Raw genomic sequence first — 113,854 nt, forward strand, 5'->3', positions numbered from 1 at the left:
CCCGCCGCCGTGCCGCTGGTGTGAGTCCGACGTAAACGGATTCATGGAAATGTGGCGGTTCCAGGCGTGGCAGGTGCTGACCGCCTCCGGTCCGCACGGCACGGGATGGAACGAGCTATGGCTCGCCCTCCGCTTCCAGCGGATCCACGAAACAAGCGGCCGGGAAGCATTGCGGCCGCTTGCGATCGCCTATCTGGAGCGGGTCGTAACCTTCGCGTTCGCCGATGACGAAATCGAGCAACACGAATTGGACAGCTTCCAGCAAGCGGTGACTGATCTTCAATCGGCTGCTGATCTGGGCCCCGCCCAACCACGCGTCGATGAACTTCGACAGCGTCTGCTCCGAGGCCGATCACTAACCCAGGTTCGTGCAGGTGAGCTGCCCCGCGTACAACGATCGGACCTACATCTGGAAGCTGACGAAACACCGTACATCGACGTCAATGCAGTACAAATCAAATACACCGCCAGCGGACCGCGGCACAACAGCGGCAGGCTGATCGGCAGCAGCAAGAAGCTCCGATTCGTCGGGGCGGGAGCGGGTACCGAGCTTCCATGGGCGAAAATTGTCTCGATAGCGAGCGAGTACGGCAACGTCATTATCTCCGCGACTACGGCCCGCGGCGGTGGGACATACAGCGTTGCAGACCCTGAATATGTTGCCGCTGTGCTCGAAGGAGCACTACGGATCGCGAAGCGGCTCGTACTTGCTCCAGGGCAACGGGACACCCGCTCGATACCGCCGAACATCAAAGCCGAGGTCTGGCAAAGAGATGACGGCAAGTGTTGCCAATGTGGTGACAGCCACTACCTCGAGTTCGATCACGTCATACCGTTGAGTCGAGGTGGCGCGACGAGCGTCGGAAACCTCCAAATTCTGTGCCGCAAATGCAATCTCGAAAAAGGCGCGCGAATCTGATGGTACTGCCCTTGACGCACTCCCACGGTGTGTGGCCGACGTAGCTGAGAACTCGCCGGACGGTGATTCAACCGCACCACAGGCACGAGGCGCTGAGAGCCTTCCCAGCCACGTAATAGCCGACGTGCTGACGCATGCTCGAATGAATATCGTACCGATCAAGATCTGCAGGTTGAACAAACACGTCGGCGTCGTCGGCTCACCGCCGCACGGGCTGACCAACGCACGCGTACTCGTACTGCGGACGAATCTCGTCATGGGTGTACGCCACGGTGTGGTGCGGGTGGTGTAAACACCTAGGAATACAGTGATCTCAGCGACGATCCCCGTCTTCCCTGATCGCACATTGGGCAGCGGTCTCGCCGATATCCTGGGCGCCGACCGGCAGTGCCCACTGTCCGATATCGCGGCGTAGCTGCAACCGGATCGCGCCGGTGTCATCCACGGCAAGCAGATCGCCGACCGGGATGAGAGCGTTCACCTTGGGAGCTTTGGGATCGATGCAGTACTTGATCCTGCCCATTGCTACGGCCTTTCGTCCGCTGGATACCGATTCCCTTGCTGAGTCAACCTTGTTTGCGCGCAGCACCTTCGGGCCACACGACATCAACGGGAACATCACGCGTGCGAGCCAACTCGACCACCGCACCCGTGCCACCCTTCCCCCCTGCCCCGCCATCCCATACCGCGACTAAACGATCGCAGGACGACAACATTGCTTCATTGGCAGCTTCGTACGCTTCCCTACCAGCGTCATCGAAATCCATGACACGCACGGTGCCCGCGCGGCCGAGCAAGCTGTCGAATAGCGCGGCATGGTCCGGCTTCACCTTCCGCTCACGGTAGTTCTGCGGGGGCAGCACAACCTCGAGTTGCCCGCCGACGTCGAGCACCGCCTGCGCGAATACCGAGTCCGCGCCGCGGGCAATACAACTGACACCTACCAGTTCGCCCGAGACTTCTTCACCGGCAAGGAGCTCGCTGATCGCCTTCTACACCAGCGGCGCGGTGTCTTCGGTGATGTTCATATGCCCGGTGACCCCGATACGCACCACTCAGCTCCTCCTATGCCGTCGCTACCTCACCGGCCTCATACGGTCACGCAACTCGGCCACTACACCGACATTCGCGAGTTCTTCGGTTCGGCTATCAGCTTGACCAACCGATTCTGGACGTGGTCAGATGCAGCCCGACCGACCACGGCTAACGCATTTCCCGATACCGCAGCAAGACTCCCATCACAGCCTCAGTGACGGGCGGCTCTTCGGTCAGGCTGGTCCAGGTGTAGGCGTCGTGCTCGGTCAGCTCGACTGGCTCCGGGTCCACTACATCGACAGTGAAGTTGAACTGTCGACTCTTCCTGCCACTGCCAGATTGATAGTCGAACTCGCCCAAGTAATCTCGGACCTTCGCGATGTCGAGGCCAGTCTCTTCCTTGACCTCGCGGATCAGAGTGTGGCCGACCGTCTCGCCAGGATCGACTTTGCCGCTGGGCAATTCCCAGATGCCGCCCATGAAGTCGTCGATCGGTCGCTGCAGTAGAAGCACTTTCCCCTCGTTTTGGACGACGGCGCCGACGACCAACTGTTGCACCCCGTCGCGTTCGGCCGCATCCGTCAACTTCTCCAGCAGTGTCGTTTCGATCATCAGTCCCTCCCGTTCGCCCCAGTGGACAATATGAGCCTCGCCGTCAATATCCAGCAGAGGTTGTGATCGATGTCGAACCCTCGCTCATTCCAGTGCCTTCCACCCCGACCACGGCCGTGGCCCGCGCTCGCCTCGGATACATGCCAGCCGGCGCTCTGCCTGCTCTCGAAGCGCCGGCCTGTTCGATGCTGCCTGCACGGCCATCGTGGTCATCCGGAACTCCCGGATATCGCGGAGCAGTTCGAAGCCTTCCCACTCCGTGACATCGTGCCCGTACACGTCACAGAATTCCGCGTACTGCTCCGCGGTAATCCAGCCGAACGACGTCCCCTTGATCGCCGTGTGCACCAGATCCCATTCCGGTGGCCCGATCGAGGTTCGTTCCAGATCTAGCAGGACAACCTGGCCGTCGTCCGTGGCAGCTAAGTTGCCGACCCAGGCGTCACCATGAATCACGCACCAAGGCAGGCCCTTTGGCAGATCCTCCCACCGCTGCTGCAGTTCGGCGAGATGCGCACGCAGCCACCGCCGATCCTCGTCGCTCAAGCCGTGGGCAGCTTCGATCCGATCTTCCAGTCGTATGAATGGCGCTACTTCGCCGAGATCGAAACTGGCCGGGATAGACAGCCGGTGCAGCTGCTCGAGCACTGCGGCCACCTGCGTCGGCGTGCCGTGATGGTGCGACGGGAGTTCGCGCCAGAAGGTGACTGCCCGGCCACCTATATCCACTGGCTGGTCAACATTCGGGACAACCTGCACGGCTGAGACACCGGAGGCCTCTAGCCACCGAGCAACGTTCACTTCCCGCCGCGCTGCGGCCAGTTGGCCGGGTCGACTCACCCTGGCAACAACGCATCCCGGCAGCCGGTAGATGGCATTTTCACTGACCTGAATGGGATCGGCTTGATCGACATCCAGTCCAACTTTGGCACCAGCCGACCGCACGATCGTCAGCCAGTCAGTCTCGACAGCCTTGCTCATGCGGGAACCAACGTGCGGTCGATCTGGACGTGCAACTCCTCGACCTCAGTGATGCGGGTATGCGGCTGAGCGAACGTGCGAAGCTCGCGCAGATCATCAGCGGCGCGACGGGAACGCAGAGTTCCGGCATCGGCCAAAGCTGCCTGGCCGAACGTTGCCGCTTCTAACGGATCACCGGTGGCCATAGTGAGCGATGCCAGCTTTATGCCCGAAATCGCACGCGAGCGAACGAACGCGGCGGTATGCCCGGCAACTGCGGCATTCAGTCGGGAGCGAGCATCAGTGGCAAAGTGGCCATCGAGCGCCACGTCAAACAGGGCGTGACCGGTGTCGCCGGAGTGTTGGGCCACGTCGTAGTAAGCCATCCAGGGCGGATCGTTGTTTGGCGAGGCGCTCGCGAATTCCTCATCGGCCTGGCCGACAGCACGGACGGCTTCTTCGGTCCGATGCAGCTTGGCCAGTGCCCGTGCTCGGGCAGAGTGCAACATGGCGCGTTCGGTTGCGGTCAGTCGATCGGCACGCACCATGGCCAGCTCGATGAAGGTCAGACCGTCGTCAGGATGGCCGCACCAGATGGCTTGCCGTGCCATCGAAGACAGCACTTTGCCGCGCAGGTGCCAGTCACCAACTTCTTCGGCACAAGTGAGGCCGAGCTGGAACATGCTGCGGGCATCCGTGTGCGCATACGCATCGAAGGCCATGAAGCCTGCCGTGTGCCCGAGGAAGCCGACGGCACTATGAAGCTCCATCCGGTGCTTCCCCGCACAGTGGGCACCCAGTAGGTTCACGGCGTAGCGCAGTTGGGCGGATACGGCCTCTCGTACCAGCCCACCACCGTAGGTGTGATCCCACGAACTGAACTCGCGCGCGGCCGTGCGCACCTGTTCGATTTCGGTCAGGCCAACCATCGACGGTATCGATGTCGGTTCGATCTTGCCCAGCAGGTCCAGGAGCGGCTGCTGCGTCGCTGCCGCCACCGTGACGCTCAGCGCGGCACGGACAAATTCCTGGCGGTTCACATGGTCGAGCGTAGCGCCGGAACCTGCGGGCAGCTTGAACCACAGCAGCTCCGGCGGGACAGCTAACGTTTCGGCCCACCGGATAAGTTTCGAGAGTTGTTCCGGTGCCGGACCTTTTTCGATCCGACTGAGCTGCGCCTGTGTCAGCCCAAGCCAGTTGGCAACGAGTTCCTGCGGCAGGGCACGGCCATGGAAAGGGTGCGTGCGGTAGGCGAAGATCACCCGGCCCATGTGCCAGGTGGCGAGCGCGTCATGCATCTGGTCGGCCTTCCAGAAGGCCGGCGGCAAGAGTGGCGGTTGTTGCCGCTGATCGCGGGATGCGGATTCGCAAGGAGCGCAGAATGATTCGAGGTTGTAGTTGTTCAACCTGGTCCCACACCGCGCGCAGTAACGCTGTATCTGGGGTACCCGCGTCATGATGGCCGCTCCGTGGGTGTCCGGGGGATTTTTCGCCTTTCCGCCTTGGTCGCGTGAACGTACCAGGGCTTGACACCAACGACTATACGTTTCGTACATACCCCGCATACGCCCTTGTCGTGGCCGTTTTCGCCACCTCGGCCCAACCTTGGCGAGTCTCTAGAAGTAGCCGCTAGGAAAGGGGTAGGCCGTGGCATTGTCCCTAGTAGTCCCCATATTTGGCCCGCCAGCCGCTGGTAAAACCACACTCACCTTGTGTCTCGGATCGGAGCCTGGGCGCCAGGTCTTCCGTCTGCGGGAACATGTATCGAAGGAGGTCTTGGCGGCAACCGCCACCAGCAGTGAACGACTCGGGTGGATCGATGAGTTCACCGTGATGGAGGCGGTGCACTCTTACTTCACCGCCGCCAACACCAATCCCGGCATCCACACCGTGCTGCTAGATAACTTCCCGGGATCAGGCAGCCAGGTCGACCAACTGCTCTCCACAGTCCGATCGGTGGCACCGAGCTGTCACATCGAGTCGATTGAACTCCTGACGGACGCCAAGACGTTGAAACAGCGGTCGAGGAACCGGAGGGTCTGCCACCGCTGCGAGCGTGATCCCATCTCCGATCCTCGCCTGCCGGCGATTCCGTCCGATGACGACGACTGGAAGTGCGCTCAGTGTCGCGGGCTGCTGCATCCCCGTCGCGGCGATTCGCCTCGTCTGTTCAAAGCACGGATGCAGCGCTACCACCTGACGGCAGCCGGAATCCGTGCCGGGTTTGCCGAATCCGGTATCAGAGTCACCCAACTCGATACCACCAACACCATCGACGGAGCAGCGAATCTCCTTGCCCCGCTACTTATCTCCCGGAGTGTCTCGTTATGACCACCGTAGATCTGCCTCTTCCAAGTCTGAGAACGAACAGTGACGGCTACGGCCATGCTCGGATGCCACGCGGCGGCAACCTGCCCGAGCCAGATCGCATCGACCGTGTCGCCTACGGCCGCTTCCGCAACGTCTACCTCTACATCACCGAAGCCTGCCAACTGCGCTGCGAGCACTGCTATATGGGCGAACGGCTCGATCGGGCGCTGAAAATGCCGCTGCCGCAGATCGTGGAAACACTCTCCACCTGGCGACGGATGGGCGGCGACAAACTGACCATCCTCGGTGGCGAACCGACGCTGCACCCGCACTACTGCGAAGTGATCCGGCTCAGCCGGAAACTCGGGTACGGGTACGTCATCACGACCACCAATGCCCAGAAGCCCGCCTTGCGACGGTTCCGGCAACTCGAACCCGACGATTTCGCCTACATCCAAGTCAGTTTGGACGGCGGCAGCGGTGAGAGCCATGACGCTATTCGCGGTGCGGGTACGTTCACGTCGGCGTTGGAAACGACGGCCGAGCTGACCCGACGCGGATTCGACACCCGCATCATCTGCACGGTCAACAAGTCGAACGAGCGTGACGTGCTGCAGTTGCTCGGCATCGCCGATCACCTCGGTGTCAGCCTGGTGAAGTTCCATGTCTTCTCGACCATCGGCACGGGACACGGCAACGCGGAGATGGCGATGAACCCGCTGGAATGGGTGACGTTCTGTGATCGCCTCAATGAGGTCGCGCCGCAGTACAACACGCGCGTCTGGTACCAACCCACCTACGCCCGACGTGACCAGATGGAGCGTTACGCCACTGAGGGCTACCAAGGATGTATCGGCCGCACACTCGATCGAATCTCGATCTTCCCCGATGGCCGCTGTTACGTCTGCTCCTTCCTATTCGACACGGATCTGTTCTTCGCCCAGATGGTCGATGGCCAGGTACAGCTCAACCACGGTGTCAATGAATTCGATCTGTTCACCAGCGCCCTCGCCGAAAGTTCCTGTGGCGGTTGCAAAGCCAGCGCCTGCCAAGGCGGATGCCCGGCCGAGGAACTGGTGATAGGCAGTGCATCATGCACCGCCTATGACGACATCGTGCCGGTCTGCCGGTTGTGGAAATCCAGCGCCAAGCCCGAGGAATGAGGACCCAATGGACGAGATGGACCGCATCGCGGAAAACCTGTGCTGGATCGACTGGAACGACATCGACGACGTTGAACTCAACTGCCGCGAAGCCTTGAACGAACTCGCTGCCGAACCTCGAATTGTGCGCACACGGCTTGACGATCTGCCCAACCGGCCGGACCTGCTGGCCATGTGCGAGCACTACGACATCTTGGACAAGATCGTGCTGCACAGCGAGGACGACCCAGGCGTGCGCATCCGGCTGCACGTCTTCCTTCCTGGCTATTTCGACCGGCCGCACAACCACCGATGGTCATATGCCAGCCGCATCCTGCGCGGCCAGTATCGGCACTTCTTATTCGGCAACGCGGAGCTGGACGAGCAGATCGACCCAGCGAAGTTGCCAGTGCTGCAAGCGCGCGAGGAACCGGTCGGCATCAGCTACGCCCTGCACCACAGCATGGTGCATGCCGTGGTGGCCGAGCCCTACACCGCGAGCCTCGTTATCCGCGGTCCCGCCATCAAGGACCGCTTTCTGGTGATGGACCGCAAAACCCGCGAGGCATGGTGGCAATACGGGGCGAAGCAGGAATCTGCTGACGAGGTTGACCAGAAGCGGATGAGCCCCGAACGACTTCAGGAAGTGATCGGGCAGTTGGAGGAATGGAAGCTGTTCTGAAACAGCAGGATTCGGTTGAGTGAAGCAGCGCCCGGAAGCCGCTTGGCATCCGGGCACTCTGCTGATTCCTACCAGCCGAATGTCGAGAAGGGCGATCCCACGCCGATATGCTTCATCGCCGTTCGGCAGTAGGCGATCATATGGTCGGGCAACTTATCCACCGCAAACCAGTCCAGGGCGCTGCACTTATCCGGCTCCCGATTGGTCGGCTCGCCCTGCCAGTTCGTCACGACGAAGAAGAAAGCGACCCGCCCACCCGACGATGAGTTGTGCATGATGTGGCTGAACTGCACATCTTCCGGCTTGATCACAACCCCGATCTCCTCCTCGGCCTCGCGGATCAGAGCGGCAATGACGGATTCATCGGCCTCCAGGTGACCCGAGGGCAGGTGCCATGCGCCATCCTCGAAGCCGGTGTTCTGGCGCCGACCGTAGAGCACGTTGTCACCGCGGCGCAGAACCAGATGAACATCACCGGTCACCTTGTGCCGCTGTGGCTTTACCTGCTGATCGGACTCGGTTGTCGTCATGCTACCGGGGAATTCCTTCCATCCATTTATTCCGCTGACCTGGCCTTTTATGGCTCCGCCTCTGAAACGAACCGAGCCTAATCCCCCCGACAACCGGCGGACTATACGTCGGACGTATAGCGGCCCGCGACCTGGCGGTATAGCCCCTGCACGGCCCGAAACACAGGCTGGTAGCTGGACCGAAGTCGCATAACCAGAAGGAATCCGGCCATGTACTCCCTTGCTATGTATCAGGCTGTCGCACTCTGTCATCCAGCGGCCCACCGGGCACCGCTCGTGCCGTTCACTGTTCCTCAAGCTCACGAGTCATGCAGATTCATGTGGCCTGCCGAGCGATGCAGTGCCCGAGGAAAGCTGCCGCGCAAGACACCTTGATCGGGGCGGGCCGGGTAGTGCTGAGCCTGACCAAACCGCGGTGATGGGCATGGAGCTGCCTCGGCGTATCCGACACATCCACATTGAATCGGGCGCGCTCTGCCTGGATTACCAAGCCGGCGCGGAACAGGCGCAAAGCGTGGCTGATGAACTGGCGCAGGAGTTTCCGGAGTTCTTGGTGACTGTGGATGACGAGGTGCGTGACGATCTACCAGTGCTGCCATGCGCCGCGCTGTGGGACCTCCGCACCTCGCCCAGACCGAACATGTCGGCCAGCGCGTACCAGCCCTGCGCGGACTCGTAGTCATTGGAGGTCTCCGAGGACTGTCGGCGTTCGCCGGTCTCGGCGGTAGTTGAGCGGAATCTGCGAGGCGATCGAGATGTCGCTGTCGAGGCCCAACGCGACCGCCCCGCAGCGGGTGTGAACCGTGGAGGATGCGCGCGACATTGGAAGCTGGACCGTGGGGCCCTCAGTCTCCGCTGAACCACAGGTATCCACGTTGCCGGATCGCCGATTCGGCGGCGTCGCGTAAGACGGTGAACAGTTCGCGCTCGCTGTCGTTCTTGGGCGTCAAGGAGGAAATTTCGTCGATAAAGGAATTGAGCTGGGTGGTGTTGAACATTGTGTCTGCGTGTTTGCTTATTCCCCGCATCAATGAATCTAACGGCGCCTGCGAAATCACCTCGTCAAGCGTCTTTGACGCATACCCGGCAGCTTCCGTAACTTGTTCATGGATTTGGTTCTGAATAAATACGGCAATTCCCACTGATTCTCCTGCGAGGGATCGGATACATGGTGATGACGCCCCCGAATCGGTAGGTCACCACTTTGTATTGGCTGGTGGTGGTGCCACCCAGTCCTGTCGACACGTTTGCAATTATTAAGGTCACGGCCAGGTCGAGTCGCACGATTTCGTCTGTCCAGCTTCGGATTCGGTGAGCTGGCGTTTCAAGATGCTCGCCCCGGACCGTTCACCCGTTGATGTCGTCTGAGTCTGTGTCGATGTCGAGATCTTCTGGACGTGGCGGCCACGGTGGAGCGTCGATTCGCTGTCCGGTCCACGGGTCGAGCGTGACCACGGAAAATCCTGCCGGGGAGAGCATGCCGGATCGATTCCACATCAGGGTGTCACCGAAGAAGACAGTGGCTGTCACATGAGGGTGCCGTTTGGAGACGAAGAGTTTCCAACCGTTCCCTAATCCGAGCCGCAGGCTTCCAGACTTGAAAAATACCGGTGAGAGAATCGGCGCGGAGACATTGCGTTCAACTTCGGCTCTTGTCCAGTGGCTGATCATGTGACGTTCAGGCGCGTCTTCGGCAATAGCGCGTGGCGCCATCTCGGCTCCGTATCCGACAACTATCCGGAATGGCGTGTCCGTCTCGAATTCGACCTGTTCATGCAGCCAAGTAGTACGAACGACACGGCTCCCACGCAGAGGCTGCATGATCCACCTGTCCTCGTACTCCTTTATCGTCTCTCGCCGACTTTTGTCCACGTCACTCATCCAACCCGTCGAGAATGTTTCCGACGCTGTCTTCGGACACTTCACCGCCGGGGAGCTTCACATACACCTCGCCAGTATCCAAGTCCACGACGACATCCGGGTTCTTGTCGGCGCCATCCCCGCGCCAGGCCCCGTGTGCCACCGTGGATCTGGTCCCGGCGTTGGCTAGCTACAGGTCGGAGTGATCCGACCTTCGAAAGTGATAGCGGACGCGTTAAGCGCCTGGCTTCCACCTCAGTGCCCATCGTGCCCTGCCCCGCCCGGTCGGATCCAGTGAACAGGTCACCAGGTACAGGCATTTCAGCGCGGCCTGCTCGGACGGTAAGTACCCACGGGCTTGATTGCGCGCCGATACGTGGCGTTGAGCGACTCAATCGCGGCAGAGCACGGCCGTGGAACGGGCGCAGTGCGGTAGGCGAAGATCACCCGGCCCATGTGCCAGGTGGCGAGCTGGCATCACACATCTGGCCGGTGTGCCAGAAGGCTGGCGGCAACAGTGGAGGTTGCTGCCAGCGACCATCAAGTGCGGATTCACTAGGAGCGCAAAATGATTCGAGGTTGCAGTTGTTCTTCCTGGTCCCACACCGCGCGCAGTAGCGCCGCATCTGGGGGACCCGCGTCATGATGGCCGCGCTCTGGGTTTCCTGGATACGTCGCCTTCCGCCTTGGAGAGCGGGTCAGGGGATGCGAACGTGCCGGCCTGTCAAAGCCCTGGTGCGGATGTGGAATTTGGTGTTTCATGGAGTAGGGAGAATCGCGGACCGGCTCAGAAATGAGTACCGTATGTATTCACCCCTCCGTCGCTTGGCAATCTCCTTGTACGAGAACAACTACCACTACGTATGGCGTAGACGGCAATCGAATTCATCTCTGCAGCAGACTCATCCGATCAGGCCAGATGTAGGACTGCACGACAGAATCGCCGCCCTCCAGGGGCTCGGATGAACCCCGATGACGTGTGGCTGAGCACCGACGAACTGGCCGCACGCCTCAAGATTCCCGCGAAGACGCTCGCGGTCTGGGCCTCCGCTGGGCGGGGCCCCAGATACGCACGGATAGGGCGCTACCGACGGTATCGGTTGAGCGATCTACTCGAGTGGGAGCAGGACCAACTCGACAAGAGTGGGCGGCCCGGAGCCGATGAGTCGACCGATCGGGCACAACCCCCGCGACGGCGACCAGCAACGAGGCAAGAGCGAGGCCGCCAGCGGGACCATTGAGTACAAATACACCTCATTCAGCTACTTTTCAGCAATCAATCGAGCCTTGTGCTGCGCTGCTGGGATATAGCAGTTTGTGCGGTGGGTTCGGCCATCAGAAATCGACGGGCTCGATCCCCGCTCGATGTTTCACCGATCTACGCAAACTCCTCGCGTCCCGATGGCCATCCGGTCCGATCACGGTCACGCGGCAGCCCAACGACCACCCACCCACAGGAAGGACACCGATGTCCAGGCAATCGCTTCCACTCGGCACCTACGGCCGGATCACTTCCAAGCGGCAGCCGAACGGAAGCTGGCGTGCCACCACGCGCTACCGAGACGACGATGGCATTACCCGCCCCGTGCACAGGTTCGGAACCACCAAGGGCCGGGCTGAAGGCACCCTGCGTGCATCGCTCACTCAGCGCACTGGAGGTCGTGGTCGACTGATCACCCGGGACACGAAGCTCGCCGACCTGGCGGACCTGTGGCTAGCGGAAAAGGTTCTGCAAGAAGGTATTACCGAGCAGTCGCTGGACCTGTACCGGATGGAGATCGAGGTTTCCATCGATTGCAGGGCGAGCAAAGGGACCGTCAAGATCAAATCAGCGCTCGGCGGCCTGCGGGTGTGGGAGGCCACGACCTCCCGCATCGATGCCCACCTGAAGCGGATTGTGCTCAATGGACACCGGGAGAAAGCGCGGCGGCAGCGGGTCATCCTGTCGGAGATGATGAGCATGGCTGTCCGTCACGACGCGATCGACCGCAACCCCGTCCGCGAGGTCGCAGACCTTCCCCGCAAGCGTCAGAAGCCGCGTGCGGCCGATCTCGAAACTCTGGCAGAGCTGCGAACCCAGCTTCAGGGGTGGGTGGACGGTAAGCCACTCGATGGCGCGCCCGCCTACACCTACGGTCCCAAACGCAATCCGAGGGTCCTGGACGTCGCCGACGTCGAACTCGGAACCGGTCCACGCCCCGGCGAAGCGCTCGCCATGCGCTGGTGTGATGTCGATCTCGAAAGCAAGCCGGCACGGATCACCTTCTCCGGCACCATCATCCGCATCAAAGGCAAAGGACTCATACGCCAAGAATGGACCAAGACCGACTCCGGCTACCGGACAGTCGTGCTCCCCCAATTCGTCGTCGACACCCTCCGCCGGGTCAAGGCCGAAGCAGTCGACAACGACCTGGACCTGGTCTTCCCCAACCGTGACGGCGGCATCTGGGATCCCCACAACTTCAACCGCCTGTGGCGCCAAGCACGCGGCGAGCAGTTCGCCTGGGTCACCCCCAAGACCTTCCGCAAGACCGTCGCATCCCTCATCGCCGACCAGTACGGCCCCCAGGCCGCGGCCCGGCAACTCGGCCACGCCAACGACTCCGTCACTAAACGCCACTACATCGACCAACCCACCGAAGCACCCGACTTCACGGCGGCCTTGGGCCACCTCGCGGGCTGAAAGCGTGTCGTTTCCGTGTCGTTCTACCCCAAAAACGACTAAAACCAGGGTCGAACGGTAACGTTCGCCCTGGTCAAAGCTCCCCCATCTGGACTCGAACCAGAAACCTGCCGATTAACAGTCGGCTGCTCTGCCAATTGAGCTATAGGGGACTATCCTTAGCCCGCCCGTGTGGGGCGCGCCGAGGAGAAACTTTAGCGTATTGGCGCGTGGCTTCCCAAATCGTGTCACTACCAGGGGACATGCGTCCAGTTCGGCGTGTCTGTGGGTGGGTGGGGCTGGGGGTATCCGGATCGACAGGGGTGTGGGGCGTCGGGCAGGATGGTGGGCGCGGACAGGCGATTGGGAGGAGCTTTACGAGATGCTGCGGTTGATCATCGGCGTCGCTGCTGGGTATGTGCTCGGCACGAAGGCTGGGCGGGTTCGTTATGAGCAGATCAGTGCGGCGACTCGTGCTGTGACCGAGAGCCCGGTGACTCGCAAGCTCGTGCTCGTCGGGAGACAGAAGCTGTCGGATAGGTTGAGCACCCGGCCGCAGTTGGAGCCGATGGAGCCGCTGGATGAGCGGACCACCATTCTGGTTCCGCAGGATCAGTTGCGGCGCTGACCAAGTCGCGCTGGCCCAGCCGAGCGGAGTTGTCGGGTTGTCACTGTGGCGCTGAGCAACTCGGGCTGAAGCCAGCGGGACCGCCGGTCAACACCACGACGCCGAGCAACTCGCGCTGAAGCCAGCAGGACCGCCGGTCAACACCACGACGCCGAGCAACTCGCGCTGAAGCCAGCAGGACCGCCGGTCAACACCACGACGCCGAGCAACTCGCGCTGAAGCCAGCGGGACCGCCGGTCAACACCACGACGCCGAGCAACTCGCGCTGAAGCCAGCAGAAGCGCCGGTCAACACCACGACGCCGAGCGAGTCGGGCTGAAGCCGACCGTCGGCTACCGCGCGAGGATGTTCAGCTCGAAGCGAAGTCGTCGTGGTTGCCCATGGCCTGTTCCATCAGGCTCTTGCGGTATTGCTCGAGCGCGACCACGTCGCCGAACAGCGTCATGTACGCCTCCGAGTCCTCGGTCGAGGACACTCGTTGCAGTTTCGATTTCAGCTCGGCGACCTGACGGCCGACCCAGGCCGCTTGGGTGCGGGCAACAACGCCCGCGATGAACCGTGGAATGCCGTTGGCTGTTTTCACTGGCAATGGTTCGCCCGATAATTCGGATACCAGTGCGCGCATGGTGAGGTCGTCGGTGCCGTCGCAGACGGCGTTCACCCATTCCGCGCCGCCGAGCCCGGCCGCGGTACCGCCCGCTTCGGCGATCAGTGCGTGCACTGCCACGTAGGCGGGATGGGTGAAGGCCTCGGATTCCAGCGAGTCGAACAGCGGGCCCGCCATCGCGGGGTATTGCAGGGCGGCGCCGAGCGTCTGGCGCTGTGGCAGCAGCACAGGGTCGCTCGGGTTGGGGCGCGCTGCGGGCCGATCGACGACACCGGCGTTCGCCGGGTCAGGAGCCGCACTGCGGCGAGTGGGGCCATTGCCGGTGCCCTGCACACCATTTCGGGTGCGCTTGGCCTCATCGCCGACCCTGCGGATGAGCGACTGGATGTCGTCCTCACCGACCCAGCCTGCCAGTTTCGTCGCATACATCTTGCGGAGCGCGTTGTCCTTGATCTGTGCGACCACCGGGACGGCACGCTTGAGCGCCTCCACCCGCCCTTCGGCGGAGTCCAGGTCGTGTTCGGCGAGCACGCCGCGAATCACGAACTGGTAGAGCGGGGTTCGCCGGGCTACCAGGTCGCGGACAGCGGCGTCGCCGGAGTGCTGGCGCAGCTCGCACGGGTCCTGGCCGTCGGGGGCGATGGCGATGTAGGTCTGTCCGGCCAGCTTCTGGTCGCCGGAGAAGGCTTTCAGCGCCGCCGCCTGGCCCGCCGCGTCGCCGTCGAAGGTGTAGATGATCTCGCCGCGCCAGAAGTTGTCGTCCAACAGCAGCCGGCGCAGCAGCGCGAGGTGTTCGTCACCGAAGGCGGTGCCGCAGGAGGCTACGGCGGTTTTGACACCGGCCAGGTGCATGGCCATCACGTCGGTGTAGCCCTCGACGACGACGGCCTGGTGCCCCTTGGCGATATCGCGCTTGGCCAGGTCGAGACCGAACAGCACCTGAGACTTCTTGTACAGCAACGTTTCCGGCGTATTGATGTATTTGCCGGGCATGGTGTCGTCGTCGAAGAGCTTGCGCGCGCCGAAGCCGATGACGTCGCCGCCGAGATTGCGGATCGGCCACAGCAGCCGCCTATGGAAGCGGTCGATCGGGCCGCGCTGACCCTGGCGCGACAGCCCGGCCGCCTCGAGCTCCTTGAAGTCGAAACCCTTGCGGAGCAGGTGTTTGGTGAGCACGTCCCAGCCCGCGGGTGCGTAGCCGCAGCCGAATTGCTTGGCGGCGGCGGCGTCGAAGTTGCGGTCGGTGAGGTACGTGCGCGCCATCTCGGCGTCGGGCTCGCGCAGCCTGTCCATGTAGAACTCGTGCGCGGCCGCGTTGGCGGCGACCAGCCTGGACCGGGTGCCGCGATCGCGCTGCACCGAGGTGCCGCCACCCTCGTAGTTGATCTGATAGCCGAGCCGGTCGGCCATCTGCTCGACCGCTTCGACGAAACCGATGTGCTCGATCTTCTGCAGGAAGGCGAAGACATCGCCGCCCTCTCCGCAGCCGAAGCAGTGGTAGAGCCCGTGATTAGGTCGCACATGGAACGACGGCGATTTCTCGTCGTGGAACGGGCACAACCCCTTCGCGGAGTCCGCGCCCGCCCGTTTCAGAGCGACGTACTCCCCGACGACATCCTCGATCCGGACGCGTTCGCGTATTGCCGCGATATCGCGATCTGAAAGTCGTCCGGCCACGGAGAGAGTCTAGGCCAGTCCGCACCTGACACACTCAGTGGCTGGTCATGCCACTTTCCCGCGATGTAATTACCGAGCAGGGGTTCGTCCGACCGATTCGAGTAGGCGGCGGCCAGGTCGCGTTGCGCCTGCCCTCGACCTCTATACGCCGAGCAGGGTGGCGACGCGCTCCAGTCGGCTTTCGGTGTAAGAGGCGATTTGGTCGACGATGACGCGGACTCGAGCGGTGTCGTCGGGGGCGGCTTGCCACCATGGCAGCAGTAGCGGGTCGAGGTGGGTGGGGGCGGCGGCGAGGAGGCGGGTGGCTACCTCGAGGATCAGGTCGCGTTGGGACGCTTGGCGTTGTTTGTGGACTTTGTCGGACATGACGTAGCGCAGGGCGACGGTTTTGAGCATGGCGACTTCGGCCGCGACTATGCGCGGGATTTCCAGGTCGGCGGCGTAGCGGGACAGCGGGGACGGGCCCGCGACACCGCGGGTTGCGGTGATGGCGGCGGTGGCGAAGCGGCCGACCAGTTCGCTGGTCAAACGTTTCAGGGCCACCGAACTGGTGAGAGTGCCGTCGTAGCCGGTGACGGCGGCGACTACCGGCAGCTCCGAAAGGCGTTGCGCGGCTGCGACGAGTTCGTCCACCGACAGCGTGGGGTGCCGCGGGTGGCCGAGTTGGGCGAGCGCTTCCTGCTCGGACGGATCGGCGAGGGCTTGCAGCTCGATTCGACCGGCGATCACGCCGTCTTCGACATCGTGCACGGAGTAGGCGACGTCGTCGGACCAGTCCATGATCTGGCATTCGAGGCTCTTCTTGCGGTCCGGCGCGCCCTTGCGTACCCATTCGAGGCGGTCGGTGTCGATGTCGTATGCGCCGAACTTGGTGCCGGGACCTGTTCTGCCCCAGGGGTATTTGATGGCGGCGTCGAGGGCGGCGCGGGTCAGGTTGAGGCCCGCGCTGACGCCGTCGGCGTCGAGAACCTTGGGCTCGAGGCGGGTGAGGATGCGCAGGTTCTGGGCGTTGCCCTCGAAGCCGCCGTACGCGTCGGCGAAGGTGTCGAGGGCCTTCTCTCCGTTGTGGCCGTAGGGCGGATGGCCGATGTCGTGCGCGAGGCCGGCCAAGTCGACAAGGTCGGGGTCGCAGCCGAGGCCATCGGCGATGCTGCGGCCGATCTGGGCGACCTCGATCGAATGGGTCAGCCGGGTGCGCGGGGTGTCACCGTCGCGCGGTCCCATGACCTGGGTTTTGTCGGCGAGTCTTCGCAGTGCCGCCGAATGCAGCACCCTGGCGCGGTCACGCGCGAATTCGGTGCGGTGCCCGGTTTCGAATTCGGCACGCGCCGGGCCGAGCCCCGCGGTCTTGGTTCTCTCGACGACCATCCGGTCCCTGTCGTGCTCGGTGTAGCCGTCGCTCATCGAATATCACTGCCCTGCTGTGTATTTGAAGTCCGCCGAGAAATGGGTGAGCTGATACCAGAGCAACGCGCCGGTCTCGCGCAGGATGCCATGCGCTTGTGACTCCCTGGTGTACACCGCGGGTCCGGTACGAGTCGGCGCTGTCCAGGCCTCGAGCCCAGCGTCGCGCGCCATGGTTCGGGTGCGCAGTGAATGCCATGGATCGCTGACCAGCACCGCGGAGGACAGCTCGCGGGTGTCCATTGCCGTCGCGACCGCTTCGATGCTGCGCAGGGTGTCCGAACCGGTCTCCACCGCGAGGATATTTTCGGAGGGAACACCCCTGTTCTCCAGATAGTTCTTGCCGGAGGCGGCCTCGGTGTACAGATCCCCCTCCTGCTTGCCGCCGACGGTGATCACCCGCGGCGCGACACCGGCTTTGAACAAGTTGTAGGCCCGGTCCAGCCGCGCTTCGAACACCGACGAGGGCGTTCCCGAGTACTGCGCCGCGCCGAGCACCACGATCGCGTCGGCCTTCGTGTAATCGTCGACGCGGGCCACCTGCCACACCCGGAAGGCTGTCCCACTGACGAGCACCAACCCCATCAGCAACGTGCCGACGATCAGCCGTCGCGCCCAGCGCAGCAACCCGCCCCCACAGCCACGTGGCGGGCCGGATTCCGTCGCGGTGCGCTGAGGGGCCGAAGTCACCTCACCCAGTTTGCCAGGTGACCTGTGGTGTCGATGCGCCTCGGGTAACCGCTGGATCTCGACCGCGCCGTCACGTCACCAGAGAACCAATACTTACCTATAGGTAAGTACCAGACCAAATAGTAGGTACTTGCCGCTGCTGCGGTACGCCGTGAGAATTGGTTTCGGCGCGCCACACCGATCCTTCTATCACTCGGCGGATCCGGATCCTCGGACCGACGAGGCAATTCGACAACATTGACCCGGAAACACTGAGGAGTGGGCAGCATGGCGGAATCTCCGCGCACAACGGTGACGGTGCTGGGACTCGGAGCGATGGGCCAGGCGCTGGCCGCGGCTCTCGTGCGAGGCGGGTATCGAACAACGGTCTGGAATCGCAGCCCGGGCAAGGATACCGAACTCGTTGCGGCAGGGGCGAAGAGCGCGGCAACCGCCGACGAAGCGGTCGCCGCGGGCGACCTCGTCGTTGCGTGCCTGTTCGACCATCAATCGGTGCACGACGTGCTCGACCCGATCGCCGATCAACTGGCAGGTCGGTCGTTGGTGAACCTGACGAGCACCGAACCGAAGGGTGCCCGCGAACTCGCCGAATGGGCGCGGCAGCACGGCATCGACTACCTCGACGGCGGCATCATGGCCACTCCCCCGATGATCGGGCAGCCAGGGTCCTCGATCCTCTACAGCGGATCGCAGCGGGTATTCGACGAACACCGCGAGGTATGGGAATCGCTCGGCTCCGCCGAATATTTCGGCACCGACGCGGGAACCGCTTCGGTGGTCGATTTCGCCCTGCTTGCCGGGATGTACACCATGTTCGCGGGCTTCTATCACGGTGCGGCGATGGTGCGGACCGTCGGAATCTCCGGAGCGGATTTCGGGAAGCGAGCCGCGGACTGGTTCAGTGCGATGACGGCTTCGCTGCCGGTGGCAGGCGCGCAGATCGACACCGGCGACTACACCACGGTGTTCCAGTCTCTCGACTTCACCAAGGCCGCTCTCGACGCGATTGTGTCGGCCAGCCGCCACGCGGGCGTCGACCTGGACATCGTCGGCCCGCTCAAGAATCTCGTCGACCGCCAGGTCGCGGACGGCTACGGCACCGAAAGCACCGAGCGAATGTTCGAGAGTCTCAACCCGCCGCCCTTGCAGCGCACCTGAACGGACCCGCTACCAACCCCGTTTGCGCCACTCGATCAGGTGCGGACGTTCGGTGCCCAGGGTGGTGTCGTCACCGTGACCCGGATAGACGATCGCGTCGTCCGGGTATCGGTCGAAGATCTTCTCGGTGACATCCGCGTGCAGGGACGCGAAGTCCTTCGGGTTCGTCGTGCGACCGAGACCGCCGGGGAACAGAGAATCGGCGGTGAACAGGTGGGCGCCGCCGACATCGTCGATGAGGGCGAGCGCCAATGAACCCGGCGTGTGCCCGCGCAGGTGGATGGCTTCGATGGCCAGCTCACCGATGTCGATGATGTCGCCGTCGTCGAGCAGGCGGTCGGGGCGGATAGGCAAGGAATCGGCGTCGAGCGGGTGGGCGGCGGTCGGCGCGCCGATAGCGGCCGCGGTGTCCTTCAGCGCCATCCAATGGTCGGCGTGCAGGTGGCTTGTGACGATCAGGGCGACCCGGCCAGGCGCTTCCTGCGCGATCACCGCCTCGATCCGGTCGGGTTCATTGGCGGCGTCGATGAGCAGGGCCGCGCCGGTGGCGGTGCACTGCACGAGATAGCAATTGTTGTCCATACCGCCGACCGACATCTTGACGATGCGGGCACCGGGGACGTCGCGCTGCTGGGGATTCGATCCCGGAGACACATGCCCGGTGTACGGGAGATCGATCGTGATCACTCCTCGATGGTATCGAGGGTGCCTGCGGCAGGTGGTGGCTCGCGATAGATTCGTCCCATGCTGCTGCCGAATCGCCGAGCCCGCTGGTCTGTGTGGGCGGCGATCACCATGCTGCTCGCGGGTGTCATGCTGGTCGGTGCGCCGACCGGGTCGGCCGAGCCACCGACCAGGTTGGGCACCTATGTGGTCGACACGGCGGAGGCACTCGACCCGGCTCAGTTCGACGATGTGCGTTCAGCCGTGGACCAGTTGTACGGCAACCAGCAGATTCGCCTGTGGATCGTCTACGTGCGGGATTTCGACGGGCTCGGCCCACAGGTGTGGGCCGAGCGCACCGCGACGCAGTCCGGTTTCGGCAAGCGGGACCTGCTGCTTGCCGTCGGCACTCAGACCCGCGACTACTGGCTCTACGGCGTCTTGCCAAGCAGTGTCAGCGATTCCGAGCTCGATGGCCTGCTCACCAACGATGTCGAACCCGCGCTGCGTGAGAGCAAATGGGCCGAGGCGGGCATCGCGACCGCGACGGGCCTGGATTCGGCCATGCGCGGCAGCGGCGGTATCAGCGTGCGCACGCTGCTGATCGTCGCGCTGTTGATCGCCCTCGTCGTCGGTGGGCTGGTGCTGTACTCGCGCAAGCGGCGCAAGGACAAAAACACCGCCGAATTGCGGGCTGCGCGGCAGTTGGATCCCGACAACAGCGTCGCGCTCGGGGCACTGTCGCTCGATGTCCTCCAGGTGCGGTCGCGGGAGGTCCTTGTCGAGATCGACAATGCGATCCGAACCAGCGGCGAGGAGTTGGACCTGGCCACCGGCGAGTTCGGCGCCACCGCCGTCACGCCCTTCAGCACCGCGTTGACGCATGCGAAAACGGCGGCCTCCAAAGCCTTCTCGATCCGCCAGCAACTCGACGACGACATTCCGGAGACCCCGGACCAGCAGCGGACAATGCTCGTCGATCTGATCGGCACGGTCGGGCGCGCCGATCGGGAGCTCGATGCCCAGGTCGCGGAGTTCGATGCGATGCGCGACCTGCTCATCAACGCCGCCGACCGGCTGGCCGCACTGACCAGGGACATGGTCGAACTCACCGGGCGCGCACCGGTTTCGGAGACCGAGCTGGCCCGGCTCACCACCACCTACCCGGCCAGCGTGCTCGCACCGATCCACGACAACGTGAGGATGGCACGCGAGCGAATCACCTTCGCGGAACAGAACATCGACAACGGGCGCGCCGCATTGGCCCAGCCGGTCGGCAAGCAGGGCGGCGCGGTCGCCGCCATCCGCGCCGCGGAGTCGGCTATCGGCCAGGCCCGCACCCTGCTCGACGCCGTCGACAATGCGGCCGCGAATATCCAGCAGGCCACCGACGGACTGCCCGCCGCGCTGCAGGAGCTGCGCGCCGACATCGACACAGCGAAAACCCTTGCGTCCTATGGCGGTCCGGAGTCGGTCATTGCTATCGCCGCGGCGGAGGCCGCGGTGGCGAAGGCAATGGCCGACGCGTCGAGCGATCCGCTCGACGCCTTCCATGCCGCGGTAGCGGCCGACGCCGAACTCGACCGCGTCAACGCGACGGCAACCGATCGCAAACTAGCCGCCGAGGACCTGCGGCGCAGGCTGGAACGGACGCTGACCGACGCCCGCTCCCGGCTCAGCGCGGCGACCGACTACATCACCACCCGCCGGGGCGGGGTCGACGCCAACGCGCGCACCCGCCTTTCGGAGGCCCAGCGCAATCTCGACACCGCCCAGCGACTCGATGCCACCGATCCCGCACAGGCCCTCGCCAACGCGCAGGCCGCCGCCGATATGGCAGGACGAGCGTTGCAGGAGGCGCAGGCCAGCGTCCGAGCCTGGGAGAGCAGCCGGGCGCCTTCGGGCACGGCGCAGGCCGGGGCGGTGCTCGGCGGCATCCTCATCGACGGGCTGCTGCGCGGTGCGGCGGGCGGGAGCAGGTCCGGGTCGGGCGGCTACCGTGCGGGCTCTTTCGGCGGCTCCTCCGGGTCCCGCCGAACCAGCCGCGGCGGGCGGTTCTGAGAGCGTGCTTGACCCTGACACCGTGTGAGGCGATAGACCGGGAGTCGTCATGTTCAGTATCGGAGACTTCGCAAGACACGGACGGGTGTCGGTCCGCATGCTGCGTCACTACGACACGATCGGACTGCTACGGCCGGATCGAGTCGACGCGGCGAGCGGCTATCGCTACTACGCGGCCGGGCAGTTGGCGCGGCTCAATCGCATTGTCGCGCTGAAGGATCTCGGCTTCACGCTCGAACAGGTGGGCCGGATCCTCGACGACCGCGTCGACAGCGCCGCCCTGCGCGGCATGCTCACGCTGCGCAACGCGGAACTGGAGCAGCGGATCATCGGCGATCGCGCCCGGCTGGTCCAGGTCGAAACGAGGCTCCGCATCATCGAGAAGGAGGGCGCCATGCCTGCCAATGATGTGGTCATCAAATCCGTTCCCGCGGTCCGAGTCGCCGAATTGACCGGCGTCGCAACCGACTTCGAACCACAGTCGATCGGCCCCGTGGTCGGGCCGCTGTTCGAGGAGGTGTGCGCACGCCTGGAAAAGGCCGGGGTCGCGATCGCGGGCCCAGCGATCGCATATTACGAGGAGAACGCCGAGGGCTCGGTGCTGGTGCACGCCGCCGTGCCCGTCGATATCGAGCCAGATGCCGCGCACGACTTCGCTGTGGTCGACCTTCCCGCGGTCGCTCGAGCGGCAACGGTGGTGCATCGGGGCAGCATGGACAACGTGCTGGAGCCGTGGCAGGCGTTGGGCCGCTGGATCGATGCCAACGGCCACAAGTCGGCAGGCTACGCCCGCGAGGTGACGCTCGAGTACACCGAGGATCCGAGCGGATGGGTCACCGAACTGCAAGAGCCGATCACCACGGTGTGACCGTCGGAGGCCGAGGGAGTCCGGAAGGCACAACTCTGGACGGATATCGTCCAGAGTTGTGACCGCTCGGACCGTCTCTCAGACCCGGACGGTAAGGGTGTGGAAGCCGGTCGGACCGGAGGGGAACGGCGCGCGATCGGTGCCGTCCTGCATCTCGCCCGAGCGGCCGATCGCCCGAGCCTGCACGGAGTGCTCACCCGAGGGCAGTTCGATCGTGGTGCGCCAGCGGCGCCAGGCGGCGGGAGCCAATTCGGTGCCGAGATCGACTGGGCGCCAATCCCCCTCGTCGACCCGGATCTCCACGCCTAAGACGCCATCCGGCGGTGCCCACGCGACACCCGCGATGGTGGTAGTGCCCGCGGCAGCGCGGCCGGGCGTGGCGAGGTCGATCCGAGCTTGGGGCGTGACCCAGATCAGCTCCGAAGGCCAGCCGCGCCGCACCCAATAGTCGGCCTGGTCATCGTCGGTGAGTTGCAGCTCGGCGAGCCACTTCGCGCCGGTGTACTGGCCGTAGAGGCCGGGGACGAAGACGCGGGCCGGAAAGCCGTGCTCCGGTGCGAGCGGCTCGCCGTTCACGCCGACCACCAGGTATCCGGGCCATTGCCCCGAGCGCAATGGTTCCACCGGCAGCGAAATGGTGTACCCATCGACGGCCCTTGTCACCAGCCTGGTCGCGCCCGCTTCCGGAATCGCGTGTTCCAGCAGCTTCGCGAGCGGGACACCGAACCAGCGTCCGTTGGCGGCCCTCCGCTCGCCGGGGCGGTTGTGCACGCACACCATGACCGCATCGAATTCCACTGCGTCGGAGACCAATTCGGCCAGCGAAAGCCGCAGTGGATGCGCGACCATGCCGGTGACCGCCAGCCGCCAGCGGTTCGGGTCGATCCGGGGAGGCGTCAGGTTGACATCGGCCACATAGAAACTACGGTTTCGGGTGATCAGCGACGAGAGCCCCTGCTCGTCCTCGAGCCCGTCCTGCGGCACCGCGGCGAGACTGCCCATCGGACCGACCTTCTGGATCGCCTCGTCCTGCTTGCGGTCCAGGTCACGATGCAGCGCCCGCGCCGCCGCGAACAGCCCGGCACCGGCACTCGTCCACGCGAACGAGCCGAGCAGCCCGCGCGGGCCCTTGCTCAGCCCGGCACCGAGCACACCCGCGGCCGCGAGCGCACCCGCGACGGTGGTCGCGGAACGGGTCGCCCGCCGCATCCCGAGCGCCACAGCGCCCGCGCCGACACCGGCGACAGCGACCGTACGTGCTCGCGGGGGCAAGGCGCCGAGGCCGACAGCGGCCGCGACCGCTCCGGCACCGACACCGATCCGGGTGACAACTTTGTCGTGCCTGCCCGATAGCGCGACGGTGGCCTCGACAACAGGAACCGGCGCGGTATCGATCAGCAGTCGGCCTATGGCATCGATCAGCGAATCGCCCCGCGCCGCGGCGATCACTTCGCCGACGCCGAGCGCCCCCACGCCGACCGACGCGGCACCGAGGCCACCGCGTCTCCGGTCTCCGTTAGTCCGCACCGTTCGAACACCCGCTTCCTTCGATCACTACCCGTGCCCTGCTAACCAGCATTCTCCACCAACCGGTCGACCAGGCAGCCGCTTTGCCTTGTGCAGCGCCTTCTGTCACCGGGTGCACGCGGTGACCGCGTAACTCATCCGCCGACCGATTCCTCGGACAAGGCCGTCAGTTCCTTGCGAACGGCGGCGAGGAGGCGGTCGGCGTCGGGTCCGCCGCCGAGTAGGCCGACGGTGAGGCGGCCGGTGAACGTATAGACGAGGAAGGTCACCACGGCCCCGGACCCGGCCGTCGGTCTCGGATGTGCTGAGAGGTAGACGATTTCGTAGTCGACGAGTTCGATGTTCGGTGGGACGCGGAAGGTGGGGACAACGCCGGTGTTGGTCACGGCGACGTGCCCGGCGAGGGAGTGGACCCTGGTGGGGCCGAAGAAGTCCGGGAAGTGCAGTACCGACTGCTGGGTGACGCCTTCGGCCAGGTCGTGGTGTAGCCGTGATGAGATCTGCCGGGCGAGTGGGATGACTCCTGCCGAGATATCGACGTCGGCGGCGAAGGAGGCCAGGCCCGCCATATTGGTTCCCGCGGCGGCGGGGACCGGCGGGGTCAGGCGCGATCGCATATCTACCGGGTACAGGCAGCCGACCGGGACCGGTTCGCCGGTGAGCTCGTTGCTCGCGACGCCTTTCTCCGCCGCGTACGCGCGCAGCAATGCGGCGGTGACCAGCCCGTTGACCGTGACGCCCCGATGGCGGCCGAGTCCGATGATCCGCGTGGTCGGCGCTTGGTCGAGCACCGCGCGCCGTGGCCGCATGAGCGCACTCGGCGCCGGATCGGCGGGATCGGCGGGAAACGACCGCTCCTGCGCGGCGAGTGGGCGCGCGACGGCTTCGAAGCCGGACCGCTCGTTTCGAGAAACCCCGCGCGCCGCCGCATACCACTCCAGCGGACGCGGATAGTCATGCGGCACAACAGTTGTCGTTCCGGATTCGACGAAGTCGGTGTAGTGGTCCCACAATCGGGACAACAGCTCGACACAGTGGCCCGCGTCCGCGATGCTGTGATGGGCGAACAGCGTGATGCGCGAGCGACCCACCTCCGACAGCGTGAGGTCCACGTAGACGAGCCGACCGGCCGGATCGATCGGCCCGGCAGGCAACCGCACCGCATCGGGATCGCCGAGGCTCGCCCACACGCCGACCGGCGGTCGTCGGCCTCGGCTCAGCAGATAGCCGCGTCCGGCGGCGTCCTGCACGATCCGGCAGGTCATCACGGGATAGGACTGTTGCAGTGCGGTGAAAGCCGATCTGAGCGCATCGATATTCAGTTCGCCGACAACAGACACCGACCGACCGGTGTAAGTACCGTGACGTACGAATCGCTGTTCCGACGGTGCCAACATCCGCACCACGTCGTCGTCATCCCGCAACACATCGCAAGCGTGCGGCAACTGTGGCCGGGGTGCAAACCGGAGACCACACAGGCTGCGAGAGACTGCAAGCATGAGTCTCGCGGCACATCTGGAGGAACTCGGCCGACCACTGGTCGAGAAACAACTCGCGCACCCCACGGTCGTCGGAATCGGCGACGGCGACTTGGCCGAGCAGGTCTTCCGGTCCTGGCTCGAGCAGGACTATCTGTTCCTGCTCGACTATGTCCGGGTGTTCTCCCGGCTGGCTTGGCGGGCGCCCGCGGCACACCTCGGCGACCTGGTGGATCTGGCCCATGCCACCTACCACGATGAGTTGTCGCTGCATCGTTCACTGGCCGCCGAGTTCGGCGCCGACCTCGACGGTGCCACGAAAGGTGCTCCGTGCGTGGCCTATACGGAGTTCCTGCTGGAGTCGGCCGCCGACTATGGCGAGGGCCTCGCCGCGCTGTACCCGTGCATGTGGGGCTACTCGACCCTTGGTGCGATCCTCGCACGCAACCCACCGGCCGAGCCTCGCTATCGCCGCTGGATCGACACCTACGCCGATCCCGGCTTCGCGGCGGCGACTCGCCGCTGCGCGCAGATGATCGATGAGGCCGACGTCGATCCCGCCCGCGCGCAAGAGCTCTTCCTCGCCGGAATGCAGCACGAAATCGCCTTCTGGGATGTGCCGAACTGAACTGCCGAAGTTGCGCGCGGAGCTGCCGACCTCGAACGCGGCGATACCCGACTCCCCCGGCGGTTCAACCGATCGGTTCGTCCTTGAGCAGGTGCGCACCGCCGTAGAGTCGGCGGATGGCCGCACAACTGACCCAGGGGCAAACAGAAGTGCTCGGCGTCGATGACATCATCGTGTCGGTTCGCCACCAGGAGGCGATCGATCTGTCCGCGTTCCTGCTCACCTCGGAGGGCAGGGTCCGCGGCATAGATGACCTGATCTTCTACAACCAGCCCACCGGTCAGGGCGTGCGGCTACTGCCCGATCGACCGAACGCTGCGGCTATAGCTCTGCGCGAGATACCGTCGGAGATCGATCACGTCCGGCTCGTCGTCTCGCTCGACGATCAACTCGCCCAGCTCGGCGACTACCCCGCACCCGAAGTTTCCATCGCGGACGCCGAGGGAAACATCCTGTACGAGTATGTGATCGAGGAGTTGGGTGCCGAATCGACGGTAGTGGTACTCGATTTGGACCGATCCGACCTCGCATGGCAGATCCGCGCACAGGGCCAGGGTTACCGCAGCGGTTTCGCCGCGCTGGCCACCGGTCACGGTGTCGCCATCGACAATCCGCCGGTGACCGCACCCGAAACGCCGCCGAATGGTTTCGCGCATCCCGCGGCGTCGGAGCTTCCCGAACTGGCGCTCGGCGGCTCCTACACCCCCGAACTCGTTGCGGGCCAAGACGTCGCATTACGCAAGGAGGGCGGCGCCGAGCTCACGCTGGTGAACATGGCGCTCGGCTGGGACCCGATCAAGATCCGCGGACCGCACGGATCACGCGACGTCGACATCGATCTCGACGCCTCCGCACTGTTGTTCTCCGGCCGGCAACTGGTGGACGCCGCCTTCTACGGTCAGCTGTCCTCACAGGACGGGTCGGTGCGCCACCAAGGCGACCACCTCACCGGCGAAGGCAAGGGCGACAACGAAGTCATCGTCGTGCACCTCACCGACCTGCCACAGCGGGTGACCGCGGTGGTTTTCGTGGTCACCTCCTACGCCGGTCACACCTTCCAGCGGGTACGAAACGCGTTCTGGCGCTTGGTCGACGGCACCAGCAAGGCCGAACTCGTCCGCGGCAACCTGCGTGCGGGCGGCGCGCACACCGGCATGGTGGTCGCGAAGGTTTACCGCGCCGGTGCCGCGTGGAAGCTACAGGCGATCGGCGAGCCCATCCAGGCAGGCCACCTGGTCGAGGCGGCCCCGCAGGTGACCCGCTTCCTCTGAGCGAGCAGATCATGCGACGGGTCCGCGTCTCACAAACAGTCTCATAATTATTCCGCCGCGGCGCTCGGCGCACCGCGTGCCGACAGGTGTCGGTAGAGGGTGGCGCGCGAGACGCCGAGCTCAACGGCAATGTCGTCGACGGTGTACGCACCGGAAGCACGCATTTTCCGCGCGGCGTTCACCATCTCCCCGCTCATGGTGCCCGGCCTACCGCGAACGGCAGGCCGGTCCTGCGCGAGCCGTCGAGTCGTCGCGGCCGGCGGCGGATCAGCCGACATTACTTGGGGCACAGGCGAACCGAGCAGCCGACGCGCACCCTCGAGAATCGCGGCACGTAACTCCACAGCTGGCTGATCGGCGAAGATGACCACCGGATCGCTGAGGGCGGCGTAGACCTGCGCGGCATTCACCCGCGCGGCCAGGTCGGGGTCGGCACCCGCGATAAGCTCTTGGGCCCGCATGGCCGCATCCCGTAACCGGCCGAAGGTCGCGGTGTGCGCCGACAGCGCCTGGTCTCGCATGTGCATCTGGAGCAGTCGACCGTGCGACAGCCACAGATCAAGCAGTCCGGTCACGACTGCCCATCGCGCACTCTCCGGATCAGGCCTGCGTTCTGCTGCCGCGAGCACGGCGTCCATCTCGGCGAGCAATGGCTCAGCCAGTGCGGGGATGATGTCGCTCTTACTCGGAAAGTGATAGAGCACAGCAGTTTTGGTCAGACCGAGATGCTCCGCGATCTCCCGCACCGTGACGGCGTGATAGCCGCGTGCGGCGAACATGTCGAGCGCGGCGCGCAGGATCCGAGCGCGGGTGTCATCGGTCATTCGCGCAATTCTAGCCCCTTGACTGACCTGCGGTCAGGAGCCTATGGTCGCTACTGACCAGTGGTCAGTATTTATGAGACGTAGGAGTGGGCATGCAGAACGAGCGGATTCTCATCTCGGGCGCCAGCATCGCCGGGCAGACGCTGGCGTACTGGCTTACGCGGCACGGGTTCCGGCCGACCGTGGTCGAACGTGCGCCGCGGCCGCGCGCAGGCGGACAGGGCATCGATGTCCGTGACCAGGCCATCCAAGTCGCCGAACGGATGGGCGTAATGCCGAGGATCCGCGCGGCCGCCGCCGACGTGGCAGCGATGCGGTTCGTCGACGCGCAGGATCGCGGTCTCGCTCGCATCGACATGGCCGGCATCCAGGACAAGCACGGCAGCGGCGAGGTGGAGATCATGCGCGGCGACCTCGTCCGGATTCTGCACGAGAGCAACGGCGACGATGTCGAGTATCTTTTCGGCGATTCGATTCAGTCCATGGACCAGGACGACAACGGCGTCACCGTCACCTTCGAGCACCGAGAGGTCCGCCGGTTCGACCTGGTCATCGGCGCGGACGGCATACATTCGAACGTACGCCGCCGCGCCTTCGGCCCGGAGTCGCTATTCCTGCACCACATGGATCACTACTTCGCTTTCGGCAACGCCGATGCGTCCCTCGGCCAGGATCGGTCGATCACAATGTTCAATACTCCAGGCACGATGGCCGGCATCTATCGCTCAGGCAATCACGCCCAAGCCAAGGCGTACTTCGTGTTCCGCAGCCCGCAGCTCGACTACGACCATCGCGATCCGGCCGCCGAGCGCGGCCTGCTCACCGACGCGTTCGGGAGCCGAACCGATTGGCGGATACCGGAACTGCTCGCGGGCGCACTGACGGACCCGGACCTATACATCGACGCTCTCAGCCAGGTGCGCATGGACTCCTGGGGGAACGGTCGACTCGCGCTGGTCGGCGACGCCGCCTACTGCGCCTCACCGGCCTCGGGCGCGGGGGCCGAGCTGTCGCTGATCGGCGCGTACCGGCTGGCGGGTGAGCTGGCAGCCGCGGGCGGCGATCATCGCATCGGTTTCCGTCGCTACGAGGAAACCCACCGTGAGTTGGTAGATCGTAAGCAGAAGATCGGCCCGAATCTGCGCCTGATGGTGCCGAGGACACGAATCGGCATGGCCGTTCGCAACACCATCGCCCGGTTGCCGCTACTGGAGTCGCTGGCGGGCCTGGAGCGGATCACGGCTCCGAAAACCACTGCCCTGCTGCCCGAATACAAATTCTCTCCGGCGCGATGAATGTGGCCCGGCCACCCTCGGCCGACCTGAGCGAGGCCGCCAGCTGGCTGACGGCCTCGAGGTTGTCGCCTCGGGCTCAGGACCCGATCAGGTGCTGCGCGAGGTAGCCCTCGACCTTGTCGAGGGCGATCCGCTCCTGCGCCATCGAGTCACGCTCGCGGATGGTGACGGCCTGGTCGTCGAGGGTGTCGAAGTCGACGGTGATGCAGAACGGGGTGCCGATCTCGTCCTGGCGACGGTAGCGGCGGCCGATGGCGCCCGCGTCGTCGAACTCGACGTTCCAGTTCTTACGCAGCTGGGCGGCAAGGTCTTTCGCCTTCGGCGTCAGATCCGCGTTGCGCGACAAGGGCAGCACGGCCGCCTTCACCGGCGCGAGCCTGCGGTCCAGGCGCAGCACCGTGCGAACGTCGACACCGCCCTTGGCGTTCGGCGCCTCGTCCTCGGCGTAGGCGTCGACAAGGAACGCCATCAGCGAGCGGGTCAGACCGGCCGCGGGTTCGATGACGTACGGGGTGTAGCGCTCGTTGGTGTTCTGATCGAAGAAGCTCAGGTCGGTGCCGGAGTGCTCCGAGTGCGTCTTCAGATCGAAGTCGGTGCGGTTGGCGACACCCTCCAGCTCCCCCCACTCGCTGCCCTGGAAACGGAAGCGGTACTCGATATCGACCGTGCGCGTCGAGTAGTGCGAGAGCTTGTCCTTCGGATGCTCGTAGAGTCGCAGGTTCTCCGGGTCGATGCCGAGCTCGGTGTACCAGGCCAGCCTGGTGTCGATCCAGTACTGATGCCACTGCTCGTCTTCGCCGGGCTTGACGAAGAATTCCATCTCCATCTGCTCGAACTCGCGGGTGCGGAAGATGAAGTTGCCCGGGGTGATCTCGTTGCGAAAGCTCTTGCCGATCTGCGCGATGCCGAACGGCGGCTTCTTGCGCGCGGTCGTTTCCACGTTCTTGTAGTTGACGAAGATGCCCTGCGCGGTCTCCGGGCGCAGGTAGTGCATGCCGTCCTCGGACTCGATCGGGCCGAGGTAGGTCTTCAGCATCATGTTGAAGTCGCGCGGTTCGGTCCACTTGCCGACGTTGCCACAGTTCGGGCAGGCGATGACTTCCATCGAGACGCTGTCCGGATCATCGATCTTGTGCTTCTCGGCGTACGCCTCCTGCAGGTGGTCCTGCCGGTGCCGGTGATGGCAGCTGAGGCATTCGACCAGCGGATCGTTGAACACGCCGACGTGGCCGGAGGCCACCCAGACCTGGCGCGGCAGAATCACCGACGAGTCGAGGCCGACGATGTCCTCGCGACCGGTGACCATCGAACGCCACCACTGTCGTTTGATGTTCTCTTTGAGCTCGACGCCGAGTGGACCGTAATCCCACGCCGATTTGGTGCCTCCGTAGATCTCACCACTCGGGTACACCAGACCCCGGCGCTTGGCGAGGTTGGCAACGGTGTCCACCTTCGACTTGGGTGCCACGCGAGAAATCTCCATCCACTGCGAGTCGGATTTGTAGTGACGGCGCAATCGCGTAGTCACTACGCTGCAAGTGTCACCACACTATCGGCAGCGGCCAATGGGATTTCCACCGCACAGGCGACACGGTGCGGCGAGCCTGTTTGACATGCGCAACTATGCATATCAAAATGGGATCGCTTTCCAATAAGGAGTTGGTTCGATGACCGCCGAGATCGCCACCGCACATCCACACAACCCGTATCGGTCGCCCGCGCCCGCCGCGGTACCAGCACGGACCGTCCTAGAGGACGCGGGCGAATTGCTACGCGCCCTGGCGGCCCCCGTCCGCATCGCCATTGTGCTCCAGCTACGCGAGTCGCCGCGCTGTGTGCATGAGCTGGTCGATGCGCTCGGTGTGACTCAGCCGCTTGTCAGTCAGCATCTGCGCATTCTCAAGTCCGCGGGCGTCGTGCATGGGGAGCGTTCGGGCCGCGAGGTGTTGTACGAACTGGTCGACGACCACCTCGCGCACATCGTCGTCGATGCCGTCGCGCACGCCGAGGAAGGGTAATTCGTGTCAGACAAGACGGTCTTCCCACAGAAGCCGGTCGGTATCCGCAGCACTCGCCAGCGCAGTGCGATCGCAGCATTGCTCAGCGATATCGAGGAGTTCCGCTCCGCGCAGGAACTGCACGACGAGCTGCGCCGCCGCGGTGAGGGCATCGGGCTGACCACGGTCTACCGCACCTTGCAGTCACTCGCCGACGCCGGTCTCGTCGACATGCTGCGCACCGACACCGGCGAATCGGTCTATCGCCAGTGTTCCACCGGGCACCATCACCATCTGGTTTGCAGGCACTGTGGACGCACCGTCGAGGTGGAGGGTCCTACCGTCGAGGCGTGGGCCGACGCCATCGCGGGCGAACACGGTTTCACCGAGGTCAGCCACACGATGGAAGTCTTCGGCACCTGCCGCTCCTGCGCGAAAGCCGACCGCACCACCATCTGAAGACGACCATCGAGGTCACCGGTGGCACGCTTACTTCTCGGTGAAGACGCCCGACGGCCGGAAACTTCCCGCCGATTTCCGCGGCCCGATCAACCGAAGGCCACCATCATCCGATCTAACGGAATATTGGTGGCCTTCGCGCTGTCGCCATTCGGACCGAGCGATGGGTCCTTCGGGATCTCTGATCGGGTCAGGCCGCGACCGGCTCCGGTGCGGTGACGGACGGCTGCGGGGTGTCGGTGTTGCGGCCGCGCACCGCACCCACGCCGAGCAGGGCCAGTGCGACGGCGGCCCAGATCAGCAGGACGACAAGGGGTTTCGTGGCGCCCGCGCCGTCGAAGTAGGCGACCGAGCGCAGCAGCGAGGCGGCGGCACCCGGCGGAAGCAGCTGGCCGATGGCACCCCATGGCCGCGGCAACAGTTCGGGGGCCGAGGTGGCGGCGGAGAACGGGTTGCCGATGAGCAGCATGGTCAGCGCTGCGATGCCGATGCCCGCTCTGCCGATAGCGCTGGCCAGACCGACGACCGTGCCGGAGACCGAGAAGGACACCAGTCCCGCGACAGCCGCCAGTCCGAGGTAGGGACCGGGCACTACCGACATCCACCCCTGGATGATGGCCATGCTGAGCAGGCCACCCCCGAAGCTGAAGGTCGCCAGGCCGACCAACCGGCCGCCGGCCGCCGGAATCACCAGCGTGAGCAGTACGCCCGCAGCGATGCCCGACATGACGAGGGGCAACACCATCGCTCCGAACGCGGTGCCGCGCGGATCGTCGGCGTCGGCGGCGACCACGTCCTCGACCTGCGCGGCAGGCGCGCCGGAGAGCTGCTGCGCGATCGCGCTGAGCTGCTGGGCGACCGCAGGGCTCGCGCCGGAGGCGATGAGGACACGCGGCGCGCCGCCGCCGGTGACGATCGCGCCGTAGACCTCGCGGTCCTCGATGGCCGCGCGGGCGGCGGCCTCGTCGGCCGGGTTCGAGATATCGAAGGCGTCGGGGCTGTGCAGGCCGAGCTGGTCGGCGACCATGGCGGCCTGTGGTCCGGTGACGGCGAGCGGCACATCACGCGGCGCGATATTGGCTGCTGGCCAAGCGAATGCGATCAGCATCAGCGCTTGGAGCAGGACGGCGCCGAGGCCGACAGCGAGCGCCCGCTGAGTGGTGTTCATGACAGCCTCCCGTAAATCGGATATTCGTTCTCTTTCGATATCAACACGGTCGCACGGGCCGAGAATGTTGTCAAGAACGGACATTCGTTTTACTTTGGTGGCATGCCCCGAGTCAGCGAAGAACACCTGGAACGCCGCAGGCAGCAGATCCTCGACGCCGCGCAACTGTGTTTTGCCCGCAAGGGCTTCCATGAGACATCCATGCAGGACGTCTTCACCGAATCCGGGTTGTCCGCCGGGGCGGTCTACCGGTACTTCAAGAGCAAGAACGACCTGATCGCGGCGTTAGCGGCCCAGACGACGGTCGGCCTGCGCGCAAATATGGCGGAGTTGATCCACGGCGACCCGCTGCCGACCCCCGCCGAGTTGGTCGCCGCCCTGACCCAGCTGATAGTCGCGCAGAGCGGACCGGAGGGCCCGGTCCGGCTGGCTCCGCAAGCCTGGGCACTGGCCCTTGTCCATCCAGAGGCATCCGAGTACGTCAAGGAAGCTGTCCTTGCGATGCGTGGCCTGTGGCACGAGTACGCCGAGCTGATGCGCGCGGCGGGCTGGCTGCCCGCAGCGGCCGACACCTACGCGGTGGCGACCGCGTTGATCTGCTTCATGCCTGGATTCATACTGCAGCACTTGATCATCGGCGACCCCGCGCCCGAAACGCTGGCCCGCGGCATCAAGACCCTGCTCCCCTACGGCGAGCCTGCCGCGCAGACTGTGGCACTCTGACCACGCCAACACTCCACGCCCCGGTTCAGAGTCACGACCCCCGGCACGACAGATGTCATGGTCGCTCAGTGGCGATCAGGGCAGCAGGCCCTGCCTGGCCCGGCCCGCGCCGGACAACACCAGCACCAGCATGGTCGCCAACGCCTGATCGTCGAGGCCCGCGGCGGGAAAGGTGTAGCGCAGAATCACATCGGCGAGCTGGCCGTGTGCGATCAGGGTGATCGAACCGAATTGCAGCGCGCTGTTGCGCTCCGCGACCTTCTTGTGCAGCTGTGGTTTCAGCGGACGATCCCAGGCCAGCACGCAGGTCAGCGTCAACACGTCGAGCCCGGGCGCCAGGCTGACCGCGCGCAGCGAGCACAGCGCGCCCTCGTATTCGAAACCGAGCGAGCCTTCCGGATCGACGCGCACGTCGATGTCGTAGAGCGACATACAGGCACCGGCCTTCGCCTGCAGCTCCTGCTCCCGGGTCACCGCTGCGTCCATATCCGTGCCGCCGTTCACTCGGTGCCGCCGTTCATTTGGTCCCACCGAAGCGGCGGTCACGCGAAGCGTACTGGAGGCAGGCCTCCCACAAGTTACGCCGGTCGAAATCGGGAAAGAGTGTGTCCTGATAGACGAATTCGGCGTACGCGGACTGCCAGAGCAGGAAGTTCGAGCTGCGGAACTCCCCCGATGGGCGCAGGAACAGATCGACATCCGGCATATCCGGTTCGTCGAGGTACTTGGCGATGGTGGCCTCGGTGACCTTCTCGGGGTCGATCTCGCCCGCCGCGACACGTCGGGCGATTTCCCTTGCCGCGTCCGCGATTTCGGCGCGTCCGCCGTAGTTGACGCACATGGTGAGGGTCATCACCGTGTTGTCCTTGGTCAATTCCTGCGCTGTCTCCAGCTCGTTGATCACGCTGCGCCACAGTCGTGGCCGCCGCCCCGCCCACCGCACGCGCACGCCCATCTCGTGCATCTCGTCGCGCCTGCGCCGGATGACGTCACGGTTGAAGCCCATGAGGAACCGCACCTCATCCGGGCTGCGCCGCCAGTTCTCGGTGGAGAAGGCGTAGGCCGACAGCCACTTCACGCCGATCTCGATGCAGCCCTCGACGGTGTCCATCAGCACCGCCTCGCCACGCTCGTGCCCCGCGGTCCGCGGCAGCCCACGCTCCTGCGCCCAACGCCCGTTGCCGTCCATCACCAATGCGACGTGGTTGGGCACCAGCTCCGGCGGCAATTCCGGCGGACGCGCTCCCGAGGGGTGCTGCGACGGCGGACGGACGATGCGCGCGGCACCCGCGCCATTCGTCCTGGTCCCGGAAGAGTCTCGACGGAGGATCACGGCCTCCATCCTGCCTGATGCCACTCGCCCCTCGGAATACCCTCCACCATCACCGGCCGAGCGGCACCAGCGGGATGGTCAGCCCGCGTGGCCTGCGGCCGCGGGCTCCGGTGCTGTCGCGCTGACCGCCGGGCGTGGCTGTGAGCGTTCGATCAGGGGCAAGGTGCGCAGTTGGCGCTCGAGGTGCCATTGCAGATGGGCCGCGACCAGGCCGCTGGCTTGCCTGCGTACCCCGTCGGAGGTGTTTTCGATATGGTCCCACTCGCCTCGGCGCAGTGCGATGAGCAGGTCGAGGACTCCCGGTGCCGGTGTGGCGGCGCCCGGTGGGCGGCAGTGCACGCACACCGCGCCGCCCGCGGCGACATGGAACGCTCGATGCGGGCCGGGGGTGGCACAGCGGGCACATTCGTCCAGGGCGGGTTCCCATCCCGAAAAACCCATGGCGCGCAAGAGGAATGCGTCCAGAATCAATTCGTGCGGGCGTTGCTTGGCCGCGATCGCGCGCAATGCTCCCGCCGTCAGCGCATGCAATCGGGGCGCGGGCGCGCGCTCCTCACCTGCCAGCCGCTCGGCGGTCTCCAGCACCGCGCATGCCGTCGTATACCGCCCGTAGTCGTCGACGATGTCGGAGGCGAAGGCCTCCATCGTGTGTACCTGGGTGACGGTGTCGAGATTGCGCCCGGGATGCAGCTGCACGTCCACATAGGCAAAGGGCTCCAGCCGAGCACCGAACCGCGATTTGGTACGTCGCACTCCCTTGGCCACCGCGCGCACCAACCCGTGCTGCCGCGTCAGCAACGTGATAATGCGATCCGCCTCGCCCAGCTTGTGCTGGCGAACCACGACCGCCTCATCCCGATACAACTGCACGTCGTCATCCTCCCACGCCCACCCGACACCAACTCCCCGACGCACCCACCGTTTCCTCGCCGAGCGGGACCGACGCAACGCCCCCGCACTCGAGTTCACGGGGTTATCGCGGCCGCTAGCGAGCCTGGACCAGGCCCGCGACGAGCAGCATGAGGGATTGCTGGGCTTGGGCTCGGGCGGTGTCTTTATCGGTGGCGTGCGCGACGATGAGGCCGGCTTCGGTGACCGCACTGAGGATGAGTTGGGCAAGCACGGGGATCGAGACGTCGGGAATCAGGTCTTCGGCGCGGGCGCGTTCCAGTTCGGAGATGATCAGGCCCAGGCCGTGGCGGGCCTCGAATTCGCGCCAGGCCTGCCAGCCGAGCACGGTGGGGGCGTCGAACAGGGCGATCCGGATCATGTCGGGGCGCTGGCAGATCTCCAGGAAAACGCCGAGGCCGATGGCCATGGAGGTCAGTACGTCGTCGGGACTTACCACGCCGATGGCGTTTTCGATTTCCGTGGTGTTCTCGACCTCCAACCGCTCGAGCACCGCGAGAAAAAGACCGCGTTTGTCGCCGTAGTGGTGATGGAGTGCGCCACGGGTGACGCCCGCCTCGGTGACCAGTTCTTCCGCCGAGGTAGCAGCGAAGCCGCGCTCGGCGAACAGGCGGCGGCCCGCCTGCTCGAGCGCGGCTTTCGTGGTGCGGGAGCGGTCCTCCTGGCTACGGCGTGGCATGCAGCCGAGTGAACTCCAGAATCGTTTCGGTGAGCAACTCGGGCTGGTCTTCCGGCAGGAAGGTGTAGGAATCGTCGATGAATTTCAGCGTGGCATTCGGCAGGTCACCGGCCAGGCGCTCGGCAAAGGAGACCGGAAAGAATTTGTCCTCGCGAGCCCAGGCGACCAGAACCGGGATCCGGACCGACGGGAAGCGCGTCGCGGCCTCCAGCGTGTAGCGGCGGTGCACCGATTTGATGAAGCGCCGCAGATCCTTACGGATGGCGGCGGAGTTGCGGCTCGGCAGCAGATAGGAGTCGACGATCTCCGGCGGCACCGGATATTTGGACGCCCATCCGAAGGCGATCGGCAGTCGGTGCAAGGCGCGGATGCGCATCAATTCCGTCAGTGGACGCAACGAGCCCGGGATGCGCGCGAGCAGCGGCAGCGCGGCCAACGGCTGCGGGAAGAAGCTCTCGTAGGAGTCGACCGACGCCAGCACCACGCGTCCGATGCGGGCCGGATTGCGGGTCAGCAATATCTGGGTGATCGCGCCGCCGGTGTCGTTGGCGACGAGAGTTACGTCGTTCAGGTCGAGTCGTTCCAGGAATGCGGCGATGAGATCGGCGACGCCGGTCGGGGTGAGGTCCGCGTCGGGGACCGGGATCGAGTGCGACCCCAACGGCAGATCCGGCGTCAGGCAGCGATGGCCCGCGGCCGCGACGGCCGGAACGACCTTGCGCCAGAGATCGGCATTGACCAGGAGCCCGTGCACGAAAACGACCGGCGCTCCCTCCCCGGTGTCGTGGTACCGGATTCGGCCGCCGGGCAGATCCACCTCATGCGTGCGGCCGAGTGAAGTACTGGTTCCCATGGTTCCTCCAAGGTGCTCGCGGTACCCGCTCACTCTTACATACATACCGTATGTATGTCTATAGAATCAGTGTGAACTTTCGACCCCGCGCGTACGTAGCTCCCATAAATGACGGCAATATGGACGACTGACCAGATGCGCGCTACCGTGCACATCTAGAGAAAGAGGAGACGGAGCTCACATGGCAGTATCGGACCCCGCCCAGCTGCCACCCGAGACGGCGAGCACCCGGGCCGCCGAATCCTCGACCGCCGACCTCGGCCTGGCCGATCTCGCCGCCGCGATCGCACGGGGCACCGTTGGCTCCGTCGCGGCGGTCGGCGCGGCCCTCGATCGCATCGAAGCAAGCCAGAAGACGCTCAACGCCTTTCGGATCGTGCGTCGCGAAGAGGCGCTCGCCGAAGCGGCCGAAGCGGATCGACGGCTGGCCGCGGGCGAACGACTACCGCTACTCGGCGTGCCGATCGCGGTGAAGGACGACACCGATATCGCGGGCGCGCCGACGGCATTCGGCTGCGGTGGTGACCTCGCGCCGAAAACCGAAGACGCCGAATCGGTTCGGCGACTGCGCGCGGCCGGTGCGGTAATCGTCGGCAAGAGCAATACCTGCGAACTCGGGCAGCTACCGTTCACCAGCGGCCCGGCCTTCGGGCACACCCGCAACCCGTGGAACCGCGCACACACACCCGGCGGCTCCTCCGGTGGTTCGGCCGCCGCGGTCGCCGCCGGATTGGTACCCGCCGCACTGGGTTCCGATGGCGCGGGCTCGGTTCGAATCCCTGCCTCGTGGACGAACCTTGTCGGCATCAAGCCACAGCGCGGCCGGATCTCCACCTGGCCGGAGGCCGAAGCGTTCTACGGGCTCACCGTGAACGGCCCGCTGGCCCGCACCGTCGCCGATGCCGCGCTGCTGCTCGACCTCGCCGCGGGACCGCATTCCGGCGACAAACACACCCCGGACCCGCTGCGGATCTCCGACGCGGTCGGCCGCGATCCCGGACGGTTGCGGATCGCACTGTCACTGCGAATTCCCTTCACCGCCACCAGAACCGCGCTGCACCCGGAGGTCGAGGTGGCCGTGCGGGGCATCGCCACCGCACTGCGCGGACTCGGTCACTCGGTCACCGTCGCCGACCTGAATTACGGCATCATGATCGGCGCGACCTTCCTGCCACGGTCGATGGCGGGGATCCGTGCGCGACACGACAAGATGCCCGGCGCCGTCGTCGACCCACGCACCAGGGCCAACGTCCGCTTCGGTCAACTACTCAGCGGCCCTGCCCTCTTCGCGGCCCGGCAGGCAGAACCATTGCTACACAAGCGAATCGGCGGCTTCTTCGACGACTTCGACCTGGTGCTCGCACCGACCACCGCGACGCCACCGCCCCGCGTCGAAGAAATCGACGACATCGGCGTCAACGCCACCAACAACCTCATCACCGCAGCTTGCCCCTACACCTGGCCGTGGAACGTCCTCGGCTGGCCGAGTGTGAACGTCCCCGCGGGCTTCACCGACGCGGGCCTGCCCGTCGGCGCACAGCTGATGGGCACCGCGAACTCGGAGCCGATGCTCGTTTCGGTTGCCGCCCAACTGGAATCGGTACTGCGCTGGGACCGGCACCGTCCCGAGCCCTGGTGGTGAAGCCCTCCCGGACCCGGTGTCAGAACCCGAGCTTGCCGAGCTGCTTGGGGTCGCGCTGCCAGTCCTTGGCGACCTTCACATGCAGGTGGAGGTAGATGCGGACACCGAGGAGGTGCTCGATCTGGTGCCGGGCGTTGGTGCCGACCTCTTTGAGGCGGGAGCCGCCCTTGCCGATGATGATGGCTTTTTGGCTGGGCCGTTCGACATAGAGGAGCGCGTGGACATCGAGCATGTCCTCGTTCTCCTCGCGCGCAAGCACCTCTTCGATGACAACGGCGAGCGAGTGCGGCAGTTCATCGCGGACGCCCTCGAGTGCCGCCTCGCGGATGAGCTCGGCCATCAGCGTTTCTTCCGGCTCGTCGGTGAGTTCACCGTCGGGATAGAAGGCCGGGCCCTCGGGCATTTTCGAGGCGATGACATTGATGAGGACATCGACCTGTTCGCCCTTGACGGCCGAGACCGGCACCACGTCGGCGTCGGGGCCGAGCAGTTTCGAGAGCGCCATCAGCTGTTCGGCGACCTGGTCGCGGCTCACCTTGTCGATCTTGGTGACCACACCGAGCACAGTGGTCTTCGGCGCCATCTGCCGGATCTGCGACACGATCCACTTGTCGCCGGGACCGATCTTCTCATCGGCCGGAATGCACAGCGCGATGACGTCGACCTCGGAATAGGTGTCGCGCACAAGGTCGTTGAGCCGCTGACCGAGCAGGGTGCGCGGACGGTGCAGACCCGGCGTATCGACCAGGATCAGCTGGGCGTGCTCGCGGTGCACGATGCCGCGAATGGTGTGCCTTGTCGTCTGCGGACGAGAGGAGGTGATCGCGATCTTCGAGCCGACCAACGCATTGGTCAGCGTCGACTTGCCGGTATTCGGACGACCGACGAAACAGACGAAACCGGAACGGAATTCAGCCACCGTGCACCTCGGTAGTCGCGGCGTCGTCGACGATGTCGAAGACCGCGCCGTCCCGATCGGTGAACACGATCCGCGCCTCGGCCGACACTTCCCGAACCGCCGTGACCCCGGCGTCGGAGAACCTGCCACCGACGACAACGGCCGCCTCGAATCCCTCAGCGCCACTGGAGATCGCGGCGGCGACGGCGGCCTGCAACGCGGTCAGCCGTAGCGCTTGCAGTGCGACATCACCCGCCGCGTAGGTCCGGCCGTCGGTATCGCGGATCGCCGCACCGCTCGCACCGCTCGTGCGGCCCAAGGCGCCTCGCGCCAGAACAACGAGTTTGTTGTCCTCCGCATCCAATTCAGTCATCGCTGTCTCCATCCTGGTCCCGATCGGGCACGGTCTCCCGCTCCGATCCGTTGGCTTTGCGCTTGCCGTTCGATTTCTCGGTCTCGGCATTGTCGCTGTGTGTCTTCTCCGATGCCTTGCGCACCACAATGGTGTTCACCCGCACCCGACCTCGGGCATCGGGGCCGCCCTCACCGCGCAGCACCAGACCGTGCACGACGGCCTTCGAGCCGGGCAACGGCACCCTGCCGAGCGCGTGCGTGAGCAGGCCGCCGACGGTATCGACGTCCTCCTCCTCGATCTCCATGCCGTAGAGCTCGGCGAGGTCGTCCACCGACAACCGGGCCGACAACCGGTACCTGCCGTCGCCGAGATCCTGGATGGGCGGTGTCTCGTCGGTGTCGTACTCATCGGCGATCTCGCCGACGATCTCCTCGAGCACATCCTCGATGGTCACCAAGCCCGCGATGCCGCCGTATTCGTCGACAAGCAACGCCATATGGTTGCGCCTGCGCTGCATTTCGTCGAGCAGGCTGTCGAGCGGCTTGGAGTCGGGCATGAAAACGGCCGCGCGCATCACCTCGCGCACTTGCACCTTCTTGCTCCGATCCGCGTACGGCACAAGGTCTTTCAGGTACACCACGCCCTGAATGTCGTCGACGTTCTCGCCGACTACCGGAATCCGGGAGTGTCCACTGCGCACTGCGAGCGACATCGCTTGGGCCGCGGTCTTATCGGCCTCGATCCAGACCATCTCGGTGCGCGGCACCATCACCGCACGGGCCGCGGTGTCGCTGAGCTCGAAGACGGACTGGATCATCCTGCGTTCGTCGTCGGCGACCACGCCACGCTCCGACGCCATCTCGACCACCTCGCGCAGCTCGATCTCGGAAGCGAAGGGGCCGTTGCGAAATCCCTTACCCGGCGTGATCGCGTTGCCGATCAGGATGAGCAGCCTGCTCACCGGGCCGAGCAGCGCGCCGATGACCTGCAACGGCACCGCCGCGGCCAAGGCGATGGAGTACGCGTGCTGGCGACCGAGCGTGCGTGGACCGACCCCGATCACGACATAGTCGACGAGCACCATCACCACGGCGGTGAACAGCAGCGCCCAATCGTCCTCCCATAGCGGGATCAGCGCGGCGGCGAGCAGTACCGTCGCGCAAATCTCGCACAGAATACGAAGCAGCACAAGGAGATTCACGTACCTTGGCCGTTCGGAAACGATCCGGGCCAGCCGAACCGCGCCGCCACGTTCGGCGCGAACCATATCGTCGAGGCGGGCGGGTGAGACGGTATTCAGTGCCGAGTCCACGGCGGCGAACACGCCGCCGAACGGAACGAGCAGTACTGCCAGCAGTATCAGAGTCAGCGAATTCACGCGGGGTCCAGCGCGTCACCCGGTGTGGTGAAACCCGCCTTCCCCAGCAACCTGGCGTCGCGGGCGGCGAGTTCGGCGAGGCGCTGCTGCTCGCGCAGGCTCTCGTACCACTCCTCGAGCAGCCGGGCCTGCAACGCGAACATCTCCTTCTCCTCCTCGGGCTCGGCATGGTCGTAGCCGAGCAGGTGGAGTACGCCGTGCACGGTGAGCAGCGCGAGTTCGTGATCGAGCGAATGACCGGCCTTGCGGGCCTGGCCCGCCGCGAACTCGGGGCACAGCACGATGTCGCCGAGCATCGAGGGTCCTGGTTCCGGGCTGTCGGGCCGACCACCGGGCTCCAGCTCGTCCATCGGGAACGACATCACGTCGGTCGGGCCCGGGAGGTCCATCCAGCGCATGTGCAGGTCCGCCATGGTGTCGAGATCTACGAGCACCATCGACAGCTCGGCCGCCGGATGCACGTCCATTTGGGCGATGGCAAAGCGCGCGACACTGACGAGGTCTTCTTCGGGTACGTCCATACCCGATTCGTTGGCGATCTCGATGCTCACCCGCTAAGACTACGGCCCGGCGGTTGGGTGATCGGATCGGAGGCTACAACACGGCCGACGCCGCCTCATCGAGGCGGCGTCGGCCATTGTGTACCGACTATCGCCGATCGCCACGGCCTGCCGCGCGGCGTTGCGCGCGGTTACCCGCGTAGTGCGGCGCGACCTGTCCCCGGTCCTCCTCCTCGAACCGACCGTAGGCGTCCACAATGTCCGCGACCAACCGGTGGCGCACCACGTCGCTGCTGGTGAGCGTGGAGAAATGGATGTCATCGATATCGGTGAGGATTTCGCTGGCCATCCGCAGGCCGGACCTGGCGCCACCCGGCAGGTCGACCTGGGTCACATCACCGGTCACTACGATCTTCGAACCGAAACCGAGTCGGGTGAGGAACATCTTCATCTGCTCGGCCGTGGTGTTCTGCGCCTCGTCCAGAATGATGAAGGCCTCGTTCAGAGTGCGGCCCCGCATGTATGCCAGCGGAGCGACCTCGATGACACCGGCCGCCATCAGCTTCGGAATGGCCTCCGGGTCCATCATGTCGTGCAGCGCGTCGTAGAGCGGGCGCAGATACGGGTCGATCTTCTCGTTGAGCGTGCCGGGCAGGAAGCCGAGGCGCTCGCCCGCTTCCACCGCGGGACGGGTGAGGATGATCCGGGTGACCTGCTTGGTCTGTAGCGCCTGCACGGCCTTGGCCATCGCCAGATACGTCTTGCCGGTACCGGCGGGGCCGATGCCGAACACGATGGTGTTGGCGTCGATCGCGTCGACGTAGCGCTTCTGGTTGAGCGTCTTCGGCCGAATGGTCTTGCCGCGCCGGGACAGGATGTCCAGGCTCAGCACCTCCGCGGGCGATTCCGAGGCGCCCTCGGTGAGCATCGAGAAGGTGTGCCGCACCGCTTCCGGCGTCACCACCCGATTGCGGCCGGTCAGCGCGATGAGCTGTTCGATAACCCGCTCGGCCAGCGCGACATCGGGCGCTCTACCGGTGAGGGTCACGAAGTTGCCGCGAACGTGGATGTCGGCATCCAGCAACCGCTCGAGTTCACGCAGGTTCTGATCAGCCGAACCGAGGAACGGGAACACGGATTCTGGAGCGAGTTCGATGCTGGATCGCACGGTGCGTGCTGCGGGGGCCCTACCGTCGTCGCCGGCGCCGATTCCTGCCGTGGGAGTGGATGGGTCGCCGATCTCGCCTTGTGTTCTCAAAAGTGGCTACAGCCTGCTTTCCGGTCTCGACTGCTTCGATGATGAAAGTTTAACGCGCCCCACCGACAACAGACAGGGAATAAGCCGCTACCGCTGGGCACCCGATTACCGCCGTGGTAGCTGGATTCCCCGCCTCCGCACCGCCCAATCCTCCGCGAAATCACGAAACCGTCGCGCCGCGTCCGATGGCGGGCCCGCCGCCGACCAGATCAGCCCGACATCACGGGCCGATCCCGCATCGGCCAGCGGCACAGTGACCAGCCCTGGCAGTGGCGCCGGATCTTCCAGCGGCAGCACGGCGACACCCAGGCCCGCGGCCACCAGACCGGCGACGGTGACGAGATCGCTCGACTCGAACGCGATGCGCGGACGGATATCGGCCGCGGCACACATTTCATCGAAGATTCGACGCATGCCGAAGCCGGGAGGCATCGTGATGAACTCCGCGTCGGCGACGTCGGCGAGCCGGATCTGCCTGCGCGCGGCCAGCCTGTGATCGGCGGGTACGGCGAGAACCAGCGGTTGATGCAGCAGGCTGCGCCAGCCGATGCCCGCTTCGGTCGGGCGCGGCGAGACGATGCCGAGATCGGCTTCGCCGTCGAGCACTTGCGCGGTCACCACTTCGGCGGCCGCCTGGCGCAGGGTGACAGTGATGCGGCCGGAACCGCGACGGAAGCCGCCGACGAGCTGTGGCACCAACCAGCCGCCGAAGGAATTCAGAAAAGACAGTCGCACCACACCTTTGGCGGGATTGGCCAGATCGGCGATGGTGTGCGCCGCGGCATCGAGCTCGGCGCGGGCACGGCGGGCGTGCTCGTAGTAGATCCGGCCGAAATCGTTGAGCGCGATGCGTTTTCCGTTGCGGTCGAACAATTCCACGCCCAGCCTGCGTTCGAGTCTGCCGAGCATGCGCGACAACGTGGGCTGGGCGATATGCAGTCGCCCGGCGGCGGCGCCGACCCGCTCCAGTTCGGCGAGTGTCGTGTACCACTCCAGATCTTCACCCAGCACGGTCTGCCTCCCTATATGTGCTCAGCGCATCAGATCCCTAATTATTATTCATTTCCATTAGTAGCGATAGCTGGCAATCCTGAACGCCAGGAGGAGCAGCCATGACCACGACCGCAGTGCCCGGCACCGCGACCTCGCACGAACGCAGGATCACCGCCGCGTTGTTCGCCGCCGGGCTGACCACTTTCGCATCGATGTACAGCGCCCAAGCCTTGTTGCCGAGCCTTTCCAACGCGTTCGGGGCCACGCCCGCCCGCGCGGCGCTTGCGGTTTCGCTCACCACCGGGTTCTTGGCGCTTGCCATCGTGCCGGTGAGCGCGCTGTCTTCGCGGGTCGGCCGGACCAGGGTGATGATCGGCTCCGCCGTCACCTCGGCGGTCATCGGCCTGCTGCTTCCGTTCAGTCCGACGCTCGATGTGCTGCTCGCCGGGCGGGCGCTACAGGGTGTCGCGCTGGCCGGAGTGCCCGCCGTCGCGATGGCGTATTTGGCCGAAGAGATCGGTAGCGAGGGGCTCGGCGCGGCCATGGGCGTCTATGTAGCGGGCACGTCCATCGGCGGTCTGGCCGGACGGCTGATCCCGGCTTTCACCCTCGACCTGGCCTCGTGGCGCTGGGCCGAAGCGGCCGTGTCGGTGGGGGCCGCGGCCTGCACGATCTGGTTCGTGCGCGGCCTGCCGCCGTCCCGAGGCTTCATCGCTCGCCCGGCCGGGATCCGCATTGTCCTAGGTGATCTCGGCGCTCCGCTGCGCCATCCCGGTCTACTCACGCTCTTCGGCCTCGCCTTCGTCCTGATGGGCGGGTTCGTCTCGCTATACAACTACCTCGGCTACCGCCTGACCCGACCACCGTTCGAATTGCCCGCAACCGTAGCCGGTTCGGTGTTCCTGCTGTATCTGGCCGGAACCGCGGCCGCCGCGGTCACCGGGCTACTGGCCGACCGGCTCGGCAGGCGCCGTGTCCTCACAGCCTCGGTGGCCACCATGGGGCTCGGCCTGGCTATCAGCATCCCCGACCACCTCATCGCCGTCGTCGTAGGCGTACTACTCTGCACCGCAGGGTTTTTCGGGGCGCACACCGTGGCCAGCGCCTGGGTCGGCGCGATGGCGCCCGAAAACCGGGGCGCGGCATCATCGCTGTACCTTTTCTCCTACTACCTCGGCAGCGCGATCATCGGCGGCGTAGCAGGTCTCGCGTACGCCAGGACCGGCTGGATCGGCCTTGCCGGTTTCGTCGCCACACTCATCGCCGTCGCCGCAGTCCTGTTGTGCACCTTGGCGAGGCAATCACACCGCACATCCGGGCACGACACCGTCACAGCACCGGATCAACTCGCCGTGCCATAGGCGCACCATTCCGGGCCAACCGGTGAAGAACAGCGACGCTACCAGCGGTGGGTCAGCGCGCCCAGGGCGCCGAGGGCGACAGCTGCGGCAGTGGAGGTGCGCAACACGGTGGGGCCGAGCAGGGTTACCTCCGCACCCGCGGCGGCGAATGCGGTGAGTTCGGATTCGGTGAGGCCGCCTTCGGGTCCGACGATCAGCATGATCTCGGTGGCCTTGCCGAAGGGCAACTCGACGAAGCGGGCAGCACCGGATTCATGCAGTGCCACCACGATTCCATCCGTCTGCACCACCTTGCTGATCGCGTCGAGGAGACCGCGGGTGCGGTGCAGGTCGGTTACCTCGGGGATGTAGGCGCGGCGGGATTGGCGGGCCGCAGTACGGGCGGCGGCGCGCCACTTGTCGACGGCCTTGCCCGCCTTGCCTTCCCAATTGGCGATGCAGCGGGCAGCCTGCCACGGGATGATCGTGTCGGCGCCCGCTTCGGTCATCAGTTCGACGGCCAGCTCCGAGCGGTCCGACTTGGGCAGCGCCTGCACGACGGTCACCCGCGGTGTCGCCGGAGCGGCCAGCACCCGGTTGTGCACCTTCAGCTCGAGCCGATCCTTCTGTGCCGCAACGACTTCCGATTCGGCAAGCAGACCGCGGCCGTCCGACAGCGTGATCGGCTCGCCGACCCGGGTCCGGCGTACTGTCGCGGCGTGGCGCCCCTCGGGGCCGTCGAGCACCGCGATCGCACCCGGCTCCGGTATGTCGTCGAGGTAGAAGACCGTGGCGGCCAACGGCTATCGTCCGCTGAAGGACGCCCGCAACCGGGCGAACAGGCCGCTGTTGTGCTCGGACTGGGCCGACATCACCTCGGCGCGCTCCCGCTCGCGGGTGCCCTTGTACTTGCGCAGCAGGTCGGTCTGCTTGGCGTCGAGCTTGGTCGGCACCACGATGTCCAGGTGCGCGAGCAGGTCGCCGCGCGCACCCGAGCGCAGGCGTGGCATGCCGTGGCCGCGCAGCACCGAAATCTCGCCGGGCTGGGTGCCCGGTGCGATGGTGAGCTCGGTGGGGCCGTCCAGGATGGTGTCGATGACCACGGTGGTACCGAGGGCCGCGTCGACCATCGGCAGCCGGACCGTGCAGTGCAGGTCGTCGCCGTCGCGTACGAAGACGTCATGCGGCTGCTCGACGATCTCCACATACAGATCGCCCGCATGCCCGCCACCGGGACCGACCTCGCCCTGCGCGGCAAGCCGGACTCGCATGCCATTGGCCACGCCGGCCGGTATCGGCGCGGCGATTTCGCGTCGCGCGCGCACCCGGCCGTCACCGCCACACTTGTGGCACGGGTCGGGTATGGTCTCGCCCGCTCCGCGGCAGGTCGGGCACGGACGCGAGGTGAGCACTTGACCGAGGAACGAGCGCTGCACCGACTGCACTTCACCGGCACCGCCACAAGTTTCGCAGCGCACCGGCTTGGAATTGCCGTTGGTGCCGGCACCGGTGCAGATGTCGCAGATGATTGCGGTGTCCACGGTCAGGTGCTTGGTGACACCTACCGCGCATTCGGCGAGGCTCAACCTGGTCCGCAGCAGCGAATCGGCGCCGGGCTGCACGCGGCCACGTGGCTTGCGGCCGCCGCCGGATCCGCTCATGCCGCCGAAGAACGCCTCGAACACGTCACCGAGGCCACCGAAGCCGGCGCCGGAGTAGCTCGCGCCACCACCGCCGGACTCGAGTGGGTCACCGCCCATATCGACGATGCGCCGCTTCTCGGAGTCCGACAGCACCTCATAGGCCGCCGATACTTCCTTGAACTTGGCCTGCGCTACCTCGTCGGGGTTGACGTCGGGATGCAGTTCGCGCGCCAGCTTGCGATAGGCGCGTTTGATCTCCTGGTCGGTCGCGTTCTTGGCGACGCCGAGCAGTGCGTAGTAGTCCCGTGCCACTTGAGTTCTCTAGTCCTTGGTCGCAACAGCATTAGTCGGATGCACTCAACTTTATCCGGCCGAAAGTTCGAGGGTAGCAGCGCCGTCGATGGACACCGTTCCCCTCAACGCTCGGCGAGAACCTCGCCGATATAGCGAGCGACGGCGGCGACCGAGGCGATCGTGCCCGGATAATCCATTCGTGTCGGGCCGAGCACACCCATACCGCCGAGCAGTGTGCCCGCCGCGCCGTAGCCGGTCGACACTACCGAGGTCCCGCGCATCTGCTCGACCTGGGTCTCCTCACCTATGCGCACGGTCACTGTGCCGGGGTTCTGCGCGGCGGCCAGCAGCTTGAGCACGATCACCTGTTCCTCGAGTGCCTCGAGCACCGCGCGCAGCGAACCCGGGAAGCCGAAGTCGGCGGCATTACGGGTCAGATTGGCGGTGCCACCGAGAACGAGGCGCTCCTCCGGATGTTCGACCAGCGTCTCGACCAGCACGGTCGATACCCGCACCAGCACGTCGCGCAGCCGCTGCGGCGCCCGCTCGGGCAGTTCGGCCACCGCCGCCGATGCCACAGCCAGCCGCTTGCCGTCCATCGCGCCGCCGAGCATGCCGCGCAGCGCGCCGAGATCGTCGTCGTTGATGAGCGCGCCGAGCTCCACGAGGCGCTGATCGACGCGACCGGTGTCGGTGATCACGACAAGCAGCAGCCGGGCCGCATTCAGCGCGACGACCTCGATGTGACGCACCGTGGACGCGGATACCGTCGGATACTGCACCACCGCGACCTGCCTGGTCAGCTGGGCCAGCAAACGCACACCTCGGCGCAGCACGTCATCGAGGTCGACCCCCGACTCCAAGAACTCCATGATCGCCCGGCGTTCGGCCCCCGACAGCGGCTTCACCTCGGAGATCCGGTCGACGAACTGCCGGTAGCCCTTGTCAGTGGGAATGCGGCCCGAGCTGGTGTGCGGCTGCGTGATGTAGCCCTCGGCCTCCAGCACCGCCATATCGTTGCGGACCGTCGCGCTGGACACCCCCAGATTGTGCCGCTCCACTAGAGTCTTCGAGCCGATCGGCTCCTTGGTCGCGACATAATCCGCGACGATGGCGCGCAGGACCTCGAAGCGCCGATCCTCCGTACTGGACATCGACCCCCACCTCCTCGCTTCGTCCACGGGTACGTCCCGCATGATGCACAGCCGGAATTCCGGTTCGCTCTTTACCCAGTCTAATTGCCCGGCCACCGATCGCCTGTCCACGTATCTGCGGATATCGGTGGGGCCCGAGCTGTACGGGATACTGCCAGCCCGCTATGGCCGACGAATCGTCTTTCGACGGAACGCTATCGGACTGATAGCCTGCCCGAAATCGTCTCAACACGATGCCAACAGGGGGGATCCTGATCTATTCCACGCGTTCGATCGGGCCTTCACCTGCCGAGCCTCCAGCACCCGAGTTGTCAAAAAGTAGCGATGACCTGGTGCGGGAACGCGGCGCGTAGTGACTGCCGTCGCCGCGATTAACAAGAGACGGCCGCGCGGATCATCGATGCCCGCAGCCGCATCACTGAGCGTCGGCATCTTCCAGGGCCTGGATTATCCGCGCTGCAAATTCGGCGACGTCGTTTCCGAGCTCCCGTAACCAGAGTAAGAACATGCGCGGGCCAATGGCGGACCGCGGACATCGGCAAACCATTCCGGCCGGTGTGGGTGGATTCCAGACAGAGGTACAGCGATGAGTAATCCCACTGGCGGACAACAGGACTCGCAGCAGCCGTACGCGCGGCAGCCACAGCCGTACGCGGGGCAAGAGCAGCAGATTCCGCCACACCAGCAGCCCCCAGGGCAACAGCCCTATCGCCATCGTCCCGGTGACCGCAGGACACAGCACCCGCACCTATTACCGCGCGCCCGTAGTTCTGACCATGAACGGCGCACTCGCGCCGCAGCAGTCGAAGTCGCCCGGTATGACGTGGTTCCTCATCGTGTGGTCGGTAGTTCTCGTGCTCATCCTTTTCGCCGTCGTCGCCATTGTCGTGAACTGACTCCCGGATACGAATCACCTTGGGGCAGTGACCTTCCGGAGCCAGTGGCGAGTGCGGCGTGAACCGCTCCGCGGTGTCCCGCTCGGGCCGAGGTCAGCGCACTGCGGCCTCGACCACGTCCGCCACCTCGGCAGGGTGCGAGACCAGTGATGCGTGGGAGGAGTTGATTTCGCTGGTGTCGGCGCCCATCCGGTTGGCCATGAAGCGTTGCGATGCCGGCGGAATGATGCGATCGCTGCCCGAGACCAGGTACCAACTCGGCGTCGACGCCCACGACGGCGCACCCGACGGTTCCAGGTTCGCGGCGACGGCGATCGAACGCTGGTGGGCGAGCATGTCCGCGGCGGTCGCGTCGCTGACGTCTTGCGCGAACGTCTCATGGAAGCTGTCCGGCGCGACGTAGCCGTCGATGTTCTTGCCCGCGATGCCCGTGGGGTCGTCGACGACCGCGAGTTGTAGCACCGGCGGTAGCAAGCGGCTGCCGGGGAAGCGGATCGGGTCCAGTGCGAGTTGGGCGACCTCCGATTGCACCGGCGCGAAAGCCGCGATGTAGACCAGCGACTCGACCTTCGGGTCGTGCACATTGCTGATGACGAAGCCACCGTACGAATGACCAACGAGCACAACAGGTCCCGCGATGGTATCGAGGGTCCGCTGCACGGCCGCGGCATCATTGGCCGGGCCGCGCAGCGGGTTGGCAGGTGTCATCACCTGGTAGCCGTGCTGTCGCAGCAGAGTCGCGACACCGTCCCAGCTCGTCGCGTCCGCGAAGGCGCCGTGCACAAGCACGATTGTCGGCAGTGGCGCCGCTGTGGCGGGTGCGGCCGCAAGGGCCGGCGTGAGAGCGAGGGTCAACGCGAGCAGACAGGCGCGCAGGCTACGGGTGATGGTCATCGTCCTACCTATCCATTCTTGATGAAATCGAGCAGGTCGGCATCGAAGGACTTTTCGAAATCTCCACACAATCCGTGAGGTGCCCCAGAGTACGTTTGCAATCGGCCGTCGACCAGCAGTTTCGCCGATTTCGCACCGGGCGCCGCGATCGGAACGATCTGGTCGTCGTCGCCCTGTGCGACGAGCGCCGGCTTCTTCGCAGGAGTCCAAGGCGGAATCGACAAGTTCGCGCCATCCGTCGACGGCTGGCAGGAAGTGGTTTCGGTCCTCGGGGACCACAAGCTCAGCACAGTGGATCATCGGCCAGCGGCTCGATGGGGTGTGCGCCGAACGCACGCGATCGGACGCCACACTTCGATCGCGATGGTCGCGCGACGATGGGGGTCCCGCGGCCTGTCGCATTTCGCCGGACGCTTCCGCGGCGCGCACAGTATGTCGCCGCGCGAATAGCGCCGAACGGCACGAGAGGACGCGGTCCCCTGACTTCGATACTTCGAACGGGACACGACCGAGGTGACAGTCGAGAACACGCCCAGGCCGCCTCCCGTTCGGCGGCGGCCGACGGTGGAGCTAGAGCTCCGGGCTGACGGTGACCCTGGCGAGCTTGCCGGCTAGGGCATCCAGGCCGAGCATCGCCAGCAGGGACACGCAGTCATCGGCGTTCTCGGAATGGCTGGCGACCGTCCTGGCCGCAATCGCGTTCTGCCGCAAGGTTTCGGCTTTTTCAGCGGCCCGCGCCTCAGCGAAGTCGCTTTGTTCGTGGATCAGAGTGATGTGTCGTGCCGGGGGCATAAGACTCCTTGGGTTACCTCGAAGCTTACGCGGGTTGACCGAACCGTGATAGTGCAACCAACCCAACAGCCCCGCGACCGGCTACTTGTCGGCACGACGCTTCCGGCACTGCCGAGCAGGACACCTATCCCCTCGGACGGCGCACCGAGCGCGATGTCCGATCGGCGGTCCGACCTCGCGACGATCAGTGCGCACCCGTCCATGGCAAGTGCAGTCCATCCCCTGCAACGCGGGGCACGATGTGCAGATGAGTGTGCAGCACGGTCTGGGTTGCGTCGGGGCCGATGCTGGTGATGATGTTGGACTGCGGGGCCGAACCACCATGAAAGTTCATGTCCCGCAACAACTCCGCGGCGGCTCGCATCGCGTTCGCAGCTCCCTCGGGATCGCGTGACGCGTCGGCCGCGTGCCGACGAGGCACGATGAGGAGATGACCCGGTGTCACGGGATCGAGCGGCGCGAACGCCACACAGTCGTACGGTAGTGACCGACAGTCCCCGCACCTGATGCGATCGCAAAACGGACAGCCGATCACCGCACGATCATTTGATGGGTCCGACATCGCCGCCACCTCTCCCTGATCGATGCCGAAACCCACGCGGTCACTCCGGGGCGGCACGAGTCCATCACGCCGGGGCAGGCTGCTCGTTCTCACTGGGCGTCAGAAGCTTCACGATGGCGTCGCCGATCACCTTGGCGAATCCTGACAAGTCTTTGAAGGCATCACCCATCTTGGCGAGCAGAGTCGCGATCTTGAACCCGTCCCTGGCGAATCGGCCCATTACCTGAGCGATCACGGCCGGAGTCGCGGCGCCGAGGGTGCAGGCGAGTTCGATGGTGTACGCGATCAGCGCGCCGACCAGGCTGGCGACGATGTCGCCGACCAGCGTGCGGACCGCTTTGACGATGGTGGCCGTCTTGGTCATGGTCTCGCCCATGGCCGCGGCGACCCCACCCGCCGCGCTCGTGTGATCGATGAGATCGGTGGCCTTGGCGCGGTAGGCGTCTCCGCTGGCACCGGTCCACGTGGAGATGTCCTGCTCCACGCCGGTCTTCCACTCGGTGCTGACCTTGACCAGTTCGGTTGCGATGTTGGTCCACGTTTTCGCGTACGCCCCGACCATGTCGGGGCTGCCCGCCAACGCGTCGAGGGTCTTGCGGTACACATCGAGATGTTCGAGCATCCACCCGGCGATCTGCGATCCGACGAAGCCGAACGGGTCGGTGACGGCCTCCTCGATATCGAGGCCGACCCCGATGCCGCCGAATATCGCGTCCGCGATATTCGCCGACCGCAGATCCGAGTACGCCGTCCAGGCATCGCCCGCGACGGTGCCTCCGAGGACCTCGAGGACCCCTTTTCCATCCTTTTTCAGGCCGATATTGTGAAACGGAAAGAGCGTTTCGTTGAAATACTCGTCGCGGTAGTCGGTACCGCTTTCGATGAGCTTGTTGTTCTCCGGGGCCGCCTGGTCGTCGAATCCCGGCGTGTTCTCATTGATCCATTTGCCGACCTCGGTCACTTGCCGCCCTTTTCGCCGATTGTTTCGCGCAACTCGTCGAGATCCTTCTTGAACGCCTTGTCGTATTCCTCCACCGTGCTGGCGACGGTGGCGAGCTTGTTCGGCAATTCGGCGACCTCGCCTGCCAGCTTGCTGATGGCCTTGACCGCGTTCTGCTGGTTGTCGTCGATCACCATCTTGACGAAGGGGCGCGGTATTTCGCCGAAACCGTCATCGGCGGCACCGATGTAGCTCGCGGCTTCCAGCGCCTTGTTCATACTTTCCAGCAGCGTCTTGACCTTGTCGGCGTGGCTGCGCACTTCATCCGGATCGATCGATATGGCGTCCGCCGGACTGGTCATCGCCGCACCGCCCCGGATTCGCACCGGTCGATCGCTGTCTGGCCGGAATCGACACCGGACATAGTTGCCTCCCTCTCGCGCGGCGGCCTCGCGGGCGCCACGGGATCTCTCAACCTTCAGTCATGGGATTCGACGCAACTCGACGCCGTTCGGTTCCATCGAATGTGCCCCGCCCTCGACCGGGGCCACCATAGGGCGTGCCACGACCGCTGTCCACTGCGCGCGGACGCGCTTGTCGGCGCACGAAAGCGATGTCTACAGAGCCTCGCAGGCTCGATTGCAGGACGGCGCTGTCCGGCGAAAATTGCTTCAGCTCAACAGGTCCCGCACGACGCCGTCGGCCAGCAGTCGGCCACGGTTGGTGAGGATGAGTCGATCGTCCGTACGGGTTGCCAGTCCATCGGCGATGATCCGGTCGACGGTCGCGGTTTCGGTGTGGGCAAGTTCGTTCAGGGGGAGGCCGGTGCGGAGGCGGACCGTGAGCATGACTCGTTCGGTGTGTTGTTCGCCGGGAGTCAAGTTTTCCCAACCTGCGGCGGGGAGGCCACCGCGGGCGACGTGGTCGGCGTAGCGGGCGGGGTGTTTGACGTTCCACCAACGCACGCCGCCGACGTGACTGTGCGCGCCCGGCCCCGCACCGAGCCAGTCGCCGCCGTCCCAGTAGCCGAGGTTGTGCCGACAACGTGCGGAATCGCTTGCGGCCCAGTTGGATACCTCATACCAGGTGAGCCCGGCCGCGCTCAGTCGCGCGTCGATACGTTCGTAGCGGGCCGCGAGCACATCGTCGTCGGGGGCGGGCAGTTCACCGCGGCGCACCCGCCGAGCGAGGGCGGTGCCGTCCTCGACGATGAGCGAATACGCCGAGACGTGGTCGACACCCGCGGCGAGCACCGCGTCGAGGCTGGCGTCCAGATCGCCGTCGCGCTCGCCGGGGGTGCCGTAGATCAGGTCCAGATTCACATGCTCGAACCCCGCCGCGCGCGCCTCCCCGGCAGCGGCGACGGCTCGGCCAGGAGTGTGCGTGCGGTCCAACACCTTCAACACATGCGGTGCCGCCGACTGCATGCCCAAAGACACCCGAGTGAACCCGGCCGCGCGGATCCGCTCGAAGAACTCGGGCGAGGTCGACTCCGGATTCGACTCGGTGGTCACCTCGGCATCGGGAGCGAGTGTGAAGTTCGCACGCACCGCGTCGAGTACAGCGGCAAGCCCATCGCCACCGAGCAGCGAGGGCGTCCCGCCGCCGACAAATATCGTGGCCACATCCGGAGTCGCTGTCGGTAACGCAGCAAACTGCTCGACTGCCGTAGCCAGCTCACCCCGCAACGCGTCGAGCCAGGACTCCGGCGACGCCGAAGTACCCAACTCCCCCGCCGTATAGGTATTGAAATCGCAATACCCGCACCGCGTCGCACAGAACGGCACGTGCACATAGATCCCGAACGCCCCGCCCCCGAAATCGCGCAGCACGAGGTCAGAGGTCTCGGCGTCGGTCACGGCAGCAGCTGAACTCACCCCACCAGTGTGAACGCCGTCCACCGGCCACCCGCCCCCGGGCAGCCCGACCACCACTCGGTGGCCGCCCGTTACCCCGGATGTCAGGAGTCGTGGCGATGTTCTGGTTGGCGGTGAGCAGCCGAGTCAGGTTCAGATCAAGACCTGTGTGCCGGTTCACAGCAAGCGAATAGGGCGCATCACCGCCTACATTCGCAACGCGAACTATGACAGCCATCACAGTTGCCACGGTCGATCCAGGGAATTTCCCTCAATTTTGCGGGAAATATGACCACGCGGTCGGAACGCCCATTCTGACGTGGCACAATGGGCTCATGCGCGGACTCGGAGTACGACTTGTGGCACGTCGCCACGTCGACTTCAAGCGCGTCTGTAGTGCGTGCTGTCTGCCCGGCTGTCCCCGGTAGTTCAGCGGCGCGCATTCCCGGGTCTCCCCGGCGATCTTCCGATTTCGATGACATCGGCCCGCTGACACCACAGGCGTGAGTCAGCCCCTCATGTCTTCAGCACGGATGTTCACTCACCCCGCAGGAGCGACCCCATGACGTCGAGCACCGACGCCGGTCCGACCGATCAGCCTTCGCCCGAATCCAGGCCCGGGCATCACACCCGCCCCGACCGTCCTGCCTCCGAGCGACGCGTCCGACCCGACCGTCCCCGCACCGAGGCGGCCGCAGCCGCGCCGCGCGCCCGCACCGGTAAGCCCGTCCGCCGCAAGGCCGAGGGCCAGTGGGCCCTCGGCTATCGCGAGCCGCTGAACCCGAACGAGCAGTCCAAGAAAGACGACAACCCACTCAACGTCCGGGCCCGGATCGAGAACATCTACTCGAAGCAGGGCTTCGACAGCATCGACAAGGGCGATCTGCGTGGCCGGTTCCGCTGGTGGGGTCTCTACACCCAGCGCGAACAGGGTTATGACGGCAGCTGGACCGGCGACGAGAACATCGACATTCTCGAGGCCAAGTACTTCATGATGCGCATCCGCTGCGACGGCGGTGCGCTCACCGTCGATCAGTTGCGCACGCTCGGCCAGATCTCCACCGAGTTCGGCCGCGACACCGCCGATCTGTCCGACCGCGAGAACGTCCAGTACCACTGGATCGAGGTCGAGAACGTCCCGGAGATCTGGAAGCGGATCGAGGCAGTCGGGCTGAAGACCACCGAGGCGTGCGGGGACTGCCCGCGCGTGGTGCTCGGTTCGCCGCTGGCCGGTGAGTCGCTGGACGAGATCATCGACCCGACCTCCGCGATCGACGAGATCGTGCGCCGCTACATCGGCAAGCCCGAGTACTCCAACCTGCCGCGCAAGTTCAAGACCGCGATCTCGGGCCAGCAGGATGTGGTGCACGAGATCAACGACGTCGCCTTCGTCGGCGTGCACCATCCCGAGCACGGCCCCGGCCTCGACCTGTGGGTCGGCGGCGGTCTCTCGACGAACCCGATGCTTGCCCAGCGCGTCGGCGCATGGGTGCCGCTCGACGAGGTGCCGGATGTGTGGGAAGCGGTTGTCTCGCTGTACCGCGACTACGGCTACCGTCGCCTGCGCACCAAGGCCAGGCTGAAGTTCCTGATCAAGGACTGGGGCATCGAGAAGTTCCGCCAGGTGCTCGAGGACGAGTATCTGAAGCGCAAGCTGATCGACGGTCCGGCGCCGGAGCAGCCGACCACGCCGATCGACCACGTCGGTGTGCAGAAGCTGCGCAACGGGCTCAACGCGGTCGGCTTCTCCCCCATCGCGGGCCGGGTGTCCGGCACCATCCTGACCCAGGTCGCCGAGGCGGCTGCCAAGGTCGGCTCGGATCGTGTCCGGTTCACCCCGTACCAGAAACTGATCGTGCTCGATGTCGCCGACGACAAGGTCGACGAGCTCATCGATGAGCTGGCACCGATCGGCCTGCAAGCCCGTCCGTCGCTGTGGCGGCGAAACCTGATGGCGTGCTCCGGTATCGAGTTCTGCAAGCTTTCCTTCGCCGAGACCCGCAAGCGGTCCCAGGTGCTGGTACCCGAGCTCGAAGAGCGGCTCGCCGATCTCAATGCGCAGCTCGACGTTCCGGTGACCATCAACATCAACGGCTGCCCGAACTCGTGCGCGCGCTCGCAGATCGCCGACATCGGGTTCAAGGGTCAGCTCATCGATGACGGCAGCGGGAATCACGTCGAGGGTTTCCAGGTTCACCTCGGTGGCAGCCTCGGATTCGACAGTGCGTTCGGTCGTAAGTTGCGCCAGCACAAGGTGACCAGCGTCGAACTCGGTGACTACATCGAGCGGGTCGTGCGCAATTTCATCAAGCACCGCGCGGACGGCGAACGGTTCGCGGTATGGGCGGTTCGCGCCGACGAGGCCGACCTCAAGTGATGAGCGACGGATCGGTACGGGAGATCTGATATGACAACACAGTTGGTCGACAAGCTGTCCGAGGACGACCTGCGCGCGATCGCCGAGCGCGGGGCCGCGGAGCTCGACGGCGCTGCTGCCGCGGAGCTGCTGCGGTGGACCGAGGACAACTTCGGCACCGGGTCCAGCGGCGCCCAGGGCGATCGTGCGGGCTATATCGTCGCCTCGAATATGCAGGATGGTGCGCTGGTTCACCTTGCCGCACAGGTTCGTTCGGGTGTGGACGTGCTGTTCCTCGATACCGGTTACCACTTCGCCGAAACCATCGGCACCCGTGACGCGGTCGAGGCCGTCTACGGCGTGAACGTGATCAATGTGCGGCCCGAGCATTCGGTGAGCGAACAGGATCAGCTGCTCGGCAAGGATCTCTTCGCGCGCGACGCGGCCGAATGCTGCCGCCTGCGCAAGGTTGTCCCATTGAAGCGTTCGCTCGGCGGCTACAACGCCTGGGTCACCGGTATCCGCAGGGTGGAATCACCGACTCGGGCCAACGCGCCGCTCATCTCGTTCGACGAGGCGTTCGGCCTTGTGAAGATCAATCCGATCGCCGCCTGGTCCGACGAGGAGATGCATGCCTACATCGAACAGCACGGCATCCTCGTCAATCCCCTGGTGGAAGAGGGATATCCGTCCATCGGCTGCGCTCCGTGCACACGGAAGCCGGAGCCGGGTTCCGATCCGCGAAGCGGCCGCTGGGCCGGCCTCGCCAAGACCGAATGCGGGTTGCATCAGTCATGACCGAAACCATCGTGGGTGAATTTGTGAACGAATCATCGAACACCGCCGAACGGGCACTCGGGATCACCGAATTCGACACCCTCGCGGCGCTCGAATCCGAATCGATCCACATCTTCCGTGAGGTGGCAGGCGAATTCGAGCGGCCGGTGATCCTCTTCTCCGGCGGCAAGGACTCGACGGTGCTGCTGCATCTGGCGCTGAAGGCCTTCTGGCCCGCACCGCTGCCGTTCGCGCTGCTGCACGTCGACACCGGGCACAACCTGCCGGAGGTGCTGGAGTTCCGCGACAAGATCGTCGAGAAGTACGGCCTGCGGTTGCATGTCGCGAAGGTCGAGGACTACCTCGCCGACGGACGGCTGGCCGAACGCCCCGACGGTATCCGCAACCCACTACAGACCGTCCCGCTGCTCGACGGCATCGCCGAGCACCGCTTCGACGCGGTATTCGGCGGCGGCCGCCGCGATGAGGAGCGCTCCCGCGCCAAGGAGCGAATCTTCTCGCTGCGCAACGCTTTCGGACAGTGGGACCCCAAGCGGCAGCGCCCCGAGCTGTGGAACCTGTACAACGGGCGGCACGCGCCCGGCGAGCATGTGCGGGTGTTCCCGCTGAGCAACTGGACCGAGCTCGACATCTGGCGCTACATCGCGCGCGAGGATATCGACCTCGCGAGCATCTACTACACCCACGAACGCCCGGTGTACCAGCGCGACGGCATGTGGATGACACCCGGCGTGTGGGGCGGCCCGCGCGACGGCGAGTCGCTGGAGACCCGTTCGGTGCGCTACCGCACCGTCGGTGACGGCTCCAGCACCGGCGCAATTCTTTCCGAGGCAGCCGACAACGCGGCGATCCTCGCCGAGGTGGCCGCCTCCCGACTGACCGAACGCGGTGCGACACGTGGTGACGACCGGGTCTCGGAAGCCGCGATGGAAGACCGCAAGCGAGAGGGTTATTTCTGATATGTCCGACCTATTGAGGCTGGCCACCGCCGGTTCTGTCGACGACGGCAAGTCCACCTTGGTCGGACGCCTGCTCTACGACACGAAGTCCGTGCTCGCCGATCAGATCGACGCCGTCACCCGCGCGTCGGTGGACAAGGGTCTGTCCACCCCGGATCTTTCGCTGCTCGTGGACGGGTTGCGTGCGGAACGTGAGCAGGGCATCACCATCGATGTCGCCTACCGCTACTTCGCTACGCCGCGGCGGTCTTTCGTGCTCGCGGACACTCCAGGGCACGTGCAGTACACCCGCAATACGGTGTCCGGTGCGTCCACCGCGCAACTGGTGATCCTGCTCGTGGATGCCCGCAAGGGCGTCATCGAGCAGACCCGCCGCCACGCCGCGGTGCTCGCGCTGCTCGGGGTGCCCAAGCTGGTGCTCGCGGTGAACAAGATCGACCTCGTCGACGACGCCGCGACCGTCTTCGCCGAGATCTCCGCCGAGTTCAACCAGCTCACCAGCACACTCGGGTGGCCGAGCGAGGACGTGCAGGAGATTCCGGTGTCCGCGCTGAACGGCGACAATGTCGCCACCCGCTCGGCGAACACCCCGTACTACGACGGGCCTTCGCTGATCGAGCACCTGGAATCGGTTCCGGTGGATGCCGACAGCTCGGGCGCGCATTCGCTCGGTTTGCGTTTCCCCGTGCAGTACGTGATCCGGCCGCGCACCGCCGAGTACCCCGACTACCGCGGCTACGCGGGCCAGATCGCGGCGGGCTCGGTCTCTCCCGGCGACGAAATCGTGGTGCTGCCTTCGGGTATCCGCTCCACGGTCGAGCGGGTCGACACCCCCGACGGTGAGCTCGCGGTGGCACAGACCGGGCGCAGCGTGACGCTGATCCTCGCCGATAACGTGGACATCTCCCGCGGTGACGTCATCGCGTCGGTCGCCGATGCCCCCGAGCCGATCGACGCCTTCGATGCGACCGTGTGCTGGTTGGGCGACAAACCGCTGCACGCAGGCGCCCGGTTGCTGCTCAAGCACGGCACCCGCACCACACAAGCCATCGTCGGCGCCCTGCTCGAGCGCTTCGACGAGCAGCGCCTGATCGCGGCCCCGGACCCGGAGTCGCTGGAGCTCAACGACATCGGCCGTATCTCGGTGCGCGTCGCAGAGCCCATCGCGGCCGACGATTACCTGGTGAACCGGCACACCGGTAGCTTCCTGCTCATCGACCCCGCGGGCGGCAACACTCTGGCCGCCGGTCTGGTCGGCGACGTGCTTTCGGCCGTCGAGGTCGGAAGCGCAGTCTGATATGCGGTCCGCGCCAGCACTTTTCGCCGCCGCGCCGGCGCGGACCCGGATGCCCACAGTCGCACCGGCACCGACCTCGGCAGGCCGGATATTCTCGTCAACCGCAACCGCGCCCACTCCGGCGGCGGTCCGGAAGACAGCAGCGGTGCGGCCCGCACTGATCGCCGTCGCCCACGGTAGCCGCGACCCGCGCTCGGCCGCGACGATGTCCGATGTCGTTGCGCTGATCTCCGCCGCTCGCCCGGATCTCGATGTGCGGCTGGCCTTCCTCGACCTGAGCGCACCCTCTGTCGAGCAGGTAGTCGATGCCATTGCCGCACAGGGACACACACACGCGGTCGTGGTTCCCCTGCTGCTCGGCAGCGCCTTCCACGCCCGAATCGACCTGCCGGCCCTCCTGGCCACCGCCCGCACCCGCCACCCCCACCTGCACCTGACCCAAGCCGACGTACTGGCCCCCGACCACCGCCTCATCGCCGCGCTCCGCGACCGAGCACTGGAGGCTCTCGCCTCAGGCGATGAACGGTCGGCGAGTGGCGCTCGGCTACGGCGCATCGCGAGAGACGCTCACGATGGTGTGCCACTCGGGGGCACGGAGCCGATCGGAATTGCGGTGGCGGCGGTGGGGTCGTCGTCGGAGGCGGCGAATTCGCGGACGGGATGGGTGGCACGACAGCTTGCCGCGGCTACCGGATGGCGGACCGAAATCTGCTTCGCCACAACCGAACCCAGTGTCACCGAAGCTGTTTCGCGGCTGCGGGCGCGTGGCGCCGGTCGCATCCTGGTAGCACCCTGGTTCCTGGCCCCCGGCCTGCTCACCGACCGGCTGGCGGCAGGTGCACCCGGTCTCACGCACGCCAGGGTCATCGGCTCGCACCCTGCCCTGGCCGACATCGTGTGGAACCGCTACGACGCGGCACTCGCTGCCACGCTGACCCTCTCGGCCTGAGCCCTCTCGGCCCGAGCCTTGCCGCCCGAGCCCAGGCCAACGTCGATATTCACCGATATCGCGCCGAGCGCCCTGGGACGGACGATCACGCTCGGGGCGGATCTCGCGGTCGCCTGGTGACGCTCACCGTGCGCAAGGACGGCGAGCCGGTCACCGATCTACAGCCCTACCTCGCCGCATTCGGCCACCTCGTAGTGCTGCGAGCGGGCGACCAACTCCTTACCCGCGGGCCGGGGCCTCTCCCAGCAGGCCGTCGACGATGGCTCGTGCCGTCGCGACGCCCCAGCCGTCGCCCATCTGCTGGGCGGTGTTGGCGGCGCTTACTACCGCCTCGATCTCGAAGGCGACGACATCGGCATTGCGTTCACCGAGGCAACCCTGCTCTTGGGCTCGCCGAATCTCCGTGGCCAGGAACGCGAGCCAGTCTCGGCGGTCCTCGATGATGGCGTCGCGGACGGGGCCCGGCTTGCTGTCGAATTCGGAGATGGTCGCGACACGGAAGCAACCGCCGGGGAAAGTCGGGTCGGTGATGTGATCGAACCACCGGTCGATCAAGACACGCAGGCGATCGTGGCCCCGCGGCTGCGCCATGCTCGGCGCGATGACCCGCTCGATGAACGCCTCGCGAGCGGACTTCACGGCGGCGACCTGTAGTGCCTCTTTGGTGCCGAACAGGGTCGCGATACCGCTTTTACTCAGGCCGAGATCGGTGGCGAGCCTGCCGATACTGACTCCGGTCAACCCTTCCACCGAGGCAACGTCCGCGGCATGCCTGGCGATCGATGCCCTGGCCCGCGCGCCTTTGGCCAGGCGCTGATCGGTTCCGGGCTGCGGCTCGCTTCCGGGCTGCGGCGCGGGAGAGGTTGTCGACTCGGCCATGGGGTCCATTGTTCCACCTCGGGTTGCAAATGCGGACGCACGGTCGTACGTTAATTACACGAACGATCGTACTCTTTGTTTGCACCTCCCGCTGAAGGATCGCCCCATGACCGAAGTCTCCGCGCGGATCGAAAATCCGCCGACAACGAACGCCGCCGCACGCACCCTCCTGATCGCCTGCGGCGCGGCGTTCATCGCCTTCCTCGACCTCTCCGTCGTCAACATCGCCTTCCCCTCCATCGCCCGCGACTTCCCCAGCGTCCCGACCACCACGTTGACCTGGATCGTCAGCGGCTACGCTGTCGCATTCGCCGCCCTGCTCACCCCGGCGGGACGGTTCGCGGACACTCTCGGCAGGCGCAAGCTCTTCTTGATCGCGATGGCCGGGTTCGCACTGACCTCACTGCTGTGCGGACTCGCGCCGAGCGCGAACTGGCTGATCGCCGGTCGCCTATTGCAGGGCGCGACGGCGGCACTCATGGTGCCGTCCGCGCTCGGACTCGTACTCAGCGTCACCCCGCGCGAACGGATCGGCGCGGCGATCGGGGCCTGGTCTGCCGCAGGCGGATTCGCCGCGGTTGTCGGTCCCGCGATCGGCGGTGCGCTGGTCGAGGCCTTCGGCTGGCGCTCGGTATTCATGATCAACATTCCGGTCGCGATCTTGCTCATGGTGCCCGGTCTGCGCATTCCGGTGCCCGACACACGGCAGCCGGGCAGCGCCATGCCCGACCCGCTCGGCACCATCGCCCTCGCACTCGGGCTCGGCGGCCTTGTCGCAGGCGTCACCGAGGGACAACGGTGGGGTTGGACCGCACCGGCCACCTTGATCGCGCTGATCGGCGGCACTGTGCTGATGATCGCCGCGCTGTTCCGCTCGACCCACCACCGTAATCCCGCCATTGCCGTGCAGCTGTGGCAGAGCAGACCGTACGCGCTGGCCAACGCGTCGTCGTTCGTATTCGGTGCGACCATGTTCGCCTGGCTGTTGACGGGACCGCTTTTCCTGGACGCGATGTGGCAGTACTCGGTGCTCGGATCGGCGGGCGCGTTGACCGTCGGCGGGGTTACCTCGATGGTGACCGCGACCGTCGCCGGTCGTATCACCTCGCCCGTGACCCGCCGCATGGTCGGTGTGCTCGGCGCGCTGATGTACACCGCGTCCACCGCGTGGATGAGTACCGATACGTTCGGTTCGCTACCGGCGCTGTGGTCGGCCTGGATCCCCGCGGGAGTGCTCGGTGGCGGCGGCGTCGGGATCGTCGTCACGGTGCTCGGCACGGCGGCGGCGAGTTCCCTTCCACCGCAACAGTTCGCCGCCGGCATCGGAATGAACCTGACCGCGCGACAGGTCGGCGGCGCGCTGGGTATCGCGGTGCTCGCCGCCGTGTTCGCGGCACATCCCGGTGATCCACTCGGCGGGTTCCACACCGTGTTCGCAGTCTGCGCGGGCATCGGGGTCGCGGCGGCACTGCTCATCGCGATACCCGGTCGCACCCCTGCTGCCACATCGTAGGAACGGATATGCCCCACAACAGCATTCGCCCTCGGGACGCTACCGACAATCGCAGCGAGTTCAGGGAGTTACCGTGACCGACAACGATATTCGTACCGAAGCCAACGATCCGATGGTGCTGCCCCCTGAGGAAGCGCACCGTCTGGTTGCCGGTGCACCCTGGCAGCGATACGCGGTGCTCGGGGATTCGATAGCGCGGGGCGTCGGTGATCCGAGCCCCGGTTATGCGCGGACAGGGTGGGCCGACCGCGTCGCGGCGACGCTCTCGTCATCGAATCCCGCTCTGGCATATCTGAATACCGGCCGAATCGGTGCGACCACCGCACAGCTGCGCACCGAGCAGTTGTGGCAGGTCCTGGATTTCGAGCCCGACCTGGTGCACGTCAATTGCGGCGGCAACGATTTGTTCCTACCGGGCGGCAATCTCGACGATTTGCGCACGAACCTCGACGCACTGTTCGGCGCGCTGGCCCGCAGCGGCGCGCAGATCTGCACCTTCACGCTGGCCGATGTGTGGGAGGTCGAACGAATGCTGCCGATGCGTCCGATGCGGGACCGGATGTCCGCGCTCAATGATATTGTTCGCGAATTGGCCGGACGCTATGACGCGATCCTGGTGGAATTCTGGGACCATCCGGTGCGGCGGCGGCCCGATCTGATGAGCGCCGATCTCATTCATTTCACAACCAGCGGATACGCCGTGGTCGCCAGCGAAATGGTACGGGCACTGCACAATCACCTGTCCGCACGTGCCGAGGAGCCCGCACACTGAATCCCCCGCGGCGTTCCTCCCCTCGAATACCGCCCCTCGACAACTCTGGGCCGTGCCGGACATTTCCTTCCGACACGGCCCAGAGTTCATTCACCCTTGAATCAGGGCAGCACCTGCGGCACCATCTCCGGCGCGAGCGCACCGACGAGCAGACCGATTACAGCGCCCCACAACGCACCGCTCAACGCACCGCTGATCGCGCACGGGATCGCGCCGACGATGAAAGCCGGCAGGCACGCGACACCCGCGAGGACTCCTGAGCCCGCGGCTCCGGCCAGGGCACCGCCCGCGGCGCCGTTCGCCAGCGGATCATGGTTGACCGCATCCGGATTGGTCGCGATCACCTCGAGTGGGATCCCGGCTGCCACCGGTGCGACAACCGGCTCGGCGACCAGCAGCACGACTGGGGCGGGCGCCTGGGCGACCTGCACCGGCTCGGCCGCGGCAACGCCCGCGACGGTGACCGCGACAGCCAACGGCATCGCCGCGGCAACCAACTTGTTCACAAAGGTCCGACGGACCATGTCTTTCTCGTTTCTCCCCGACCCCGATATGAAATCGAACGTCTACGAATTGCTATTCGGCTCAGGATGATCCGAACAGCTCAAAGTAGCGGACGCCTGTTCAGATTTCAAACGTTCTGCCGCAACTCTTTTCGATGCCGAGATGAAGCTGAACACAATGCTTCCCACGGAATTCCGAAATTGATGATTCGATGTGAATGACTCAATTTGACGGTCGGCGATTCACGTTCTATATCGATCCACGAGTTCGGTACCGAGTACCGCCAACTCGTCGCGCACCGATTGTGGGGTGAGCACTTCTATTTCGGCGCCCCAGCCCGCCAACTGCTGGGCGATCATGCGAGGCGTCGGTGCGGTGACACGGACCTGGATGCGACCGTCCTCGATCGGGCCGTCCACCTCACAGTGCCTGCCTTGCTGATGACGCAGCACGGGCAGCAAGCGCGCCGCGATCAACGCGGTCGCGGAAGTGGCCGCGCGGCGCTGCTCCATTTCGCCGACCACCTCGCCCCATGCCTCGGCGAGGTCGAAATCAGCTGGGCGATGGGCTGTTTCCTCGGTGACCACCGCATCGACGATGCGCTCGACACGGAAGGTGCGCTTACCGCGATCGGTGCCCGCGATGAGGTACCAGATACCGTCCTTGTCGACAAGGCCCCACGGATCGACGAGCCGCTGCGTTCGTTCGCCCTTGCGCTCGTAGTCCAAGCGGACTTTGCGGCGTTCGACGACGGCCCGCTGCAACGCGGTGACCATGGCCGGGCGCGCCGGATCGTGCGCACCCCAGCGCGCGGGGTCGATGACTACCGCATCGGCCGCCGCCTGCGCATCGGTGCGGAAAGTCTGCGGCAGTGCGCGCACCAGCTTGCGCAGCGCCGACTTCAGCTCGGGCACCGCGCTCGCCGAGGGGCCCGCCAGTAGGAACAGCGCCCGCGCCTCGGGTTCGGTGAGACCGCTGAGATCGGTGCGTGCGCCGCCGATCAAGGACCAACCGCCGCCGCGACCGGCTTGCGGGTACACCGGAACCCCCGCAGCCGAAAGCGCTTCCAGGTCACGGCGCGCGGTGGCGACCGAGACCTCGAGCTCCTCGGCGATCGCCGCCGCCGTCACCCGTCCGCGCGCCTGCATCAACAGCAGGGTCGCCACCAATCTGTCCGCTCGCATGTTTTTCATTCTGCCAATAAAAGTGCTCATTCGGTGAGCACTTTAGGCCGGATGATGGTTTCTACAAGCAGACGAACACCGACGAAGGAGATCCGAAATGTTCCGTGGAATGGCAACCGTGACCTACTGGGCCGAAGACTTCGAAGGCGCGAAGGACTGGTACACCGAACTGCTCGGCGTCGAGCCCTACTTCCAAGTGCCCGGTGCCTACTACGAGTTCCGGATCGGCGATTACCACCACGAACTCGGCATCCTCAACCGCCAGTTCGCACCGGAGGGCGCGCCCGTCGAGCCGGGCGGCGAGGTGCTCTACTGGGCCGTCGACGACCTCCAGGCCGCACTGGACCGGCTGATGGAGTTGGGCGCGAAGGAGTACCAGCCGATACGCGAGCTCACGCAGGGCTTCGCGGTCGCCTCGGTGGTCGACCCCTTCGGCAATGTGCTCGGCGTGATGCGCAACCCGCATTACCTGGAGGTACTCGCCAAGACCGGGCCCGCGTAACCGGCCACTGGCGTAACGGTGCGGAAACGGTAGGTACACGCCGAATGTCAGGCCCGGAACCATCTTTCGAGGATCCGGGCTACACCGTCTTCTATGACGTCGTCGGCGATTTCATCGGCGAGTTGTCGAACCTCTTCGGGTGCGTTCGCCATCGCCACGGAATGTCCGGCCCAGCGCAGCATTTCGCGATCGTTGTAGCCGTCGCCGATGGCGAGGGTGGCTTCGAGGGGGATGCCGAGCGCGGTGCGCAGGCGTTCCAGTGCCCAGCCTTTCGAGACACCTCGGCGCGAGACCGTAAGCCACGGACCGAATTCGCCGTGCACCCAGCTCGCACCGGGCACCCGAAGCGAGCTGAGCAGATGCAGCATTTCCTCCAGGGAGCCCTCCGGCCACCAGCCGTTCAGGCGCGGTGTCGGCTCACTGCTCAATTCGCCGTCGTCGACGAGCAGGTATTCACCGATGGAGAACTCGCCTGGGCTGATGCCGGTCGCCCAGGTGCCGATGCCGACCTTCTCCACGGCGAAGATCATGTCCGGGAACAGCCCGCGCAACGCGGCGACTGCGGGCGCGGGGTCGAACGCTTGGATGGCAACGGGCTCTCCCCTCGCAACATCGATGTGGACCGCACCGTTGGAGCACAGCGCGTGCCCTTCGGTCAGGCCGATCTGCTCCAGCACGGGACGCGTTGTCAACAATGTCCGCCCGGTCGTCACCACCACATGCGCGCCCGCCACGACGGCTGCCCGCACCGCATCGGCCACCCGCTCGGTGACCGGCGATCCCGTCCGCAACAACGTGCCGTCCACATCCAGCGCGATCAGCTGGGGTCCCCCGACTACAACCACCCGCTCATTGTGCAACGGCGCGATGTTGTCCGTCTTCCGATCGTCGATCACCCGACTTCCACGCGCAGCCGGGCTGTTCGTGCCGAGCTCCGGTGGTGGGCTGCTCAACGGCCGCGGGCACCGCCGCCGAAACCTCCGGAGCCACCAGCCGCACCGGAGTGGCCGGAGGAGGCGCCACCCGAGGAGAACCCGCCCGAAGCTCCGGGTGAGGACGCACCGGACGAGGAAGCCCCTCCGCCGAAGGCGCCTCCCGCGGCGGCTCCGCCGGACGACGCACCGCCCAACGCAGCTCCGCCAGAAGACATTCCACCAGGTGACGTGCCTGCTGAAGCACCACCTGAGCTTGCGCCACCAGAGGATGCACCACCGGAGCCGCCCGACAACGCACCACCCGAACCGCCGGACATGTCACCAGTCGACACACCACCCGAACCGCCGGACGCACCACCTGACAACGCACCACCCGAACCGCCGGACGCACCACCTGACAACGCACCACCCGAACCACCGGACATGTCACCAGTCGACGCGCCAACCGAACCGCCGGACGTGCCGCCAGAGAACACACCACCCGAACCACCCGAACCACCCGAACCACCCGAACCACCCGAACCACCGGAGCCGCCGGAGCCGCCGGACGAGGTTCCACCGTGGGAAGCGCCGCCTGACGTCCCGCCGTCCGAGGTCGCACCGCCCGGCGTCGCACCGGCGGGGCTGCCGCCGGAAGCCGCACCGCCGGAGGATGTTTCACCCGATGCACCACCGGAAGTGGGAGTATCGGTGGTACCGCCCCGGGATGGGGTGTCGGTAGCTCCGCTGGCCGGGGTTCCCGTGCCGGGGGCCGCCGGAGTACCGGGGGCCGAAGTACCAGGGGCCGAAGTACCAGGGGCCGAAGTACCAGGGGCCGAAGTACCAGGGGCCGGAGTACCGGGGGCCGGGGCAGGGGTCTTGCCGGGAAAGTTGGGAGGAAAGCTGATGCGGGGGATAACAGGGTATGTCCGAGGGAGGTTCAGTGCGGATGCGGCGCCGAAGGGCAGCGGGTTGAGAAATTGCGCCGGGTTGGCATAGGTGCCGAATCTGGATTGCGCTGTGTCGCAGCAGGATCGCGGCTCCTGGTGGAACCGGGAGCGCGAGCCGGATTCGGCAATGGTCGGGCCGAATCGAGTCGACCGGGAGGCGGGCTCGATGACGCGGCCGGATACGGGACGGCTGTAGGCGACGGACTGGAATGCCGCTCCCCCCGCTCTCCAGAGGTTGTCGAGTTCGGCGGCACCGCTGGGTTCGTACAGGAGGGCGTCGGCCGGGATATTGATGCCGGGCAATCGGTCGAGCACCGGCGATAGTCCGCCATCGATCGGCCCACCGAACACCGTCACCGCCGACACTGCGATCGCGGAAGCGACCGCGGCGCTGGAGAACACCGTCGGATGCGGTACGAAATGCTTGCCTGTGACGGCGGGGACCATAGTGCGCGCGGCGTAGTGGGCGGCGCCGGTGGCGACGATTTGACCGGGGTCGGCCGACACCACCACGGGGCGGCCGAGTTCGGCGAGTGTCCGTGCGACCTCCGCCGGCCGAGCGGCGCCGCCGACCAGCAGGACACGTTCGATATCGGAGAGGGTGAGACCGGTCGAGCGCACACATGCCCGCACCACGTCGAAAGAGTCCCGGATGTGTTCGGTGCGTAACCCGTCGATGTCGACGATCGACGTCATCGAGAGCGATCCGGACCGGCCGGGAGCGACGCCATGCGCGTAGCGCGCGATCATCGACCCGAGCGGGCGACCACCGAAGTCGTAGGAGCGCATGGGATTTCCGACCATCGGGTGGTCTCCCCAGTCCGGCCCGACCCGGACAACCGTGACATCGAGACAGGTGCCACCGAGGTCGTAGACCAGCACGAAGCCCGGCTGCAACGGGCCGTGCTCCCGCTCGAGCCACTCCGCCGCCGCCACCGGCTCGGGTACGAGCGCAACGTCCCTCGCTCCGGCAAGGTCCATCGCTTGGCGCAGCAACGAGACCTGTTTGCCGGAATACACTGCCGGATAGGTCGTTACCGCACCCGCGATCGGCTCGACCGCCTCGATCAGGCCGTTCACCACCGCGGCAACCAGATTGGCGGACGACCAGAGCTGACCGCCGACGATCACCGGCTCCGGATCTCGCGCCAGATCCGCGAAATCGCTTACCGCCATGCTGAATTGGGGAATCCCGCCAATTCGGATGCCGCCCGCGCTGTCGAACGTCACCGCCGAACGTCGAGTGCGCACCGACGGCCGAGAGCGTTCCACGCTCACCGAGGCCGATACGGAGTTCACTGAACCGATGCTGAAGCCCACGCTTGTAGTCATTCGCTATCCCGTCAACGCACCGTGACCACGTCCATCACATAGGAGATCCATGTGGCCGCGGTCGTCTTCCAAACAGCTCCCACAGGTTAGCTGCCTACCGGCCAGTACGGATGCCTAATTGATATGAAAAATTTTGTTTCCATTGGCAATTCAAGATTTTGCCAGGTCACAGCGGTTACACGAGCGCGATTCAGCCCCCTGGACGCGGCGATTCGACTGCGGTAAGACAGATTCCGCTACTCCACAGCGATCTGACCGCGCCATCGAAACGCATTAGAACCACCGATTCACAGCCACCGCGCAAACTCGGACAACGCACACCGACCGGTCGGTAACCAAATCGTTGCCAGTGCTATGCATTTCATGGCACGCGCGTGCCATTCATTCAAATATGACACGTCAAATGTGACGGCCGTTTTCCGCCAGTGATGCTACGGCGCCTCGGCTTGACTGAGTACAGCGATGAGGTGCACGGCCGGAGGAAGTTCCGGCCGACGACTTCGTCCGAAGTGGAAAATGCAAGGACTAGAAGGGAATTGAAGACTATGTCTACACGGTTCGCGGAAAAGGTCGTGCTGATCACCGGCGCGAGCTCGGGTGTCGGCAAGGCGGTCGCGCTGCGTGTCGCCGCCGAAGGTGCCGCGGTGGTGCTCGGAGCACGTGGCAAGGACGCGGGCGAACAGGTCGCCGACGAGATCCGTGCGGCGGGCGGCAGGGCGCTGTTCGTACCGACCGATGTCACCGTCGAGGAGGACGTGTCCCGGCTGACCTCGGCCGCAGTGGCCGAGTTCGGGCGCTTGGATGCAGCCTTCAACAACGCGGGCGCGCTCAACACCTTCGGTCCGATCTCCGACATCGATGAGTCGGGCTGGCGCGCCGATATCGAGCTCAACCTGAGCAGCGTGTTCTACGGTCTGCGCCACCAGGTTCCCGCGCTGGCCGCATCCGGCGGCGGCGCGATCCTGAACAACGCGTCGAACCTCGGGGTGGTGGGCATGGGTCAGGTCGCACCGTACGTGGCGGCCAAGCACGGCGTGGTCGGGCTGACCCGCGCGGTGGCGCTGGAGGCGGCGGCCCAGGGTGTGCGAGTGAATGCGATCGCCTCCGGTGCGATCGACACGCCCGCGTTCCGCAACTCCATGGGTGCGACGCCGGAAGGCGAAGCGGCCATCGCCGCGCTGCATCCCCTCGGCAGGATCAGCACGCCCGAGGAGATCGCGTCGTTCTGCGCATACCTGCTCAGTGATGAGGCAAGCTTCATCACCGGCGCCGCACTCGCCATCGACGGTGGGTTCACGGCTCAGTAAGGGCCGCTGCATAGATAGGCGCGGCACCTCGGCTTCGAGCACGCCCTCATCGCGTGACCGAAGCCGAGGTGCCGACGACTGCCCTCGGACCCTACCGCCTCACCGGGCGGGTTGTGTTCGGTCGTCGACCCTCGATCAGGCGCGAGCCAGCAGGCGGCGGATCGGTCCGGGTCGCATTGCCGCACCCGTCGCACGGGCCGCAGGCTGGCGGTTTCGCACCAGGCGGTCGAATTCTTTTGCACTGCTACGAGGATCGGGCAGGCGACCGGCATTGAAGTCGTCGGCGAGTTGCTGCACCGTCTCCTGCGCACAGGACTTGTTGGTACCGATGAAGCCGGTGGGGCCGCGCTTGATCCAGCCGGTGACGTAGGAGCCCGGCAGCACCGAACCGCCGGACTCTCGCAGGACGCGACCGTTCAGATTCGGGATCACCGCGGCCTGATCGTCGAATGGCAGGCCCGGCAGCGCAACACCGCGGTAGCCCACCGAGGTGAGCACCAATCCGGCGTCGAGCCGCTCGGTCTCTCCCGTCGCGACGGCACGGGTCCGGCCGTCCGGGTCGGTGACGAGTTCGTTGCGAGCGACCTCGATACCGGATACCTCTTCGGTACCGAGAATCTCGGTCGGGGCGGCCAGGTAACGGAAGACGATCCGCTTGCGGGCGGCGCTGGCCCTTTCGAGCGACCTGCGAGCAGTCGCTGTGCTGACCCTTTCGAGCGACCTGCGAGCAGTCGCTACGTCGCGCAGCAGCCTCAGCTTCTGCTCGACCTGGTAGGGCAGGCCCTCGACCGGTTCGGGCAGCTCGCCCTCGATCGTGATATCGACGTCGGCACCGAGCAGACCGACGAATTCCGGGACGGTGAAGGCGGATTCGGCAGGGCCACGCCGGCCGAGGATGACGACCTCCTCGACCTTGCTGTGCCGCAACGCTCGCAACGCGTATGGCGCGATATCCGTGCCGGCCAATGACTCCGGATCACTGGTCAGGATGCGTGCGACATCGAGCGCCACATTGCCATTGCCGACGATGACGACCCGCCGCTTCGACAGGTCGAAGGTGTCGCCCGCGTGATCGGGATGCCCGTTGTACCATGCGACGAAGTCGGTGGCGGAGACATTGCCCGCCAAGCCCTCGCCGGGAATGCCGAGCTTGCGGTCCGAGGACGCGCCGACCGCGTAGATCACCGCGTGGAAGTGCCCGAGCAGCTCGTCATGCGAAATATGCTTGCCCACTTCGACATTCAGGTACGACCCGAAACCCGGCTGCGCCGATACAACGTCGAAGAGCTCGCTGACCTGCCTGGTCTTGTCGTGGTCCGGCGCGACGCCGTGCCGTGCGAGCCCATAGGGCACCGGCAGGCGTTCGAAGACGGTCACCGACACACGCGCCTGGGTCAATAGCTCGTCGGCCGCGTACATCGCCGAGGGCCCCGACCCGACGATCGCCACCCGCAGTGGCTGCCGTTCGGTATGGATCTCGGCCGCGGGTACCGGCTTCGCGAGCAGCGGACGCGGGCGCGCCTGCCGGTAGAAGTCGGCGTTGATCTCGATGAACGGGATCTGCTCATCGGTCAGCTTCTTCGAGGAGGTGATGGCGTCGACGGGGCACGCGCTGGCACACGCACCGCAGTCCACGCACGCCTTCGGGTCCACGTACAGCATGTCCGCTGTCAGGAAGTCCGGTTCATCGGGCGTGGGGTGGATGCAGTTGACCGGGCAGGCGTACACGCAGGACGCGTCGCTGCAACAGGATTGGGTGACGACGTAGGGCACCTCAGCCGGCCTTGACCGCGCGCAGCGGCTCCGAACGGTAGCGGGTGGTGTGGCCGTCGATCTTCAGCAGCTTCCAGACCGCCTTGGAGATCGGATTCATCAGGCCGATGTCCTTCGCCAGGGTGCGCACGTCAGCGAAGTAGTCGCTGAAGACCTGCTTGGCTTCCTTGGAGCCGTAGAACAGGTCCTTGCGGACCGACTCCGGGATGTCGAACTCCTTGAAGAACGCCTTGGGCGGCGTCGCGATCGAACGACCGAGTATCCACATGACGATCGGCATCGCGACCGAAAGTACCAGCTTGGCGGCCGGATTCGCATCGGGCACATGCTTCTTCAGGAACTCGTGCGCGAAGGAGATGTGGCGTGCTTCCTCGGCGACGTGAATAGCCATCACACCGAGCATGATCGGGTGCACCTCTTCGCCGGAGCGCAGGATCGCCTTCTGGATGTGGTCGATCGGCTCTTCGCCCGCCAGCACCGCCATGAAGAAGAGGTTCGGGAACAGCGCGGCCACCGGAGCGCCGACGTACCTGAACTTCCGGACCAGCGGGCCCATGCCGGGCACGTCGATGCCGATCCGGTTGACCATCTCCTGGAACATCAGGGTGTGGTTGTGCTCCTCGATCATTTCGTGGGAGCAGTAGCGGAATTCGGGCGAACCGTTGGGCAGACTGAAGTTGTGTGTCGCCATGCCGCTGATGAGGATCGACTCGAACTGTAGACCGACCTTGGCTATATTCGCCTGGCGGTACTTGCCGATCGCGATCTTCTCCGCGTCGGAGAGCGCGAGATACCACGGATGACGCGCGACGGTGTCGCCGGAGACCGGGAGAATCCACCGCTCTTCACCGACGTCGGCCGCATAGTCGGGGTTGTCCCAGTCGATGTCCTCGAACGGGTCGAAATGCTTATTGACCGAACCTTCGGAGAGCAGCAGTAACTTCGCTGCGTATTCCTGCGCCTTCTCCAGATCGGGATCGACTGCGGGCGTCACGGCTGCAGACATCGTCGTCACTGCCTCTCCTGATGGGACCATTTATATGTTTCCCATGGTTACACCAACGGAGGGCGCAGTCAACCCGGCACATACTCGGTGTACCCCGCGGCGAGCCGGACACCCGCCGCCGATGCCACTGTCCCCCCGCGTTATCGCACCCCGAGCTGCGATAACCCGGCGACCACCGAATCCGCGGGCAAGACGAGCGCGAGCGCGACCGCGACCGCGGACATCCCCGCCGCGATGGCGACCTTCGTCAACCTGCGCCGGGTCCGCCGCGACAACAACAAGGCCTTTGTCGTCGCCCTGCGGTGCGCCCCACGATGCTTACGTCCGTGCTGACCGCCCGCCGCTTCCTCGACAGCCGCGGCCGACCTGCGCGCCATGATCGCGGCTCCGTCGGCGATCGTGCGCTCGGGATCCGGCGCCGTGATCACCGGGCGCGCCAACTGGGCGGCGAGCACCTGGGAGACCTCGACCGGCCGCGCGGCGCCGCCGACGACCAGGACACAATCCACATCGGCCATCGTGACATCGGCCATGCCGAGACAGCGGTACACCAGTTCCAGCGAGCGGCGCACATGCTCGGTGCGCAATTCGTCGGCGGTGGCGCCGGTGACGCCACCCGACAACGAGGCCATGGCCTGGCCGCGCCCGGCCCGCTCGGCGACCAGCGCGCCGAAGGCTCGGCCGCCGAACTTCGGCGAGCGCAGCGGCACACCGACGATCGGATTGTTCGGACAGCCCGCGCCGACGCGGACCAGCGTGACATCGAGGGTGGAACCGCCTAGGTCGTAGATCAGCGCAAGCCCGGGCATCATCGGGCCACGTTCGGCTTCCAGCCAGGTCGCCGCGGCGACCGGTTCGGCGACGAGCGCCACGTCCCCGAGACCGACGGCGTCGAGTGACGCCCGCAGATCGGCCACCTGATCGATGGCGTAGCCCGCCGGGTGCGTCAGCGCGATTCCCGCGTCGACCGCACGCCGATCGCGCCGCGCCTCGGTGATCAGGCACTCGGCGACTATCGCAACCAGGTCGGAAGGCGACAGTGCGCGATGGCCGACCCTGGCCTGGATGGAGGTGCGCTGCGTGAGATCGGCGAATTCGGTGATGGCGCGACCGTGCCGCGGAATTATGCCGACCCGCGCCATTCCGGTGCTGTCGAAGGTGAGGGTGGTGCGACGGGTAATGGCCGGCGAGCGCTCGGCGGCGGAGCGTCGCCCCGGTGGAGCCTTGGCCGAACCTTCCTCCGCCAGAGCGGAAACCGTGTTCACCGTGCCGACGCTCAAACCGAGACCAACCGCCATCGCAATCCCACCTGATCGCCGAGCCGATTTGCTTCGAACCCCATCAACGCAACCACTCGGCGATCCGCCTGCCAACCACCGGACACACAATTGTCCGGGTGCCGCCTGCACTGATACCGGTCGCATGACGGAAGGATCGATCGCCGTTAACCTGGCACGCGGCGCCGAACGGTCTGCCTATAGCCGGATTTCCTTACGGCGCGGCGAAATTCGAGAATGCCTGTCCGCAGGTAGCCAGCCCCTAGCAGACCGTCCAGTTGGGCACAGCTCCACGTTCCCGCATGCGGCGACCCGGGCAGCAGCACAGTTCCGGCAACGACACAGCATCGATTCAGCTACCAATTCCGGCTGAATCTCCCTACACCACAGGCAATTCCGGGATGCGAGTGGCACGGGCGAACACTGTCTCCCCCTCGTTGAGGTGCAGCGCCTCGGCATCGCCGCGGGTCACCTGGGCAGCGAACAGATCGCCGGTGGCGGCGTTTCGCAGCTCGACACGCACCTCGAAGCCGAGATGCACAACACGTTCGACGGTCGCGCGGGTGACGCCCGCTGATTGCGCGGTGCCCTCGTGCGCGGCAAGTGCCATGCTCGAGTCACGACCGACACGAATGTCATGCGGGCGAACCAGATGTCCGTTGAGCCTGGCCACCGCGCCGAGGAACGACATAACGAATTCGTTGGCGGGACGGTCGTAGACGTCTTCGGGGCTGCCGACCTGCTCGATGCGGCCCTTGTTCATCACCGCGATCCGGTCGGCCACATCGAGCGCCTCCTCCTGATCGTGGGTGACGAGCACGGTGGTCACGTGAACCTCCTCGTGCAACCGGCGCAACCAGGTGCGGAGGTCCGCGCGGACCTTCGCGTCCAGCGCACCGAACGGCTCGTCGAGCAGCAGCACCTGCGGGTCGACGGCCAGCGCGCGAGCCAGTGCCATGCGCTGGCGCTGACCGCCCGACAGCTGTGCGGGGTAGCGGTGCTGGAAGCCGTCGAGGCCGACGATGCCGAGCAGCTCGTCGACCCGGCTGGCGATCTCGTTCTTGGGGCGTTTGCGGATTTTCAGCCCGAACGCCACGTTGTCGCGCACCGTCATGTGCTTGAACGCGGCGTAGTGCTGGAAAACGAACCCGATATCGCGCTTCTGCGGCGCGACCCTGGTGACGTCGCGTCCAGCGATGACGACGATTCCGGAGTCGAGCGATTCCAGGCCCGCGATGGAGCGAAGCAGCGTGGACTTGCCCGAACCGGACGGCCCGAGCAGTGCGGTCAGCTCGCCGGAGGGGATATCGATGGTGACATCGTCGAGGGCAGCGAACGAACCGTAGTTCTTCTTCGCGTTGGTCACGGTAATCATGGGTGGCCTCCGGCAAGGGTGATCACTTGGTGCCCCGCTTACGTTCGAGGAGGGTCATCAGCAGCAGGACGACGAGCGCGATGCCCATCAGCAGGGTGGCGGCGGCATATGCGCCGAAGGTGTTGTGGTCGTTGATGTATCGGCCGTGCACGAGCAGGGTCAGTGTCTGCGACTTGCCGGGCAGCGCGGAGGACACCATGATCACGGCACCGAATTCGCCGAGCGCGCGGGCGACGGTGAGCACAACGCCGTATGTCAGGCCCCAGCGGATCGCGGGCAGCGTGATGCGCCAGAACGTCTGCCACCGGGACGCGCCGAGGGTGGCCGCGGCCTGCTCCTGATCGTCACCGATCTCATGAAGCACCGGTTCGACCTCACGCACCACGAACGGCAGCGTGACGAAGATGGTGGCGATCACCATGCCTGGCAGGTTGAAGATCACCTTCAAGCCCGCGTCTTCCAACCCGCCGAACCATCCGTTGGCGCCCCACAGCAGGATCAGTGCGACGCCGACGACCACCGGCGAGACGGCGAAGGGCAGATCGACAATGCCCTGCACCAGGGTGCGGCCGGGAAATTTGCCGCGTACCAGCGCGAGGGCGGTGACGATGCCGAAGACGACGTTCACCGGCACCACGATCGCCACGATGATGATCGACAGCTGGAAGGCCGAGATCGCGGCGGGCGTGGTGATCGAGTCGATGAACGTGCCGATGCCCTTTTCGAAGGTGCGCCACAGGATGATGATCAGCGGCAGCACCAGCAGGATCAGCAGATAGCCCAATGCGATGGTCCGCAGTGAAATGCGGGTCAGCGGGGAAAGTTTCATCGAGCGGCCTGTTCCTTGCGCGCACTGCGTTCGGCAAGCAGCCGCAGCACGAACAGCGTCGCGAACGAGATGAGCAGCAGCGCGACCGACACCGCCGCAGCGTTCACCGGCCGGTCGATCTCGATCTGCTTCTGGATGTACTGCGAGGCCATTTCGGTCTTGCGCGGAATCGCGCCGCCGATCAACACCACCGAACCGTATTCGCCGATGGCTCGGGCGAAGGCGAGGCCGCCACCGCTGATTATGGCGGGCGCGAGGGTAGGCAGCACGACCCGTCGGAAGGTGGTCCAGTTGTCTGCGCCGAGGGACAGCGCGGCTTGCTCGACCTCGCGGTCGGCCTCGATGAGCACCGGCTGGACCGAGCGAACCACGAACGGCAGCGTGACGAACGCCAGCGCCACGATCAGGCCGGGCTGAGTGGCATTGAGGTGGATATCGACCGGACTCTGCGGCCCGTAGAGCGACAGCAGCACGATGCTCGCCACGATGGTCGGCAGCGCGAACGGCAGGTCGATGAGCGCGTTGACGATGCCCTTGCCCGGAAAGTCGTCGCGCACGAGCACCCACGCGATCAACGTGCCCATCGCAACATTGATCACCGCGACCACCACCGACACCAGGACGGTGATGCGCAGCGAGTCGAGGGCCGCGGGTGCGGTGATCGCGTCCCAGAAGCCGGACCAGCCGTCGTCGAAGGACGTGACGGTGAGCGCGGCAAGCGGCAGCAGCACGATGATGCTGAGCCACAGCACGGCGGTGGCGATGCCGAGCGGACCGACCGAACCGGTGACCCGCAGCCACGACCAGTTGAAGCGCGCAGGCGCCGCGGCAGGCACTTTTGTGCCCGCCTCTTCGGAAACGCCGGAACCGGGCGCTGGCCCGGTTCCGGTGTTGCTGCTTTTTGTCACAGTTTCGAGTATCCCGTGTGGCTCAGGTCACCTGGCTACTTGGTGGCCTTGTCGTAGATCACCGCGACGGAGCCGGTGTTCGCGGTGAACAGTTCCTTGTCCACGGTCTTCCAGCCGCCGAGGTCGGCGATGGTCCACAGCTTCTGCGGGGTCGGGAAGTCCTTGGCGTAGTCGGCGGCGATCTTGGGATCGACAGGGCGGAAACCGGCCGAGGCCCACGCCTTCTGGCCCTCGGTGGTGTACAGGAAGTCGCGGAAGGCGGCGGCCTTCTCCAGGTTCTTGCTGTTCTTCAGCACCGCGACCGGGTTCTCGATCTTGAAGGTGGTCGGCGGGACGGTGTGCTCGATCGGGTCGCCATTGCGCTCGGAGAAGATGGCCTCGTTCTCGTAGCTCAGCAGCACGTCACCGGTGCCCTGCAGGAAGGTCTCGGTGGCCTCGCGACCGGACTTCGGCTGCACTTTCACGTGCTCCTTGGAGATGAGCTGGCCCAGGTAGTCCAGGCCCGCCTGCGGGTTCTTGCCGCCATCGCTCTTGGCCGCGTACGGGGCGAGCAGGTTCCACTTGGCCGAGCCGGAGCTGAACGGATTCGGGGTGACCACCTCGACGCCAGGCTTCAGCAGGTCGTCCCAGTCCTTGATGCCCTTGGGATTGCCCTTGCGTACCACGATCGCGACCACCGAACCGAAGGGAATTCCCTTGGTGGCGTCGGCATTCCAGCTCGCGTCGACAAGGCCCGCGTCGACGAGGCGGGTGATGTCGGGCTCCACCGAGAAGTTCACGATATCGGCCTCCGCGCCGTCCTTGACCTTGCGCGACTGATCGCCCGAGGCACCATAGGACCCGTTGACCTGGATGTTCTTGCCCTGCTCGGTCTTGTTGAACTCCGGGACCACCTTGTCGAAGCCTGGCTTGGGCACGGCGTAGGCGAACAGATTGAGGGTGCCGCCGCTACCGTCGGAGCCGCTACCCCCGACCGTGTCGCTGGCTCCACCGCCGCAAGCGGTGAGCGCAACCGCCGCGATCGCGGTGAGCGCGGCGGCGGCATAGCGTCGGCGCGGCGAGAGCCAAGATTTGCGAGACATCAGGGGTGGGCCTTTCCTGCGAACCGTCACTGCCGGCACGGCGATCGATGACGGAGGAGATGATGCTGATCGGTAGACCTGCCGCGAGAGCTGCGGCAGTGGCGCGACATCGGCCTGAACGGCCGCCGGGATTCGGACACATCCACGAAAGGTGCGTGCCAGTCTATGAGGAAACGACGTGCAGAGGTGTCCTGTTGCCGATCAACGACAGTGAATGTCGGCGACGTCGAGGTTACCGACAGCGATCAACGCCAATTCATGGCGGACCAGCGGGACGGCACTCGAAGACACGGGCAGACTGTAGCAGAGCAAAGTTACTAGTTCGAATGCAGGAAGACGGGGGTTTCATCCCATGACTACCAGCCCGGATCGGGTCCGCACCCGGCTACCAGGCATCAGTACCCGAGCTTGGGAGCACCCGGCCGACCGCACCGCCCTGGTGACATTGCGGTCGCTGTCCGGATTCGATGTGGTGCTGCGCACGCTGTCGGGGTTGCTACAGGAACGCCAGCACCGGTTGCTTTACCTGGCGACCGCCGTCCGGGTCGATGAGCGCCAGTTCCGTTCACTGCACCAATTGCGCGAGGACTGCGTCGAGATCCTCGACGCCCGCACAACGCCCGAGATGTTCGTCTTACAGAGCCCGCACGTCAACGCGTTCACCATAGGCATGGACACCCCGTTCATCGTGCTGACCACCGGACTCATCGACCTGATGGACACCGAAGAGCTGCGCTTCATCGTCGGCCACGAACTCGGCCACGCACTGTCGGGCCACGCGGTATACCGCACCATGCTCATGCACCTACTGCGCCTGACCGCGAGCATCGGCTGGATGCCGGTGGGCGGCTGGGCATTACGTGCCATTGTGGCCGCGCTGATGGAGTGGAGTCGCAAATCCGAGCTCTCCGGCGACAGGGCCGGGCTGCTGTGCGGCCAGGATGTCGAAGCTTCTGTGCGAGTACACATGAAGACCGCGGGCGGCACCTGGATCAAGGAAATGAACCACGGTGCGTTCCTTGCCCAGGCCGACGATTACGAACGCTCCGGCGACCTGCGTGACGGCGTGCTGAAACTGCTCAACCTGGAGTTGCAGAGCCACCCGTTCTCAGTACTGCGCGCCGCCGAACTGCGCCGCTGGATCCAATCCGGCGACTACGACCGCGTCCTGGCGGGCGAATACCCCCGCCGCGAACACGACAAGAACACCAGAATCAGCGACGAAATGAAGGAAGCCGCCCGCACCTACCGGCAGAACTTCGACCAATCCGAGGACCCGCTCATTCGCACCGTCCGCAACCTCGGCAAGGACGTAGGTTCCGCGGTGAATACGGTCGGCCACGAAGTCGGCGAAACCGTCTCGAAGATCGGCAAACGATTCAACGACTGGCGCACCGGCGACCGAGACGACCCACCACCTACCAAATAAATGGTCAGCGGGTGAACAGCCAGGCGACGACGACCAGGACGAGGAGGGCGACGAGGGCGAGTTGGACGCGGGAGCGGGGCATCAGCGCGCACCGCTCTGTACGGGCTCGCGTACTTCGCGCGCGGCGGTGATCGGTTCTTCGATCGCGATCGGGGCTACGGCGCGATCACGGCCGAGGACGTGCAGTGCGACGCGCAGCACGCGGTCGAGGCCGTAGGCGATGGCGAAGCTGATCGGGACCATGCCGACCAGGACAACGAGGAACTGTGGGATGAACGGTAGGCCCGCCACCCATAGCTCGAAGCCGTCCCACCAACCACCGATCGCATGCACAGCCACAGCCTACTCATGCCGGACAACCGAGCCGTAAACGAGCGCGGGACGTCGCAGACAGCGCGACCGGTGGACGTCCGGCCGTGCTGGAACGAAGATGAGGTATGGCGTCTTACGATGATCTGACCGTCCCGGAGCCCGACGGCCTGCCGATGCTCAGTCCGATGACGGTGTCACAACATCACGCCACCTTTCCGCCGATCGACGACTACGCGTTCCTTTCGGACTGCGAGAGCACCTGCTTGATCGCCAGTAACGGGGCGGTCGAGTGGATGTGCGTGCCACGCCCGGATTCGCCGAGCATCTTCGGCGCGATGCTCGATCGCAGCGCCGGTCACTTCAGGATCGGGCCGTATGGCGTCAATGTGCCCGCCGCGCGCAGGTATCTGCCGGGCGGGATGATCCTGGAAACCACCTGGCAGAGCGAGACCGGCTGGATTATCGTGCGTGACGCGCTGGTGCTCGGGCCGTGGCACAACAACGATCAGCGCAGCAAGACCCATCGCCGCACCCCGATGGACTGGGATGCCGAGCACATTCTGTTGCGGACGGTGAAGTGTGTGAACGGCACGGTTGAACTCGAGATGAGCTGCGAACCGGCCTTCGACTACCACCGGGCGACGGCGAGTTGGCAGTACACCGGCAAGGTCTACGAGGAGGCCACCGCGGTACGCACCGGTGACCCGAGCGCAGGCCCTTCGCTGGTGTTGACCACCGATCTGCGGCTCGGCCTCGAGGGACGTGAGGCGCGCGCCAGGACCAGGATGAAAGAGGGCGACGAAGTCTTCGTCGCGCTGACCTGGTCAGAGCTGCCCGCGCCGCGCACCTTCGAGGAGGCGGCCCAGAAAATGTGGGCGACCACCGAATCGTGGCGGCAGTGGATCACACTGGGCAACTTCCCCGACCATCCGTGGCGCAACTACCTGCAACGCAGCGCGCTCACGTTGAAGGGGCTCACCTACGCACCGACCGGCGCGCTGATGGCCGCCGCCACCACCTCCCTGCCCGAAACGCCTGGCGGCCAACGCAACTGGGACTATCGGTACAGCTGGGTGCGCGACTCCAGCTTCGCGCTGTGGGGCCTCTACACCCTCGGACTCGACCGCGAAGCCGACGACTTCTTCGCCTTCCTCAACGATGCGACCACCGGCGACGACGGCGAACCTGTTCCGCTGCAAGTGCTTTACGGCATCGGCGGTGAACGGGAGATCGTCGAATCCACCCTCGACGGCCTGTCCGGCTACGACGGCGCCCGTCCGGTCCGCATCGGCAACGGCGCGTACAACCAGGACCAGCACGACATCTGGGGCACCATGCTCGATGCGGTGTACCTGCACGTGAAGTCACGCCAGCAGGTTCCGGAGACGCTGTGGCCGCTGCTGGAACGCCAGGTGCGCGCGGCCATCGCGCATTGGCGCGAGCCCGACCGCGGCATCTGGGAAGTACGCGGCGAGCCGCAGCATTTCACCTCGTCGAAGGTGATGTGCTGGGTGGCCCTGGACCGCGGCGCGAAACTGGCCGAGCTGCACGGCCAGTTCGAACACGCCACCGAGTGGTACACCATCGCCGAGGAAATCAAGGCCGACGTGCTCGCCAACGGCGTGACCACGAATGGGGTGTTCACCCAGACCTACGGCGGCGACACCCTGGACGCCTCCCTGCTACTGGTGGTACTGACGCGCTTTCTGCCGCCCACCGACCATCGGGTGCGTGCCACGGTGCTCTCGATCGCCGACCGCCTCACCGAGAACGGCCTTGTGCTGCGGTACCGCACCGAAACCACCGACGACGGACTTCCCGGTGAGGAAGGCACCTTCACCATCTGCTCGTTCTGGCTGGTGTCGGCGCTGGTGGAGATCGGCGAATTGCAGCGGGCCAGACACCTGTGCGAGCGGCTGCTCGGATACGCGAGCCCGCTGCGGCTCTACGCCGAGGAGATCGATTCGCGCAGCGGCCGCCACCTGGGCAACTTCCCGCAGGCGTTCACTCATCTGGCACTGATCAACGCGGTCACGCATGTGATCCGCGCCGAGGGGTCGCGCCACACCGGCGCCTTCCAGCCTGCCCACACCCCCGCCAGTCATCCTTGCTGAGTAGGACTTTCGCTAGACCGGGGCGAGATCGTCTGCGATCGAACGCAATCCGCGCAACTTGCCGAGTTGGAGGTCGAGGTCGGCGATTCGCTGTTCCCTGCGGTCGCCGTACTTCCCGGACGCCTCCTCCGCGGTACGCAGCGCGTCGTCGGCCGCGCGCAGCACATCGGTGGCGATGTCGGTGAAGTGGTCGCGCAGCGTGCGCTGCATGGCGCGCAAACGGTTTCGCGATTCCTTGCCGACCTGGAAGACAACATCGTCCATCAGCCTCGCGACCGCGACCTTCGCCTCGGCCTGGCGGCGCTGCTTGCGCGATTTGCGATCGTCCCACAGCGCGTTGGCGCCGAGCAATACCGCAGCGGCGGCCGAATACCAGTTCACCAGTGGCATTTTCAGCAGGCTGGTGAGCAGGCCGACCATCAGCAGGCCACCGTAGGAACCGCGCATGGCGGTCAACAATTGGGTGAGCACACCGGCCTTCGCGCTCACCAGTTGTTCCAGCGGTGCGACCGGCTCGAGGACTTCTCCGGGATTGGTCAGCCGCAGATCCGGCAACGACGGCGCTCGGTTATCGGCCGGGAATCGCGCGGCGACCTGCTCGGAGAGCTCCAATGCTCGATAGTGCGACATCACGAAGTTCTCTTCGACGGCCTCGCAGATGCGCGCGTCCAGATCGGAGCCGAATTCTTTCCACCGGCGAGCCGGATCGGTTTCGGCGATCTCGACCTCGGCGTCGCGGACCAGGCTGCGTAGCCGGTGGCGGAGGTCGTGTTCGATATCGGCCATCAGTTCGGTGCTGCCGTCGACCAGGGTGACCTGCCAGTTCGCGGAACGCTGCCGCAGCTGGTCGGCCTGATCGCGGGCGATGACCAGTCGCTCGGTGATCTCGGCGCGCTTGCGCGGATCACGCAGCGTTTCCGCCTCGGTCCGCAGCGTCATGGCCAGATGGTCGGTGACGAGTCGGATGTCCTGCACGGCGGCGTCGAGCGCGACGGTGTCGGCCCTTGCCACCACATAGTCGCGCAGGTGATCGATGAGCTGCGGCACACCGGACTCGATGCCGCGCTGGTAGTCGCCCGCCTCGCGGTGCAGCTGCGCGGAAACCGGCGCGACCGCGAAGCCGAGCCCTGCCGTGTCGAGCAGGTCTCGGTTGCGTTGCTGCACCTGCGCCCACTGCGGATACAGGTCGATCTTGTTGAGCACGCAGATCACAGTCGGGCAGACCTGCTGGATGCGCTGCAAACGGGTGATCTGTTTCTGCGTGAGTTCGGCGCCCGCGTCCGCGACATACAGCACGGCGTCTGCTGCGGCGATCATCGACCAGGTGATGTGGTCGTCACCATTGGCCCCGGGGGCGTCCATCACCACGACACCATCGGCGAGAAACGCACTCGGCTCGGTGAATTCGGCGCGGATCACGCCCTCGGCACTGAGCGCGGGACCCGGATCCAGCGGATCGACCGACTGGCGTTCGGTGTGTCCGTTGATCGACTTCACCAGGGTCGCAGCCGATTCCGATGCGTACTCGACGATCACCGGAACGCTCAGCACACTGTCGGTGGCACTGACCTGCGCCCCGACCAAACTATTGACCAGCGAGCTCATGCCGTTCTTGGGATCACCTACGACCACGAGCCGGACCCGAGGGTCGCTGACCCTTGCCCGCACCATATTGAGGCGTCCACCGAGATCGTCACGACCGGCGGATCTGGTCATCTCCCGCAGTTCGTCGAGAATCCGGATGAGTGGCGCCATCGCGTCCGGGTGTTTCACCGTCACGGCCTCCAACCCGGCTGCGGCAGACAACACTCCTCCTATCTCTTGTTCGCTCTGTCTCGTGTTCGCTTCGCTCAACGATGACATGACGGCGTGCGGGCAATGCACGCACCCCGTACCAGGCTCTCGGTGTTCTATCGGCTACATGAGCACGCTGTCCAGCCCACCGAGGAGCAAGTGGTCGACCTCGTGCATGCCCGCCTCCGGCATGAGCGGAGCAGACAGGCCGCCCGCGGCCATGAGTGTGAACGCGGAATGATCGTTGGCGACGGGCATCGCGTACATCGAGGCGTCGTTGTGCGACAGCAGCGCGCTCATCGGGTCGTTGAGCTCGCTCGCGATTCCGTGCGGCTTCGGATCGAGGCCGCCGAACGGCGGCGCGATCGTGGCAGGCCCCTGCCCCGTGGGCCACGGGTTCCCCGTTGGCAGCGGGGCAGTCGGCAGATCGATATCCATCGACGGCGTGATCGGGATCAGCGTCGGCGCGGGCGCGGAGTGCGAAATCGTCGGCGGCAGCGAGGGCTGCAGGGTCGGCACATCCACCGTCGGAATATCGACGCTCGGCAAGGTGTGTGTGCTCGGCGCGGTGTGGCCTGTTGTGCCGGCGCCGGCGCTCGGCAGCGTCACATCGTTGTCCGGTGTCGAGGGGCGCGTGGGAATGACCGTCGTCCCCGGCATCTGGGTGCCGGGAAAGCCCGGTGTCTTGGTTATGTCGATCCCGGAGCCCGCGCTCGGTGTCGGGATCCCGATGGTCGGCAGTTTGGTGATGTCGAGTTCGGGGAACTTCGTGGTACCCAGATCGGGCGTGACCTGGCCGGGAGTCGGCATCGTGGGAGTGATGGTGGTCGGGATCGTCGGGATGGTCGGGATAACCGCGGTCGGCACGAGGCCCTCGGTCGGCAGGTCGATCACCGGCTTCACCACAACCGGCTGCACGGGGTGGTCGAACAGCGTTGGCAGCACCGCGGCGGGCGCGGTCAGCGGCGACGGACCCGGTGGCGGCGCAAGCACATTGGCGATCGGTGTGCTCGCCGCGTCCGGCTGGATGGTGGTCTGCAACGGGGTGGCCGCCACCGGCTGCACGACATTCACCACGGGCGGGGGCGGCGCGATGGGCGCGGGTACCGGCACGATCGGCTGCACCGGGACAACGGACAGGGCCGGCGGCGCCACCACGGGTGCCACCGGCTGATGGCCGACTCCGCTACCGCCGAGACCCGAAGCGCTGGGCGTACTTCCGTGCTGCTCCGCGGCCGAACGTCCGGACGGGCCCGCGGCCGGCATCCCGTGACCACTGTCGTCGAGCCAGCCGTTGAAGTGATCGACCTGATCGCCGACGTCGCTGCCCGCGGCCGTGACGACTTTCAGATCCGCGGGGGCTTCTATCTTCGGGTCGCTGTTCGGATAGGCACCCTTGGTGCCGGTTCCGACGCCCACAGTGGACTGGGTGTGTACATCCATCCCGGCCTTCGCACCGAGGAATACACCGAGGTCCCCGTTGCCGACTCCGTCGAAGTGATGGTGGCCCGACATGCCGTCGAAGTTCTGACCGGACATCACGTTCGACATACCGTCGAACATGTGGCGCGGCAGCGCATTCGGCGTTTCGTCGTACACGTCGCCCGATACCGTGTCGGATGCCTCTTGGCTGACGGCATGCAATTTCGTGCTGTTCGCGACCGGAAGCCGAGGCAGTCCGAATACGTCCCCGGGTGCGGCGAAACCGCCGCTATCGGGCATGCCGAAACCGTTCCCGGCCTGGCCCAAACCGTGCCGGGGCAGACCGAAACCATGTCCGTCATTGGATGATTCGTCTTCGGCCTTCTCGTCTTCGCGGCCGTTGATCGCGTCCCACCAGTTCGGCGCGTGCCACTCGGGCAGTTGGAATCCGGACGGGCCGGATGGTGCGTGCGTTTCGGGCGCCGGGTCGCGCCCGTCGGGCGTCGACGGCGCCTTCCACGTGGGCGGGTTGTTGGCCTCGGGCCAAGTCGAGGTCGAAGGCGAGTGGCTCGGCCCATCCGGCGAAACGACGCGAATGTAGGGCCCGCTCGATGGAGCGTGTCCGTTGGGAGCCGGGGGGGTGGTCGGGACGGAGGGCAACTGGAAGCCGTGATGGCCCACGTCGCGTGGCGGCGCCGGTATCGAATGGGGATCGGGCTCAGGGAAGGTGACGACGGGGCTCGGCGCATCGGGTTCGGGATCGTTGCTGGCGGGCGCTGCCCAACCGGTATGCCAGCTGTCGAGCCGTTGCGACCCGGGATGGCTGGGCGCGGTGCCGCCGTTGGCGGCCACCAAGGCACCGCCGGTCACGTATGCGCCCGCCCTCGCCACCCGCGCGACGCCGGTGGCAACGCGGTAGGCCGTATCGCCCGCTCGGTCGTCAGCATCCGTGTCATTGCTGTCGAAGGGCAGGTCACTCGTCATGCAAGCTCCACTCTCGGGTTTCCAGCATCCTCACCAACGCCGGGCACACCCGAGTGAAGATCATCTAACGATATTTCCGGAAATCGCAACTGTCACATTCTTCGGCAACCCTGCCATGGCAATAACCAGAACGGAAGCCCCCTATTCCCACTGGATACAGCCCCGAATAGGTGCCACTACCGGGCCCGATTCCCCCTCGCCGCGCGCCGTCGCGACGGTGCATCGAAGTGGCGTCGACAAAGATTAAGAGTTTTCTAACAATTGCTCGAGAGCCGCTGAAGATCCGCTCCTTACCATCGGTCCCGCCGGATCATCCGGCACCCGACGCCAAGGAGTCCCGATGACCGCAATCCTCGCCCGCGGCCGCGCCCGCATCGCCGCCGTCCTCACCGTGACCGCACTCGCAGGCGCAGCGGCCGCGCTCGTGGCCGGCGCCGCGTCCGCCCGGCCACCGGTGCCGTTACCGACCGAGCCCGGCGCTCCGACCATCGTCTGTGCCATCCCCGCTCCGCCGAACGCGCCTGCGGTTCCCGGCCCCCCAGTCCACTTCGAGCGTGTCGAACCACTACCGACCGGGCCCGGCCCACAGGTCCGAATCGAGCGTGCCCGACCACTGCCGCCGGGTGTTGTCGTACCGGACTGCCCCGATCTCGGCGAGCACGGCATCGTCTCCGTCCGGCCCGGCGACCCCGTCGGTCCGCAGGTGACCATCGAAAGAGGCGGACCCGGCGAATTCGGCATCGCCTTCGCCCAACCCGCCCAACCTGCGCGTATCGCACCGACCGGCAGTAGCGGCCGCTGATCGACCGGCGGCTCTATGGTGGCCCCATGACCGGACAACGCATCTTGGTCGTGGACGACGAGATTCGAGTTCTCGCGTCACTGCGACGCGGACTCGAGCTCTCGGATTTCGAGGTGATCACCGCGAGCGACGGCGCCGAAGCGCTGACGATGGTCCACAGCGCGGCGCCCGACGCCATGGTGCTCGATGTGAACATGCCGAATCTCGATGGCGCGGGCGTGGTTACGGCGTTGCGTGCGATGGGCAACGACATCCCGATCTGCGTGCTCAGCGCCCGCACCGCGGTGACCGACCGGATCGCGTGCCTCGAGCGCGGCGCCGACGACTACCTCACCAAGCCCTTCGACCTCGGTGAGCTGGTCGCGCGGTTGCGAGCGCTGCTGCGTAGAAGGCCCCCGGTCATCGCGCCGCCGGGAGATCTGTGTCGAGTCGGTCAGGTGGAGATCGACCACGCGGGATATCGGGTGCGGTCCAGCGGCGCGACGGTGGAACTGACCAAACGCGAATTCGAGGTGCTCGCACTGCTGGCCAGAAATATCGGCATCGTGCTCGGCCGCGAGCAGATCCTGTCCGCGGTATGGGGCTACGACTTCACCACCGACACCAATGTGGTCGATGTGTTCGTCTCCTACCTGCGCCGCAAACTGGAGGCATCTGGCGCACCGCGCGTGGTGCACACGGTGCGTGGTGTCGGGTTCGTCTTGCGGGAGCAGCCGTGAACAATCGAGTCAAAAACACCGCCGTGACTGTGCGGGACAAGGCCACGTCACTGTCGCTGCGCGCTCGGGTGGCGCTCGTCTCCGGGGTCGTTGCCGCACTTGTGGCCATCACGCTCGGCAGCGCCTACGCCGCGCTGCTGGACGCCGCCGGTTCCCGGCAGTTCGACGAGACGGTGTCGACCATGGGGGTCGCGGTCGCGCAACCGTTGGACAACCCACCGCCCCCGGGGATTGCGGCGCCGCCCGAGTTTCGGCAACCGGGGCCCAGGCCGCCAGGACTTCCGCCGCTTGATTCCGCGCCGCCGGAATCCATGCCGCCATTCGCGTTTTCCGGATGCTGGTCGTCCGGGTTCGCGGTTCCCGGATCTCCGCCTACGGGGTCCGCGCCACCTGGAGGTCCGCCGGCCGGATACGCGCTACCCGCAATGCCGCTGCCGCCTTTTCCACCACCCGGTGTTCCGTCATCGGGATCGGCGGTTCCCGGATTTCCGTTGCCCGCACCGCCGATCGCCGCATCAGGCGATGTCCGTACCACTGTCCAGGGCCTGCCCGGCTTGATCGTGCGGCTCGAACCCGACCGCTCGCTGGTGGATTCGGCCATTCGGCGTAGCCAGCTGATCGGTCTGGGGATCGGGCTCGCGGGTATCCTCGTGGCCGCTGTGCTCGGCTGGTTCCTTGCCGGGTACGCCGCGCGACCGCTGCGCAGGCTCGCCACCGCGACGCACGGTATAGAGACCTTGGAAGGGCTGCCGCCGCTGTCCGGGCGCGGCGCACGCGAAGCGGAGGAGCTCTCCGACGCGATTACCAAAATGCTGACGCGGCTGGAGGCCGCACACGGCGCGACTAATCGCGCGCTGGCAAGTGCCCGCGATTTCGCCGCCGTCTGCGCGCACGAGCTGCGCACGCCGCTCACCGCCATGCGCACCGACCTGGAAGTCTTGGCCACCAAGGATTTACCGGCCGAACAGGAACGCGCGGTGCTCTCCGATGTGCTGCTCGCCGAACGCCAGATCGAGAACACCCTCGCCGATCTGGAACGACTGGCCGTCGGTGAACTCACCGAATCCGACGCCTTCGAACCGTTCGAGCTGTGCGAAACCCTCGACCGCGCGGTGCAGGACGCTCGCCGCAGGCATCCCGGGTTGCAGATCGACCTCACCGAATGCGCTCCGACCACGGTGACCGGCCTGCCCGGTGGTCTCATGCTGATCGTCTCGAACGCGGTCGCCAATGCGGTGCAGCACGGTCACGCGAACACCGTCACCGTCGCGGCCCGCCGCTACCGCGCAGCCGAGCCGACCGGTGCCGACTCGTCGAACACCTCGAACCACACCGACTCGAACACAGCCGACCCGGCCCTCGACTCGAGCTCGGGCGTCGAGATCCTCATCGACGACGACGGCACCGGCATCCGCGAAAACCTCCGCACCGATGCCTTCGACCGTTTCGTCAAAGGTCCTGGCTCCCCCGGCTCCGGCCTCGGCCTGGCCTTGGTCCGCCAGCAAGCCGAACTCCATTCGGGTACAGCAGAACTCGCCGACAGCGCACTCGGCGGCACCCGACTCCGGGTGTGGATCGCGACACCGAAGTCCTAGCTGTGCACGTTCTGGTCTACTTGCCCTTCGGCTTGTCCGAGGCGGCGTCCGAAGACAGGGCTGCGACGAAGGCTTCCTGAGGAACCTCCACGCGGCCGATGGTCTTCATCCGCTTCTTGCCTTCCTTCTGCTTCTCGAGCAGCTTGCGCTTACGGCTGATGTCACCGCCGTAGCACTTGGCGAGGACGTCCTTGCGGATGGCGCGGATGTTCTCGCGGGCAATGATTTTCGAGCCGATGGCGGCCTGGATGGGGACCTCGAACTGCTGGCGCGGGATGAGCTCGCGCAGCTTGGTCGTCATCTTGTTGCCATAGGCCTGGGCAGCGTCCTTGTGCACGATGGCGGAGAACGCGTCGACGGCCTCGCCCTGCAAAAGGATGTCCACCTTCACCAGCTGCGAGATCTGCTCGCCGGACTCCTCGTAATCGAGACTGGCGTAGCCGCGGGTGCGTGACTTCAACGAATCGAAGAAGTCGAAGATGATCTCCGCCATCGGCATGGTGTAGCGCAGCTCGACGCGGGTCTCCGACAGATAGTCCATGCCGCCGAGCTCACCGCGACGCTGCTGACACAACTCCATGATCGAGCCGATGAACTCGCTCGGGGTGATGACGGTGCACTTCACCTCCGGCTCGAAGACCGTGCGCACCTTGCCTTCCGGCCAATACGAGGGGTTGGTGACGACGTGCTCGGTGCCGTCCTCCATCTCCACCCGGTACACCACGTTCGGCGCGGTGGAGATCAGGTCCAGATCGAACTCGCGCTGCAACCGCTCGCGGGTGATCTCCATGTGCAGCAGGCCGAGAAAACCGCAGCGGAAGCCGAAGCCGAGCGCCACAGACGTTTCCGGCTCATAGGTCAGCGCGGCGTCGTTGAGCTGCAACTTGTCCAGGGCATCACGCAGATCGGGGTAATCCGAGCCGTCTACCGGGTAGAGGCCGGAGTACACCATCGGGCGCGGCTCGCGATAGCCGGTGAGTGGTTGCGTCGCGCCGTTGCGGGCCACGGTGACGGTGTCACCGACCTTCGACTGGCGCACGTCCTTCACGCCGGTGATCAGGTAACCGACTTCGCCGACGCCGAGCCCCTGGGTCGGCTTGGGTTCCGGGGAGACGATGCCGACCTCGAGCAACTCGTGGGTCGCGCCGGTCGACATCATCTTGATCTTCTCGCGCGGCACAATCCTGCCGTCGACAACGCGGACGTAGGTGACCACGCCGCGATAGGTGTCGTAGACCGAGTCGAAGATCATCGCGCGGGCCGGTGCGTCGGGATCACCGACCGGTGCCGGAACCGTCTTGATGACCTCGTTGAGCAGCTCGGTGACACCGACGCCGGTCTTGCCGGACACCCGAAGCACATCGTCGGGCTCGCAGCCGATGATGTGCGCGATCTCGCTCGCGTAGCGATCAGGGTCGGCGGCGGGCAGGTCGATCTTGTTGAGCACCGGGATGATCGTCAGTTCTTTGTCCAGCGCGAGGTAGAGATTCGCCAGGGTCTGCGCCTCGATGCCCTGGGCCGCGTCCACCAGCAGCACCGCACCCTCGCAGGCCTCCAGCGCACGCGACACCTCGTAGGTGAAGTCGACGTGGCCGGGCGTGTCGATCAGGTGCAGCACGTAATCGGTGCCGTCGACCTGCCACGGCAGCCGCACATTCTGCGCCTTGATAGTGATGCCGCGCTCACGCTCGATATCCATCCGGTCCAGATACTGGGCACGCATCTGCCGCGGATCGACCACACCGGTCAGCTGCAGCATGCGATCGGCCAGCGTCGACTTTCCGTGGTCGATGTGCGCGATGATGCAGAAGTTCCGGATCCGCGCGGGATCGGTGAACGTTGTGTCGGCGAAGCTGGCGGGCACTCCACTCCTCATTGGTATCGGCAAACTGCCGTCTATCGTCCCATGGTCGGTGCGGAGCAATTGCCATCGGTTGTCCGTAGTCCAGGTCACACTCGGTGCGTTCGCGCCATCAGACGACCATCGCCGCATCGCACAATCGGCAAATTCGCCTTCGTACCAGTCGGATTCCTGCCCGGATGTGCGAACGGCGGCGCGCCGTTATTCTCCAGAGATGGCCCGAAGTTGGAACTCTCTCGGCAAGCAGCTAGGCCTCATCGCGAAGGAGCAGGGTACCGAGATCGTCAAGCAGCAGGGACCGAAGCTGGTGGGCAAGTTGCAACGCTCATCACTGCTGGAACGCGCGGTCGGCTCGATCACGCAGCGCAAGACGTCTGCCGTCGCCGTACGCCCCACCGCGTCCTCCCCCGTGCCGACGGCCGCGCGCGCCAGGCAGATCGTCTACGCACCGCAGCTGGACGGCCGCGCCGACCCCGGCGAGATCGTATGGACCTGGGTTCCCTACGAGGAGGACCCGAACAACGGCAAGGACCGCCCCGTCCTCGTCGTCGGGCGCGACCGCAAAACGCTGCTCGGTTTGATGCTTTCGTCCAACCCACGACGCGCGCACGACCGCGACTGGGTCGCGATCGGCAGCGGCAGTTGGGATCACGAGGGCAGGCCGAGCTGGGTTCGCCTCGATCGGGTCCTCGATGTGCCGGAGGACGGCATCCGCAGGGAGGGCGCCATCGTGCCACGCAAGACCTTCGACCTTGTCGCGCACCGGCTGGTCATCGAATACCAGTGGAGCTGACCGACCTGCCCCTGACGAAAACCTCAGCTGATCATTTCGCGGGAGCGACCGAAGAGCATGCCGTAGACCAGCGCACCGAGAGCTCCGCCGATCAGTGGGAAGACGATGAAGGCCCAGACCTGGCCCATCGCGCCGTCCTGGTAGGGCGCGACAGCGAGCGCGCGGACCGGGTTGATCGCCGCGTTGTCCACCGGGATCGCGACCGTATAAATGACGGTCAGGGCCGCGCCGATCGAGAGACCGGCCAGCGGGACATCGGAGAGCTGGTCGGTCGAGGCCAGCACCACGAACACCAGCAGCGCGGTCAGCATCACCTCGATGATGATCACCGCGGCAAGGCCGTAGCCGTTTTCGATGACGACGAGGCCGCCCGGTCCGGTAATCGCCGACGGACTGTGCTTGCCCCAGCCGTTGGCACCGAGCCCGTGGGCCGCGCGGTCGTAGGAAGGCAGGTTCTTCGCGAGGGCGAACAGCACGAGACCGGCGAGGAACCCGCCGATCAGCTGGGCGATCACGTATCCGACCGCGCTGATCGCGGACAGCCGGCCGAGCAGCAGTTGACCGAGGGTCACCGCCGGATTGACGTGGCAGCCGGAGATCGGTCCGATCGCGTACACCAAGAACAGCAGGGTCAGCCCGAAGGCGAACGCCACACCGAGCGCACCTACCCGCTCACCGGCCAGTACCGCGGTACCGACACCGCCGATCACGAGAACGAACGTACCGAGCGCCTCCGCAGCCCATTTCTTGGCGTCCGGGGTGGGTTCCAGCTCGGTGGCTTCCTCGTTGACTTCCTGAGCAGTGGGCATACACGTCACCTTCCGAGAGGACATCCCCGCGTGCACGGGGAGCACACTGGTACTGCTTGGGGTCCTGCTGCGTTCGATGTTGCCGATCTGATCGGGACGTTACGCGAGGCGGATGGGCTCCACAACAACCATCGACGCCCGAACAGCGGTTTTCTCGGTCGGACGACCATGCCACCGGCCGTCGAGCTACGCGAGCCGGGTGATCTCCACGACGACATCGAGGTCTGTCGAGCCGCCGCCGGAAAAGATTCCCTTCAGTGGCGGCACATCCGCGTAGTCGCGCCCGACACCGACCGAGACGTGCTGTTCGTTGATTGCGATGTTATTGGTGGGGTCGTAGCCCCACCACTGGCCGGTCCACGCTTCGATCCAGGCGTGCGATTGCCCTGCTACGGTCGCGTTGATCTCGGCGTCCGGGTTGGGGTGCAGGTAGCCGGAGACGTAGCGGCTCGGTATACCCATGCTGCGCAACAGGACCAGGGTGAGGTGCGCGTAATCCTGGCAGACCCCTTGCCTTTCGGCGAACGCCTGCACGGCAGAGGTGCGCACCGAGGTGGTGCCGACCAGGTAGGTCATCTCCTGATGCACCCATTCAGCCACGCGCACAACGGCTTTCGCTGGTGGCACGCCACGCGCAAGTTGTCGCGCTATGGTCTTCAGCTTTCGATCCTCCGGCACATAGGTGGTCGGGGCGAGCATTTCGTCGAACCGGTCGGCGGTCTGTTCCCTGTGCAGATCCTCCCAGCTCAGTTCCTCGGCCGGACCCGCGAAGGGCTCGGTCTCCACCACCGAGGACCCGGTGACCTCCAATTCGGCATGCGGCGCATGCAAGTCGAAGGAGGTGACCGCGGTGCCCCAGTAGTCGGTATAGCGGTAGGAGCGGGTCGATGGCACCGTCTCCACGCGATTAAGGATGACGTTCTGCCTGCTGTCGGCGCGCGGGGTGAGCCGGGCCTCGTTGAACGACCGGGTGACCGGTGCGTCGTACACATAACCGGTGGTGTGCACCACCCGAATCCGCCAACTCACCGCTGCACCTCGCTGACGCTCGGCTCGGTCGTTGCCCGCGACACTGTGTCTTCGGTCCGCTCCATCACAGCTCTCCCTCCACCTGCGCGTGGCTGTCGATGCTGCCGTGACGCAGATCCGTCCACGCCACCCACGGCGCGACATGGAAGTACTGCGAGGCGATCGCCTCGCCTACCTCGCGGAAATTCTTCTGTAGCAGCAGCAATCGGCTCTGAAGGTCCTCCAAGAGCACGCCGGGGCGTAGGAATTCGAGTTCGCTGCGAGCCCTTCCGAGTACTCGCTGTGCCTCGTGCCGTGCGCCGACCCTGCTGGTCGGCCGTTGATCGAGTTCGGCGAGGCAGTCCTCGGCCACCAGCACCGAATGGAACAGCGACCTCGGGAATAGTCGGTCGAGCAAAATGAATTCCGCGACGAGGTTGGCGTCCAGCGCGCCACGATGGGTGCGCAGGTAGGTGTCGTGCGCACCCGCCGAGCGAAGCACGGTCACCCAGGCCGGTGACGAGGTGCGGTCACCGGCGCGCGAAAGCAACAGTCGCACTGTCATATCCGCGCGTTCGAGGGAGCGGCCGAGCAGCATGAACCGGTAGCCGTCGTCGCGACTGAGCGTCGAATCCGAGAGTCCGGCGAACATCGCCGCCCGATTCTTGACGTAGTGAAAGAACTCGTGTGGCCCGAGGCTGCGTGCGGAACGCTCGGCGGCGGCGAGCCCGATATAGGTGGCGTTCAAGCACTCCCACATCTCGCTGGAGGCGACTTCTCTTGCCCCCTTAGCATTTTCGCGCGCATTCGCGATCGAGTTGGTGATCGACGCACCGTGCTCGGGACTGAACGCCACCAGGTCGGTGACCGACCAGACATCCAGTTCGCCCTCCGGCGGCTCGATACCGAGCACCCGCAACAACACCCGTGAGGTGCGATCCGGATCAACCGTCGCGTCTTCGAACAACTGATGCACCGCGACGTCGAGGATGCGGGCGGTGTCGTCGGCGCGCTCGACGTAGCGGCCGATCCAGTACAGCGATTCGGCGTTGCGGGCCAGCATCAGCGCACCGTCCCAGGACCGGACTGTTGTTGCTGTTGTTGTTGCTGATTGGCTTGCTCGACGGTCAGCTCCCGGCCCAGCTCGCGCGAATCCGCCTGTGGCGGTTCACTTACCAGCTCCGTACCATCCAATTCCCTGTCGGCGAGCGAGTCGCGCCCGGACAACACCCAGGTGTCCTTACTTCCGCCGCCCTGACTGGAGTTGACGACAAGGGAGCCCTCCTGCAGCGCGACCCTGGTCAACCCACCGGGCAGCACCCAGATGTCGTCGCCGTCGTTGACCGCGAATGGCCGCAGGTCGACATGGCGCGGAACCAGCTCGTTGCCGATCTTGGTCGGCACCGTCGACAACTGGACCACCGGCTGCGCGACCCAGCCACGCGGATCCGCCTTGATCCTGCGGCGTGCGGCCTCGAGCTCACGCAGCGTGGCGTCGGGACCGATGATGATGCCGTAGCCGCCGGAACCCTCCACCGGTTTGATCACCAGCTCGCCGATCCGGTCGAGCACCTCCGCGCGCTCGTCGTCGAGCCAGCAGCGATAGGTGTCGACATTCGGCAGCACCGGCTTCTCGCCGAGGTAGTACTCGATGATCGTCGGCACGTAGGCGTAGATCAGCTTGTCGTCGCCGACACCGTTGCCGATCGCGCTGGAGATGACGACATTGCCCGCCCGCGCGGCATTCAGCAGGCCCGCTACCCCGAGCACCGAATCGGGCCGGAAGTGCATCGGGTCGAGGAAGTCATCGTCGATGCGCCGGTAGATCACGTCGACCTGCCGTTCCCCCGCGGTGGTGCGCATGTACACGACGTTGTCCCGACAGAACAGGTCCCTGCCCTCGACCAACTCCACGCCCATCTGCCTTGCCAGCAGCGAATGCTCGAAGTAGGCCGAGTTGTCGACGCCTGGCGTCAGCACGACGACCGTCGGATCGGCCTCGTTCGGCGCGGCCGAGGCGCGCAGCGCCCGCATCAGATGGCTCGGATAGTCGCCCACCGCACGCACCTGGTGTGAAAAGAACAGATCCGGAAAGACCCGCGCCATGGTGCGCCGGTTCTCCATCACATAGGAGACGCCGGACGGTGACCGAAGATTGTCCTCCAGGACCCGGAATTCGCCGTGCTGGTCGCGAACGAGGTCGATGCCGGCCACATGGATGCGCACCCCGTTCGGTGGCACCAGGCCGGCGGCCTCGCGGTGGAAATGCTGGCAGGAGGTGACAAGCCGCCGCGGGATCACCTCCTCGCGCAGGATGCTCTGCTCGCCGTAGATGTCGGCGAGGAACAACTCCAACGCGGTCACCCGCTGTTTGATGCCGCGCTCGAGCTTGCTCCATTCCGCCGCCGCGATGACACGCGGCACCAGATCGAGCGGGAAGGGCCGCTCCTGCCCCGATAGCGAGAACGTGATGCCCTGATTGATGAAGGCGCGATCGAGGGCATCCGAGCGCGCCTCGAGATCCGCGACATCAATGGGCGCGAGGGCGGAGAATATGCCCCTATACGGCTGGCGCACCCGGCCCGCGCCATCGAACATCTCGTCGAAGGCCTGGGCGTAACGGCCCGGTGCATAGCCCTCGAAAAGCCCGGTGAAGGGCGCCCGACCACGGCCACCCGAACGTCCGCTCGACCGGACCGGTGGCGGCACAGTAGATCGGGCCGAGCGCGGCGGCGAGGCGGAGGTCATGCAAGAATCGTGCGCCATGCAGCGGCTTTGCCGCGTGTGACACAGGTAAATTTCTTGCATCACTCCCGCGTCGCATGTGAAAATTCCGTTAGAAGTACCGGCGGGTCCGCCTCGGCGGGTTGCCAGTTGCCGATTGCACCGATTTCGTGTGCCAACCGACGGCTGGTACCCTCGATCTTCGGCGTTGCGTTACCGATTTGCATCGGGTGTGTCGCACGCTCGCGAACTTTTCAGCACAGTCCACTCAGCGACAGGAACACGAGGAAACCGGCGTGGCCAACATCAAGTCCCAGATGAAGCGGATCCGTACCAACGAGGCGGCGCGCAAGCGCAACCAGTCGGTCAAGTCCGCTCTTCGCACTGCGATCCGCAGCTTCCGCGATTCCGCGGCCGCGGGCGACAAGGACAAGGCTGCCGAGCAGCTGCAGTTCGCCAGCCGCAAGCTGGACAAGGCCGCCTCGAAGGGCGTCATCCACGCCAACCAGGCCGCCAACAAGAAGTCGGCCCTCGCGCTGGCCCTCAACAAGATCTGATCCTCCGGTATCGCAAGATACCGGAGTTCGCTATTGACGCAGCCGCCGTGGCCTCGATGACCACGGCGGCTTTTGTCGTGCCCGATCGGCATGATCCGAGGACGAGCCCGGACAGGCGAATGGCGCGTGAACGGTTTCGGGCAAATGCCCGGCGTCCTCCGAATCGGCGGTAATGTCGGCCGGGCGAGGGCACTCGTGAGCAATGTGTTCACTAATGATTGGAGTTACCGTTGGACGGCGACCGCAACACCATCACGTTGTATGCCAACCAGACAGTGGTTCGGTCCGAGGACCTGCCCGCTGTCATCCAGGCTGCCGACGTCCTCCAGATCGGCCTGAAGATCGAGAACCTCATGGTTCCCGCCGGTGACGGTGCGTACTCGCTGGAGTGGATCGTCACCCGCGAGGACGATGTGCCGTTCTTCGAGGACTGGGACGGCCGCTACGAGGAGTCCGACGAGGAAGAAGAGCTCACCCTCGCCTCCGTCGAGTAGAGCTCAGGACTCGACCAACCGGTCCAGCGCCGTTTGGGAATCGGCATCCGCGGCGCGGTAGATGATGATCCGCTGGTCGGGGTCCTGGATCGGCATCAGCACTTCATAGTTGACGACCAAAGGCCCCACCACCGGATGCCGCAGCGGCTTACTGCCGCGGCCGTTGACCCGGACATCATGTCGGTCCCAGGCCCGCGCGAACTCCTCGCTGCGGGTGAACTCGGCTATCAGGTCCGCGAGGGCCTGATCGTCGGGATGCGCCGCCCGTGCCGCCCGTAGATCGGCGATGCCCTCCCGGATGATCCGTTCCCGGTCGGCGTAGAACTCGCGCATATCCGGGTGCATCAGACACAGCCACATCGAGTTGCGCTGCCCCGGCGGCAAGGTGTCGAAATCAAGTATCAACCTGGCCATTTCCCGGTTCCACGCCAAAATGTCGTAGCGATGGTTGACGAGCATGGCAGGCAGCGGCGAGAGATCCTCGACAAGCATGACCAGGGCCGCGGCGGGCACCGTGCTCGGTTTGCCGGTGTCTGGCTGACGCTGCTTGGCCAGGTCGAACAGATAGGTGCGCTCGTCGGTATCCAGCCGCAGCGCGCGTGAGAGGGCCTCCAGCACGTCCGCGGACGGACGTAAACCGCGCCCCTGCTCCAGCCGAACGATGTAATCGATACTGACCCCTGCCAATTCGGCGACCTCCTCGCGCCGCAGGCCGGGCGTGCGGCGTGCCTGCTTGCGCTGGGGCAGCCCGAGATCGCCGGGGGTAAGGCGCTCCCGCCTGGCCCGCAGGAAGGCCGCCAGTTCCTGTGTCGTGTTCACCGTGCCAGTCATCGCCCTCGATCCTACGGCTGGGTGGTACCGGCTTTCCCAGGAAAAACCTTCCCTTATCGTCCGCCTCGCGTCGTCCCAGACTGGCTTACGAACCAAACGACGACAGGAGCCCGACATGTCCGCAGGCCTCACCCTCGACAACTACCGCCTGCTCGGCCGCTCGGGGCTGCGAGTATCCCCGCTGTCCCTTGGCACCATGACCTTCGGCGCCGACTGGGGCTGGGGCGCCGACAAGGACGAAGCCCGCAAGATTTTCGACACCTATGTGGACCGTGGCGGCAATTTCATCGATACCGCCAGCCAGTACACCAACGGCACCTCAGAGCAACTGCTCGGCGAGTTCACCGCGGACAACCGCGAAAGCCTTGTGCTGGCAACCAAATACACGATGCTGCGCCGCGCGGGCGACCCCAACTCGGGTGGCAACCACCGCAAGAGCATGTTCGCCTCGGTGGAGGCGAGCCTGCGCAGGCTGAACACCGACTACATCGACGTGCTGTACCTGCACGCCTGGGACTTCCTCACCCCGGTCGAGGAGATCCTGCGCGCGATGGACGATCTGGTCCGCGCGGGCAAGGTGCTCTATGTCGGCATATCCGACGCGCCCGCCTGGCAGGTTTCCCGCATGCAGGCGATCGCCGACCTGCGCGGCTGGTCACCGCTGATCGCGCTCCAGATCGAATACAGCCTGATCGAGCGGACCGTCGAGCGCGATCTCATTCCGATGGCACAGGAAATGGGTCTCGGAGTGGTCCCCTGGTCGCCGCTGGCCAGCGGCGTGCTCACCGGCAAGTACAGCAGCGCCGATCTGGAGCACGACGCGGCGGCATCACCGGAGGGTTCGCGCAAGAACGTGGCCGCCGCGAACGGCTCGCTCACCGAGCGTGGTCTCGCCATCGCCGATGTGGTGAAAGAGGTTGCGGCGCAACTGGGTAAGACACCGTCGCAAGTTGCACTCGCATGGACGCTGCGCAACCCCGCAGTTACCGCGCCGATCATCGGTGCCCGCACCGCCGCACAGCTCGAGGACAACCTCGGTGCGCTCGACGTCGAATTCGACGTCGAGCAGGTGGCTCGGCTCGAGCAGGCCAGCGCCATCGACCTCGGCTTCCCGCACGAGTTCCTGGCCAGGCCGATGACCCAGAGTGTGACCTTCGGCGATCTGAAGGTGCAAGGGCGCGACTGAGCTCGACCCGGTCCGCGGCGGTGCAGGCATGGCTTGCACCGCCGCGGACCGCTGTCCTGGGTTCGGTGCCGTGACATCGCGTCGCCGTAAGCGTTCACCAGATTTGGTGTCGCCGGTGATGGTGCTGTCGACCAGCTTGCCGACATCCGGTGTGGGAAGTTACCGATTCGGTGGTCGAGGTGCGGACGTCTCGGACGTCAGGCCGATGTCGGGTGTTCTGGACGGAGCGTTCTATGGTGCGGTCGGGCCCGTCATTCCGACGGCGGCGCGCACCTCGCGGCGAATGTCGGACGGGTCGACGGTGCGCGGGAAGTCGGTCGCGTCCCAGCCGTAGGAGAGCACGATATCGCGGTGTGCGACAAGCACGAGTCGGTAACCCCGCACGCGAGGAAAGCCCGTTGGTCAGCCTGCCGAATAGAGGTCGAGGATTCGGGTGAGGGCGTGTTCCAGGGCGTAGTTGGCGTCGGCCGCGCCGCCTTTGACGTCGGCGTTCAATGCGGCGACTATCTGGAGGGCGGAGCCGATGGTGGCGGAGCTCCAGCCGCGGGCCTGAGCTTGGGCCTTCTTCACCTTCCATGGCGGCATGCCCAGTTGCTGGGCCAGCTTGAATGGGTCGCCGCGGCCCGCGGAGCCGACGCGGGCGATGGTGTGCACGGAGTCGGCGAGCGCGTCGGCGAGCAGGACGTGCGGGACGCCGCGATCATTGGCCCAGCGCAGTGCCTCCATGGCCCCGGGACGGTCGCCCGCCACCGCGAGCTCGGCGACATCGAAACCGGACACCTCGGCCTTGCCGGAGTAATAGCGGCGCACCGCGGCGACATCGATCTTGCCGCCGGTGTCGGCGGCGAGCTGCGAACACGCTGCGGCGAGCTCACGCAGTTCGGAACCGACCGCCTCCAGCATCACCTGGACGACCTCGGCGGACACCCGCACCCCTGCGGCACGGAACTCGTTGCGCACGAATTCGACTCGCTCGCCCCCCTTGTTCAGCTTCGCGCAGTTGTGCACCTCGGCGCCCAGCTTCTGCAGGGCGGGTGCCAATGCCTTGGCTCGACCGCCCCCAGAGTGCAGCACCACCAGAACCGAGCCCTCGGGTGGGTCCCCGGCAGCCTCGGTAATCACCGCGACCGCGTCCTTACCCGCCTCGGCCGCCGACTCCAGCACGATCAAACGCTCCTCGGCGAACAGTGAGGGGCTCAATAACTCGGCAAGCTCAGCCGTGCTGGCATCCCCTGCCCGCAGCCGATCGACCGGCACCGCATCCCCATCCGCGGCGGTCGCCCGAACCCGCGCGGCGATCTCCGCGACCGCGCGCTCGATCAGCAACTCTTCCTCGCCGAGCACCAAATGCACCGATGTGGCCCGCTCGCTCACAACTCCTCCTCGCTCGGCTCCGTCATCCTCGACACATACTGCGAGCTGGTTCGCGGCCGCACGCCGACACCCGGCTCCAGCGCGCCCGACGGCGCGACACCCATGGATCGTTCGCCACGCTCGCTCACGCGCCCGATCCTACGGTCCGCCCCCGACAGCCCGAGCCACTACGCCAGGCGCAGCGATCACTCCGGTGCGATCAAGAGTTCCGACTCGCGCGCGAAGGTCGCATCGCAATAACCGGTAGATGCGATCACTGTCGTGGTCGGCCCGCGCGCGAGGTCAGTACGCGGGATAGCACCCCGTCTCCGGTGACAATCACCTCGCCATGAGCATCGGTACGAGCGACTACAGCCCCTGTCATCTGAAGCTCGGATAGGACGTCCCGGTTCGGGTGACCGAAGGTGTTGTCCGCGCCGACGCTGACTATGGCGACGCGTGGGCGGACGGCGGCCAGGAATTCCAGTGCGGTGGTTCGTGATCCGTGATGGGGGACCTTCAGGATGTCGGCCTGTACGGGGGCACCGGAGTTCAGTAGGCGATGCTGGGCGGGAGCCTCGATGTCACCGGTGAGCAGAATTCGACCAGCGGGTGTGGTCGCGGCGATGACGATCGACCGGTCGTTGGCGTCGTCGGCCGCGGCACTGCCCGCAGGAATGCGCGCAGTCGCGGTCGGTGCGAGCACCGTCAATTCAACTGCGCCGAAACCCATTACGTGTCCCGCCGACAGTTCGAGAACAGGAATCCTGGCCCGCGCCACGGCGGCCGCCACCTGCCCCGGCCCATCGGCTGCGGCACCCGAGCCGCCCCTCGCGGCGGGCGGACCAGCCGTCGGAGCGGGCCGCTCGACCATCGTGGAATTCGGCTCAGTGACCACGACGTGCGCGCCGGCCGTCGAGACGGGCGGATCTGTTGTCGGGCTATACGGGTCCGTCGTCGAGACGTGCGGATCAGCCGTCGAAACACGCGGGTCAGCCGTCGGTTCCGGTGAAATGGCGGCGTTGTCGATTGCGGCGTCACGAGCGGTGATGTCGACGTAGCGCAGACCGGGTACCGCGGGGAGTTCGCCCGGACCGACGGCCAGGGCTGCGACCGAACGTCCTTGGAGGGCGCCGGTGAGGCCGCCTATGTGGTCGGCGTGTGGGTGGGTCAGAACCAGGAGCGGGATTCGGGTGATGTGGAGGCGGTCGAGGCAGGTGCGGATGGCTCGGGGTTCCGGCCCTACGTCGATCACTATCGCCGCGCCGTCGCCTATCGACAGCGCCAGGCCGTCGCCCTGTCCGACGTCGCAGGCGGCAAGTACCCAACCGGGAGGCGGCCACCATGGGTGCCAGATCCGGACTGGGATCAGGACGGCCGCCATCCCGAGAACGATTGCGGCCGTGAGCCGGCGGACGGTCGCGGAGCGCAGGGACCAGACGATCGTCGCGACGATCGCGGCGGTGATCGAGCCGCCGAGCAACCCACCGCGAACCTCGATGGCCGCGCCCGGTAGCTCCGCCGCGCGTTCCGCGACCATCAGCAGCCACCACATCGGAGGTCCCACACAACGAAGGAGCAGTTCTGCCGGTAGGTGCCAGATGCATGACAGCACGGCGCCGGCCGCGCCGATCACCGTGATCGGCGCGACAACCGGTGCGACAAGGACATTCGCGACGATTGCCACAAGACTGAGCCGTCCGGTCAACGCGACCATGAGCGGGGTGGTCACCACGAACGCACCTGCCGACACCGCCACGATTTCGGCAGGGACGCGCCACCAGCCGCGAGCGCGCAGCCAATCGGCCCAGCTCGGCGCAAGGAGGATCAGCCCTGCCGTGGCGATCACCGACAGTGCGAACCCAGCTCGCACCGCGAGTTCCGGCCACACCGCGAGCAATCCGAGCACAGCGGTACACAGTGCGGGCAACGCTTGCTTCCTGCGGCCGGTGACCAACGCCAACAAGGTGATCGCGCCCATCGCCCCGGCCCGCAGCACACTGGGGTCCGGTCTCGCCATCACAACGAACATGAGCAACGCCGCCGCCGCGATCGTGGCGGCGAGACGCGGGCCGAGGGTGAGCAGCCGCACAACGAGCAACACCACCGAGAGCAGAATCGTGAAGTTGGCACCGCTGACTACGCAAAGATGTTGCAGTCCGGCGATAGTGAACTCGTCACGCACCTCATCGGGCAATACCGAGGTGTCCCCCACGACGAGCGCGGGCAATAGCCCGGCCTGCTCGGCCGGCAGTGCACGGGACGCGGCGGCGGCGAAATCCTTGCGCACCGAGGCCGCCACGCGTTGCCACCACGGCAGCGGGCCGACCGCGACCGGCGGCCCCGACGCGCGCAAAGTAGCGACAGTGAGATCGCGTTGCCACGGCTGATCCACTCGCGCACGGAATTCCACCGGCCGTCCAGGCAACAGCAGCGCCCAGTCCTCGCCCGAGGCGAGAATCACCACTACCCCACCGGCCCGCACTGTCGTCTCGCCCCGCCGGAACTCACGTAATTCCGCCCGCACCGTCCACCGCGGCTCTCCCGCGAACGAATTGGCCCGCACCGGTTTCGGGTCATCGGTCGGCGTCGCAACGACCCCCACCGACCCACCGATCGCCGTCCGCAACGGATGCGTGGACACCCGATATTCACGCCAAGCCCCCGCGACCGTGAACCCCACACCGAGAAGCACCGCGGCAAGCGCAACCACCGCGACAACCCGCCACCGTTCACTGCGATGCGCAATCGACCACAACAGCACCACCCACAGCCCGATGGCCAGCACCAGCAATCCCACGGCCAGCGCCAGCCCAGCGACCCACCCACCGGCGACAGCCATAATCGTTGCCCCCCAACAACACAGCGTCGCAGGCAGCAGCCGTGCATCGAGCACCTGCGCCCCTTCCACGCCTTCCCTGCCGCCGCCCGCCTCCGTACCTTTCCGGCCGCCGGCCCGAGACAGACCACCAACGCGCCGCCCGCTACCCAGCCGCGATGCATCACGAAGCCGAGACCGCAGAGACCGCACCAGCTCGTGCCAAACCTGTTCGGCGGGAACGGAAACCGCCCTGCCGCTCCCGCTCCTCCGGTCGTCCAGACCTCGATTGCTCATCTGAGGCTCACTGCTGGCTCGACGCCCGCACGAGTTCCGCGGGGCACTGCGCGATCAACCAACACCATCAGCGCGTAGCTGTTTGTACGCACGCCCGCGGTTGACCGATCACCCAGCAAGACCCGACCGACCAGCAAAACCCAACCGAGCCTCATACCTTCACCAACCCACGCAAGCGCGCGAGCCGAGTAGGGCCGATGCCTTCGACCTCGCCGAGTTGTTCGATATCGGTGAAGCGGCCGTTCTTGGTGCGCCAGGCTATGATTGCGCGGGCGGTGACCGGGCCGAGACCGGGCAGGGCATCGAGATCGAGCTCGGCCGCGGTGTTGAGATCGATGCGGGCCGTCACGGAGGGGGACGGTGCGGAACCCGAACGAGGAGCGGCGGCGCCCGGGGCGCGACCGGCGGCGCTGACGGTGGTACTGCCCAATTGCGGCGGTCCAGGTTTCGGACCGGGCGCTCCGACCAGCACTTGATCGCCGTCCTGCAAGCGTTGGGCCAGGTTGAGCCCGCTCAGATCAGCGCCGTCCCGCACACCACCCGCTGCCGCGATGGCGTCGGCCACCCGGGATCCGCTCGGTATCCGCAACAGTCCACTGTTGTGCACCAAACCGACCACGCTGACCACCAATTCGGCGGTCGCAACGCCCTCCGGTGGTCCCGGCATCGCGCCGGGTGCCGCGGCCACACTCGGCACACCGGTCGCGCTCGACGGGCGCACCCCAGCGGCAGCGACGGTCGTACGCACGGCGGGCAATGGTGGAACCTGTTGCGCGACCGGTCGTTCCCGCAACACCACCACTGTCGCCACGGCGATCGCCGCAAGCCCCACTAGCGTCAAGGTCACCGCGCCCCGCCACCCCGGATCGAATCGGGTACCCCGAAACCTCTCCGGCACAAGCCGATCCCGCCACGCCGAGCCGCCGCTCACCTCGTCCAACCAACCCGGCGCCCGCACCTCACCGACCCCAACCACCAGGTCGCGATCGCCGCCGAACCCACCCGATTCCACACCATTCGACGGCAACCGGTCGTCATTCCATCGCCCGCCATCAGCCGCCCCGGTCCGCCCCAGCTGCTCGACCCCGGCCTCTCCCGATCGCCGCAGCGCACCCGATGGGTCCGAATCCGGTGGCGACTCGGGACTCTCCGCTCGCCCCCCGACCTCACGCAACCCGATGCTCGCCGACCACTCGCGGCCTGCCGCTTCCTCGCCATCGTCGAAGGGATCGCCACCGCCCGCCCGATGGACGTTCCCCGACCGTTCGACTATCCCCCGTCGGCCCGAATTCTTTACCCGAGCACGCTTTTCCGACATCCCGACAACCCCCGCCCGCTGAAGGCTCGCCCATTCGGCGGCACCCAGTGACTCTGAACTCTGCACCCACGCAGGCACTTCCGGCCGCTCGTCGTTCTCCGACCATTCACTCTCACTCGACCCCCCATCACTGTCCGACCGCTCCACACCTCGCGCCGTCTCCGACAGCTCCCCCTGCTGCGGCCGCTCCCCATCCCCCAGCCGCTCAACACTTCCCGCCCTCCCCACCATTTCCGACAACTCCCCTTCTCTGGACCGCTCCCCACTCCCCGACCGTGCCCGCGGCTCCGATCGCCCTCCCCTATCGAGCACCCCGGCACTCTCCGACCGCCCAACACTTCCTGCCCGCCCGGCTCCCTTCGACGCGCTTCCCTTCCGGGGCGGCTTCTCGTTCCCGGACCACTCGACACTCCCGTCTCTCTCCGACACCCCCTCCTTTCCCGACGACTCACCGCTCCCCGACCGCACCGAGCTCCCGCTCGCCGCACTGACCGATCGCGGGACACCATCCACCAATCCGGTACCGCCCGACCTCCGGACGCTTCGAGGGCCGGGCAGAAACCCGTGCCGCAATGTCACGGGTTCCGTATCGCGAACAACCCCCGCTGCCCTGCTCGCGCCGACTCCGATCGTCAGCGCCCGGAGGCGCTGTCGAATCCGCTCGTGTTCGTCGTGTCGTGACATGACGGCGACGGTAGTGCGATTCGCCCGGCCAGGATCCGCGCTGAGCTGGGGATTCGACAGGCCTGTTGATAACTGCGGCCCTGTGGAAAACCGTGCCGCGAACGGCCGTCGATCGAGCCATTTCAGTCAGACCGGTCGGTACTATTCAAGGGATTTGCCAGCGCGGCGTTCGAGTTCACGAAGGGACCGGCGATGTCGGCGAGGCAGGTGTGACAGGACTGCCGCACTATGCGGCGATGCTGGCGACGGCGGGCGCCCTCCCCAGCGACGACCTCGGCTGGGCCTACGAGGTCAAATTCGATGGCATTCGCGCAATCGGCTACATCGACGACAAACTTCGGCTGGTGTCCCGCAACGACAAGAACATCACCGCGGCGTGGCCCGAGATCGCGCAGATCGCACCGGCGGACCCCCGATTCGTCGTCGATGGCGAAATCGTCGCCTTCTCCGCCGACGGACGGTCCTCGTTCGAGGCCCTGCAACCGCGGATGCACCAGCGCAACCCCGCCAAGATCCGAGCTCTCGCCGAGCACATCCCGGTCACGTACATGATCTTCGACCTGCTACACATCGGCGATCGATCGCTGATCGACCTGCCCTACCGGCAGCGTCGCGAACTGCTGGAACAGCTCGGCCTCGACGGCCCGCACTGGCACGTACCGCCCCGGTTGCACGGCACCGGAACCGAACTACTGGCCGAGTCGAAGAAATTGGGGCTCGAAGGCATCGTCTGCAAGCGACTCGATAGCCCCTACCTGCCCGGCCGACGGAGTCCGCTTTGGACAAAGGTCAAGAACGTACTCGACCAAGAAGTAGTGATCGTCGGTTGGCGGCCGGGAACCGGTCGCCGGGCCGGCCACATCGGCTCGCTTCTGATGGCCGTTCACGACTCCAGCGGAAAACTCACCTATATCGGCAACGTCGGCACCGGCTTCACACAAGGAATTCTCGATGAGCTTCGGACCAAACTTCAACCGCTGCAACGCAAAACACCGACCGTCGACGCCGACGTGCGGGATGCTGTCTGGCTCGAACCGCGGGTCGTCGGTGAAGTTTCGTTTGCCGAATGGACCGGTGACGGCCGACTCCGACACCCGTCCTGGCGGGGGTTTCGCCCAGACAAAGCGCCACGTGACGTGCGGCGCGAATAGTAGGAGGATATCCACTCCTTCCACTCTCAACTTATAGCGCACAGGGGGGCTTGCGGCAAGACCCGGGTGGTGCCGCAAAATGGCTGGCCTAAGCCAGACCGAAGGAAATGCCGCCCGTCTCCGCATGAACCACACGAGACCGTCGAGCCAGGAAAAAAAGTAAGGGGCACATGTCAACCCAGGGACACGAAGACGAATTGCGGTCCGAGCGGAGCTACGTGGCCGGGCTCTACACGCGGCTCGACGCCGAGCGCGCGCGAGTAAAGGGCGAGTACAGCGCGGCGTTGCGCGGCAGAGACGGGACAGCCATGGATCGGGAGTTTCATGCGCGCGCACTGGCCAAGGAGGTTAAACGGCTGGACGTGGCGGACAACGGGCTGTGTTTCGGTCGGTTGGACGCCCTTTCCGGAGAGCATTCCTACATCGGCCGGATCGGCCTCTTCGACGAGGAGAACGAGTTCGAACCGGTGTTACTGGATTGGCGGGCGCCCGCGTCGCGCGCGTTCTACGTCGCCACGGCCGCGACCCCGGAGAGCATGCGGCGCCGCCGCCAGTTCCACACCCGCGGGCGTCACGTGGTCGATTTCACCGACGAGGTGCTCGGCCGCCCCGACGGTGACGAGGGTGGGGACGCGGCCCTGCTCGCGGCGGTCAACGCGCCGCGCGGTGCCGGGATGGGTGACATCGTGGCGACGATCCAAGCCGAGCAGGACGAGATCATCCGGCTCGATCACCCCGGCGTGCTGGTAATCGAGGGTGGCCCTGGCACCGGCAAGACCGTGGTGGCGCTGCACCGTGTCGCATACCTGCTCTACACGCAGCGGGAGCGGATGGAACGCCAGGGTGTGCTCGTGGTCGGACCCAACCCCGCGTTCCTGAACCACATCGGTCGCGTGCTGCCGTCGCTCGGCGAGACCAACGTGGTGTTCACCACCGCAGGCGACCTCGTGCCCGGTCTGCGTGTCACCGCCGAGGACACCCCCGAAGCCGCGCGGCTCAAGGGCTCGCTGAAGATCCTGGACATGCTCACGGCGGCGGTCGCCGATCGGCAGCGGCTACCCGAGGATCCGCTGCCGATCGAACTGTCGGACGTCACGGTGCGCATCGACGCCGAGACCGCGCAGTGGGCCAGGGAGGAGGCACGAGCGAGCAAGCTGCCGCACAACGATGCCCGCGCGGTGTTCAGTGAGATCCTCACCTTCGCGCTCACCGAACGGGCGATAGCCAGGATCGGCCGCGGCTGGCTGACCAGGGCGGACCGCGAAGCATGGGAGCAGCTGCGGGAGAACCTGCTCGAGGAGCTCGCCGACCACGACGCGTTCACTGCCGCACTCGACGCGCTTTGGCCGATCCTGACGCCGGAAAAGCTACTGGCACAGCTGTATTCGTCACCGGAGCGGCTACGCGCGGCTGGCGCGGACGAGGTGCTGTCACGCGCCGATGGCGAGGCTTGGACGGTGTCGGACGTGCCGCTGCTCGACGAACTGGTCGACCTGCTCGGCCGCGACAAGCCCGCCGATCAGACTGCCGAGCGGGAACGCAAGGCCGAGGCCGCGTACGCCACCGCGGTACTGGACAACATGGTCGGCCGCGAGGACATGATGGACGACGAGGACCACCTGTTCGCCACGGATCTGCTCTACGCCGAAGACCTCGCGGATCGCTTCCTCGAGCGCGACACCCGGGAGCTCGCCGAACGCGCTGCCGCGGACCGGGATTGGACCTACCGGCACGTCGTGGTCGACGAAGCCCAAGAGCTGTCCGAAATGGACTGGCGAGTGCTGATGCGGCGCTGCCCTGGCAAATCCTTCACGGTGGTCGGCGATCTCGCCCAGCGTCGGTCGGCGGCCGGAGCGACCTCGTGGGACACGATGATGACGCCGTACGTACCCAACCGCTGGATATACCGGTCGCTGACGGTGAACTACCGCACCCCGGCGGAGATCATGACCGTCGCCGCCGCGCTGCTCGCCGAGTTCGCGCCCGGGGTGCAGCCACCGGAGTCGGTCCGAGCATGCGGAGTCCAGCCCTGGTCCAGGCACGTCACCGAAGACGAACTGGCTACTGCCATCGAGGAATTCGTCCAGAACGAAGCCGGTCGCGAAGGCACCAGCGTCGTGATCGGGCCGCCGGGTGTGCCGGGCACGGTGATGGCGTCGGAGACGAAGGGCCTGGAGTTCGATGCCGTTCTGGTAGTGGAACCGGAACGGATCATCGCCGACGGCCCACGCGGCGCAGCCGAACTCTACGTCGCCCTCACCCGCGCTACCCAGCGCCTCGGCGTCCTGCACCAGGCGCCGTTGCCGCAGGCCCTGACCGGACTCACCGAAACCGGGACACCCGTCCTGGCCGGGAATCAACGGTCGGCGTAGCGATTCACGTGCCCCTACTGGCGCGGACCGCGCCCCGGTAGGACTCGAGTCACGCGAGAACCGCAACGGCAATCACGCGGCCGAGTTCCCGCTGGAGATTCCTCTCCGGATGGGATGGCCCGGTGCGGTCCGGGCCGTCTCAACCGGAGAGGAACCCTGCGCACCCCGAGTTATGGCGTTGTCGCTGAACTCGGGGTGCGTCGGTGGTCCGGTCTCTGAGTATCGGCGCATGGCATCTACCTCCGTTTCGTGTCGGCAGCGCTCGCTGCCCAGGGGGTCGGTCTGGTCAGGTGTACAGCCTCGAGATGAAGGCGTTCATATTGTCCCGAACGCGCTCGATCTTCGTTTCGACGGAAATGAGGTCCTCGCGGTACCGGTTGCCGAGCGCGGGTGTTCGCTTGCCCCGCGCGTACAGCGAACATGCCAGGTCGGTGCACATGTAGGTGCCGACCGAGTTGCCGCGGCGGCCGGATTCGCCCGCCTTGTGCGCGGTCATCAACGAGACACCCCTACTGGTGTGCGTGGTCAAGCAGATCGCACACATCTGCGCCCGGCCGAACCCACCGATTTCGTAACGCAGCGCGACACCGACGACGCGGTCCTCCCGCGGAACGACGAGATAGCCACGTCCTGGCAGCGACGGGTCGCCCCAGCCGAAGAAGTCCAGGTCATCCCATGGACGACCGTCCAGATCTCGAGGTACCGGGACCTTCTTGGCGCTGGTCTTGGAACAGTTGATGAACGACGACCTGATGTCGCGTTCGGTGACGGCTTTCATGACGGCATCGACTCCTTCGGTTGATGTGTTGGCAAACCGAAGTGACGCTACAGCTGGTCGCGGCGTCGAACAAAGGAATTTCACGGCCACGGCGCCGAAGTGTGGCCGGCGCCATGGCCTGCCGCGCCCCGCAGTCAGACCCTGCGCATCACCGAGACGACCCTGCCGAGCACCACAGCTTCATCACCGTCGATAACGGAGTAAGCGGGGTTACGCGGCTCGAGGTAGACGTGGCCGTTGCGGCGGCGGTACACCTTGACCGTGGCCTCGCCGTCGATCATCGCGGCGACGATCTCGCCCGAGTGGGCTTCATTCTGTTTCCGGATCACCACGATGTCGCCGTCGCAGATGGCGGCGTCGATCATCGAGTCACCGCGCACCCGCAGACCGAAAACCGTGCCTCGACCGACGAGTTCACGCGGCAGGGTCATCATGTCGTCGGTGTGCTCCTCCGCGAGGATCGGGCTGCCCGCCGCGATATCACCGACAACGGGCACCGCCACCGAATCGTCGGAGGACTCCCGCGGCGCGGCCGAAGCCAGAAACATCCGCACATCGATCGGCCGCGACATCGTCTCGCTGCGACGCAGAAACCCCTTGTCCTCCAAGCTCTTCAGATGCTTGGACACCGAAGACGACGACCGCAACCCCACCGCATCGCCGATCTCCCGACTGTTCGGCGGATACCCGTGCCGCACAACACAGTCCCGAATCGTGCTGAGAATCCGCTGCTGTCGCACTGGCAGCGTCGAAGTGTCGAGGTGCTCGAACGCATCGAGGTGGTCGTATCCGGTCACCCGGGAATGGTAGATGCCGCACCACCCACGAGCGGCACACCACGGAGTAACACATCGGCGTGTCGCCGCAGCCGCGTACCACTCACGGAGGCGATGACGCCCCCTTCGAATCGCCTGGGTATGGGGCTGCGGGTGGTCAGCCGCAGCCGCCGGGGACTACCAGGACGCCTACCGCGCCGGGGCCGAGGTGGACGCCGAGAGCGGGGCCGAATTCGGCGATGATCAGTTCGCGGATGCCGGGGATCAGCTCGCGCAGTTGGGTGGCCACGGTGTGGGCGACATCTTCCGCGCCTAGATGTTGGACGGCCACGGCCACGGCTGCGCCGTCGTTGCCTGCCGCATCGACCGCTGCCGCAACGAGTTTGGCGTATGCCTTGGAGCGGGTGCGGACCTTTTCGCGCAGCTCGAGACGGCCCTCGACGATCTGCAGGAGCGGTTTGGTGACCAGCTCGCTGCCGAAAAAAGCTGCGGCACTGCTCAATCGGCCGCCACGGCGCAGCTGCTCGGTGCGGTTCACCAGGATGAAGCTGCGCGAGCGGCTCGACGCGACGACGGCGGTCTCGTAGACAACGTCCAGCGCCGCGCCGGCACGCGCTCGGCGAGCCGCGCCGAGCACCGGCAGCCCGGTAGCCAGGCCCGCGCCGAGCGAGTCGACGAGACGGACACGGTCAGCGGCATCCATATCGCGCACCGCCTGCCTGCCCGCCTCCCAGGTCACCGAGAGCTGGCGCGAAAGATGCACGGCGACAACACCGTCACCCTCGCTACGCTCGAGTGCCTGTTCGTAGACCGCGCGCAGTTCGCCGGGCGAGGCCGCCGAGGTGGTGACGGTGTCCGAGGAATAGTCGATGTCGGTGGGATCGACGCCCTCACGGATCGCGCGATCGCCCACCAGGACGTGCAGCGGTACGACGGCGATATCCAGCTCATCGACGAGCTCGGCGGGGAGGCTGGCAGAGGAATCGGTGACGACCACAACGGCCAACTACCGAACCTCCTGCAGGGTCTTCACCATCGCATTGGCCACCGCGGTATGTCCGGCCCATCCCCAGTGGATGCCATCGGGGTTGGCCTCACCAGAGAAGATGTTGTCGCGCACCGCTTCGCCGAGATCGACCAGCGGCACCGAGGACTCGGCAGACCACTTGCGCAGTGCCCTCACCGCACGCTCACGACCGGAGTGCACGCGCCCGTAGGCAGTGCAGTTGTGCACCGAAGGCAGCACAGCCACGACCGGCAGTTCGGGTCGCAGGTGCGCCAACGCCTCCCGCGACTGTTCCAGATAATCGACGCTGACCTTCGGCGGCAGCGCCACCGGACGCCCGAGCCTCGACAGCTTTGGCTGTAGCCAGGTGTAGGTGCCGCGGACCATGCGCCGC

The 113,854-nt window shown here is 65.9% G+C and carries 110 protein-coding genes, 1 tRNA gene and 1 pseudogene (1 of these 112 cut by a window edge); 42 read left to right on the plus strand and 70 right to left on the minus strand.

Annotation, left to right across the window (positions count from 1 at the left end; translation table 11 throughout):
• Both ACLMAJ_RS24700 and ACLMAJ_RS24705 read left to right on the plus strand, forming a co-directional pair.
• Positions 1–919: HNH endonuclease (locus ACLMAJ_RS24700; protein WP_412016204.1), on the plus strand; the 919-nt coding region annotated here is incomplete at its 5' end.
• Positions 920–1,061: 142 nt separating this feature from the next.
• Positions 1,062–1,211, plus strand: a complete 150-nt coding sequence (locus ACLMAJ_RS24705) for a hypothetical protein (protein ID WP_412016205.1) — start codon at positions 1,062–1,064, stop codon at positions 1,209–1,211.
• Between the two features lie 21 nt (positions 1,212–1,232).
• On the opposite strand, the gene ACLMAJ_RS24710 is transcribed toward ACLMAJ_RS24705, so the two are convergent.
• The 5 genes from ACLMAJ_RS24710 to ACLMAJ_RS24730 form a co-directional block, all read right to left on the minus strand.
• Positions 1,233–1,442, minus strand: coding sequence for an NUDIX hydrolase (locus ACLMAJ_RS24710; protein WP_412016206.1), 210 nt, complete (start codon positions 1,440–1,442; stop codon positions 1,233–1,235).
• A gap of 43 nt (positions 1,443–1,485) precedes the next feature.
• On the minus strand, positions 1,486–1,812 hold the full coding sequence (locus ACLMAJ_RS24715) for a hypothetical protein (protein WP_412016207.1): 327 nt from the start codon (positions 1,810–1,812) through the stop codon (positions 1,486–1,488).
• Between the two features lie 310 nt (positions 1,813–2,122).
• Positions 2,123–2,566: an NUDIX domain-containing protein gene (locus ACLMAJ_RS24720; RefSeq protein ID WP_412016208.1), complete on the minus strand. Its 444-nt coding sequence runs from the start codon at positions 2,564–2,566 to the stop codon at positions 2,123–2,125.
• A gap of 84 nt (positions 2,567–2,650) precedes the next feature.
• Positions 2,651–3,547 carry a phosphotransferase family protein gene (locus ACLMAJ_RS24725; protein WP_412016209.1) on the minus strand — a complete coding sequence of 299 codons (897 nt, stop codon included), beginning with the start codon at positions 3,545–3,547 and terminating at the stop codon, positions 2,651–2,653.
• Positions 3,544–4,932, minus strand: a complete 1,389-nt coding sequence (locus ACLMAJ_RS24730) for a helix-turn-helix domain-containing protein (protein WP_412016210.1) — start codon at positions 4,930–4,932, stop codon at positions 3,544–3,546. The genes ACLMAJ_RS24725 and ACLMAJ_RS24730 overlap by 4 nt, the downstream gene beginning before the upstream one ends.
• Before the next feature lie 370 nt (positions 4,933–5,302).
• Here ACLMAJ_RS24730 and ACLMAJ_RS24735 point away from each other — a divergent pair, with 370 nt between their 5' ends.
• From ACLMAJ_RS24735 to ACLMAJ_RS24745, 3 genes are read left to right on the plus strand one after another with little or no spacing between them, the layout of a single operon-like run.
• Positions 5,303–5,857 (plus strand): hypothetical protein, encoded by a 555-nt coding sequence (locus ACLMAJ_RS24735; RefSeq protein ID WP_412016211.1) that lies wholly within the window; start codon positions 5,303–5,305, stop codon positions 5,855–5,857.
• Positions 5,854–6,999 (plus strand): radical SAM protein, encoded by a 1,146-nt coding sequence (locus tag ACLMAJ_RS24740; protein ID WP_412016213.1) that lies wholly within the window; start codon positions 5,854–5,856, stop codon positions 6,997–6,999. The genes ACLMAJ_RS24735 and ACLMAJ_RS24740 overlap by 4 nt, the downstream gene beginning before the upstream one ends.
• Before the next feature lie 7 nt (positions 7,000–7,006).
• Positions 7,007–7,660, plus strand: coding sequence for a hypothetical protein (locus ACLMAJ_RS24745; protein WP_412016214.1), 654 nt, complete (start codon positions 7,007–7,009; stop codon positions 7,658–7,660).
• Positions 7,661–7,728: 68 nt separating this feature from the next.
• Here ACLMAJ_RS24745 and ACLMAJ_RS24750 read toward each other — a convergent pair whose 3' ends face one another.
• On the minus strand, positions 7,729–8,190 hold the full coding sequence (locus ACLMAJ_RS24750) for an NUDIX hydrolase (protein ID WP_412016215.1): 462 nt from the start codon (positions 8,188–8,190) through the stop codon (positions 7,729–7,731).
• Positions 8,191–8,704: 514 nt separating this feature from the next.
• On the opposite strand from ACLMAJ_RS24750, the gene ACLMAJ_RS24755 reads away from it, so the two are divergent.
• Positions 8,705–8,869 carry a hypothetical protein gene (locus tag ACLMAJ_RS24755; protein WP_412016216.1) on the plus strand — a complete coding sequence of 55 codons (165 nt, stop codon included), beginning with the start codon at positions 8,705–8,707 and terminating at the stop codon, positions 8,867–8,869.
• Between the two features lie 166 nt (positions 8,870–9,035).
• Here the strand turns inward: ACLMAJ_RS24755 and ACLMAJ_RS24760 are convergent, their stop codons facing one another.
• The 3 genes and pseudogenes from ACLMAJ_RS24760 to ACLMAJ_RS24770 all read right to left on the minus strand — a co-directional run.
• Positions 9,036–9,332 carry a hypothetical protein gene (locus ACLMAJ_RS24760; protein ID WP_412016217.1) on the minus strand — a complete coding sequence of 99 codons (297 nt, stop codon included), beginning with the start codon at positions 9,330–9,332 and terminating at the stop codon, positions 9,036–9,038.
• A 205-nt stretch (positions 9,333–9,537) separates the two neighbouring features.
• The gene (locus tag ACLMAJ_RS24765) at positions 9,538–9,903 is read right to left on the minus strand and encodes a hypothetical protein (RefSeq protein WP_412016218.1); all 366 of its coding nucleotides are present in this window, start codon (positions 9,901–9,903) and stop codon (positions 9,538–9,540) included.
• Between the two features lie 333 nt (positions 9,904–10,236).
• Positions 10,237–10,458 (minus strand): annotated as a pseudogene (locus ACLMAJ_RS24770) (transposase); the annotation flags it as partial.
• A 554-nt stretch (positions 10,459–11,012) separates the two neighbouring features.
• Here ACLMAJ_RS24770 and ACLMAJ_RS24775 point away from each other — a divergent pair.
• Together ACLMAJ_RS24775 and ACLMAJ_RS24780 are read left to right on the plus strand one after the other, a co-directional pair.
• Positions 11,013–11,291, plus strand: coding sequence for a helix-turn-helix domain-containing protein (locus tag ACLMAJ_RS24775; protein ID WP_412016219.1), 279 nt, complete (start codon positions 11,013–11,015; stop codon positions 11,289–11,291).
• 227 nt (positions 11,292–11,518) lie between these two features.
• Positions 11,519–12,733 carry a tyrosine-type recombinase/integrase gene (locus ACLMAJ_RS24780; protein ID WP_412016220.1) on the plus strand — a complete coding sequence of 405 codons (1,215 nt, stop codon included), beginning with the start codon at positions 11,519–11,521 and terminating at the stop codon, positions 12,731–12,733.
• Positions 12,734–12,812: 79 nt separating this feature from the next.
• Here ACLMAJ_RS24780 and ACLMAJ_RS24785 read toward each other — a convergent pair.
• Positions 12,813–12,885, minus strand: a tRNA-Asn gene (locus ACLMAJ_RS24785).
• A 209-nt stretch (positions 12,886–13,094) separates the two neighbouring features.
• On the opposite strand from ACLMAJ_RS24785, the gene ACLMAJ_RS24790 reads away from it, so the two are divergent.
• Positions 13,095–13,340 (plus strand): hypothetical protein, encoded by a 246-nt coding sequence (locus ACLMAJ_RS24790; RefSeq protein WP_412016221.1) that lies wholly within the window; start codon positions 13,095–13,097, stop codon positions 13,338–13,340.
• 349 nt (positions 13,341–13,689) lie between these two features.
• Here the strand turns inward: ACLMAJ_RS24790 and dnaG are convergent, their stop codons facing one another.
• The 3 genes from dnaG to ACLMAJ_RS24805 form a co-directional block, all read right to left on the minus strand.
• Complete coding sequence (gene dnaG, locus ACLMAJ_RS24795) at positions 13,690–15,624, minus strand: DNA primase (protein ID WP_412016222.1); 1,935 nt, start codon at positions 15,622–15,624, stop codon at positions 13,690–13,692.
• A gap of 141 nt (positions 15,625–15,765) precedes the next feature.
• Positions 15,766–17,028 carry a deoxyguanosinetriphosphate triphosphohydrolase gene (locus ACLMAJ_RS24800; RefSeq protein ID WP_412016223.1) on the minus strand — a complete coding sequence of 421 codons (1,263 nt, stop codon included), beginning with the start codon at positions 17,026–17,028 and terminating at the stop codon, positions 15,766–15,768.
• A gap of 6 nt (positions 17,029–17,034) precedes the next feature.
• Positions 17,035–17,718 carry a YdcF family protein gene (locus ACLMAJ_RS24805; RefSeq protein WP_412016224.1) on the minus strand — a complete coding sequence of 228 codons (684 nt, stop codon included), beginning with the start codon at positions 17,716–17,718 and terminating at the stop codon, positions 17,035–17,037.
• A 267-nt stretch (positions 17,719–17,985) separates the two neighbouring features.
• Here ACLMAJ_RS24805 and ACLMAJ_RS24810 point away from each other — a divergent pair, with 267 nt between their 5' ends.
• Complete coding sequence (locus ACLMAJ_RS24810; protein ID WP_412016225.1) at positions 17,986–18,876, plus strand: NAD(P)-dependent oxidoreductase; 891 nt, start codon at positions 17,986–17,988, stop codon at positions 18,874–18,876.
• Between the two features lie 9 nt (positions 18,877–18,885).
• Here ACLMAJ_RS24810 and ACLMAJ_RS24815 read toward each other — a convergent pair whose 3' ends face one another.
• Positions 18,886–19,563 carry an MBL fold metallo-hydrolase gene (locus ACLMAJ_RS24815; RefSeq protein WP_412016226.1) on the minus strand — a complete coding sequence of 226 codons (678 nt, stop codon included), beginning with the start codon at positions 19,561–19,563 and terminating at the stop codon, positions 18,886–18,888.
• A gap of 57 nt (positions 19,564–19,620) precedes the next feature.
• Here ACLMAJ_RS24815 and ACLMAJ_RS24820 point away from each other — a divergent pair, with 57 nt between their 5' ends.
• Positions 19,621–21,600 carry a TPM domain-containing protein gene (locus tag ACLMAJ_RS24820; protein WP_412016227.1) on the plus strand — a complete coding sequence of 660 codons (1,980 nt, stop codon included), beginning with the start codon at positions 19,621–19,623 and terminating at the stop codon, positions 21,598–21,600.
• A 49-nt stretch (positions 21,601–21,649) separates the two neighbouring features.
• Complete coding sequence (locus ACLMAJ_RS24825; protein ID WP_412016228.1) at positions 21,650–22,468, plus strand: MerR family transcriptional regulator; 819 nt, start codon at positions 21,650–21,652, stop codon at positions 22,466–22,468.
• 78 nt (positions 22,469–22,546) lie between these two features.
• On the opposite strand, the gene ACLMAJ_RS24830 is transcribed toward ACLMAJ_RS24825, so the two are convergent.
• Both ACLMAJ_RS24830 and ACLMAJ_RS24835 read right to left on the minus strand, forming a co-directional pair.
• Entirely contained in the window at positions 22,547–23,995 is a 1,449-nt protein-coding gene (locus ACLMAJ_RS24830) for a molybdopterin-dependent oxidoreductase (protein WP_412016229.1), read from the minus strand.
• 134 nt (positions 23,996–24,129) lie between these two features.
• On the minus strand, positions 24,130–25,422 hold the full coding sequence (locus tag ACLMAJ_RS24835) for a phthiocerol/phthiodiolone dimycocerosyl transferase family protein (RefSeq protein ID WP_412016230.1): 1,293 nt from the start codon (positions 25,420–25,422) through the stop codon (positions 24,130–24,132).
• A gap of 70 nt (positions 25,423–25,492) precedes the next feature.
• Here ACLMAJ_RS24835 and ACLMAJ_RS24840 point away from each other — a divergent pair, with 70 nt between their 5' ends.
• Together ACLMAJ_RS24840 and ACLMAJ_RS24845 are read left to right on the plus strand one after the other, a co-directional pair.
• Positions 25,493–26,101: a TenA family protein gene (locus ACLMAJ_RS24840; protein WP_412016231.1), complete on the plus strand. Its 609-nt coding sequence runs from the start codon at positions 25,493–25,495 to the stop codon at positions 26,099–26,101.
• Between the two features lie 116 nt (positions 26,102–26,217).
• Entirely contained in the window at positions 26,218–27,372 is a 1,155-nt protein-coding gene (locus tag ACLMAJ_RS24845) for a TerD family protein (protein ID WP_412016232.1), read from the plus strand.
• A 47-nt stretch (positions 27,373–27,419) separates the two neighbouring features.
• On the opposite strand, the gene ACLMAJ_RS24850 is transcribed toward ACLMAJ_RS24845, so the two are convergent.
• A complete protein-coding gene (locus ACLMAJ_RS24850; protein WP_412016233.1) occupies positions 27,420–28,196 on the minus strand; it encodes a TetR family transcriptional regulator in 777 nt (258 codons plus the stop codon).
• Between the two features lie 92 nt (positions 28,197–28,288).
• On the opposite strand from ACLMAJ_RS24850, the gene ACLMAJ_RS24855 reads away from it, so the two are divergent.
• Positions 28,289–29,491: an FAD-dependent monooxygenase gene (locus tag ACLMAJ_RS24855; RefSeq protein WP_412016234.1), complete on the plus strand. Its 1,203-nt coding sequence runs from the start codon at positions 28,289–28,291 to the stop codon at positions 29,489–29,491.
• 76 nt (positions 29,492–29,567) lie between these two features.
• On the opposite strand, the gene ACLMAJ_RS24860 is transcribed toward ACLMAJ_RS24855, so the two are convergent.
• The gene (locus ACLMAJ_RS24860) at positions 29,568–30,959 is read right to left on the minus strand and encodes a glycine--tRNA ligase (protein ID WP_412016235.1); all 1,392 of its coding nucleotides are present in this window, start codon (positions 30,957–30,959) and stop codon (positions 29,568–29,570) included.
• A gap of 199 nt (positions 30,960–31,158) precedes the next feature.
• On the opposite strand from ACLMAJ_RS24860, the gene ACLMAJ_RS24865 reads away from it, so the two are divergent.
• Positions 31,159–31,509 carry an ArsR/SmtB family transcription factor gene (locus tag ACLMAJ_RS24865; RefSeq protein WP_412016236.1) on the plus strand — a complete coding sequence of 117 codons (351 nt, stop codon included), beginning with the start codon at positions 31,159–31,161 and terminating at the stop codon, positions 31,507–31,509.
• A 3-nt stretch (positions 31,510–31,512) separates the two neighbouring features.
• Positions 31,513–31,947: a Fur family transcriptional regulator gene (locus ACLMAJ_RS24870; protein ID WP_412016237.1), complete on the plus strand. Its 435-nt coding sequence runs from the start codon at positions 31,513–31,515 to the stop codon at positions 31,945–31,947.
• Between the two features lie 190 nt (positions 31,948–32,137).
• Here ACLMAJ_RS24870 and ACLMAJ_RS24875 read toward each other — a convergent pair whose 3' ends face one another.
• Positions 32,138–33,115 (minus strand): hypothetical protein, encoded by a 978-nt coding sequence (locus ACLMAJ_RS24875; protein ID WP_412016239.1) that lies wholly within the window; start codon positions 33,113–33,115, stop codon positions 32,138–32,140.
• A gap of 102 nt (positions 33,116–33,217) precedes the next feature.
• Between ACLMAJ_RS24875 and ACLMAJ_RS24880 the strand changes: the two genes are divergently transcribed.
• Positions 33,218–33,838, plus strand: coding sequence for a TetR/AcrR family transcriptional regulator (locus tag ACLMAJ_RS24880; RefSeq protein ID WP_412016240.1), 621 nt, complete (start codon positions 33,218–33,220; stop codon positions 33,836–33,838).
• Positions 33,839–33,913: 75 nt separating this feature from the next.
• Here the strand turns inward: ACLMAJ_RS24880 and ACLMAJ_RS24885 are convergent, their stop codons facing one another.
• From ACLMAJ_RS24885 to ACLMAJ_RS24905, 5 genes are all read right to left on the minus strand, one after another.
• Positions 33,914–34,270 (minus strand): YbjN domain-containing protein, encoded by a 357-nt coding sequence (locus tag ACLMAJ_RS24885; RefSeq protein WP_412016432.1) that lies wholly within the window; start codon positions 34,268–34,270, stop codon positions 33,914–33,916.
• 85 nt (positions 34,271–34,355) lie between these two features.
• The gene (locus ACLMAJ_RS24890) at positions 34,356–35,180 is read right to left on the minus strand and encodes an isoprenyl transferase (RefSeq protein WP_412016241.1); all 825 of its coding nucleotides are present in this window, start codon (positions 35,178–35,180) and stop codon (positions 34,356–34,358) included.
• Between the two features lie 69 nt (positions 35,181–35,249).
• Entirely contained in the window at positions 35,250–36,041 is a 792-nt protein-coding gene (gene recO / locus ACLMAJ_RS24895) for a DNA repair protein RecO (protein ID WP_412016242.1), read from the minus strand.
• 115 nt (positions 36,042–36,156) lie between these two features.
• Positions 36,157–36,759 (minus strand): TetR/AcrR family transcriptional regulator, encoded by a 603-nt coding sequence (locus tag ACLMAJ_RS24900; protein ID WP_412016243.1) that lies wholly within the window; start codon positions 36,757–36,759, stop codon positions 36,157–36,159.
• On the minus strand, positions 36,746–37,612 hold the full coding sequence (locus tag ACLMAJ_RS24905) for an alpha/beta fold hydrolase (protein ID WP_412016244.1): 867 nt from the start codon (positions 37,610–37,612) through the stop codon (positions 36,746–36,748). Before ACLMAJ_RS24905 ends, ACLMAJ_RS24900 begins: the two co-directional genes overlap by 14 nt.
• Positions 37,613–37,793: 181 nt before the next feature.
• On the opposite strand from ACLMAJ_RS24905, the gene ACLMAJ_RS24910 reads away from it, so the two are divergent.
• On the plus strand, positions 37,794–39,254 hold the full coding sequence (locus ACLMAJ_RS24910) for an amidase (RefSeq protein WP_412016245.1): 1,461 nt from the start codon (positions 37,794–37,796) through the stop codon (positions 39,252–39,254).
• A 19-nt stretch (positions 39,255–39,273) separates the two neighbouring features.
• Here the strand turns inward: ACLMAJ_RS24910 and era are convergent, their stop codons facing one another.
• The 6 genes from era to ACLMAJ_RS24940 all read right to left on the minus strand — a co-directional run bounded on the left by era (position 39,274) and on the right by ACLMAJ_RS24940 (position 44,654).
• Positions 39,274–40,173, minus strand: coding sequence for a GTPase Era (gene era, locus ACLMAJ_RS24915; protein ID WP_412016246.1), 900 nt, complete (start codon positions 40,171–40,173; stop codon positions 39,274–39,276).
• A complete protein-coding gene (locus ACLMAJ_RS24920; RefSeq protein ID WP_412016247.1) occupies positions 40,166–40,525 on the minus strand; it encodes a cytidine deaminase in 360 nt (119 codons plus the stop codon). Before ACLMAJ_RS24920 ends, era begins: the two co-directional genes overlap by 8 nt.
• Positions 40,518–41,885 carry a hemolysin family protein gene (locus ACLMAJ_RS24925; protein WP_412016248.1) on the minus strand — a complete coding sequence of 456 codons (1,368 nt, stop codon included), beginning with the start codon at positions 41,883–41,885 and terminating at the stop codon, positions 40,518–40,520. Before ACLMAJ_RS24925 ends, ACLMAJ_RS24920 begins: the two co-directional genes overlap by 8 nt.
• Positions 41,882–42,436 carry an rRNA maturation RNase YbeY gene (gene ybeY / locus ACLMAJ_RS24930; RefSeq protein ID WP_412016249.1) on the minus strand — a complete coding sequence of 185 codons (555 nt, stop codon included), beginning with the start codon at positions 42,434–42,436 and terminating at the stop codon, positions 41,882–41,884. Before ybeY ends, ACLMAJ_RS24925 begins: the two co-directional genes overlap by 4 nt.
• Before the next feature lie 97 nt (positions 42,437–42,533).
• Positions 42,534–43,595: a PhoH family protein gene (locus tag ACLMAJ_RS24935; RefSeq protein ID WP_412016433.1), complete on the minus strand. Its 1,062-nt coding sequence runs from the start codon at positions 43,593–43,595 to the stop codon at positions 42,534–42,536.
• Positions 43,596–43,748: 153 nt separating this feature from the next.
• Positions 43,749–44,654, minus strand: coding sequence for a LysR family transcriptional regulator (locus tag ACLMAJ_RS24940; RefSeq protein WP_412016250.1), 906 nt, complete (start codon positions 44,652–44,654; stop codon positions 43,749–43,751).
• A 101-nt stretch (positions 44,655–44,755) separates the two neighbouring features.
• On the opposite strand from ACLMAJ_RS24940, the gene ACLMAJ_RS24945 reads away from it, so the two are divergent.
• Entirely contained in the window at positions 44,756–45,997 is a 1,242-nt protein-coding gene (locus ACLMAJ_RS24945) for an MFS transporter (RefSeq protein ID WP_412016251.1), read from the plus strand.
• A 38-nt stretch (positions 45,998–46,035) separates the two neighbouring features.
• Here ACLMAJ_RS24945 and ACLMAJ_RS24950 read toward each other — a convergent pair whose 3' ends face one another.
• The 3 genes from ACLMAJ_RS24950 to hrcA all read right to left on the minus strand — a co-directional run bounded on the left by ACLMAJ_RS24950 (position 46,036) and on the right by hrcA (position 49,067).
• Positions 46,036–46,776 (minus strand): 16S rRNA (uracil(1498)-N(3))-methyltransferase, encoded by a 741-nt coding sequence (locus ACLMAJ_RS24950; protein ID WP_412016252.1) that lies wholly within the window; start codon positions 46,774–46,776, stop codon positions 46,036–46,038.
• A gap of 3 nt (positions 46,777–46,779) precedes the next feature.
• Positions 46,780–47,931, minus strand: a complete 1,152-nt coding sequence (gene dnaJ, locus ACLMAJ_RS24955; RefSeq protein WP_412016253.1) for a molecular chaperone DnaJ — start codon at positions 47,929–47,931, stop codon at positions 46,780–46,782.
• Between the two features lie 104 nt (positions 47,932–48,035).
• On the minus strand, positions 48,036–49,067 hold the full coding sequence (hrcA, locus tag ACLMAJ_RS24960) for a heat-inducible transcriptional repressor HrcA (protein WP_412016254.1): 1,032 nt from the start codon (positions 49,065–49,067) through the stop codon (positions 48,036–48,038).
• Between the two features lie 722 nt (positions 49,068–49,789).
• Between hrcA and ACLMAJ_RS24965 the strand changes: the two genes are divergently transcribed.
• Positions 49,790–49,963 carry a hypothetical protein gene (locus ACLMAJ_RS24965; RefSeq protein ID WP_412016255.1) on the plus strand — a complete coding sequence of 58 codons (174 nt, stop codon included), beginning with the start codon at positions 49,790–49,792 and terminating at the stop codon, positions 49,961–49,963.
• Positions 49,964–50,056: 93 nt separating this feature from the next.
• Here ACLMAJ_RS24965 and ACLMAJ_RS24970 read toward each other — a convergent pair whose 3' ends face one another.
• From ACLMAJ_RS24970 to hemW, 6 genes are all read right to left on the minus strand, one after another.
• Positions 50,057–50,857, minus strand: a complete 801-nt coding sequence (locus ACLMAJ_RS24970) for an alpha/beta fold hydrolase (protein WP_412016256.1) — start codon at positions 50,855–50,857, stop codon at positions 50,057–50,059.
• Between the two features lie 570 nt (positions 50,858–51,427).
• Positions 51,428–51,649, minus strand: a complete 222-nt coding sequence (locus ACLMAJ_RS24975; RefSeq protein WP_412016257.1) for a hypothetical protein — start codon at positions 51,647–51,649, stop codon at positions 51,428–51,430.
• A 184-nt stretch (positions 51,650–51,833) separates the two neighbouring features.
• A complete protein-coding gene (locus tag ACLMAJ_RS24980) occupies positions 51,834–52,118 on the minus strand; it encodes an HIT domain-containing protein (protein WP_412016258.1) in 285 nt (94 codons plus the stop codon).
• A gap of 157 nt (positions 52,119–52,275) precedes the next feature.
• Positions 52,276–53,172: a hypothetical protein gene (locus ACLMAJ_RS24985; protein ID WP_412016259.1), complete on the minus strand. Its 897-nt coding sequence runs from the start codon at positions 53,170–53,172 to the stop codon at positions 52,276–52,278.
• On the minus strand, positions 53,169–53,513 hold the full coding sequence (locus ACLMAJ_RS24990; RefSeq protein ID WP_412016260.1) for a type VII secretion target: 345 nt from the start codon (positions 53,511–53,513) through the stop codon (positions 53,169–53,171). The genes ACLMAJ_RS24985 and ACLMAJ_RS24990 overlap by 4 nt, the downstream gene beginning before the upstream one ends.
• Positions 53,514–53,822: 309 nt before the next feature.
• The gene (gene hemW, locus ACLMAJ_RS24995; protein ID WP_412016434.1) at positions 53,823–54,983 is read right to left on the minus strand and encodes a radical SAM family heme chaperone HemW; all 1,161 of its coding nucleotides are present in this window, start codon (positions 54,981–54,983) and stop codon (positions 53,823–53,825) included.
• A gap of 359 nt (positions 54,984–55,342) precedes the next feature.
• On the opposite strand from hemW, the gene ACLMAJ_RS25000 reads away from it, so the two are divergent.
• The 6 genes from ACLMAJ_RS25000 (at position 55,343) to ACLMAJ_RS25025 (ending at position 61,366) form a co-directional block, all read left to right on the plus strand.
• Positions 55,343–55,435: an Ms4527A family Cys-rich leader peptide gene (locus ACLMAJ_RS25000; RefSeq protein ID WP_412016261.1), complete on the plus strand. Its 93-nt coding sequence runs from the start codon at positions 55,343–55,345 to the stop codon at positions 55,433–55,435.
• A 134-nt stretch (positions 55,436–55,569) separates the two neighbouring features.
• Positions 55,570–57,384, plus strand: a complete 1,815-nt coding sequence (locus ACLMAJ_RS25005; protein WP_412016262.1) for a nitrite/sulfite reductase — start codon at positions 55,570–55,572, stop codon at positions 57,382–57,384.
• Positions 57,385–57,414: 30 nt separating this feature from the next.
• Positions 57,415–58,161 carry a phosphoadenylyl-sulfate reductase gene (locus ACLMAJ_RS25010; RefSeq protein WP_412016263.1) on the plus strand — a complete coding sequence of 249 codons (747 nt, stop codon included), beginning with the start codon at positions 57,415–57,417 and terminating at the stop codon, positions 58,159–58,161.
• Positions 58,140–59,120 (plus strand): sulfate adenylyltransferase subunit CysD, encoded by a 981-nt coding sequence (gene cysD / locus ACLMAJ_RS25015; RefSeq protein ID WP_412016264.1) that lies wholly within the window; start codon positions 58,140–58,142, stop codon positions 59,118–59,120. Before ACLMAJ_RS25010 ends, cysD begins: the two co-directional genes overlap by 22 nt.
• 1 nt (position 59,121) lies before the next feature.
• A complete protein-coding gene (locus ACLMAJ_RS25020) occupies positions 59,122–60,417 on the plus strand; it encodes a sulfate adenylyltransferase subunit 1 (RefSeq protein ID WP_412016265.1) in 1,296 nt (431 codons plus the stop codon).
• 205 nt (positions 60,418–60,622) lie between these two features.
• Positions 60,623–61,366: a sirohydrochlorin chelatase gene (locus ACLMAJ_RS25025; RefSeq protein ID WP_412016435.1), complete on the plus strand. Its 744-nt coding sequence runs from the start codon at positions 60,623–60,625 to the stop codon at positions 61,364–61,366.
• A 219-nt stretch (positions 61,367–61,585) separates the two neighbouring features.
• On the opposite strand, the gene ACLMAJ_RS25030 is transcribed toward ACLMAJ_RS25025, so the two are convergent.
• Positions 61,586–62,245: a TetR/AcrR family transcriptional regulator gene (locus ACLMAJ_RS25030; RefSeq protein WP_412016266.1), complete on the minus strand. Its 660-nt coding sequence runs from the start codon at positions 62,243–62,245 to the stop codon at positions 61,586–61,588.
• Positions 62,246–62,351: 106 nt separating this feature from the next.
• Between ACLMAJ_RS25030 and ACLMAJ_RS25035 the strand changes: the two genes are divergently transcribed.
• On the plus strand, positions 62,352–63,758 hold the full coding sequence (locus tag ACLMAJ_RS25035) for an MFS transporter (protein ID WP_412016267.1): 1,407 nt from the start codon (positions 62,352–62,354) through the stop codon (positions 63,756–63,758).
• A gap of 73 nt (positions 63,759–63,831) precedes the next feature.
• Positions 63,832–64,530, plus strand: a complete 699-nt coding sequence (locus ACLMAJ_RS25040; protein ID WP_412016268.1) for an SGNH/GDSL hydrolase family protein — start codon at positions 63,832–63,834, stop codon at positions 64,528–64,530.
• Between the two features lie 101 nt (positions 64,531–64,631).
• On the opposite strand, the gene ACLMAJ_RS25045 is transcribed toward ACLMAJ_RS25040, so the two are convergent.
• Entirely contained in the window at positions 64,632–65,054 is a 423-nt protein-coding gene (locus ACLMAJ_RS25045; RefSeq protein ID WP_412016269.1) for a hypothetical protein, read from the minus strand.
• Between the two features lie 222 nt (positions 65,055–65,276).
• Positions 65,277–66,218 (minus strand): helix-turn-helix transcriptional regulator, encoded by a 942-nt coding sequence (locus ACLMAJ_RS25050; RefSeq protein ID WP_412016270.1) that lies wholly within the window; start codon positions 66,216–66,218, stop codon positions 65,277–65,279.
• Between the two features lie 97 nt (positions 66,219–66,315).
• Here ACLMAJ_RS25050 and ACLMAJ_RS25055 point away from each other — a divergent pair, with 97 nt between their 5' ends.
• Positions 66,316–66,720: a VOC family protein gene (locus ACLMAJ_RS25055; protein WP_412016271.1), complete on the plus strand. Its 405-nt coding sequence runs from the start codon at positions 66,316–66,318 to the stop codon at positions 66,718–66,720.
• A gap of 47 nt (positions 66,721–66,767) precedes the next feature.
• On the opposite strand, the gene ACLMAJ_RS25060 is transcribed toward ACLMAJ_RS25055, so the two are convergent.
• Positions 66,768–67,616 carry an HAD hydrolase family protein gene (locus ACLMAJ_RS25060; protein WP_412016272.1) on the minus strand — a complete coding sequence of 283 codons (849 nt, stop codon included), beginning with the start codon at positions 67,614–67,616 and terminating at the stop codon, positions 66,768–66,770.
• A gap of 53 nt (positions 67,617–67,669) precedes the next feature.
• Positions 67,670–69,883 (minus strand): Hsp70 family protein, encoded by a 2,214-nt coding sequence (locus tag ACLMAJ_RS25065; RefSeq protein WP_412016273.1) that lies wholly within the window; start codon positions 69,881–69,883, stop codon positions 67,670–67,672.
• A gap of 578 nt (positions 69,884–70,461) precedes the next feature.
• On the opposite strand from ACLMAJ_RS25065, the gene ACLMAJ_RS25070 reads away from it, so the two are divergent.
• Positions 70,462–71,223 carry an SDR family NAD(P)-dependent oxidoreductase gene (locus ACLMAJ_RS25070; RefSeq protein ID WP_412016274.1) on the plus strand — a complete coding sequence of 254 codons (762 nt, stop codon included), beginning with the start codon at positions 70,462–70,464 and terminating at the stop codon, positions 71,221–71,223.
• A 135-nt stretch (positions 71,224–71,358) separates the two neighbouring features.
• Here the strand turns inward: ACLMAJ_RS25070 and ACLMAJ_RS25075 are convergent, their stop codons facing one another.
• The 8 genes from ACLMAJ_RS25075 to ACLMAJ_RS25110 all read right to left on the minus strand — a co-directional run bounded on the left by ACLMAJ_RS25075 (position 71,359) and on the right by ACLMAJ_RS25110 (position 79,764).
• Positions 71,359–72,996, minus strand: coding sequence for an FAD-dependent oxidoreductase (locus tag ACLMAJ_RS25075; protein ID WP_412016275.1), 1,638 nt, complete (start codon positions 72,994–72,996; stop codon positions 71,359–71,361).
• A 1-nt stretch (position 72,997) separates the two neighbouring features.
• Positions 72,998–74,002 carry an AurF N-oxygenase family protein gene (locus ACLMAJ_RS25080; protein ID WP_412016436.1) on the minus strand — a complete coding sequence of 335 codons (1,005 nt, stop codon included), beginning with the start codon at positions 74,000–74,002 and terminating at the stop codon, positions 72,998–73,000.
• Positions 74,003–74,142: 140 nt separating this feature from the next.
• Positions 74,143–75,300, minus strand: a complete 1,158-nt coding sequence (locus tag ACLMAJ_RS25085) for an Hsp70 family protein (protein ID WP_412016276.1) — start codon at positions 75,298–75,300, stop codon at positions 74,143–74,145.
• 358 nt (positions 75,301–75,658) lie between these two features.
• Positions 75,659–76,654, minus strand: a complete 996-nt coding sequence (locus ACLMAJ_RS25090) for a sulfate/molybdate ABC transporter ATP-binding protein (protein WP_412016277.1) — start codon at positions 76,652–76,654, stop codon at positions 75,659–75,661.
• Positions 76,655–76,676: 22 nt separating this feature from the next.
• Positions 76,677–77,483: a sulfate ABC transporter permease subunit CysW gene (cysW, locus tag ACLMAJ_RS25095; protein WP_412016278.1), complete on the minus strand. Its 807-nt coding sequence runs from the start codon at positions 77,481–77,483 to the stop codon at positions 76,677–76,679.
• Positions 77,480–78,319, minus strand: a complete 840-nt coding sequence (gene cysT / locus ACLMAJ_RS25100; RefSeq protein WP_412016437.1) for a sulfate ABC transporter permease subunit CysT — start codon at positions 78,317–78,319, stop codon at positions 77,480–77,482. The genes cysW and cysT overlap by 4 nt, the downstream gene beginning before the upstream one ends.
• Before the next feature lie 107 nt (positions 78,320–78,426).
• On the minus strand, positions 78,427–79,473 hold the full coding sequence (locus tag ACLMAJ_RS25105) for a sulfate ABC transporter substrate-binding protein (RefSeq protein ID WP_412016279.1): 1,047 nt from the start codon (positions 79,471–79,473) through the stop codon (positions 78,427–78,429).
• Positions 79,474–79,674: 201 nt separating this feature from the next.
• The gene (locus tag ACLMAJ_RS25110) at positions 79,675–79,764 is read right to left on the minus strand and encodes an Ms4533A family Cys-rich leader peptide (RefSeq protein ID WP_328410605.1); all 90 of its coding nucleotides are present in this window, start codon (positions 79,762–79,764) and stop codon (positions 79,675–79,677) included.
• A 61-nt stretch (positions 79,765–79,825) separates the two neighbouring features.
• On the opposite strand from ACLMAJ_RS25110, the gene ACLMAJ_RS25115 reads away from it, so the two are divergent.
• Complete coding sequence (locus tag ACLMAJ_RS25115; protein WP_412016280.1) at positions 79,826–80,902, plus strand: M48 family metallopeptidase; 1,077 nt, start codon at positions 79,826–79,828, stop codon at positions 80,900–80,902.
• Positions 80,903–80,983: 81 nt separating this feature from the next.
• Here ACLMAJ_RS25115 and ACLMAJ_RS25120 read toward each other — a convergent pair whose 3' ends face one another.
• The gene (locus tag ACLMAJ_RS25120; RefSeq protein ID WP_412016281.1) at positions 80,984–81,241 is read right to left on the minus strand and encodes a hypothetical protein; all 258 of its coding nucleotides are present in this window, start codon (positions 81,239–81,241) and stop codon (positions 80,984–80,986) included.
• Between the two features lie 98 nt (positions 81,242–81,339).
• Between ACLMAJ_RS25120 and ACLMAJ_RS25125 the strand changes: the two genes are divergently transcribed.
• Positions 81,340–83,328, plus strand: a complete 1,989-nt coding sequence (locus ACLMAJ_RS25125; protein WP_412016282.1) for a glycoside hydrolase family 15 protein — start codon at positions 81,340–81,342, stop codon at positions 83,326–83,328.
• 12 nt (positions 83,329–83,340) lie between these two features.
• On the opposite strand, the gene ACLMAJ_RS25130 is transcribed toward ACLMAJ_RS25125, so the two are convergent.
• Together ACLMAJ_RS25130 and ACLMAJ_RS25135 are read right to left on the minus strand one after the other, a co-directional pair.
• On the minus strand, positions 83,341–85,134 hold the full coding sequence (locus ACLMAJ_RS25130) for a dynamin family protein (RefSeq protein WP_412016283.1): 1,794 nt from the start codon (positions 85,132–85,134) through the stop codon (positions 83,341–83,343).
• A gap of 111 nt (positions 85,135–85,245) precedes the next feature.
• A complete protein-coding gene (locus tag ACLMAJ_RS25135) occupies positions 85,246–87,528 on the minus strand; it encodes a chromosomal replication initiator protein DnaA (RefSeq protein WP_412016284.1) in 2,283 nt (760 codons plus the stop codon).
• A 340-nt stretch (positions 87,529–87,868) separates the two neighbouring features.
• On the opposite strand from ACLMAJ_RS25135, the gene ACLMAJ_RS25140 reads away from it, so the two are divergent.
• The 3 genes from ACLMAJ_RS25140 to ACLMAJ_RS25150 are packed head-to-tail and all read left to right on the plus strand — an operon-like array spanning position 87,869 to position 90,644.
• A complete protein-coding gene (locus ACLMAJ_RS25140) occupies positions 87,869–88,330 on the plus strand; it encodes a hypothetical protein (RefSeq protein ID WP_412016285.1) in 462 nt (153 codons plus the stop codon).
• A 26-nt stretch (positions 88,331–88,356) separates the two neighbouring features.
• Positions 88,357–89,049 (plus strand): response regulator transcription factor, encoded by a 693-nt coding sequence (locus ACLMAJ_RS25145; protein WP_412016286.1) that lies wholly within the window; start codon positions 88,357–88,359, stop codon positions 89,047–89,049.
• A gap of 23 nt (positions 89,050–89,072) precedes the next feature.
• Positions 89,073–90,644 (plus strand): sensor histidine kinase, encoded by a 1,572-nt coding sequence (locus ACLMAJ_RS25150; RefSeq protein WP_412016287.1) that lies wholly within the window; start codon positions 89,073–89,075, stop codon positions 90,642–90,644.
• Between the two features lie 16 nt (positions 90,645–90,660).
• Here ACLMAJ_RS25150 and lepA read toward each other — a convergent pair whose 3' ends face one another.
• Positions 90,661–92,520 carry a translation elongation factor 4 gene (gene lepA, locus ACLMAJ_RS25155; protein ID WP_412016288.1) on the minus strand — a complete coding sequence of 620 codons (1,860 nt, stop codon included), beginning with the start codon at positions 92,518–92,520 and terminating at the stop codon, positions 90,661–90,663.
• Positions 92,521–92,719: 199 nt separating this feature from the next.
• On the opposite strand from lepA, the gene ACLMAJ_RS25160 reads away from it, so the two are divergent.
• A complete protein-coding gene (locus ACLMAJ_RS25160; protein WP_412016289.1) occupies positions 92,720–93,298 on the plus strand; it encodes a type II toxin-antitoxin system PemK/MazF family toxin in 579 nt (192 codons plus the stop codon).
• A 23-nt stretch (positions 93,299–93,321) separates the two neighbouring features.
• On the opposite strand, the gene ACLMAJ_RS25165 is transcribed toward ACLMAJ_RS25160, so the two are convergent.
• The 4 genes from ACLMAJ_RS25165 to ACLMAJ_RS25180 all read right to left on the minus strand — a co-directional run bounded on the left by ACLMAJ_RS25165 (position 93,322) and on the right by ACLMAJ_RS25180 (position 97,713).
• Entirely contained in the window at positions 93,322–94,107 is a 786-nt protein-coding gene (locus tag ACLMAJ_RS25165) for an aquaporin (RefSeq protein WP_412016290.1), read from the minus strand.
• 186 nt (positions 94,108–94,293) lie between these two features.
• Positions 94,294–95,136, minus strand: coding sequence for a transglutaminase family protein (locus ACLMAJ_RS25170; RefSeq protein ID WP_412016291.1), 843 nt, complete (start codon positions 95,134–95,136; stop codon positions 94,294–94,296).
• A gap of 64 nt (positions 95,137–95,200) precedes the next feature.
• Positions 95,201–96,178: an alpha-E domain-containing protein gene (locus ACLMAJ_RS25175; RefSeq protein WP_412016292.1), complete on the minus strand. Its 978-nt coding sequence runs from the start codon at positions 96,176–96,178 to the stop codon at positions 95,201–95,203.
• Entirely contained in the window at positions 96,178–97,713 is a 1,536-nt protein-coding gene (locus ACLMAJ_RS25180) for a circularly permuted type 2 ATP-grasp protein (protein ID WP_412016438.1), read from the minus strand. Before ACLMAJ_RS25180 ends, ACLMAJ_RS25175 begins: the two co-directional genes overlap by 1 nt.
• A gap of 422 nt (positions 97,714–98,135) precedes the next feature.
• Between ACLMAJ_RS25180 and rpsT the strand changes: the two genes are divergently transcribed.
• On the plus strand, positions 98,136–98,396 hold the full coding sequence (rpsT, locus tag ACLMAJ_RS25185; RefSeq protein ID WP_412016293.1) for a 30S ribosomal protein S20: 261 nt from the start codon (positions 98,136–98,138) through the stop codon (positions 98,394–98,396).
• 218 nt (positions 98,397–98,614) lie between these two features.
• Positions 98,615–98,890 (plus strand): hypothetical protein, encoded by a 276-nt coding sequence (locus ACLMAJ_RS25190; protein ID WP_412016294.1) that lies wholly within the window; start codon positions 98,615–98,617, stop codon positions 98,888–98,890.
• Positions 98,891–98,893: 3 nt separating this feature from the next.
• Here ACLMAJ_RS25190 and ACLMAJ_RS25195 read toward each other — a convergent pair whose 3' ends face one another.
• Entirely contained in the window at positions 98,894–99,721 is an 828-nt protein-coding gene (locus ACLMAJ_RS25195; protein ID WP_412016295.1) for a helix-turn-helix domain-containing protein, read from the minus strand.
• Positions 99,722–99,836: 115 nt separating this feature from the next.
• Here ACLMAJ_RS25195 and ACLMAJ_RS25200 point away from each other — a divergent pair, with 115 nt between their 5' ends.
• A complete protein-coding gene (locus ACLMAJ_RS25200) occupies positions 99,837–100,907 on the plus strand; it encodes an aldo/keto reductase (protein WP_412016296.1) in 1,071 nt (356 codons plus the stop codon).
• Positions 100,908–101,138: 231 nt separating this feature from the next.
• On the opposite strand, the gene ACLMAJ_RS25205 is transcribed toward ACLMAJ_RS25200, so the two are convergent.
• The 5 genes from ACLMAJ_RS25205 to ACLMAJ_RS25225 form a co-directional block, all read right to left on the minus strand.
• Positions 101,139–101,273, minus strand: coding sequence for a hypothetical protein (locus ACLMAJ_RS25205; protein WP_412016297.1), 135 nt, complete (start codon positions 101,271–101,273; stop codon positions 101,139–101,141).
• A gap of 36 nt (positions 101,274–101,309) precedes the next feature.
• Positions 101,310–102,281: a DNA polymerase III subunit delta gene (gene holA / locus ACLMAJ_RS25210; protein WP_412016298.1), complete on the minus strand. Its 972-nt coding sequence runs from the start codon at positions 102,279–102,281 to the stop codon at positions 101,310–101,312.
• On the minus strand, positions 102,278–102,409 hold the full coding sequence (locus ACLMAJ_RS25215) for a hypothetical protein (protein WP_412016299.1): 132 nt from the start codon (positions 102,407–102,409) through the stop codon (positions 102,278–102,280). The genes holA and ACLMAJ_RS25215 overlap by 4 nt, the downstream gene beginning before the upstream one ends.
• A gap of 125 nt (positions 102,410–102,534) precedes the next feature.
• The gene (locus tag ACLMAJ_RS25220) at positions 102,535–105,102 is read right to left on the minus strand and encodes a ComEC/Rec2 family competence protein (RefSeq protein WP_412016300.1); all 2,568 of its coding nucleotides are present in this window, start codon (positions 105,100–105,102) and stop codon (positions 102,535–102,537) included.
• Positions 105,103–105,526: 424 nt separating this feature from the next.
• Positions 105,527–106,693 carry a ComEA family DNA-binding protein gene (locus ACLMAJ_RS25225; protein WP_412016301.1) on the minus strand — a complete coding sequence of 389 codons (1,167 nt, stop codon included), beginning with the start codon at positions 106,691–106,693 and terminating at the stop codon, positions 105,527–105,529.
• 893 nt (positions 106,694–107,586) lie between these two features.
• Here ACLMAJ_RS25225 and ligD point away from each other — a divergent pair.
• Together ligD and helR are read left to right on the plus strand one after the other, a co-directional pair.
• Positions 107,587–108,528 (plus strand): non-homologous end-joining DNA ligase, encoded by a 942-nt coding sequence (gene ligD / locus ACLMAJ_RS25230; RefSeq protein WP_412016302.1) that lies wholly within the window; start codon positions 107,587–107,589, stop codon positions 108,526–108,528.
• Positions 108,529–108,698: 170 nt separating this feature from the next.
• The gene (helR, locus tag ACLMAJ_RS25235) at positions 108,699–110,900 is read left to right on the plus strand and encodes an RNA polymerase recycling motor ATPase HelR (RefSeq protein ID WP_412016303.1); all 2,202 of its coding nucleotides are present in this window, start codon (positions 108,699–108,701) and stop codon (positions 110,898–110,900) included.
• A 286-nt stretch (positions 110,901–111,186) separates the two neighbouring features.
• Here helR and ACLMAJ_RS25240 read toward each other — a convergent pair whose 3' ends face one another.
• The 4 genes from ACLMAJ_RS25240 to octT all read right to left on the minus strand — a co-directional run.
• A complete protein-coding gene (locus tag ACLMAJ_RS25240; RefSeq protein WP_412016304.1) occupies positions 111,187–111,678 on the minus strand; it encodes an FBP domain-containing protein in 492 nt (163 codons plus the stop codon).
• Between the two features lie 134 nt (positions 111,679–111,812).
• Entirely contained in the window at positions 111,813–112,475 is a 663-nt protein-coding gene (gene lexA, locus ACLMAJ_RS25245) for a transcriptional repressor LexA (RefSeq protein WP_412016305.1), read from the minus strand.
• A 136-nt stretch (positions 112,476–112,611) separates the two neighbouring features.
• Positions 112,612–113,460, minus strand: coding sequence for a DegV family protein (locus tag ACLMAJ_RS25250; RefSeq protein WP_412016306.1), 849 nt, complete (start codon positions 113,458–113,460; stop codon positions 112,612–112,614).
• Positions 113,461–113,854 carry the 3' portion of a diglucosylglycerate octanoyltransferase gene (octT, locus tag ACLMAJ_RS25255; protein ID WP_412016439.1) on the minus strand. The gene runs 329 nt beyond the window's last position, so the window shows 394 of its 723 coding nt (coding positions 330–723); the start codon falls outside the window, past its right edge — the gene reads right to left on this strand; the stop codon is at positions 113,461–113,463. It abuts the gene before it with no gap.

This window comes from Nocardia arseniciresistens, assembly GCF_046764875.1.
Taxonomy (GTDB): Bacteria; Actinomycetota; Actinomycetes; order Mycobacteriales; family Mycobacteriaceae; genus Nocardia; species Nocardia arseniciresistens.

What these genes read in the sequence shown, in the direction of transcription:
- ACLMAJ_RS24705 (WP_412016205.1), top strand. Translation starts at nt 1,062, where the DNA reads ATGAATATCGTACCGATCAAGATCTGCAGGTTGAACAAACACGTCGGC.
- ACLMAJ_RS24710 (WP_412016206.1), bottom strand. Translation starts at nt 1,442, where the DNA reads ATGGGCAGGATCAAGTACTGCATCGATCCCAAAGCTCCCAAGGTGAAC.
- ACLMAJ_RS24720 (WP_412016208.1), bottom strand. Translation starts at nt 2,566, where the DNA reads ATGATCGAAACGACACTGCTGGAGAAGTTGACGGATGCGGCCGAACGC.
- ACLMAJ_RS24725 (WP_412016209.1), bottom strand. Translation starts at nt 3,547, where the DNA reads ATGAGCAAGGCTGTCGAGACTGACTGGCTGACGATCGTGCGGTCGGCT.
- ACLMAJ_RS24740 (WP_412016213.1), top strand. Translation starts at nt 5,854, where the DNA reads ATGACCACCGTAGATCTGCCTCTTCCAAGTCTGAGAACGAACAGTGAC.
- ACLMAJ_RS24745 (WP_412016214.1), top strand. Translation starts at nt 7,007, where the DNA reads ATGGACGAGATGGACCGCATCGCGGAAAACCTGTGCTGGATCGACTGG.
- ACLMAJ_RS24750 (WP_412016215.1), bottom strand. Translation starts at nt 8,190, where the DNA reads ATGACGACAACCGAGTCCGATCAGCAGGTAAAGCCACAGCGGCACAAG.
- ACLMAJ_RS24765 (WP_412016218.1), bottom strand. Translation starts at nt 9,903, where the DNA reads ATGGCGCCACGCGCTATTGCCGAAGACGCGCCTGAACGTCACATGATC.
- ACLMAJ_RS24775 (WP_412016219.1), top strand. Translation starts at nt 11,013, where the DNA reads ATGAACCCCGATGACGTGTGGCTGAGCACCGACGAACTGGCCGCACGC.
- ACLMAJ_RS24780 (WP_412016220.1), top strand. Translation starts at nt 11,519, where the DNA reads ATGTCCAGGCAATCGCTTCCACTCGGCACCTACGGCCGGATCACTTCC.
- ACLMAJ_RS24790 (WP_412016221.1), top strand. Translation starts at nt 13,095, where the DNA reads ATGCTGCGGTTGATCATCGGCGTCGCTGCTGGGTATGTGCTCGGCACG.
- ACLMAJ_RS24800 (WP_412016223.1), bottom strand. Translation starts at nt 17,028, where the DNA reads ATGAGCGACGGCTACACCGAGCACGACAGGGACCGGATGGTCGTCGAG.
- ACLMAJ_RS24810 (WP_412016225.1), top strand. Translation starts at nt 17,986, where the DNA reads ATGGCGGAATCTCCGCGCACAACGGTGACGGTGCTGGGACTCGGAGCG.
- ACLMAJ_RS24820 (WP_412016227.1), top strand. Translation starts at nt 19,621, where the DNA reads ATGCTGCTGCCGAATCGCCGAGCCCGCTGGTCTGTGTGGGCGGCGATC.
- ACLMAJ_RS24825 (WP_412016228.1), top strand. Translation starts at nt 21,650, where the DNA reads ATGTTCAGTATCGGAGACTTCGCAAGACACGGACGGGTGTCGGTCCGC.
- ACLMAJ_RS24840 (WP_412016231.1), top strand. Translation starts at nt 25,493, where the DNA reads ATGAGTCTCGCGGCACATCTGGAGGAACTCGGCCGACCACTGGTCGAG.
- ACLMAJ_RS24845 (WP_412016232.1), top strand. Translation starts at nt 26,218, where the DNA reads ATGGCCGCACAACTGACCCAGGGGCAAACAGAAGTGCTCGGCGTCGAT.
- ACLMAJ_RS24850 (WP_412016233.1), bottom strand. Translation starts at nt 28,196, where the DNA reads ATGACCGATGACACCCGCGCTCGGATCCTGCGCGCCGCGCTCGACATG.
- ACLMAJ_RS24855 (WP_412016234.1), top strand. Translation starts at nt 28,289, where the DNA reads ATGCAGAACGAGCGGATTCTCATCTCGGGCGCCAGCATCGCCGGGCAG.
- ACLMAJ_RS24865 (WP_412016236.1), top strand. Translation starts at nt 31,159, where the DNA reads ATGACCGCCGAGATCGCCACCGCACATCCACACAACCCGTATCGGTCG.
- ACLMAJ_RS24875 (WP_412016239.1), bottom strand. Translation starts at nt 33,115, where the DNA reads ATGAACACCACTCAGCGGGCGCTCGCTGTCGGCCTCGGCGCCGTCCTG.
- ACLMAJ_RS24880 (WP_412016240.1), top strand. Translation starts at nt 33,218, where the DNA reads ATGCCCCGAGTCAGCGAAGAACACCTGGAACGCCGCAGGCAGCAGATC.
- ACLMAJ_RS24885 (WP_412016432.1), bottom strand. Translation starts at nt 34,270, where the DNA reads ATGTCGCTCTACGACATCGACGTGCGCGTCGATCCGGAAGGCTCGCTC.
- ACLMAJ_RS24890 (WP_412016241.1), bottom strand. Translation starts at nt 35,180, where the DNA reads ATGGAGGCCGTGATCCTCCGTCGAGACTCTTCCGGGACCAGGACGAAT.
- ACLMAJ_RS24900 (WP_412016243.1), bottom strand. Translation starts at nt 36,759, where the DNA reads ATGCCACGCCGTAGCCAGGAGGACCGCTCCCGCACCACGAAAGCCGCG.
- ACLMAJ_RS24905 (WP_412016244.1), bottom strand. Translation starts at nt 37,612, where the DNA reads ATGGGAACCAGTACTTCACTCGGCCGCACGCATGAGGTGGATCTGCCC.
- ACLMAJ_RS24910 (WP_412016245.1), top strand. Translation starts at nt 37,794, where the DNA reads ATGGCAGTATCGGACCCCGCCCAGCTGCCACCCGAGACGGCGAGCACC.
- ACLMAJ_RS24920 (WP_412016247.1), bottom strand. Translation starts at nt 40,525, where the DNA reads ATGACTGAATTGGATGCGGAGGACAACAAACTCGTTGTTCTGGCGCGA.
- ACLMAJ_RS24945 (WP_412016251.1), top strand. Translation starts at nt 44,756, where the DNA reads ATGACCACGACCGCAGTGCCCGGCACCGCGACCTCGCACGAACGCAGG.
- hrcA (WP_412016254.1), bottom strand. Translation starts at nt 49,067, where the DNA reads ATGTCCAGTACGGAGGATCGGCGCTTCGAGGTCCTGCGCGCCATCGTC.
- ACLMAJ_RS24970 (WP_412016256.1), bottom strand. Translation starts at nt 50,857, where the DNA reads ATGACCATCACCCGTAGCCTGCGCGCCTGTCTGCTCGCGTTGACCCTC.
- ACLMAJ_RS24975 (WP_412016257.1), bottom strand. Translation starts at nt 51,649, where the DNA reads ATGCCCCCGGCACGACACATCACTCTGATCCACGAACAAAGCGACTTC.
- ACLMAJ_RS24990 (WP_412016260.1), bottom strand. Translation starts at nt 53,513, where the DNA reads ATGACCAGTCCGGCGGACGCCATATCGATCGATCCGGATGAAGTGCGC.
- ACLMAJ_RS25000 (WP_412016261.1), top strand. Translation starts at nt 55,343, where the DNA reads ATGCGCGGACTCGGAGTACGACTTGTGGCACGTCGCCACGTCGACTTC.
- ACLMAJ_RS25005 (WP_412016262.1), top strand. Translation starts at nt 55,570, where the DNA reads ATGACGTCGAGCACCGACGCCGGTCCGACCGATCAGCCTTCGCCCGAA.
- ACLMAJ_RS25010 (WP_412016263.1), top strand. Translation starts at nt 57,415, where the DNA reads ATGACAACACAGTTGGTCGACAAGCTGTCCGAGGACGACCTGCGCGCG.
- cysD (WP_412016264.1), top strand. Translation starts at nt 58,140, where the DNA reads ATGCGGGTTGCATCAGTCATGACCGAAACCATCGTGGGTGAATTTGTG.
- ACLMAJ_RS25020 (WP_412016265.1), top strand. Translation starts at nt 59,122, where the DNA reads ATGTCCGACCTATTGAGGCTGGCCACCGCCGGTTCTGTCGACGACGGC.
- ACLMAJ_RS25025 (WP_412016435.1), top strand. Translation starts at nt 60,623, where the DNA reads ATGTCCGATGTCGTTGCGCTGATCTCCGCCGCTCGCCCGGATCTCGAT.
- ACLMAJ_RS25030 (WP_412016266.1), bottom strand. Translation starts at nt 62,245, where the DNA reads ATGGCCGAGTCGACAACCTCTCCCGCGCCGCAGCCCGGAAGCGAGCCG.
- ACLMAJ_RS25035 (WP_412016267.1), top strand. Translation starts at nt 62,352, where the DNA reads ATGACCGAAGTCTCCGCGCGGATCGAAAATCCGCCGACAACGAACGCC.
- ACLMAJ_RS25045 (WP_412016269.1), bottom strand. Translation starts at nt 65,054, where the DNA reads ATGGTCCGTCGGACCTTTGTGAACAAGTTGGTTGCCGCGGCGATGCCG.
- ACLMAJ_RS25050 (WP_412016270.1), bottom strand. Translation starts at nt 66,218, where the DNA reads ATGCGAGCGGACAGATTGGTGGCGACCCTGCTGTTGATGCAGGCGCGC.
- ACLMAJ_RS25055 (WP_412016271.1), top strand. Translation starts at nt 66,316, where the DNA reads ATGTTCCGTGGAATGGCAACCGTGACCTACTGGGCCGAAGACTTCGAA.
- ACLMAJ_RS25070 (WP_412016274.1), top strand. Translation starts at nt 70,462, where the DNA reads ATGTCTACACGGTTCGCGGAAAAGGTCGTGCTGATCACCGGCGCGAGC.
- ACLMAJ_RS25080 (WP_412016436.1), bottom strand. Translation starts at nt 74,002, where the DNA reads ATGTCTGCAGCCGTGACGCCCGCAGTCGATCCCGATCTGGAGAAGGCG.
- ACLMAJ_RS25085 (WP_412016276.1), bottom strand. Translation starts at nt 75,300, where the DNA reads ATGGCGGTTGGTCTCGGTTTGAGCGTCGGCACGGTGAACACGGTTTCC.
- ACLMAJ_RS25090 (WP_412016277.1), bottom strand. Translation starts at nt 76,654, where the DNA reads ATGATTACCGTGACCAACGCGAAGAAGAACTACGGTTCGTTCGCTGCC.
- cysW (WP_412016278.1), bottom strand. Translation starts at nt 77,483, where the DNA reads ATGAAACTTTCCCCGCTGACCCGCATTTCACTGCGGACCATCGCATTG.
- ACLMAJ_RS25105 (WP_412016279.1), bottom strand. Translation starts at nt 79,473, where the DNA reads ATGTCTCGCAAATCTTGGCTCTCGCCGCGCCGACGCTATGCCGCCGCC.
- ACLMAJ_RS25115 (WP_412016280.1), top strand. Translation starts at nt 79,826, where the DNA reads ATGACTACCAGCCCGGATCGGGTCCGCACCCGGCTACCAGGCATCAGT.
- ACLMAJ_RS25125 (WP_412016282.1), top strand. Translation starts at nt 81,340, where the DNA reads ATGGCGTCTTACGATGATCTGACCGTCCCGGAGCCCGACGGCCTGCCG.
- ACLMAJ_RS25135 (WP_412016284.1), bottom strand. Translation starts at nt 87,528, where the DNA reads ATGACGAGTGACCTGCCCTTCGACAGCAATGACACGGATGCTGACGAC.
- ACLMAJ_RS25140 (WP_412016285.1), top strand. Translation starts at nt 87,869, where the DNA reads ATGACCGCAATCCTCGCCCGCGGCCGCGCCCGCATCGCCGCCGTCCTC.
- ACLMAJ_RS25145 (WP_412016286.1), top strand. Translation starts at nt 88,357, where the DNA reads ATGACCGGACAACGCATCTTGGTCGTGGACGACGAGATTCGAGTTCTC.
- lepA (WP_412016288.1), bottom strand. Translation starts at nt 92,520, where the DNA reads ATGAGGAGTGGAGTGCCCGCCAGCTTCGCCGACACAACGTTCACCGAT.
- ACLMAJ_RS25160 (WP_412016289.1), top strand. Translation starts at nt 92,720, where the DNA reads ATGGCCCGAAGTTGGAACTCTCTCGGCAAGCAGCTAGGCCTCATCGCG.
- ACLMAJ_RS25165 (WP_412016290.1), bottom strand. Translation starts at nt 94,107, where the DNA reads ATGCCCACTGCTCAGGAAGTCAACGAGGAAGCCACCGAGCTGGAACCC.
- ACLMAJ_RS25175 (WP_412016292.1), bottom strand. Translation starts at nt 96,178, where the DNA reads ATGCTGGCCCGCAACGCCGAATCGCTGTACTGGATCGGCCGCTACGTC.
- ACLMAJ_RS25180 (WP_412016438.1), bottom strand. Translation starts at nt 97,713, where the DNA reads ATGTTCGATGGCGCGGGCCGGGTGCGCCAGCCGTATAGGGGCATATTC.
- ACLMAJ_RS25195 (WP_412016295.1), bottom strand. Translation starts at nt 99,721, where the DNA reads ATGACTGGCACGGTGAACACGACACAGGAACTGGCGGCCTTCCTGCGG.
- ACLMAJ_RS25200 (WP_412016296.1), top strand. Translation starts at nt 99,837, where the DNA reads ATGTCCGCAGGCCTCACCCTCGACAACTACCGCCTGCTCGGCCGCTCG.
- ACLMAJ_RS25220 (WP_412016300.1), bottom strand. Translation starts at nt 105,102, where the DNA reads ATGGCTGTCGCCGGTGGGTGGGTCGCTGGGCTGGCGCTGGCCGTGGGA.
- ACLMAJ_RS25225 (WP_412016301.1), bottom strand. Translation starts at nt 106,693, where the DNA reads ATGTCGGAAAAGCGTGCTCGGGTAAAGAATTCGGGCCGACGGGGGATA.
- helR (WP_412016303.1), top strand. Translation starts at nt 108,699, where the DNA reads ATGTCAACCCAGGGACACGAAGACGAATTGCGGTCCGAGCGGAGCTAC.
- ACLMAJ_RS25240 (WP_412016304.1), bottom strand. Translation starts at nt 111,678, where the DNA reads ATGAAAGCCGTCACCGAACGCGACATCAGGTCGTCGTTCATCAACTGT.